Consider the following 115,343-nt stretch of genomic DNA (forward strand, 5'->3'; position numbering starts at 1 on the left):
TTCCCATACTATGAAGAAGCTCTCCAGCTATCTTCCTATGACCCATGCAGTTGATTTGATGCAAGGAATTTTTTCAGGAGACAGCCTTATCCTTCACAAAAGGGAATTACTGATTCTTGGGATATTAGCTATGGTATGTACGTCTGTAGGGGCCGTCCTATACAGGAGAAAAGATTGGACATAATATCACAAAAGTTCTGCCGCACTAAGCAAAAAATACAAGATATGGTCTAATTTTTCGCTTAAGGCGGCAAACCCTAGTTTTACTCTCCCCCTCTCGGATACCCCTCCCCCTGCCATTCATACATAGTCGTCCCATTCTTCTGATTGTATTCTTCTACCACCTCCTTGATATCATCCGGCACATCACCAATAAGCCCTGTCACACCCATCTCCAAATACTGCTTCATCCTGTCCGTATCCGAAACTGTCCAAACATAGACGGGAAGCCCACGTTCTCTTGCCTGTGTCACAAGCCGGTTGCTTACCTGATTTTCCTCCGCCGCAATAAAATCAATCTCATACTTCCAAAGCACAGTATCGTCAATCTCCCCCGAACTTCCGAAGATACAATACCCTGTCCACCACTCTGGATGTGCCTCCTTGACAGACAGTACGCTTAAATAGTCCAGGGACATAAACATTGCCTTTTCGCCAAAATCATATCCTTCCACCAGCTCAACAACTGCCCCTGCAAGTTCTTCTCTTTCATCACCGTTTACTTTCAATTCTATGAGAAATCCAATCTGGTTTGGCGCCTCTTTTGCAGCCGAAAGCATTTCCTCAAGCGTCGGTATCTTTGCCGTCTCATCTTTGTGAGAAAAATCTGAGACAGTCAGCGCCTGAATCTCGTCAAGGGTCAAGTCCCTTACATTTACCGGCTCTTTCGCAAGCCTCCACAGATTCGAGTCATGCACCACAACCGGAACCCCGTCTTTGGTAAGCTGCACATCAATTTCTGCAAAATCCACCCCGATTTTATCCGCTTCTTCTACTGCCTTAACCGTATTCTCAATTCCGTAAATACTTCCCCGATGCCCGATGACAAAGGGCTTATGCCGAAGTGGAACCTGATAAAAATTGGACGCTGCATATACGATAAATGCAATACATAAAAACACGCCTGCCGTCTGATAACGTTTTTTATGAATTCGCTTACTCCATCTCTCTTTCCACTGCAGCCAGTGCTTCTTCACAATAAACACAATCTCTTTGCTGTCCCCTTCCCAGACGGGAGAAACCTCTGCATGAAGGTTTTCACATGACATGATACATGTAATAGTAATGTAAATACACACTGCCATGGCAGCAGAAAAAAGGATAGCTTCAAAAATCCAGAACAGAAAATCTTTGCGGAATGCCTGGGAATAGATGAGATATTTATAAAAATAAATATCAAAGTCCTTATTCTCCAGCCGATTTCTCCTCCAATATAGGGTAAGCCCATGCTGTACAGCAATCCAGCTTCCAAAACATGCAAATATACGCATCCGATTACGCCACTTTAGCCTCTTTAAGCATTTGACGCTCTCTGTTACCCCATTCTTCCACTCCTGCTGTCTTAAAACCATATAAATCGGAACAAAAAACAAGAGAAGATAGAGCACATAAAATATTGCCTTCATGATCACATTGCCTGCTGTTCCAATCTCTGTCCGCTGCATCTCTCCCAGAATAAATCTGGGAATCTCAATCTTTGGCACCAGGGAATTAATATATACCAAAGAGACTAAGGGCAAAAGCAATAAATAATAGACAGAGCTGAACACCAGCTAGCTTCCCTGATTAAGGCCCCCTTCACACTCATAAATGTCCCTATCATATCTTTGTTAAATGATACGCCCTTTGACGAAACATAAGTCTGATAAATCTCATTCAAAAGAGGATTTACCAGACATAGTGTAATCCGTTTAAATATCACTTCAAATTTTAGAACTTCTTTAACTGCTCTTTTCATTTTTCAAAGTTCTCCTTATATCTACATTTTTGAAAGATACGAGCTAATCGGAAACTCCAAAATTACCTCCGTTCCCTCCCCGGCCTTAGACCTCGCATAAATCTCAATGCCTAACTTTAAGCACAGCTTCTTACACAGATAAAGTCCCATGCCGGTCGAGCGTTCTGTCTTACGCCCATTACTCCCTGTAAACCCTTTCTCAAAGATACGGCCTAATTCTTCCTCCTTAATCCCAATTCCGTTATCTTTTACCACCAACCGTACGCCATGGCTGTGCTTTGTAAGCGCATCACTCTTATGCTTTTGGGAAGTATAAATCCAGATTTTCCCGCCCTTCTTGCGGCAGTATTTCGCAGCGTTTAGCACAAGCTGATTCAGGATAAATGCAATCCATTTCTCATCCGTATATGCCATGTCCTTACAATCCACCTCTGCCTGTATCTGGCTCTGTATCAGATATCCCTTGTTTCTCTTAAGAACCACTACGGCAATCTCCCCCAGATTCGTCCTACGGATTACATAATCCTTATACACATCCTCCGACCTGGCATAATAGAGCGCCATATCCACATAATTTTCTATCTTCTGGTTTTCCAGACGAATCCGGCGAACTGCATCCCCCCCGATTCTCCAGAGCATCACTCTTACAATTCTCACACATCAAATCAATACTCGTAATCGGCGCCTTTACCTCATGTACCCAGCTCTCAATATACTCCCTGTACTCCTTCTGTTCATCCTCAATCTGTCGAATCCGTTCAATCACAGCCTTGTTGGAAATCCGAAGCATTTCTCTGTAAAGCCCATCCTCAAGCCTATGGGAAACTGGCATCAATTCCCCCAGAAGATACCGCTGCTCCATCTTGTTTAATGTTTCCCAAAGCTCATGAAAATAGCGCCGCCTGCTGTAATACTCGTATCCAAACCATAACATCAGAATCAGAATCCAAAAAATAAGAATCAGTACACAAAACTGAGGCTCGTATCCGGTAGCATACAAAAAACCTGCCAGAAGCAGCATACAACCCACATGCAGCGTCAGAAGCAGGAGCTTATCTATCAAATATTCTCTCATTTTCATATCCGATATCCCATCCCCCGTTTCGTCTCAATCAGGTCAAAAACTTCGATTGCCTTCAATTTTTCACGAATACGCGTGATGTTCACACTCAAAGTATTGTCGTCGATAAACACCTGATTATCCCACAAGTACTCAATCATATCCGCCCGCGAAACAATCTCTCCCTTCTTCCGAAACAACAAATGCATCATCTTAAGCTCATTTTTGGACAGCTCTGTCTGCTTTCCCCGAAAACTTACCGTACCTCTGGCGATATCCAGTTCTACCTCCTTATGGGTAAATCTCACAGGCTCTCCCTTCGTTTCCCGATGAGTCCTCTTTAGGACAGCCCCAATCCTGGCCAGAAGAATGGGCGCCTGAAATGGCTTTGTGATATAATCATCCCCGCCCTTCAGGATTGCTGTCAGCTCATCCATGGAATCCGTCCTGCTGGTCACAAAAATCACAGGCACCTCCGACTTGGCCCGTATTTTCGTGCAGATATTAAAGCCAGACTCATTTGGAAGGTTTAAATCCAGAAGCACCAAGTCTGGATTCATAGACAGCAAGGCAGAGGCCACGTCCCCGAACTCACAAAGAGCCGTCACCTGATAGAGTGCATTTTCCAGCAAAAGCTTTAATTCCTGCCGGATTATGACGTCATCCTCCACGATTACGATATGCATACCATTCTCCTTTCTTTCCTCCGCCCTTCACTATAATAATCAGGGACGCAGTTCACTCACCACGTCCCTGTTATCTCTATTTCACAAGCAGACTCTTGCCCGTCATCTCCTTTGGCTGCTCCATACCCATCAGCTCAATCAGCGTCGGCGCAATATCTGCCAGGCATCCGCCCTCCCGAAGCTTATAAGCCGGCTCGGCATTTACCAGAATAAAAGGCACCGGATTCGTGGTATGAGCTGTAAACGGCTCGCCCGTCTCGTCGTCAATCAATTGCTCGGCATTTCCATGATCCGCACAGATAAACATCTGTCCGTTTACTTCCTTTATTGCCTCATAAGCCTTTCCCACACACTCATCCACAGCCTCAATGGCTTTGATTGCCGCAGACTCCACACCGGTATGTCCCACCATATCCGGATTTGCAAAATTAATGATAATCACATCATACTTACCTGACCGGATGGCGCCTGTCAGCTTATCGCATACCTCATATGCGCTCATCTCCGGCTTTAAATCATAAGTCGCAACCTTAGGAGAATTGACAAGAATCCTGTCCTCCCCTTCGTTTGGTTCTTCCACACCGCCGTTAAAGAAGAAGGTCACATGAGCATACTTCTCTGTCTCGGCAATACGCGCCTGCTTCTTTCCGTTAGAAGCAAGGAACTGGCCGAAAGTATTGGTAATCTCCTCCTTTACAAACGCCACCTGCTTATTCTTAATGGTCACGTCATACTCGGTAAAGCATACATAACAGGTCTTAACCCTCTCTCCCCTGTCAAATCCGGTAAATCCGTCGTCACAGAAGGTTCTGGTAATCTCCCTTGCGCGGTCCGGACGGAAGTTAAAGAAGATAATGGAATCATTGTCCCTGATGGTGGCAACCGGCGCGCCATCCTTTGTCACAACCGTGGGAAGCACAAACTCATCTGTGGTATCCTTATCATAAGAAGCCTGAATCCCTTCTGGTCCGCTTGCCGCCTTCTCGCCTTCCCCATAAACCATAGCGCGGTAAGCCTTCTCCACGCGGTCCCAACGGTTATCGCGGTCCATAGCATAATAACGTCCCATAACAGTAGCCACTTCGCCTACGCCGATTTCCTCCATCTTGGCAACAAGCTGCTCTACATATTCCTTTCCAGAGGCCGGAGGCGTATCGCGTCCGTCTAAGAAACAGTGTACATACACCTTCTCAATTCCCTGACGCTTAGCCAGCTCTAAAAGACCATAAATGTGGGTATTGTGACTGTGTACACCACCGTCGGACACCAGCCCGTACATATGAAGCGCGCTGTTGTTCTTCTTCACATTCTCACATGCCGCAAGAAGCGCCGGATTCTTAAAGAAATCTCCGTCCTGAATGGCCTTCGTAATCTTGGTTAAATCCTGATAAACGATACGTCCTGCACCCATGTTCAGATGTCCCACTTCAGAATTTCCCATCTGCCCGTCCGGAAGCCCTACTGCCATGCCGCTTGCATTTCCTCTGACAAACGGACACTCGGCCATCAGTTTGTCCATCACCGGAGTCTTTCCCTCTAAAACTGCATTCCCTTCTGCCTTCTCATTCAGTCCATAACCGTCCAAAATCATCAGCACTGTTGGTTTCTTGTTCATAATATATTAACACTCCTTCGCTTAATATGATATTGCTTATCTGAATAATCTTCTAAGCCATGCATCCGCCAGAGCAGCCCACTGGGCGCACTCTGCCTGGACTCCCGCGCCGCTTGCACGTTCTACGATAGGGCTTGCCAGACTCAGGCCATGCTCACCCTCTGGAAAAATGTGAAGCTCAGCCGGAACCCTTTCCTTACGAAGCGCCGCTGTCAGCATCAGTGAATTCTCCACAGGCACAGTCTGATCCTCCATGGTATGCCACATGAAGCAGGGCGGCATTGCCTCTGTGACCTGCTTCTCAATGGATACCTTCTTGGCCTCTGCCTCATAATTTTCACCCAGAAGCATCTTAAAGCTTCCCATATGGGCGTATGCCGGATCAGAAGTAATGACAGGATAACTCAGCATGATTCCCTTTGGCCTCATATCCTCTGCTTTCGCCTTAAGGGGGGAGAGCAGAAAATCCTGATTCCAGAATGTGCCGTAACATGCGGCAAGATGACCTCCCGCTGAAGAACCCTGCACCACGATTCTTTCCATATCCACATTCCATTCCTCGGCATGCTCACGAAGCACCTGGAATGCCTTCCCCACCTCCAACACCTGCGTCGGAAAATGAATGGGCGCAACCGAATAGCGCAGTACGCACGCATGATATCCCTGGCTTAAGAAATGAAGGGCTGTGGGCTCTCCCTCTCGGTAGCTGGTCCGCTCATAGCCGCCTCCGGGACAGATTATAATCAAAGGACGCCTTTCAATCTTCAAGCTTCCGTCATGGGGCGTATCCTGAATGTAGACCTGAAGCCTGGCGTAATTTGCAGACCCTTCCACCTGTACCGATATTTCTTTGTAAATCATAGGTTTCCCCCTTCGGTCAAAAGACTGTCCGACCGGATACTCCTCTGATCAGACAGTCTTTTTATAAATCTTACTTCGATTCTTACTTATAGTTTACAATCTTGCCAAAATCAGCCTTCAGAGAAGCGCCGCCTACAAGACCTCCATCAATATCAGCCTGGGCGAACAAATCTGCCGCTGTTGCCGCATTGACAGAACCGCCGTACTGGATACGGATTGCTGCTGCTGTAGCGTCATCATATACCTCTGCAATACATGCGCGGATTCCTGCACAAACCTCCTGAGCCTGCTCAGTGGTAGCCGTCTTGCCTGTTCCAATAGCCCAGATCGGCTCATAAGCGATGACTGCCGTTTTTGCCTGGTCTGCCGTTACATTCTGGAAGCCAACCTTTACCTGCTGACGGATGAAATCCATGGTCACGCCCTGCTCTCTCTGCTCTAAGCTCTCGCCGCAGCACATGATTGGGGTGATGCCATGCTCAAATGCCTTTAAGACCTTCTTATTCACATCCTCGTTGGTCTCGCCAAAGTACTCTCTCCTCTCAGAGTGTCCGAGAACCACGTATTTCACGCCTGCATCCACCAACATGTTAGGAGAAATCTCACCTGTGTAAGCTCCGCTTTCCTCGAAATACATATTCTCTGCCCCAACCTGGATGTTGGTTCCCTTTGCTGCCTCAACAACCGGAACAATGTCGATTGCAGGTACACAGAATACAACGTCAACCTCGTCGTTAGCTACTAATGGTTTTAATTCTTCAACTAATGCAACCGCCTCGCTGGGAGTCTTGTTCATCTTCCAGTTGCCTGCAACAATTTTTCTTCTTGCCATGATATAAAATCTCCTTTAATCAATCATTTATTTAATCGGTATGTTCACCATTCTAGGCTAATACCTCACCAAGTATTCGAGCATCGCCAAGCTTTTACTTATCATTTGCAGCCGCAACGCCTGGTAACTCTTTGCCTTCAAGGAACTCCAGTGACGCTCCGCCGCCTGTTGAGATGTGGGTCATCTTGTCACCGTATCCCAACTGGTTGACTGCCGCCGCTGAGTCGCCGCCGCCAATAATCGTTGTAGCCTTTGTATCTGCCAATGCCTTAGCAACCGCCTCTGTACCATTAGCAAACTTCGGCATCTCGAAGCATCCCATTGGTCCGTTCCATACAACCGTCTTGGCATCCTGGACTGCGTCGCAGAAAATCTTCACTGTATCCGGTCCAATGTCAAGTCCCTGCCATCCATCCGGAATCTCGCCTGCCTTCACAACCTTGCTGTTTGCGTCATTGGAGAAATCATCCGCAATCACCGTGTCCACAGGCAGAAGCAGCTTCACGCCCTTTTCTTCTGCCTTTTTCAGCATATTCAGGGCATAGTCGCAGTAATCAGCTTCAAGAAGAGAGCCGCCAACGCTTCCGCCCTGTGCCTTTGAGAATGTGTAAGACATTCCGCCGCCGATAATCAAGGTATCTACTTTGTCAAGAAGGTTTTCGATAACAGAAATCTTGCTGGATACCTTTGCACCGCCAAGAATGGCAACAAAAGGTCTCTCCGGATTGTTGACTGCATTTCCAAGGAAATCAATCTCTTTTTGCATTAAGTATCCTACAACTGCCGTGTCAACAAACTGTGTCACGCCCACATTGGAGCAATGTGCACGGTGAGCAGTTCCAAACGCATCATTTACGAATACATCACACAGAGAAGCCAAGTCCTTGCTGAACGCCTCTCCGTTCTTCGTCTCCTCGATTCTGTATCGAGTATTCTCAAGAAGTACTACTTCTCCATCCTGCATCGCCTCTACCGCAGCCTTTGCATTCTCGCCTACAACCTCTGCATCCGCCGCAAACTTCACATCCTGTCCGAGAAGTTCAGAAAGACGCTTTGCCACTGGTGCAAGAGATAACTCCGGCTTCGGCTCTCCCTTTGGCTTTCCAAGGTGTGAACACAGAATAATCTTTCCTCCGTCAGCGATCAGCTTCTTGATGGTCGGAAGCGCAGCCACCAGACGGTTCTCGTCTGTAATCTTACCGTCAATCAACGGTACGTTGAAGTCACATCTTACCAGCACCTTTTTTCCTTTTACATTGATATCATCTACTGATTTTTTATTGAGCATGTAAAAATGTCTGCCGCCCATATCGCGGGCAGCTTTCCCCTTTCTTTCATTATAAAAATACCCTATACCCATTACATAGTCGAGTAGGGAAGACTTTCTCCCTACTCGCCGCACGGCTCGTGCGCCGCCTCAGCGGCTTACTTCCTCTGCACGAGCCTGCGCATATTAAAAAAGGATCCGGTCCTTAATCAGACCGGACCCTTTGGGTATTCCAGAATTATGCTAATTCAGAGAAGTATTTGATTGTTCTTACCATCTGGCTTGTGTAAGAATTCTCATTGTCATACCATGATACAACCTGAACCTCTGTTGTTCCGTTGTCTAATGGGCAAACCATTGTCTGTGTAGCATCGAACAATGAACCATATCTCATACCAACGATATCACTGGATACGATCTCGTCTGTGTTGTATCCAAAGGACTCGTTAGAAGCAGCCTTCATAGCCTCGTTGATCTGGTCAACCGTTACATTGCCCTCTACAACTGCTGTCAGGATAGTGGTTGAGCCTGTAGGTGTAGGAATTCTCTGTGCAGCGCCGATGAGCTTGCCGTTAAGCTCTGGGATAACAAGGCCGATAGCCTTAGCAGCGCCAGTGCTGTTCGGTACGATATTAACCGCTGCTGCACGGGATCTTCTCAAATCACCCTTTCTCTGCGGTCCGTCAAGTGTCATCTGATCGCCTGTGTAAGCGTGGATTGTACACATAATACCTGACTTAATGGTTGCAAGGTCATTCAGAGCCTTAGCCATAGGCGCCAGACAGTTTGTTGTACAGGAAGCTGCAGAAATAACGGTATCCTCTGCTGTCAGCTTGTCATGATTTACATTGTAAACGATAGTAGGAAGATCATTTCCTGCCGGTGCGGAGATAACAACTTTTCTTGCACCTGCCTTAACATGTGCGGAAGCTTTCTCTTTAGATGTGTAGAAACCTGTACACTCCAGAACAACGTCTACTTTCAGATCTCCCCATGGAAGTTCCTCAGCATTAGCCTTTGCATAAATCTTAATCTCTTTGCCGTCAACAATGATAGAATCCTCTGTCGCCTCTACCTTGTCGCATAAAGCGTATCTGCCCTGTGAAGAGTCATACTTTAACAGGTGTGCAAGCATCTTAGGAGATGTCAGGTCGTTGATTGCTACAACCTCATATCCCTCTGCTCCAAACATCTGTCTGAATGCAAGACGTCCGATACGTCCGAATCCATTGATCGCTACTTTTACTGCCATGATTAATTCCTCCTAAAGTTTTATTAACTGTTTACGCAGTCCTATTGGTTGTGAAGCCTTTAACACGTAGATTGTTAAATAATCCTCAACTGGTAATAATTGTACTAAATCTGATACAAAAATTCAAGTGCTTTTCCCATTTTTATGTAACTTGTCCAAAAAGATGCCTCCTTCCTGTCAAAACTGCATAAATCTTTATCTGCTATATATTACCTTACAAGTTTTTTTATAACAGGCAACCCCATATTTGTGGATGACCTCAATCCCACTCTTTTTAAGCCCATCTGCATAACCCTTAAGGTTGATCTGCTTCATTGCTCTCGCGCAGGCATCTTCATACTTTCCATCCTCGGCATACTTCACCTCGATGACACATCCAATTTTTTCTGATGGAATCTCCAGTCGAATATCTGTATATCCTGTACCAGTCTCCGAATTAGATTTTACAATCCAGTTTCCTTCCGCCTGCAAAAGTCCTAACAACATGCCATGGTAAAAATTTTCCTTCATTGTCTTCTGTACAAATGTATCTCGGATACTAATAGAATCAGCCATAAATTCATTTAATAATTTCTGTACTTCTCCTGCCTCCCCCATCTTTACAGCCTTACAAAATTCCTGCCATCTTCCTGTATTACTCGTAACTGTACCCTTATACCATGACCTTATTTTTTTCTCATAGATTCCACGTACCTCTCGGTTCGGTATCACCAGCTTATGGAGGCCCTTTTCCGTTTTTCCCATTTCTGTCAAATACCCTGTAGAAAACAGAACACTCCACAAATAAGTCTGACGAATATCGACATCTTCATTATCTAAATCTGTATATGTCAGTTCTGGTACTAATTCTTTCTCTACACATTCATAGGAAATTAACGCCTCAATCTGATCCTTTGTTGTCGCTGTCGCATTTTCAAGAATATCCTGAACAATACTATTGCTGCTGCTATTCTCCCAATGAGCTTCCATTGGCGCATCTATTGAATCTCTAAACTTATCGCACTGATTTATTACATCCCATGGACAGTATACTTCAAAGTTTCCAAAATGATATCCATCGTACCATTCCTTTATTTCATCAAATTTTTCCTCCATTTCATAGTAAGAAAGCAATTCTTTTACCTCATATGTCGTAAATCCAAAGTATTCGGCATAACTCACATCTGAAATCGTCCTAACCTTAAAATGGTTAAGTCCTGTGAAAATACTCTCCTTCGCTATCCTTAAACATCCTGTAATAACTGCAAAATAAAGACTTTTATTGGTTTTCAACGCTTGACTAAACAGTGAACGGATAAGGGCTGCCATTTGTTGGTAATAACCGTTCTGATACGCCTTATCCAACGGCACATCGTATTCGTCTATCAAAATAATTACACGTCTGTCATAATGTTTATGGAGTAATCGAGTCAGTACCTTTAAGCTGCTATGGAGATCAGCAGCTTTTTCCAAATTCCCCTCAAGCAGCCGGATCAACTTTGCTTTATCATAGGAAGTAAGTTTTTCACTTTCCAGCAGAAAATCGAACCTCTCCGCCTCATCGCGCATCACGATACATAACGAATCATATGCTGTCTGAAAATCTACACCTTCAATATCCTTTAAGCTAACTGAAATAACCGGATATTTCCCCATGTATTCCTCGCAAAGCTCTGTCTCACCCATGATTTCCAGGCCATCAAATAAGCGAGCAGATGTACCTATCTCAAAAAAAGATTTCAGCATATCCATATTCAGACTCTTACCAAAACGACGAGGTCTTGTAAAAAGATTCACACTTCCGCAACCATTCAATAACTCTCGAATAAACCCTGTCTTATCCACATAGTAATAGTCTCTGGTTTTGAAATCACTGAAAAATTCTATACCAACTGGAAGTTTCTTTTTCATTCCCATAACCTCCATATTCTTTTCACATATTAATTATTTTTCTCCGTCAGTTCTCTTTTATATGCGTCCTTCTTCACAGCCCGCGTCGCAATAAAGCTGGGAATATTATGCTCTTTTAAATTCCCGCACTCATTGGTATCCTCCATGAGATGGGTCAATATAAATCCAGCCTCCAACTGTCCTCCAATCTGTTCCTCCAGGGTATGGGAAAACTGTACACCGCAGTCCTCATTCTCTAGCTGCCGCATCTGTTCTTTATTTTTCAGCGGATTAAAGGGCAGCGTATTTTCAAGCGTCTTCTCATCCTCAGAAAAGATAAAATTCATCCCATTATCAAGCCCCGAAAGCAGAAGCCCTCCGTCCTTCAATATACGATAACATTCTTTGAAAATCGGCTTCACTTCTTCCACATAACAATTAGAAACCGGATGAAAAATAATATCAAAACTTTCGTCCTCAAAGGGCAGTCCCTTAGTCATATCCGCTCGAATGATTTCAATCTCATACCCTTCTCTTTGGGCAACCATGCGCTCGCTGGCCAACTGCTTCTTGGAATAATCCAGCACCGTACACTTAGCGCCTGCCGCAGTAAAAATCGGCATCTGCTGCCCGCCGCCGCTGGCTAACCCTAGTACCTTCTTCCCCTTTAGACTCCCGAACCATTCTTTTGGAACCGTCTTGTTCGGCGTCAGCAGAACTGACCAGTCTCCCTCTAAGGCGCGCATATACACTTCATGGGAAACGGGGATTCCCCACTCCCATCCTTCCTCAATCCATTGGTCAATCGTTGCTGCATTTATCTCCTGATAATCCATGCTTTATCCTCCATCTTATTTAGAACTTATTTAACAAGATTCTAACTTCTCCTCTATAATACATCTTCACAGAAAATATGCAACAATTTTTATATGCTATTTTTATTAAACGTTTCACTCCCCCATCTTCCTATCCACCGCAAAAATCAACAGCCATATTACCCCCACAATTCCTCCAACCATCAAGGTGCACCAGATCGGAACCTCCGTCTTCATTTGAAATATCATAAACACAAGGAATATTGAGCTAACAACGTCCAGTAATCTATACAGTCCCTTTTTATATTCCTTCAGTTTTCTTTTCTTCTCCCATTCTGGTCCGCGCCAAAAATACATATTTTCCGGTATATTTTTAACTTCTTCATCAGATATAAGCTCATCCAGAGATATATCCAGCTCCATTGCCAGTTTCTTCGCAGTAATCAAATCCGGACACCTAACTCCACTCTCCCATCGGGATACCGTCTGTCGGGATACATATAATCGCTCCGCCAACTGTTGCTGGGTAAGATTCGCCTTTTCTCTTAATTTCCGTATATTCTCGCCAAGTGCCATATCCTCGTCCCCTCTCTTTTTCTACTGGCAATTCTCCAAACGCCGCGAAGCACATCCGCTTCTTAACCTGCTTAGAGTATAGCATTTTCAGAACCATAATAAAAGCACCATACCTGATTCAACGTGTTTCCATTCTGGTAACACAAAGGGCTGCCTATTGACAGCCCTTACAATCGTACTTTTCTATTATACAGGTATGCTTTCGCTTCCTCACCGGCCCATCTTTATTATAATTCACACCGACCAACAAAATCTCGCCACCATATTCTCGAATGGCTTCTGGATACCGCCTCTCCTTAATCTGGCCAATCGCACCCTTGGCAGTCTGATTCCATTTCAGTTCAATAACTAACGCTGGCATCAAAGAAGGCTTTTTAGGCAGATACACAATGTCCGCATACCCATCTCCCGCCGGAAGTTCTTCAAATAGCAAAAATTCATCCCCATAACTAAAATAAGCCCGTTTGATTACGCTGCAAAGGGATTGCTCACTATTATAATACAAAGCCGCTTCCTCCCTGTGAATCTTCTCAATCTGCCTGGCCACAGCCTCTGCATTTTCATGAACCGTATCAAAAATGAGCTGCTCGCTCTCCCAAACCCGCCTAATCGTATCATCCCGCTTCACATCCCTGATACTCCTTACAAATTCCATCCGGATCTCCTCGTTCGGAATCCGTGCTCTCTCCGTCTCCTCATCATAAGCCAGATATCCCAGATGAATTAAAAGGGTCAGAACATCATCCCGATTTCGGAATGTCACCAGGTCATTGGCAAACCTTCCCGTGTCCACCTTCACCTCTCCGCCGCCGATTAGTTCGGCTACCATCCCAGACAGTCCGTCAAAGTCCAGGCTGATATATCCCATCAGATTTTCCGCTGCCGATGTCTGCGTCCAGTAGGAATCAAAATCATCATTACGTATCGCCTCTATCACAGAATTAGGATTATATACAGACCCCACACCGCGAAAGGAATATCCATCATACCACTGTTTCATCATGGCAAAATCACTCTGAAACTCCTTGCAGAGTCCTTCTACCTCCTCCTCCGTGAAACCCACATATCCGCCGAACTTCCGAGGCTTCACTACCGTAAACTCTTTAAAATCCGAAATTGCCGACTGGGCGCCGTCCTTTTTAATGGGAAGAATCCCTGTCATATACACAGCCGCAAAAATCCGATCTGTCGTACCGCTGCCCTTGAACAATGTACGAAGGAACTCAAGATAAATTTTCTGGTTGTTTGGCATTTCTCTTATGGGCGCATCCCATTCGTCGATAATCATGACGAACTTATTGCCCGTCAATTCCACGGCACGAATCAGCGTTTCAACAAAAACATTTCCCTCTTTCAAATCAGGATACATACTCAAAAGTTCTTCCGTAACACCCGCCTTTATAAATGCAGCTATATTCCGTGAATCTGTATTCCCCAAAACATTTGTCATATCGAGATAAATAACATCATACCGGTTCAAATGCTCCCTGTAGGATTCGCTCATACTCTCATCTGTTCCAATCCTCAGGTCCTTAAATAAAGCCGAAGAATCACAGGTCTTATCATAATATGCACAAAGCATTTTAGCTGCAAATGATTTTCCAAAGCGACGGGGCCTGCTGATACATGTCAACCGTCTTGGAGTCTCAATCGTATCGTTAATCAGATGAATCAAACCGCTCTTATCAACATAGATATCATTCCTGATTCCGGTAAATCCGCTGTTTCCAGGATTCAAGTACATTCCCATAGCGTACACATCTCCTTACAAAACTACCGCGCAGCCTCATATATCTTTATAATATCTTCCTTTCCCAGAGCCTTCACGCACCCCACCGTACGTCTCCCGAAGAAGGTACATTTCTCTGCCAGCTCGCCAATCTGCTCGTCCGTCACCTCTATCCCAAGCTCTTTGAGCGACGTAGGCATATTCACAGAACGATAGAAATCCTCCATCGCAGCAATCCCTGCCAAAACAGTCTCCTCCTGGTTCTCTGTGTGGGGAATCCCCATAACATTCTCGGCAAACTTCACAAACCTCTCTATGCTGTCCTTGTAGACATACCTTGCCCAGCTTCCCCAGACTGCCGCAAGCCCCGCGCCGTGGGCCACATCAAACATTCCACCCAGTTCATGCTCAATCTGGTGAGAGGCCCAGTCTCCGCCGTCTGTTCCGCAGCCGGTAAGTCCGTTATGAGAAAGGCTTCCCGCCCACATGACCTCGGCCCGCGCCTCATAATTCTCAGGCTCGTTTTTTAGAATTCTCGCGTTCTTAATGACAGTCCGCATCAACGCCTCGCTGATCCCGTCCGTCATCTCCATATTTTCACCATGGTTCAGATATCTCTCCATAGTGTGCATCAGAATGTCCACACAACCGCACTGGGTCTGATAATCCGGCAATGTATAGGTAAGCTCTGGATTTAAAATCGCAAATTTACAGCGGCACTTGTCATTACTGTACCCACGTTTTAACCACCCGTCCTCATTGGTAATAACAGAAGAATCGCTCATCTCACTTCCTGCGGCTGCAATCGTCAGTATTGTTCCAATGGGAAGGCAAGCCTTAGGAGAACGCTTCTCGTCATAAAAATCCCACACATCCCCCTCATTAGCAGCCCCGTATCCGATTGCCTTCGCTGAATCAATCACGCTGCCGCCGCCCACGGCGAGGATAAAATCAACCCCCTCCTTCTTACACACTTCAATTCCTTCTCTCACAAGGGAAAGATGGGGATTGGGAATGACTCCGCCAAGCATCGTATACTCAATTCCTTCCCCCTCCAGCGACCTGCATACTCGGTCTAACAGTCCGGATTTCTTGGCGCTGTTCCCGCCATAATGCAGAAACACCTTTTTACAGTTCTGCTCCTTCACCAGTCTTCCGGTCTCCTTCTCTGCCTCTTTCCCAAATATCACTCTTGTAGGTGTAAAATATTCAAAATTATGCATCTCTTACCTTCACTCCTTTTCTCTTTCCATCCACTATTTTCCAAGACAGATCACATTCCAGGAAGCCTTATTAAGCATACTCGTCATACGGCCTTTGTCAAGCTTGGAGCGGTCTGTCCTTTTGGAACACACAGCCTCCTTACCGGCTCCATTACACAGCTTCAAATCAGCATTTTCCAAAACAATATGCTTCTTCACCTGATATCCCTCGAAGCCTCTCACATCTGAGAGTAACTCAATATCCTCGCTTAGATTACGGTTTACCGCAAATACAGTCAGCTCGTCTTTTTCTTCATTATAGACAACAATACTCTCTACATCCGTCACATTCTCATGCTTGGATGTATCGTGGACAGGACTTTTTAGGACTGGCCGAAGGACAACGCCGCGCCCATACTTGGAGGCATGCATAAATGGGTAGAAGATCGTCTGCTTCCATGCCGCGCCTCCGCCCTGCTCGGTCATAATCGGCGCAATAACATTGACCAACTGGGCAAGACAAGCCATCTTCACCCTGTCAGCATGCTTCATCAGCGTAATCAGCATCAAGCCTACCAAAAGGGCATCCTCGAAGGTGTAAATATCCTCCAAAAGCGCCGGCGCCAACTGCCATGGTGAATTCTGGGTAATATCCAATTCCTGCTCTTTGGAATGGAACCAAACATTCCACTCGTCAAAGCTTAGATTAATATTCTTCTTACCCCGCTTTTTCGCCTTCACGTAATCGCAGATTGCAATCACAGAATGGATGAATTCATCCATATCGTCAGATTTTGCAAGGAAATCTGCCGTATCATCGGCTTCATTCCCATAGTACTGATGAAGGGAAACATAATCCACATGGTCATAAGTACATTCCAGCGTCTTAGACTCCCATCTGCCGAATGTAGGCATCTCAAGATTCGAGCTCCCGCAGGATACCAGCTCGATTGACGGGTCAATCAGCTTCATGGCCTTCGCTGTTTCCTCCGCCAGCCGGCCATACTCCTCCATTGTCTTGTGGCCAAGCTGCCATGGGCCGTCCATCTCATTACCCAGACACCACACCTTAATGTTGTGAGGGTCCTTCACTCCATGGGCAATCCGCATATCACTGTACTTGGTTCCCCCTGGATGGTTACAGTATTCCAGCAGATTGCATGCATCTGGGATTCCTCTCGTTCCCAGATTCACGGCCATCATCATCTCAGAATTTGCCTTTTTGAGCCATTTTGCGAACTCATTTACCCCAATCTTATTGGGCTCTAAGGTTCTCCACGCCAGGTCCAGCCTCTTCGGCCTGTCCTTCACAGGGCCAACGCTGTCCTCCCATACAAAATCAGAGACAAAATTCCCGCCCGGATATCTGATAATCGGAACATCCAGTTCTTTCACCATGTCAATTACATCTTTGCGAAAACCATCTTCATCAGACATCGAATTACCTGGCTGGTAGATGCCGTCATATACGGCACGTCCAAGATGCTCGATAAACGACCCATAGATTCTCTTGTCTACCTCTCCGATTCTATACTCTTTATCTATGATCAATTTCGCTTGTTTTGCCATTTTATAACATACCTCCTAAAAAAGTCTCAGTTTAAAGGAATTCCATTGGGCATTGTGTATCGCCTCCATCTTTTTCTATCCCTTTACACTGCCCACTATCAGTATATCATAATTATTTCCATAAGGCGACATCAAGCTTTAAAGACCTACTGGAATGAAAAATACTCCTTTGTTAATTTTATAGCAAACACTATATTTTCCAGGCATAATCATTCAAAAAATATGCAGCTTTGTACAAGTTGCATATTTTATAATACAATATTTGATATATTTCACAAAAAAATTCTTATAATAAACATTTAATAAACATTTCACTATAATAGACACAATACTTTATGAGGAGAGTTATTCATCATACAAAAAATTGTCTACTTCTTTTCCAATACTCCTCTCCTCATTACCGCTTTCAATCTTAATGGCAGAAACCAGCAGGTTAATCAACGCCATCGGAGCAGACGCAGTATTCAAAAACATCCTTGTGGTGCTGCGCACCGTCAGCAGATGATCCCCATACTTTGCCACCTCTGTCTCAGGACTGTCTGTAATACTTAGAACCTTTGCTCCCTTCTTCTTCGCATACCTGGCAAGCTGCCCTGTCATAAAATAATAATCCGGAAACGAAACCGCCACAAGCAGCGTATCCGCACTAATGGCAGGCAAAACCGCAAAGACACTTTCGCTCAGCTCAGAATTCGTAATCATGGATGAAATCTGTACTCCGGCCAGAGCAGAGGCAAGCCATTGACAAAGGATATGGGACATTCCCCTTCCGCATAATATAATTTTGGGAAATTTCAGGAAAAGCCTCGCAGCCTCCAAAATATGCCGGCTATTAAAATTCCTTGCATATTCGTCCATAAGCTCTCTTTCTTCCATACAAATTTCTTTTAGAAGACGTTCCTTATCGTTCAGCTCATATTCCGGCAGAACTGTGTTACCACATTCATTCTGGCGGTACATCGTCATCCTCCGGTTGGCATTAATGTACTTCCGCACCTCATACTTCACCTCATTAAAGCTGTTATACCCCAGCGCCTTACAGGTATTCAGGATTGTAATCTCTGTGATTCCCAGTTCCTTACTCATATCCTTCAAGGTAATGAAAGCCATTGTGTCAATATTTTTTTTCATGTAATCGGCAATCTGTCTCTGCTTCTTAGTCATAGACAGATACTGCCTCTCAATCCGCATAATGATATCTGTTTTCATTCGACCTTTATCCTGCTCTTTCTCATGATAAGAAAATTATACTATTTTTTGAATTTTTTCGCAACAGGTCTTGCATATTTCACAAAAAACGATTAATATAGTAAATACTATATTTCTTATTTTTAAATTTATAAAGGGGGATTTTACCATGAAAGACTATATTTTAGAGCAATTATCAGAACTAACATCCATTCCAAGTCCCTCCGGATATACCCAACGGATTACAGACCACGTACTGGAAAAGCTGCGTGACCTTGGATTTCAGCCGGAGCGTTCTAACAAGGGAAATGTAACGGTAACCTTGGGCGGGTCCCAAGATCCGCTGGTATTGTCAGCCCATCTGGACACGCTGGGCGCTATGGTAAGGACGATTAAGGATAATGGGCGTCTTAAGCCTACCACCATCGGCGGACACCAATGGGACACCTGTGATGGCGAAAACTGTACGGTACATACCCGCGACGGCCGCACCTACACAGGAGTGGTCTTAAACACTGAGCCTTCGGCACATGTAGCAGATAAAAAGCAGGAAAAGCTTGAAGGCAACATGGAGATTTTACTGGATGAAAATGTCTGCTCTGACAAAGAAGTGAAACAACTTGGCATCTGCAATGGGGACTTTATTGCCATGGAGCCCCGTACAGTCGTGACAGAGAGCGGGTATATCAAGAGCCGGTTCTTAGACGATAAGCTCTCTGCCGCCATCCTTCTGGGGCTTGCAAAGGCCGTACAGACAGGTGAGATTACCTTAAGCCGCAAGGTGACCCTTATGTTCACGGTTTATGAGGAAGTGGGGCACGGCGCCTCCTGTCTTCCGTCTGACACCAAAGACGTTATTTCCGTAGATATGGGATGTGTTGGTGATGACCTTGAATGTACGGAGCGTATGGTTTCCATCTGCGCAAAGGATTCCTTCGGACCTTATGATTATGCGCTTACCACCAGGCTGATTGAGCTTGCCAAGGAGCATGAGCTTGACTATGCTGTTGACATCTATCCTCGTTATTCCTCAGATGCCGACGCCGCGCTAAAAAGCGGGTATGACGTTCGCCATGGGCTGATTGGGCCTGGCGTGTACGCTTCCCACAATTACGAGCGCTCTCATACGGATGGAATGATGAACACTTATTATTTGTTGAAAGCATTTGTCGCACAGTAGAAAATATGGCTTGATACATGCTGAAATAAGCGTATCATTTTCGATATTCTGAAAATGATACGCTTATAAAATCCTAAAGCTTCTTAAATACCGGCTTTCGTCCCACAAATTCCGTATAATATCGAAAACCGCAGCTCTCTAATAACTCCGGCACCTTCTGAAAATCGTAAGCAACGTGCTCAGGCTTATGGGCGTCTGAACCAACCGTAAGAATCTCTCCTCCCATACCTCGATATCGCTTCAGCACATCCATATGGGGATGGGCGTAGGGAAGTCCGTACTTAAGGCCCGCAGTATTCAGCTCAATCCCCTTTCCATGTTCAATCAGATACCGAAGAATCTGGTCAATTATGTCGGCAAATCTGGCATAAGAATACTCTTCGGCCTGATGCCTTCCGTAACGCGTGACATAATCCAGATGCCCCAACACGTCAAAATCCTCCACAGCCTTAATATTCTCATAGGTCTCGGCAAATGTTTCCTCGTATGCATCCCCATCCCTTCGGCCTTCAAAAAATTCCTGGTAATAGGGATCCTTAGCCTTAATCAGATGGACGGAGCCGATTACAAAATCAAAGGGCTTCTGACTGACGTAATTCTGATAATACTCCCCCAGATGGGGCTGTAAACCAATCTCCACGCCGATACGAAGTGAAATTTTGTCCCTGTATTTCTCCTGCATTTTTCTTAACTTAGTAAAATACTGCGCAACATCAAAGGTCCACTGGTTTCCTTGGCTTATGTAGTCCTTGTCCTCGTGGTCTGTGATGCATACTGCATCCAGCCCCTTTCGGATAGCACTCTCCACCATTGCCTCTGGATTGGCCTCAGAATCCAATGAAAATTCTGTATGCATATGGCAGTCTGATAACATTTCTCATCCCTCCTATTTCTTCTATAATGTGTCTGGGGAAAGGATTGTACCGCCTCCAAGCACATAATCTCCGTCATAGAGCACCAGCGCCTGGCCTGGGGTCACAGCCCGCTGGGGTTCCTCGAACACACAGAGTATTTCATCTTCTCCAATCTTTTCTGCGGTACACCAAGCCCCCTTATGATTATAGCGTATCTTTGCCCAGACTCGCTTCTTTTCCATCAGATCATTAACCGACATAAAATTCACCTTGTTGGCCCTTACCTGCTTAGACAGGGCTTCCTCATGGCTGCCCACCACCACCTCGTTCGTCTCTGGACGAATCTTAAGCACAAATACCGGATGTCCCAAGGAAAGTCCCAAGCCCTTGCGCTGTCCTACGGTGTAATGTATGATTCCTTTATGCCGGCCTACCACAGTACCGTCAGACAGCACAAAATTGCCAGGAGAAATCCTCTCCCTGGCAGCGTCTGATACATTTTCCCCAATATAAGCAGCGTAATCCCCGTCTGGCACAAAGCAAATATCCTGGCTATCCGGCTTGTCAGCTACTCGAAGCCCGATCTTACCTGCCAGCTTACGAATCTCCTCTTTTGTATATTCCCCTACCGGCATCAGCGTATGGGCAAGCTGGTCCTGAGTCAGACTGTAGAGTGCATAAGTCTGGTCCTTCGCACCAGTCTGGGAAGTGCGAAGCGCATACCTCCCATTAGGCAAATGTTCTATCCGCGCATAATGTCCGGTTGCAATATAATCCGCCCCAATCTTAAGACTTCTCTTAAGGAGGGCCTCCCATTTGACTAAACGGTTACATGCAATACAAGGATTGGGGGTTCTTCCTTTCAGATACTCGTCCATGAAATAGTCAATCACATTTTCCCTGAACTCCTGCTTAAAATTCATGACATAGTAGGGAATCCCAAGTGCAGCGGCCACTCTTCTCGCATCCTCCACAGCGCTTAAGCCACAGCAGCCGCCTTGTTCTTCCTCTAAGGCTCTTTCCTCATCCTGCCAAATCTGCATGGTGACGCCCATAACGTCATATCCCTGTTCCTTCAAAAGCCAGGCTGCCACGGAGGAATCTACTCCTCCGGACATCCCGACCACCACCTTTTTCTTTTCGATCAATATTCTTCTTCCTCTCCCTCCTCGTCCTCGTGGATATCAGACTTTGGCTTTTTTAAGCCTTCAATCTTAATTCCATGCTTTTCTGCATAATCCCACAGTGCGGCGTGGATTGCCTCCTCTGCAAGCAAGGAGCAGTGGACCTTGACTGGCGGAAGTCCGTCTAATGCCTCCATAACCGCCTTGTTGGTTACCTTAAGAGCGTCATAGATGGATTTACCCTTCACAAGCTCTGTGGCCATACTGCTTGTAGCCACAGCCGCGCCGCAGCCGAAGGTCTTAAACTTCACATCCTTTATCACCTGCTCATCGTCAATATCCAGGTAAATCCTCATGATGTCACCACACTTAGCATTACCTACAGTGCCGACTCCGCTGGCATTGTCTATCTCTCCTACATTCCTTGGATTCTGGAAATGATCCATTACTTTTTCTGTATACATTCTATCTTCCTCCTGATTTGTTATCTATGATTTACTTCTGCTCCTTCTTCATAAAATCTTCATATAAAGGCGACATATTCCTAAGCTTCCCTACAATCTCCTTAAGGGAGTCCACCACATAGTCCATATCCTCTTTCGTCGTCTCCTCACTCAGAGTCAGCCTTAGGGAGCCGTGGGCAATCTCATGAGGCAGGCCGATGGCAAGGAGTACATGGGACGGATCTAAGGAGCCGGAGGTACAGGCCGAGCCGCTGGATGCGCAGATTCCTTTTCCATCCAACATAATTAAAAGAGATTCTCCCTCCACGAACTGGAAGCTAAAATTCCCATTATTGGGAAGCCTGTCCGTTCTATGACCGTTCAGACGGCAATAAGGAATCTCCTCCATCACACGCTCAATCAGGTAATCCCGAAGCTTGCTTTCCTTCTCGGCTCGCTCTGCCATGGTTGCCGCCGCACGTTTTACAGCAGCTCCAAGACCTACGATTCCCGGAACATTCTCCGTACCTGCCCTGCGCTTCCTCTCCTGAGCCCCGCCATGGACAAATGAGCGAATCTTCACACCCTTACGGATATATAAGAAGCCGATTCCCTTTGGTCCATTCAGCTTATGGCCGCTGGCGCTTAACATGTCGATATGATATTCATCAACATGGATCGGCACCTGTCCAAAGGCCTGAACCGCGTCCGTATGGAAAAGAATCCCCTTTTCATGGGCAATCTCGCCAATCTCCCTGATGGGCTGAATGGTTCCAATCTCATTGTTGGCAAACATGACAGAAATCAATATTGTAGTTGGACGGATGGCTTTTTTCAAGTCATCAAGCTTCACCTTCCCGTCTTCATCCACATCAAGATATGTTACTTCAAATCCTCTCTTTTCCAGATATTCTGCCGTATGGAGGATCGCATGATGCTCAATCTTTGTCGTAATAATATGATTCCCTTTATCTCCATATGCTTCGGCAGCCGCCTTAAGCGCCCAGTTGTCAGCCTCCGAGCCTCCTGCTGTAAAATAAATCTCGTTGCTCTTTGCCCCCAGAACGCCGGCAATAATATCCCTCTGCCCGCTGATTACCTCCTTATTGCCGGCTGCAAAGCTGTAAACGCTGGAAGGATTGCCAAACTTCTCTGTAAAATATGGAAGCATTGCTTCTACCACCTCTGGCGCCGTTTTTGTTGTTGCCGCATTGTCTAAATATATCAGTTTTTCCATAAATATTCTTTTCCTCCGTTTCCAATTTATCGTCTATTTATTCCCTCACGGGGAGACGGACTTAGTCCGACATAATATAGCTCTACCGGTTACACTTGGGATTCTCAAGCTCTCCTTTGGGATTCACCGTCCGGCTCTCTAAAACCAACTCGTCTAACATCATGTGGTCTACCGTCTCATTAATACTCTCGTTAATCTTCTGCCATACATACTTGGTCACACATCCCTCCGCCGCCATACATCCCTCCTCGGAATAAAACGCCGCGCACTTTACCGGCTCAAGACTACCCTCCAATGCACGAAGCACGTCTCCTACGGAAATCTCCCTGACATTCCTTGCCAGTACATACCCGCCTGTGGCGCCGCGGATGCTGCGCACCAGACCAGCCTTCTTAAGAAGGCCCACCAACTGCTCAAGATAACGCTCCGAGATATCCTGGCGCGCTGCTATCGAACTGATGGAAACCGGCTCGTCCTCACTGTACCTGGCCAAATCAATCATCGCACGAAGCCCGTATCTTCCTTTCGTAGAAAGCTTCACTTACTCACCTTCTTTTTAATTCCTAGTTAATTGCTAGGATATTTTCCATATGTAGGATAACACCGCTTTTTTGTTCTGTCAAGTCCTAATACGGAATATGTTTTAATAAACAGCAGCAATGCCGGTATCCTCCGGCGTCAGGAGTTATTATGTCACGAAAACATACGATTCTCAAGGGCACCTTTATCTTAACAATGACTGGGTTTGCCACTCGGTTTATGGGATTTTTTTATCGTATCTTCTTAAGCCATACCTTCGGTGAGGAAGGAGTCGGCCTCTATCAGCTTGTATTTCCAATCTACGCACTGTGCTTTTCTCTCACTTGCGTCGGCATTGAGCTTGCTCTCTCCCGCTGTATCGCTGCCCGCATGACCCATGGAAAGCAAAAGGAGGCCCGCGAGCTTCTCTATACCAGCCTCTTTCTTACGGTCACAGCCTCTATCCTTGTCACCCTCGTTCTGCAAAGATACGCTATGCCTATTTCTGAAGTATTTCTGCACGAGCCGCGGTGCGCCGACCTGCTGATTATCCTCTCCTATGCATTTCCATTTGCATCGGTGCATAGCTGCATCTGCGGGTATTATTTCGGTCTGAAGCAAACCGGTATTCCTGCTATCTCCCAATTTGTAGAGCAGACGGCAAGGATTTTAAGCGTCTACCTGCTGTACCTGTATGGAATTCGTTCAGGAATCCATTTCGGCGTATCCATCGCAGTTGCCGGCATGATTGCAGGAGAAATCTTCTCCTCCATCTTCTGCCTGCACGCTTTGTTTGGCAAAAATGTCCTGGCTTCCCTGTCCCGTTTCCATTTCCGCGGATGTTTGAAGCACAGCCGTGAACTGCTATCCCTCTCTGTACCGCTGACCGCAAGCCGAGTGCTGTTAAACCTCTTACAGAGTATCGAGGCCGTGTCCATCCCTGTCCGCTTGCAGCACTATGGGATGTCCCTTTCGGAATCCTTAAGCACTTATGGGGTACTTACAGGTATGGCCCTGCCCTGTATCCTGTTTCCCTCTGCCATCACAAATTCTGTGTCAACCATGCTTCTTCCCACCGTGGCAGAAATCCAGGCCCTCAACCACAGAAAGGAGTTATCCGCGCTGATTCAGAAGGTGACTTATTCCTGTATCTTTCTCGGCAGCATTTGCTGTGTGAGCCTGTTAAGCTTCGGAAAATGGATAGGAGCCATCCTGTTCCACAGTCCTATGGCGGGAGACTACATCATTACCCTTGCCTGGATGTGTCCCTTTCTGTATACGAATAACACTCTGATTAGCATGATTAACGGAATCGGAAAGACGACCCTTTCCTTTTGTATCAACTTCTCAAGCCTTGGAATCCGAATCGTCAGCGTCTTCCTTATGATTCCCTTGTTCGGAATCGAGGGATATCTGTGGGGACTGTTAGCAAGCCAGGTCTGTATTTTCCTTTTCTGTCTTGCATATCTTAAGTATTATCTGCGCAAAACTGCATAAATCATAACCAATGAGTGAAATATCTGTGAAAAATACTCTGAATTCATAGACATTACGGACACAATCCTTTAAAATTATAGATACGAAAGGGCATACATAACGGTGTGCCCTTTCGGTATAACTTTTAGAGCAGTATAAAAATATTTACGGTGTAAGACAGGAGGTTTATAACATATATGAGTACACGTAAGAAAAAAAAGAACGGGCTTGTCTATCTGCTTCTTCTGATTGTCCTTGTTCTTTGTATTTTTGTTTTTTTGGGGATTAAACAGCAAAAGGATGCCATGGCGGCAAGACCTATGGCGGCAAAACTAGAGCCATGGAAGTTAGATGCTGCATTTTCCGGCAAAGATTTTAGCGAAGCTTCTCTGTCTCAGATCCAATGCCAAAAAGACGGGTATGTGGACGACAGCTATGTAGAAATTGTGAATCAGCAGTTATCCGTTATTCCCTCATATCTTCAGGATGCGTTTGTGAAGGACGGATGGTCTGTCTATGTGACTGACCTAGACATTGGACAGACCTATTATCCCGGACAGTTTGATATGGTTATGGCTACCACCAACTATGATGAGAGCCGGATTCTGATTGAGGACAGAATGGATGCGGTACGGGAATCTCCCATTCATGAAGTAGGCCATTGGTTCGATATCTATCTTGGTTTAGCGTCTAATACGGAAATATTTACAGGAATCTACAATGAAGAGAGCGCCGCTTTTATTCGGGCATACGGAACGGACTGTGTAAGAGACGAGATGGAATTCTTCGCAGAAGGCTTCTGGTATTACATTGTTAATCCCGCCAAGCTCCAATCCGTAAGCCCCCAGCTATACCAATTTATCCATTCTCTGTATTGCTATTTCCGTATACACAGAACCTGGTATGAGTACAGCAGTATCTTTGCATAGAATAAAACCTGCGCCCTTTCGATTTATGAGAGGGTCTTTATAAACAACTCCATGATGATGGGATTCACATAACATTCCAGCAGAATCCCTAGAGAGACAAACAGAATCATGCTGACCGTCTTGGACAGGTTCCACTTGGACTCTGGATAGGTAAAGATATACCACAAAAGCACGATATAACCTGCCCCATAGAACACGAAATGGGGTGTCAGCGCAATCAGGCAGAGAATGACTCCCTTGACACCCATTTTCAAAACCGCCGACGTCATGAGCATCCCTCCGCAAAAGCCTGTCCATGCCAGGAAAGTCCCTGCAACGGCTTTGCGGAGTCTGGTACAGCCCAGGGCGGCCACCAGCACAAGGGGAACGACTCTCACTCTGATGACATACCACATGTATTCCATCACGTCAATCTCCGCCTGACTGTACTGGGTCAGAAAGAATTCATTGAAAATCCCCATGCTGGCAATATAATCCTTGGACATCACATTCCCATAGACAATCCCAATCAAAAAACCCAGCATACAAAACACGATTAAAAACTTCTTGTTTTCCTGTATCCTCACAAAAGCTCCTCCCTCTGTTCAAGATACTTCATTATATGCCGGGTATCCTATTATATTCTTTTATTTATATCCTTTTATTTTTCTGTCTCGTTCATTCTTGTGTATCTGTTAGGACATCTTTAACTACTTGAGATACTTCGACTCGTACGCCAGAAGCGCCGCGATGGTCTTGGAATCCTCAATCTTTCCTGTGAAGATCATCTCCTTTAATTCATCTATGGTATACGCCTTTACCTCCACATACTCCCCTTCATCCAGCTTCTGGGACGCAGGGATCAAATCTTTTGCCACATAAATCTCAATCTTCTCATTACAGAAGGCAACCGTTGTCCTAAGCGTAAGCAGCCATTCCAGCTTCTCAGAGCGATACCCTGTTTCTTCCTCCAACTCCCTTCTTGAACACTCAAGCCCCGATTCATCCGGTGTATCCAGCTTTCCCGCCGGAATCTCAAGGGTCTTTCTGTCAAGTGCGTTCCGATACTGCTGTACCATCAGAATCCTTCCGTCCTCCATCACAGGCACAACTGCCGCCGCACCGTCATGCTGAATAAAATCCCATTCTGCCGTACCTCCGTTTGGAAACTCTATATAGTCCTTGTATACACTGAGAATAGCCCCCTTATAGATTAACTTTCTTCCTGTCCGTTTAATTTCATCACTCATGCTTTATTACCATCCCTTTATCGAAAATTGCTGCACCTTTATTACATCTGAATACACGCCTAAATATAAAAATAAGGAAAGCCCTAAACTCTTTCAATTCAAGACTTTCCTTAGTTTTCATATCAATCTTTCCTGCAAAACCTTACTTAGCATAGCTTGTAACCCGTGATTCACGAATCACATTCACCTTAATCTGTCCGGGATATTCTAACTCATACTCAATCTGCTTCGCAATATCCCTTGCCATTAATACCATGTCTGCATCAGATACCTGCTCTGGAACTACCATAACTCGAATCTCTCTACCTGCTTGAATCGCAAAAGATTTATCAACCCCCTTGAACTGGTTGGTGATATCTTCTAATTGTTTTAACCTGTTTGTGTATGTTTCTAATGTCTCTCGTCTTGCGCCTGGCCTTGCGGCTGAAATCGTATCTGCCGCTTGTACCACACAGGCAACCAGACTTTCTGGTTCTACGTCGCCATGATGCGCCTCAACTGCATTGATAACCGTTGCGGATTCTTTGTACTTTCTGCAAAGATCCACACCAATCTGGATATGTGAGCCCTCCACATCATGATCGATAGATTTGCCCACATCGTGTAAAAGTCCGGCACGCTTGGCGATTCTGACATCCAGTCCAATCTCGCCAGCCAAAAGCCCAGCCAGTTGTGAAACTTCAATCGAATGCTTCAATGCATTCTGTCCATAACTGGTTCTAAACTTCATACGGCCAAGTAATCGGATTAGTTCCGGATGGATTCCATGAACTCCCACTTCCAGGGCCGCCGCCTCTCCTTCTTCTCGAATCATGGCATCTACTTCTTTCTGCGCTTTTTCAACCATCTCCTCAATTCTTGCCGGATGAATTCGTCCGTCAACAATCAATTTCTCCAGCGCAATCCTCGCGACCTCTCTGCGGATTGGATCAAAACCGGACAATACAACCGCCTCCGGTGTATCGTCAATGATCAGCTCAACACCCGTCATCGTCTCCAATGTACGGATATTGCGCCCCTCACGCCCAATAATCCTTCCCTTCATCTCATCGCTTGGAAGCTGCACGACCGAAATCGTAGTCTCCGCAACATGATCTGCCGCACATCTCTGGATTGCAGTCACGACATATTCCTTTGCCTTCTTGTCTGCTTCTTCCTTCGCCTGCGCCTCTAATTCCTTAATCATCTTAGCGGTGTCATGTTTTACATCGTCTTCAACAGTTTTTAACAAATATTCTTTTGCTTGTTCGGAGGTAAGTCCTGAGATTCTTTCTAGTTCCTGTACTCTCTGGCTGCCCAGCTCTTCCACTTTCGCTTCGCGCTGTCTTAGCTGTTCTTCCTTTGCTGTAAATCCTGCCTCACGCTTCTCAATGGCGTCTGCTTTCTTATCTAAAGCCTCTTCCTTGGAAAGAACGCGCTTCTCATAGCGTTGTAACTCATTCCTGCGTTCCTTAGTCTCTTTTTCAAGTTCATTCTTGTTCCTGATAGACTCTTCTTTAATCTCCAAGAGAGACTCCTTCTTCTTTGCCTCAGCCGTCTTTACTGCATCATCAATAATCTCCCTGGCTTTCGTCTCCGCATTCCCAATCTTAGAATCTGCATTCTTCTTAAGATTGGAAACTGTCAGGAAATGACTGATGACTGCCGCTGCCGCGATCAGCACAACTCCTACAGCAATCCATATTCCATTCGGCACAGGAGCACCTCCTTATTCAGTTTTCATTGTACAACTACAACACTTAAATTCTATACTGTTTTGACGAAGATGTCAAGCATTCCGCCCATAACATTTGAACATCTGCATATATGTCAGTTACTGTTCAATCAAAACATGTATCAGTAAGGTTCATGAATCTCCATCACCTGACGAATCTCGTCATACTTAAACCCCTTGCGCATCAAGTAGCCGGCTATCTTTTGCTTCTGGGTGTAGTCCGCCGTATCTGAATTGAACTTCTTCTTACGCAGAAGACTCTCAATGGCAGCCTTAGAAGCCTCCCCGTCATAGTATTCCTCCAAAGCCTGATTTACATCTTCTCTGGCAATCCCCTTTTGGCACAGGGCGGCATAGAGCTCTTTTCGACTCTTCCTGTTCTTACGCCCTTCTATAAAGCTGCGGGCATATTCCACATCATTCAGATAGCCAAAGGACTTCACGTAAGCTAGCGCTTCCTTTGCGACGCTCTCAGGATATCCTCCCTGCAAAAGCTTCCCGCGAAGCTGGGCCTCTGTGCGCCCCATGTCATTTAACAGATGCAAAGCTCTGGCCTTAGCCCTTTTTAGAACCACCTTCTGAAGAATCTCCTGATAAACCTCTTCTGCCAGTTCCCTCTCTGCCTCTATATGATATCTGGACAGCTCTCCCTTATACAAAACAAATGAGGGCTGCTCGTCCACATATACCTGGAACCTGGTCTTCGTCACAGGCTCAATCTTCGTTACCGTCATATCTGTTCCACATACTTCCTAAACTAAATCATCATCCTCTGTATCCGACTCCTTTGACATGTTATTGACGTCTGCCTCAGGCTCCTCTGACGCTTCTTCTGCCTTCTCCGGCTCCTTGGCCTTCCCAGACGCCTTCTTGCCGCCCTTCTTGCCGCCGTCCTTTAACATAGGCTTCACATTCTTGTCCTCCAGCGGCGCATCCTCCCCGATCTGATAGTGGCTGCGTATCTTCGCTTCCAGCTCCTCCATCACCTCCGGATGCTCCTTCAGATAGGTCTTAGCATTCTCTCGTCCCTGCCCGATCTTGTCTCCATTGTAGGCAAACCAGGCGCCGCTCTTGCTTACCAGCTTTAAATCCACGGCTAAATCCAGGATATCACCTTCCTTGGAAATCCCCTTCCCGAACATGATGTCAAACTCCGCCTCCTTAAACGGCGGCGCAATCTTATTCTTCACCACCTTCACACGGGTTCGGTTCCCCACCATGTCTCCGCTCTGCTTAAGGGTCTCAATCCTTCTGACATCCATACGTATGGACGCGTAGAACTTAAGAGCGCGTCCTCCCGTCGTAGTCTCCGGATTCCCGAACATGACGCCCACCTTCTCACGGAGCTGGTTAATAAAGATTACGACACAGTTGGACTTACTGATTACAGGCGTCAGCTTGCGGAGAGCCTGGGACATCAACCTCGCCTGAAGCCCCACATGGCTGTCTCCCATATCCCCTTCAATCTCCTGCTTGGGCACCAGCGCCGCAACAGAATCCACAACGATAATATCCATGGCTCCAGAGCGCACCATGGTCTCCGTAATCTCAAGAGCCTGGTCACCGCTGTCCGGCTGTGAGATATACAGTTCGTCAATGTCAACGCCGATATTCTTGGCATAAACCGGATCCAGCGCATGCTCTGCGTCAATAAATCCGGCAATTCCTCCCCTTTTTTGCACCTCTGCAATCATATGTAGCGCAACCGTGGTCTTACCGCTGGATTCCGGTCCATATACCTCCACAATCCTTCCGCGGGGAACTCCGCCAAGCCCTAATGCCAGGTCAAGACTTAAGGAGCCTGTAGGAATGGTCTCCACCGTTACCTGTGCCTTGGGATCACCAAGCTTCATAACCGTACCTTTTCCAAAATCCTTCTCAAGCTTCGCTATCGCAGCATCCAATGCCTTTTTCTTATCTTCATTTGCCATCTTACAATCTCCTTCTGCTCTACGAACGAATGTTCGTTTTCTAAATAATATACTAGTATACTTGTTACAAAATGTCAACACCCAATTCAGGAAAATACAGGAAAAACTTTGGACTTATTCAGACGTACATTTTAGAAACTGTTCAGAAAAACATAAATTCATCAGACCACTCTAACGTCTCTGACTGTTTTTAAAATACCATACTTTCTCTCTTTTTGTCAACCACAGGCTTCCAAATCTTGTATTTCCAGGTTAAAGCAGCGCCAGCTTCGTAATCCAAAGAAGGGCCCAGTTCATATCTCTCTCCCTCACATCCTTTTTGGTTACCACCTGATAAGAAGCAATCTCCTCCCCTTCAAGGAAATACCTGACGCTTCCCACCACGTCCCCCTCATGCACAGGCGCCCTTAAGGAATCCTTCAACTCGGTCTTTACCTGAACTCCCTCGTCTGCCCGAAGAAGCAGAGAAATCTCATCCTTGCCCTCCACTTGGACCGGAACCAAAAGCTCTGTCTCATATGGCATTTTCTCCTCCACGCCATTTTTTACCTTCACCTCTGGCAAAGCTACGTCCTCCCACACATCCCTGTACTGGTAGTTGGCAATCCCATACTCCATCAATTTGCGGGTATCCTTCCATTTATAGCTCTTATTATTTGGCCAGCCGCATGCCAAAAGAGCCACAATAAAGGTCCTTCCGTCCCGTTCTAACGCCCCCACATAGCAGTAGCCTGCATCCGAAGTAAAGCCGGTCTTTCCAGTCAGCGCCCCCTCCATCATATCCAGGAACGCATTGTGGTTGACACAGGAAAAGCGGCGGCTCCCTTCCACATCGCTGAACTGGTAATTCTTTGTCCGTGTAATCTCAAGAAATTCCTCCCTTTTGGGGGACTGCATAATACAGTAGCGCATAATCGTCGCCAAATCTCTTGCCGTGGTGGAGTGTATCCCGTCCTCGTCGCTGTCGTCCAGCCCGTTTGGGGTCACAAAATGGGTATCGTGACATCCAAGCTCCTCTGCCTTCTGGTTCATCAGCTTCGCAAATTCCTCCACCGTACCTGAAATGCCCTCCGCAATCACCACAGCGCTGTCATTGTGGGATTCCAGCATCAGTGAATACAAAAGATCCTTAAGATAGAACTGCTCCTGGTCTTTGACGCCAAGCTTGACCTTGGGCCTTCCCGCCGCATAAGCCGAAGCCGTCACCACCTGCCCTTCCTCCTGGTTTTCAAGCGCCAGGATACAGGTCATAATCTTGGTGGTGCTTGCCATAGGCCGAAGCTCATTTTCTTCTTTTCCAAATAAAACACGCCCACTGTCAGCATCCATCAAGACTGCTGACCGGGCGTATAACTCCGTTGGAGCCTTTGCCCGTTCCTCTGCCCCCACCAGAATATTTCCGTATCCAGAGAGCAACAAACAAATCACGAGACTCCATACTATCATTTTCTTTTTCATCCGCCACACCACATATCACAACATTACTGCAATATATGTAAACATCTTCCCACCTATTCCTGAAAATCTCCTCGTCTTCCCAATGCCGCCTTAATCAGATATCCAGCTTAAGCTGCACCTCTTCCTCTGCCTCCTCCTTGAAGCTCTCCATCTGCTCGGCGTTTAAGCTTGGCAGGTCATCCACAGACTGGACGCTGAAACGCCTTAAAAATTCCTCCGTAGTCCCAAACAAAATCGGTTTTCCCGGCGCATCAAGCCTTCCGCACTCACACACCAGATTATACTCCACCAGCTTATTGACGGCATGATCCGACTTCACCCCACGAATCTTCTCAACCTCCAGCTTGGTCACAGGCTGCTTGTATGCAATAATCGACAGCGTCTCAAGAAGAACATCCGTCAGCACATACTTTTTCGGCTGCTTTGCCACGCGAATCAGATACTCATAAGTCTCCTTCTTTGTACACATCTGAAACGCGTCCTGAAGCTCAATCACCCGAATTCCCCTGTCCTCTGACTCATACTTATCCATCAGCCTGTGTATAATCCTGCGGGTCGTATCCTTGTCATGCCCGATTGCGGCTGCAATCTTCTCCAATTCCACGGAATTCCCCATGGTAAAAAGTACTGCTTCTATAACTCCCTCTAATCTGCTAATTTCCACTTCGTCCATAATCCCTTTCCACCTCTTAGACTCCTAAGCCCGTCATCCCTTTTAGGCAAATGCCTTGGACTGAATCATAATCTCATCAAAAGGATGCTCCTGCTCAATCACAATGGTCCCCTCCTTCATCAACTGTAGGATAGCCAGAAAGGTCACCACAATCTGTATCTTAGAGCCCTGGCTTTCAAGCAGCTCCCGAAACAAAAATCTTTTATGCCCCTTGGCATATTCCGCTACATAATGGAGTTTATCCGGCAGCGTTACTTCTTCTTTTTCAATCTTTCCAAACTTACTCCGAACAGGGTCAATCTTATCCACCCGCCTTTTCATCACTTCCCTGAACACCTTATGAAGATGGGAAAGGGTAAGCTCTCCAAGCAGCTCGTCCAGATTCACTGGCTCCTCGTACTCCCGCACCTCGTCTGGAATGGTAGGCAGTTTGTACATCACCTGCTCTCCCTCCACCTGTCTGTCTCTCAGCTCATAAGACATATATTTATACATCTTATATTCCAATAGCTGAGCAACCAACTCCTGGCGCGGGTCTTCCTCCTCCCCTTCCTCATTGACCTCTTTGGGAAGCAGCATCCGGCACTTGATATCCAAAAGCGTCGCCGCCATCACCAAGAACTCACTCATAATGTTCAGATCTTCCTTCTCCATGGCCTTGATGTAATCCATATACTGATTTGTAATCTCCACAATCGGAATATCGTAGATATCAATCTTATTTTTATCAATTAAATGCAGCAATAAATCCAACGGTCCTTCAAAGACCTGCAGTTTTACCGGAATCCCCATAGAACTCTCCTAAATATATCCTCTGATTACTCATTATCTTCTTAAATTACAACCGTACTATTATACAGGATAATTTCCGTTTCCACAAGTTCCAGATTAAAATTCCATCACCACAATCTCCGCTGGATTAAACAGCCGGATTGGGACAGAATGTACGCCAAGCCCCTTGCTCACCACAGCAGTCCCATCCCCAATCTCATAACATCCTCCGGAATAGTTGGGAAACAGGGTGAAGTCCGGCGCCACCACGCCCCCGATAAACGGAATACGCATTACCCCACCATGGTAATGCCCCGACAGAATAAGATCTGCCCCCCAGTCATGGTAAGCTGGAATATGGGCCGGATGATGCGCCATCAATATCTCATATGCCTCCCCTGCTTCACCGATTCTGGCCTCAATGTCAGCCTTGCTAATTCGATTCCTCGTCCACCTCTCATACCCTAGAAGGGGGATCTCAAGACCTGTAATCCGGATTCTGTTTTCATCCCACAAAAGAGTCACGGATTCATTCTCCAGGAAACGAATCCCCGCCTTCTCAAGCTGTCTCTTATAATCCCAAAAGGAACGCTTATATTTCCTTGGACGCTCCTTCATCTTCTGCTCGTGGTTGCCGTTGGCATAATACACCGGACAGACAGCCGGAAGCCGCGACAAAAATTTCACCGTATGCTCATAGGAGGAATGGTCCTTGCGAAGCAGCATATCTCCTCCCACCAGAATTAAGTCCGGCTTCTCCCTGACAACGGCGCGAAAAAGAGGCTCATTCTCTTTTCCGTAACAATAGTTGTGCAGATCGCTTAGAAAAATAATCTTCTTTGGCTTCTTAAGATTGGAAAGCTTTTGGGATATGATCCTATAGCGTGTCACATGGAAGCAGCGCAGCTCACGCGCCAGCTCTCCCACCGCCAGAACCATGAACACTCCTATTATCTTTATCAATATTCTCAATATTCTTCTCTCCTTTTCATCTTGGATAATTATATAATTATTCCTGTCAATTTGCAAATAGATATGTTAGAATAAATCTAAAAGAAATATTATTTATTAAGGGAGGTTTATTCATATGACTGTACCAGAAAGGATCTCGGCCCTTCGCGCTCTCATGGAGGAAAAAGGGTACGACGCATACCTGATTCCTACAGACGACAATCATCAGAGCGAATATGTAGGAGAGCATTTTAAGGCAAGGGCATTTATGACAGGTTTTACCGGCTCTGCCGGAACCGCTGTTATTACGAAGACAGAGGCAGGACTTTGGACAGACGGCAGATACTTTATTCAGGCGGCAAATCAGCTTGAGGGAAGCGGAGTTACACTGTTTAAGATGGGGCAGCCCGACGTTCCAACCCTTGAGGACTATATCGCGGACGTCATTCCAGAAGGAGGCACGCTGGGATTTGACGGACGAGTAGTGGCCATGGGAGAAGGACAGGCCTTAATGTCCGCACTCCTTCCCAAGAATGGTAAGATTGACTATTCAGCGGATTTAGTAGATAAGATTTGGGAGGACCGTCCGCCGTTGTCCGAGAAGCCGGCATTTGCCCTGGGAATCGAATATACAGGCGAGAGTACGGCAGACAAGCTGACCCGCATCAGGGAGGCCATGAAGCAGGAGGGAGCCAACGTCCATATCCTTGCTGCGCTGGATGATATCTGCTGGACCACCAACTTAAGAGGCGATGATATCGAGTATTTTCCCCTTCTTCTTTCCTACGCCATCATTACTATGGAGGATATGAAGCTTTATGTAGACGAACGTAAGCTAACTGCCGAGATGAAGGAGACTCTGGCAAAAGATGGTATTTCCATCCACCCGTACAACGCCGTTTACGAGGATGTCAAGAACTTGAAGGCCGAGGACAGCGTACTTGTTGACCCGTCAAGGCTGAATTACGCCCTTTACAACAATATTCCGAAAGGGGCGAAGGTCATTGAGAAGATGAATCCGGAAGTGCTGATGAAGGCAATGAAGAATGACACTGAGCTTAAGAACATTATCAATGCCCATATCAAGGACGGTGTGGCAGTCACCAGATTCATGTACTGGCTGAAGAAGAATATTGGAAAGACAAAGATTACGGAAATCAGCGCCGCCGAAAAGCTTGATTCCTTCCGAAAGGAGCAGGAGGGCTATCTGTGGCAGAGCTTTGAGCCAATCTGTGGCTCTGGAGAGCACGCCGCTATCGTTCACTACGCTGCCACCCCTGAAACCAATGTTCCAGTCACTACCAACGGCTTGTTCCTGACGGACACAGGCGGCGGATATATGGAGGGCTCTACGGACATTACAAGAACCTTTGCCTTCGGAGAGATTACAGACCGGATGAAAGAGGATTTCACGACAGTGCTTCTGTGCAACCTGCATCTGGCCCGCGCCGTATTCCCTCACGGTATCTCCGGCTTTAACCTGGATGCCATGGCAAGGATGCCTGCCTGGGAGCGGGGACTGGACTATAATCACGGAACAGGCCACGGCGTGGGTTATCTGATGAACATCCACGAGGCTCCCGCTGGTTTCCGCTGTGCAGTCCGCGAAAAGGAAAAGGCTCCTCTTGAGGCAGGCATGGTCATCACCAATGAACCAGGGCTTTATATTGAAGGCTCTCACGGTATCCGCACCGAGAATGAGCTGGTGATAAGAAAAGGCCCAAAGACAGAGTACGGACAGTTCCTTTATTTTGAGCCGATCACCTATGTTCCCATTGATTTGGACGCGGTCAAGCCGGATATGATGAGACAGGAGGATAAGGAGCAGTTGAACGCTTATCATGCAAAGGTATACGAACTCGTTTCCCCCCCATCTCAATGATGAGGAGAGGGAATGGCTTAAGGAGTATACAAGGGCTATTTAAGTTTATCCTGCTCTGAATATAGCAATAAAAAAATCATGCATCAAAGGGTGCATGATTTTTTTTATTTATTCCCTATTGACATTCTTAAATATCTGTGCTTTAATACATTTATAGTTAATTACTCAACTAACTAACCACTCAAGCAACTAGCAAATAGAGCAAGGAGGATTTCCATGAAACTAAACCTTGACCAAGAAAAGCCTATTTTCATCCAGATTGCCGAAGGCATTGAGGACGGAATCTTAACAGGGGCATTTCCGGAGGAAAGTCAGATACCTTCCATCACGGAATTTTCCGTTAATTATAAGATTAATCCCGCCACAGCCCTCAAAGGAATCAATCTGCTGGTGGATGAAGCAATCATTTTCAAAAAAAGGGGGGTCGGCATGTTTGTAGCACAGGGAGCCGTAAGTAAACTGCAAAAGAAAAGACAAGACCAGTTCTATAATAATTATATCAGCAGGCTGGTAGAGGAAGCTAAGAGACTGGGAATTACCAGTGACGAGATTATCGCAATGATTGAAAGGGGATTTGTACAATGAGCAGAATCGAAGTAAAAGACGTATCCAAGTCATTTAAAGACACACAGGCGCTCTCCTGCGTCAACCTGTGTTTTGAGGAGAATACCATCTACGGCCTCCTTGGAAGAAACGGCGCCGGCAAGTCCACTCTCCTTAACATTATCAACAACCGTCTGTTTGCCGACAGCGGCAGGGTCACCCTCGATAATAAAAGCCTTACCGAGAATACCGACGCGCTCTCCTCATGTTTTCTCGCCAATGAAAGCAACCTGTATCCGGAGGGGATGAAGGTTTCGCAGGCGTTGAAGTGGAGCCAGGAATTTTACCCTGATTTTGACAGGGAATATGCAAAGAAGCTTTGCGAGAGCTTTAAGCTGCCCGTGAAAAAGAAAATCAAAGACCTGTCAACCGGATACCGGTCCATTTTCCAAAATATTGTCGCCTTGTCCGTGAACGTACCCTTCGTATTCCTGGACGAACCGGTTCTGGGCCTTGACGCCTGCCACAGAGATTTATTCTACCGAACTCTGATTGAGAAATACTCTGAGCAGCCCTTTACCATTGTAATCTCCACCCATCTAATTGAGGAGGCAGCGAATCTAATCGAGCATGTGGTTATCATTAAAAATGGGGAGATTATACGCAATGAACCCTTGGATACCCTTCTTGACAGCGGCTACTGTATCAGCGGGCCTGGGGCAAAGATTGACGCATATATGGAAGGGAAAGAGGTTATCGGAGTGGACACCTTGGGCGGGTTAAAGACCGCTTATGTCATGGGCGCTCCTGCTTCCCAGCTTCCCTCAGGAACAGAAGTTTCCAAAATGGACCTGCAGAAATTATTCATCCGTCTGACGGATGGCGCCTAACGAACCAGTGATTCAAATAGAAAGAGGTATCTGATTATGAAAAAAATGATGAAATATCAATTAAAGGACCTGCTGCTTGGCTACTTTGTCTATGCTTTAATCATGATTCTGCTTACAGCCGTTGTGTCCGTTATTTCCATAAATTATAGCAACGTGAATGTAAGCGTAAACGGTAATGGCTTCTCAAGTGTAATCTTCTGTTTTGTGGTCACAATCTCCATATACAAAGAGCATTGCCAACTGGCGTTACAGAACAGTATTTCCAGAAAAGATTTCTTCCGAAGCACCATCTGCGTAATCACAATCATAAGCTTTATGTGCGCGCTGCTGGATGTGCTTCTTCGGGTAATCAGCCAGGTTTCCCTGTTTTCTGCCGGAACGAATAATTTTAGCCTCAGCAGCTTTGTGTTCCTGTTCTATCCGAAATTTCTTGAGAGGAGCAATGAAGCTTTTGTAATAGCTGTGGGGTTTTTCATGTCATTTTTTATCTGCCTTATGTTTGCCGTACTCGGACTTTTGATTGCCGGAATCTACTTAAGGCTGCCGAAAAAATTCCGGACCGTTTATTGTGTTGCGCTGCCGATAGCATTCTGCGGATTACTCCCTGGCATTTCAGCCATTGCATTCTTTTCTCCGGGGCCTGTACGCAGGTTTGCTGAATTTTTGCTGAAGATTATGAATACGCTGGATATTATGGGAACTGCCAGCGGAAGTCCCTTTCGCGGGATGCTGACGTTTACGGTTGTCTCGGTGATTATGACAGGAATCTGCTATCGTATTCTGAGGAAAACGGATATGGTTTAGAACACCTTTATATTATCACTGACAAAAAGGGGGTAGTGCATAAGCCTCTACCCCCGTACCTTCGTCCCGTTCCCGTCTCTTTTCCCCATCTTAAGCCGACCAAGGGACACCTCTCTTTCTCCAACCATGACCTTCACCTCAGCCCCTTCCTCAAGAAGATAAGCCTCCTTAACCTCGTCATCCTTCCTAAGCTTCATCCCTCGCACGCCTATGGCGCCCTTCTTCTTCTCAGCTACCTCCTCTGCGGAAAATTTCAGGAAATATCCGTCCTTTGTCCTAAGGACCACGCTCTGGTCCTCACAGATGACCCCAACGGTAACCACCATATCGTCCGCTTGAAGCTTCGTGGCCCCAATGGTCCGCTTGGCCACCTGAAATTCATTACCGTCAACCTTCTTGACCATCCCCTGCTTTGTTGCAAAGAACAGTCTGGCATAGCGCATCTGCTCAGAGTCACAGAGATATACAATCTCCTCCTGAGTGCTGTCATAGTTACTCACATTGTCAATAGGAATTCCCTTATCGCGGAACTTCCCATAGGGTAAATCCAGCACCTTAACCTGATGCATCTTCCCTGTATTGGTAAATACACAGAGCTTCCCTGTGTTCATACAAGAGATAATATACTTATTCTCAGCGTCCGCTGCCTCCTTGTTCCTTCCATAAGTATTACTGTCTACTGTCTTTGCATAACCAAACCGGTCCATCAGGAACACCACTTCCTGTTCCTCCACCTTCTTCTCCTCGTAGACCGCCTCCTGAGCGTTCTCCACCACGGTGCGCCGTTTGCGGGCAAATTCAGCCTTAAGCCTGTCCAAATCCTCGATAATGACCTGCGCCATAGAATCATAATTGTTCAGAATCTCCTCATAACGGGCAATCTTTGCAAGAGTCTCGTCATGCTCCTTCATAAGCGCCTCAATCTCCAGGCCAATCAGCTTATAAAGGCGCATCTCCAGAATTGCCGTTGCCTGCCTCTCTGTAAACCGAAGCATGGACGCCATCTTCTTGGAAATCTTGGTCTTAAACTTGATATTGTCAGTCACACCGCTTACCAGGCAAGCCTTAGCGTCCTTCACAGACTGGCTTCCCCTGAGAATCTCTATAATCAGGTCAATCACGTCGCATGCCTTGATTAACCCCTCCTGAATCTCCTTCTTATCCTTCTCCTTATTCAAAAGGTTCTGGTACTTTCTGGTGGCCATCTCAAACTGAAAATCCACATGATGCTCAATAATCTTCTTAAGCCCCATGGTTTCCGGTCTTCCGTTTGCAACTGCAAGCATATTTACCCCGAAGGTATCCTCAAGGCGGGTCTTTTTATAAAGCATGTTGGTCAGATTCTCAATATCCGCACCCCTCTTTAGCTCAATGACAATCCGGATTCCCTCCTTGGAGGACTGGTTGGAGATATCCACAATATCGCTGGTCTTTTTTGATTCCACTAAAGCGCAGACATCATTTAAAAACTTCCCAATCCCCGCGCCAATCATGGTATATGGAATCTCGGTGATCACAAGACGACTCTTGCCGCCCTTCATCTCCTCAACCTCCACCTTGCCCCGAATCTTTATCTTGCCTGCTCCATTTTCATAAATGTCCAGAAGGTCGTCCTTATTCACCACAATGCCGCCTGTGGGGAAATCTGGCCCTTTAATGTACCTCATCAACTGCTTGGTGCTGATGTCGTCATTCTTCATGTATGCCTTGACAGCGTCAATCACCTCGCCTAAGTTATGGGTGGGGATGCTGGTGGCCATACCTACCGCAATCCCCTCCGCACCGTTGACCAGGAGATTAGGAAGGCGTACCGGAAGCACCTCAGGCTCCTTCTCTGTCTCGTCGAAGTTCGGCACAAAGTCCACAATATCCTTGTCCAAATCTGCCAGATAAGCCTCCTGGGTAACCTTGGCAAGACGGGCCTCTGTATAACGCATGGCCGCCGCGCCGTCCCCTTCAATCGAGCCGAAATTCCCGTGGCCGTCAACCAGAATCATTCCCTTCTTGAATTCCTGGGCCATAACCACAAGAGCCTCATAAATCGAGCTGTCGCCGTGAGGGTGGTATTTACCCATGGTATCGCCCACGATACGGGCACATTTCCGGTAAGGCCTGTCATAGCGTATCCCCAGCTCGTGCATATCGTAGAGGGTCCGCCGCTGAACGGGCTTTAACCCGTCCCGTACATCTGGAAGGGCACGGGCAATGATAACGCTCATGGCATAATCTATATATGATTTCTTCATCACATCCGAATACTCGGTTCTGATAATCTGTGAATCCTGCATCTTATTCTCCTACCTTAAATATCTAACTCTGCCTCCGTGGCATTTTCATAGATAAATGTCCTTCTCGGCGGCACCTCTGTCCCCATGAGCATCTCCGTTACTGTGGACGCCATCCTGGCATCCTCAATCTCTACCAGCTTCAAAAGCCGCGTTTCAGGGTTTAGGGTCGTCTCCCACAACTGGTCTGCGTCCATCTCTCCCAACCCCTTGTACCGCTGAAGGGTAAAGGGCCCGTCATGGCTTCTTCGGTATCTCTCAAGCGCCTTATCGTCGTAGAGATATTCTTCCTCCCCCTTCTTGGGCATGGCCTTATAAAGAGGCGGCATGGCAATATAGACATGTCCCTCAAAGATTAACTCCGGCATAAACCGATAGAACAGGGTCAAAAGCAGAGTGGAGATATGGGCTCCGTCCACGTCCGCATCCGCCATGATAATAATCTTGTCATAACGAAGCTTACTGATGTCAAAATCATTGCCGAAGCCTTCCGAAAATCCACACCCGAACGCATTAATCATGGTTTTAATCTCTGCGTTGGCAAGGACTTTGTCAATACTGGCCTTCTCCACATTCAGAATCTTACCGCGGATTGGGAGGATTGCCTGGTACATCCTGTCCCTGGCTGTCTTGGCAGAGCCGCCGGCGGAATCTCCCTCCACAATAAAAATCTCACATTTCTTAGCGTCCCTGCTCTCGCAGTTGGCAAGCTTGCCGTTGCTGTCAAAGGAATACTTTTGCTTAGTGAGAAGGTTGGTCTTGGCCCTTTCCTCCGTCTTACGAATCTTCGCCGCCTTCTCCGCACAGCCAATCACCTTCTTAAGATTCTCAAGATTTCGGTCAAAATAGCGGATAATCTCATCACTTACCACCTTACTGCAGGCTTTGGACGCATCAGGGTTGTCCAGCTTCGTCTTAGTCTGCCCCTCAAACCTTGGGTCTGGATGCTTAATCGAGACGATGGCTGTCATTCCGTTGCGGACATCTGCGCCTGTAAAATTCGTATCCTTCTCCTTCAGGATTCCAAGTTCTCTTGCATACTGGTTGATGACAGTGGTAAACGTAGTCTTAAATCCAGTCAGATGAGTCCCGCCCTCTGCATTGTAGATATTGTTGCAGAAGCCCAGCACATTTTCATGGAACTCATTTACATACTGAAATGCAGCCTCCACCTCGATACCTTCCGCCTCTCCTTTGAAATACACAGGATCATGAACTGTCTCCTTCTTAGAATTTAAGTCCTTGATAAACCCTAAAATTCCGTCCGGCTCATGGTACACAATATGCTCTGTCTCACTCCCCCGCTTATCGTCAAATACAATCGTAAGGGTGGGGTTTAAATACGCCGTCTCATGCATCCGGCTTTTAACCTCATCCGAACGGAATTTCGTCTTCTCAAATATAGTATCATCCGGCAGGAAATTCACCTTCGTGCCGGTTTTTCTCGTCTTCCCAAGCTTCGGCAGCAGCCCGTCCTCAAGCTCAATGACCGGCTTTCCTCTCTCATAGCGGTCATGATGGATATAACCCTCGCGGCTGATCTCCACATCCATATAGACAGACAGAGCGTTTACCACAGAAGAACCTACACCGTGGAGTCCCCCGCTGGTCTTATAAGCGGTATCGTCAAACTTGCCCCCTGCATGGAGTGTGGTATAGACCACCCGCGCCGCAGACACGCCCGCTGCGTGCATCCCCACCGGCACGCCCCTCCCGTTATCGGTAACCGTAGCCGAACCGTCTTTTTCCAATATCACATGTATCTCTGTACAGAAGCCAGCCAGATGCTCATCCACAGCATTATCCACAATCTCATAAATCAGATGGTTCAACCCCTTCGTTGACACACTTCCGATATACATTCCCGGCCTTTTCCGTACTGCTTCAAGCCCTTCCAGTATGGCAATACTATCTGCATCATATGTATTCTTTGCCATATCATCAGATCCTTTCTTCGTAAATATTTCCACACCTTCCACATCTTAGCACAAAATGTAGCATTGTTCAAATACATTTTATTTTGTAAGCACAGTATCTAGTACGTCTGCCAGATATGTTACTGCATTTCGCATCTCATCCACCGTATTGGTCTGGGCTCCTGCCTCAATCAGAAGGGTCTTCGGTTTAAAATGCATATTATAGCGGTAGCCTTTTAGATAAATGTGTCTGGTAAAGCCAGGATACTTCGCGATTGCCGCAAGCTGCATCTGGAGGGAAAATGCCAGATTGTCCTGGATATACGGGTTAGCCAGATAACCGATATTGCCGTTGGCCTTGGTCCGGCTCATTCCGTTAAAAAACATGATTTGCGCCGTTTGTTTTCCGTTTATCTCTGTCACCAGATGGGTCTGCTCGCCCACACCGTCCCTGTGAAGGTCTATGACCACCTCGATACTGGGATTCTCGTCGAGAATCTTCTGTATCTCCGGCTCTGCCAAGTCGTAAGCCATACTCCTATCAAGCTTTCCGTTCACCATGTCATACACACCTTTGTGATGAATGGTTTCAATCCCGTATGTATCATTGAGAAGCTCTGTCAAAAGATTCCCCATCCCCACAATCGTTGTGCTCTCGTCTCCTGGAACGGAATCTGCGAACGCCTCCTGGGAGTGGGTATGGTAAATAAGCACCTTAGGGCCTTTCTTCGTCTGGTCAATCTTCATATTCTTTTCCAGAAGTACCTTGGCATTCAAAAGTTCTGGATCTGCCATGGTGCTGGAGTCAACGGTATAAAATGTACCTAATAGATACTCGTAATTCATCATTTTCTCCATAGATGTATCAATCTGCGGCGCAGATGTCTGAACTACCTGGGGCTCCTGCCCGTCCTTCTTCACCAGTTTTCCGTTTTCATCCACCATGTTCTCGTCATTCGCCTGATTGGCAAGAATCATCTGGTATGTCTCCTGATCCTCCACATCCGTATGTGCCAAGAATTTCCCCTCTATGTATGTGCCAAGGGGAATCATCTCCATAGCAGTTTCTGTAATCCAGTCTGCAAACGAACCGTCGTTTCCATTTTCCACATAGACGAAGCCTGTCAGAAATGTTTTCTTGGCATGCTCCATCAACAGCCTGTTTATTTTTGTCTGGTCCGTCTGTTCTGGTTTTGACGGCGGGGAAATATTCATGCAGGTATAGACTGCCAGGATTCCCAGTATGACAACAATCAATATTTGGCTGAGCTGCTTTCTTCGTTCCACATTATCACTCCATCTGCATATTAATTTCACCTTTACACAAACAGTAAGGGACTCCCCTTCCTTCGGGGCGTCCCGAACTGTCGTCCGCACAGGATATCAATTCCTTTACACTATATGACACCCATTTCCTGATTATGTGCATGTCCTCTTGAAAAAAGCATATTCAAAGCCTCCGAGATTGTATAGCTAATCCGCTTTACCGTCTCGTCAATGTCCTTGGGCGTCACGAACAGGCCATTCAAATGGGGAGAAATCAACTCCTTTACCAGTTCATATTTTTCTGCCGCATTATAGCCCTGCATCACAACGCCCACCCCTCGCAGAGTTTCCGAGCTCTCCAGAGCCAGAATCAGATTTTCCATGGTGTCATTGACAATGGTTGCCGCGTCCACCACCGTGGGCACGCCGATTGCCAGAACCGGTATTCCTACTGTATCCTTGGTTATGGCGTTTCTGTGGTTTCCAACACCGGAGCCTGGATTGATTCCTGTGTCTGTAATCTGAATGGTTCGGTTCAGACGTTTGGAGCTTCTTGCAGCCAGAGCATCTATTGCAATTATCATATCCGGCTTCGTCTCGCGGACGATTCCCTTAATGATTTCAACAGTCTCCATACCTGTCTGGGCCATGACTCCTGGAACGATGGCGCTCACCAGTCGGACATCCTCCTCGCCCATGGCATATTTGCCGTATTCCTTCACAATATGACGAGTAATGTTTAAGTTGTCCACCACATAAGGACCCAATGCATCTGGCGTTACCTTGCGGTTGCCAAGCCCCACCACAAGGATGGAGAAGTCCTCCTTATCCTTCTTAATAAAGCGGGCAAGGAACTTGGCTAGCTCCTTAGAAATCTCGTCGTGATAATCCTCGTCGGGAACCGCCATGTTCGGCGCCTCCATGGTGATGTAGGTGCCTACCGGCTTTCGCATCACCTTCGCACCGTTCTCCGTCTCAATCTTAACGGTCGTCACCTTAATCTCCCGTTCCTCGTCATAGTCTTCCTTCAGGGAAACGCCCTGAACCTCCACATTGTCCGATTCAAACCGCTCCTTATCCTCAAGAGCAAGGTCCGTTCTGATGCTATACTTTTCAATCATCCCTTACATCCTCACTTTATTCTTAATCTATTACTGGTTTATTGCTAGTTTTTACAATATTTTGAGAAATATGTATTGACAGAAACCATTCCTTGTCCTAAAATAAACTCGTATGTTTCGTTAGAACGTCCGTGTCCGGCTCTAACGAAGTCAGTCATCGATACGAATGAATCGAAATATAAGATATTGGAGGTGGACAAATTGGCTAATATCAAATCTGCAAAGAAGAGAATCTTAGTGAACGAAACAAAAGCTGCAAGAAACAAAGCAATCAAATCTAAGGTAAAGACTTGCGTGAAGAAGGTTGAGGCTGCTGTTGCGAACAAGGATGCACAGGCTGCAGCCGAGGCGCTTAAGGTTGCGACTGTTGAGATTAAGAAAGCAGGAAGCAAGGGCGTTTATCACAAGAATACCTGTTCAAGAAAGATTTCCCGTCTGGCAAAGGCCGTGAACGGAATTGCTTAAGAGCAGTTGCTTGAGAATGATAGATGTAGAGAATAAAAACAGCCATACCGTCAGTGGCTGTTTTTTTGTTATATTGGATCTGGCAAGGAGCCTTTAGACTTCCTTGTTTGAAACTGTAGGGAAGCTTTCTAAATCACCAGAACATTCACTAATTCCTGGAAGCGTTCCGTCTGATTGCGGATATCTTCCTCTGAGACTCCATAGTACAGATATACGTCTTTATAGATTGCCTTAAGCTTCTTCATTTCTTCTTTCTTTCCGCTGTAGGAACAGGAAATCAGCCCCCATCTTCTCTCCATTGAGAATTCAATCGTCCCTGTTTTGGTACTTACTCTATAAATATGAAAATCCAATGGGAACTCCTTGTCCGAAATTGCCTGTGCCGCTTTACTTCTAGCTTCTGTCTGCCTAAGAAGCTCTTGAATGGAAGCCTTGTTCCTTCCTTTCAAATCCAAAACCACAGCAAGTTCTCCCAATAATTCCGGCTGATAACGCAAAATCAGAGACTCTTTTACACATTTATATTCTTCCTGATAGGAAACACTATCTTTCGGCTTCTCAACTGCTCCATATTTTTTCTTTAGATACAGCACTACTTCTTCAAAAGTATGGGCACCCGCACGAATGGAAGCAGCCGCCTTCTTCTTTTTTCTTAAGTAACTCCTCCTCCGGATTTTTTCTATTAAACTTTTCTTTTTTGATTTTCCTGCGATAAAAATGCTTGTTGGCCCGTCGGCGCCTCCAATAACGGAGATCGCAGACGCATTTTTTCTTTTTTTAAAAACTCTTGCCATATATTACCTCTTACTTCTGTACTCTTAGCTGTAGGTTTGTCCCCATCTATTTTAGACGTCCAGAATCGTTTGTCCGCTGTGAAGCAGCCGCAACTGGTCTCCTATAATCTCTTTCATAATATCAAAAGCAGCCTTTCCTGTACAATGGCCTGTATAAAAGATTGTATCCATCTTAGACAGGCAATGGGCAATCTGCCTGATGTTCTCAACTTCTTCTTGGGAATACGGTTCATCCTGCATCATATGAAAGCCGCTGATTACCATGTCTGGCTCTGAATGAAAAATCTCCGTATACCGGTCCAAAATGTTCAGAATTCCGCTGTGCGCACATCCGGACAGCAGGATTCTCTGAGTCCCCTGGGTAATCACAAGAAATTGCTCATGGCAGAATATATCCTGAATATATTCTCCTGATTCCTTCTTTTTAAGGACAAGATTCCCCTTTGCGGGATATCGCCTGGAAGGTACGTCTGTGAATAAGAATAATTCGTCGTCAATCTCTAAGTCTCCGCAGACCTGGATACATTGCTTTTGTTTGAGGATGGATTTATCAATACCTATGTATTTTGCGCCGTCTGGTTTCAGATGATAGTAATCTTCCTGGCAGGAATCCTTCATGTAGATGAGTGCATCTGGGTTAATTCTCAAAAATGCTGGTATTCCTCCTCCATGGTCATAATGACCGTGGCTTAGTATCATGGTATCAACTTTTGTTAAATCGATGCCAAGTGTCTTGGCATTCCAAAGGAATAAATCTGTTGCGCCGCTGTCTACAAGAAGTCTGTGGTTCTTTGTTTCGATATAGAAGCTTAACCCATGCTCGTATCCACAGTTTTGGATGCCAGGGGTGTTTTCTATTAAGTTGATGATTTTCATTCTCTATATTCTCCCTTCTATTCGTTGGTCTGTCTGTAATAAAAGGTTCCTGGTTGTAAAAAAATATGCCGTTCCCTATCCGACTGACTGCTGGACAGGTCGGGCTTTATGTGCCGGACAGATCTACCTTGCCGACAAAAGAACAATAGGTATCAATTTCCTGTCTGCAAAGCTTCCCCTTTATGTTTCCCGTCAAGGGATTCTAATTCGTAGATATATTCATTCGTTACGCGCTTAAATTTATTGAACTACCCGAAGATGGTTTTTTCACAAGCATATTACCAATTTTTATCAAATTAATTTCCATCAGAGTCATATAATTCCACCATACATTTTTATATAAGCCCTTTCGCCGTCCAATAGCTCATTCCTTCTTGACCTTATAATTTGAAATCCTGTTCATACAAAAGCATAGCTTTATATTATATATCGTTATTCCGCCCCGAAAAGCTTATAATTCGCAATGTACAGTCCCTATATCTCTCTATTATCCAGCTTGCAAACATATGCTTTCCCTGTTTGTTATTTGTAAAAAATGGAAGAATGGAACGTGTTTCATCATGGGCATTGTGGGAATGTGTATAAGTGGCTGTCTTATGGAGCTGTGTGTAACTCTGTTTGCAGGATGTAGGAAAGCTGTACTTTTACTTTTCCATGTTCTGTAAGCAGAGTTATCTATATTTTCTTAATTTTATCATGAAATTTTTGAGAATAAGCTATTAATTTTTTTATACCACACTAAAATATAAAAGAGCACTCTTAGATGAAGTCTGTTTTTACTTACATATTCATCTACACAGACAACCGTATAATTAAGTTGTTTTCTCAACTATTCTGACATACGTGCATGCCTTTTCTCGATATTCAATAGATTGTTGCGTTTATTAATGGATAAACACATGTGGTGTTAGTATATAAGTGTGGACAGGAAAAGTTGAACAACCTATACTATCAAGTGAAAAAGCAAAGGAGATGTTTTACATGGCGAAAAACCAGAAATCTTACACTCCGGAATTCAAGCAGCAGATCGTGGATCTGTATAATGCCGGAGGAACCTCGTATCCGCAACTGGAGCGTGAATATGGCGTAAATCGAAGCACACTCAGCAACTGGGTAAAACAGCTCTCCCCCATCAAAGTATCCCGGGAGGAGACGGTCACCCTTAAGGAGTATAAGGCTCTCCAGAAAGAAATCCAACGCCTTAAGATTGAGAATGAAATATTAAAAAAGCGACCGCCATATTCGCGAAAGAACAATAGCCGAGATTGTTTCCTTTATCCAGAACAACTTAACCCGCTACTGTGTATCTCAGCTTTGCAGCGCTCTGAAATTCCCAAGGAGTACCTATTACAAGGCTCTGGTTTGTGTACCCTCAAATAAGCAGAAGGCATATGCGGAATTCGGCAGGAAAGTGAAACAGGCATATGATGACTCAAAACAAAGGTATGGGGCTGTCAAAATATGCCGTGTGCTGAATGATAATGGTACACCTTGCAGCGTCAAGAGGGTGCAGAGGCATATGGCAGAGCAGGGACTGCGCTCTATCGTAGTAAAGAAGTACAATCATCATGCCAACCATGGCAGCATCCCGGAGGATAAGAAAAATATCCTGAGGCGTGATTTTGGGACGGAGACCATCAACCAGAAATGGTGTACGGATATCACTTACATCCATGTACAGAAAGAAGGATGGACCTATCTGGCTTCTGTCATGGATCTGTGCAGCCGAAAGATTATAGGGTATGCCTATGGCACATCTATGACGGCGGAACTGGCGGTTAAAGCGGTAGAAAACGCATGCCTGAATGTCAGGGATACCGAGGGGATCATCCTTCATAGTGATCTTGGAAGTCAGTATACGAGCCAGGCATTTGAAGACTGCCTGGGCAGTAAAGGAATCCTGCATTCATTTAGTCGTAAGGGAAATCCATACGATAATGCCTGTATGGAATCTTTCCATTCCGTACTGAAAAAGGAAGAAATCTATCTTCATACTTACCAGGATTTAAGGGAAGCTCGCAGAGCAATCTTTAAATACATAGAGGGCTGGTATAACCGTAAACGGATCCATAGCTCTATCGGTTATCTGACACCACAGCAAAAGGAGGATGAGGAACTCAAAAAAGCAGCATAATCTTTCAACTTTTTTTGTCTAAAGTATTGACATAGATCCAATGTATGTCATCCACCTTCCACTACCATATGTAATTTCACTACTCTCAAACGGTATGACGGTTTCACTACCTTACGAAATTTCACTACTCTCAAACATACCGTTATCTTTGCCATGAGGGGGATACGTTTCACTACCTTACGAAATTTCACTACTCTCAAACCACTTGACGGGGGCGGTTGCTCTCGCCTCTGTTTCACTACCTTACGAAATTTCACTACTCTCAAACGCACCAGCGGCAATTCCATCTAGCTTCTTTGTTTCACTACCATACGAAATTACACTACTCTCAAACATATGTTTGCCCTTGATATCTCATAGATTTGTTTCACTACCATACGAAATTACACTACTCTCAAACTTAGTACACAATCCTTAACTCTAAACGGACGTTTCACTACCATACGAAATTACACTACTCTCAAACATACGCTCTCTCTTTTCTTATACGCAAATAGTTTCACTACCATACGAAATTACACTACTCTCAAACAAGAACGCTCTTTTGAACGAGATTCGCAGGGTTTCACTACCATACGAAATTACACTACTCTCAAACCATTCTTTCATAATAATTGCTCCTCGTATAATAAGTTTGTAAGCAAGAAAAACTGCTTACAGACTTATTCTTTTTGATTAGACAGAAGGATAATTCTAAACATCCTTTCCGAAGATTCTTCTTCAATCACGCTGGTTCATCCATTCTCTGTCTATTGGTTAATAAGTTACTTTATAGTCATGGTCCCAGATGTTACAATAAGTTCCATAAGAATTGTAGCTATGGTCATTGCTTCATCGCTCCTGCAAAGCGTTTGCTATTGCCAAGAAAGCATGCAACCCTAATACTGCGCTAAGACTTATTACACAAATGCTGCATCCTGGTATCTAGCCACCAGCAGGGTATTTCTTCCAGGTAATGCTCATAACGCGAGGTTTAGGCCGGCGTAGTGGTCTGGGATAACCCATGATTACTCTTCTTCACTTTTATTGAAAGGTGGTGATGATCCGTGAAAGAACATATTGATTACCTCTCAACACTGTTTGTTGGGATTGATATTGCATCCCGTGTTCATGTTATCTCTGCACTTGATTTCAACGAGGAATTCTACATCAGGATGAAATCTGTAGAAAACACTCAGGAAGGTGCAGCTTTTATTGAACAGATGATTTCTGATGTATTAAAACACAACCATCAGTTCAAATACGTTATGATCGGTATGGAAGCTACTGGTTTCTATGGTGTCCATCTGGCGAATTATCTTTCTGCCAGTGACCTGCTTGCTCCATTCTCTGTCAGAGTTTACTGTCTCAATCCGAAAGAAGTTAAGAACTACAAAAAGTCCTTTAACGATATCGGAAAAAATGATGGCATTGACTCTTATGTGATTGCCGATTTTGCCCGTGTGGGACGTATTGCAATCAAACCCTGGCGTGGCTCCCAATACCTTGCCTTACAGCGTCTTACCAGACACCGTATGCACATCACTGAATGTATCGCAAGAGAAAAGACTTACATGCTTAACAACATTTATCTCAAGTTCAGTGAATACGCATTACTCCGTGATGGGCAGCATCCATTCGCAAACAAATATGGTGCTACAGCCGAAGCCATTCTTACCGAGTACACAACGAATGAAGATATCGCAAAATCATCCGTAGAAGACCTCGTTGCTTTTATTAACTCCAAGAGCAAAGGCCGTATTGCTGATCCGGAAGAAACAGCAAAAATCTTACAGGCTGCAGCCCGCAACTCATACCGGCTTGATAAATGCCTCTATGAGCCGCTTACTATCTCAATCGCTTCTTCCTTTAACTGTATCAGTTCCTTTGAAAGAGAACTCAAAGCGATTGATAAAGCAGTCCTTCAAACAGTTCAGGGACTAAACCCTGACGAGTACACTGTACTGAATTCCATTCCTGGGATTGGTAAAGTTTATTCAGCCGGTATCTTGGCCGAAATGGGTTCCATTAAGGCTTTTCCTAATGCCAATGCCCTCGCAAAATACTGTGGTATCGTTTGGAACGATAATGACTCTGGCGATTTCGTAGCCGAAGACAAACACATGAGCAAAGCTGGCAACAGATATCTGCGCTACTACATCATAGAAGCTGCCGGAAGTGTTATAAGACACTGTCCTGAATACAAAGCTTTCTATGACAAAAATATGCTGAGACAAGAAACCATCAGCATAAACGAGCACTCGCGTTGACTTCCCGTAAATTTATACGTCTGCTCTTTGGTCTGCTGGACAAGGGCCAACTCTACTCTCCGGAAAAGAGTAGGTAATCCATACTGCATATCGAACTTACGTTCTTAATAGACCGTAGGTCTATTAAGGTTACCCTTTTCCAAGAAAATCTTTTTCATTTTCCTCTTGACATATTACCAAATTGCTTTCTTTGTTTCACTACCATACGAAATTACACTACTCTCAAACCTTGCGCTGGTTGTCCTACATATTGCATGGTTTCACTACCATACGAAATTACACTACTCTCAAACGAATGGTTGCAGGGGGCTGACGGGATGTCGGTTTCACTACCATACGAAATTACACTACTCTCAAACAACGTCGGCGGCCTTGTGCAGCTCCCCCTTGTTTCACTACCATACGAAATTACACTACTCTCAAACCATAGACGACCTTCATTATCAATATCGCATGTTTCACTACCATACGAAATTACACTACTCTCAAACCTTTTCATCTACCTTTGCTTTGATTGCCCTGTTTCACTACCATACGAAATTACACTACTCTCAAACCTTTTCATCTACCTTTGCTTTGATTGCCCTGTTTCACTACCATACGAAATTACACTACTCTCAAACCATTCTCTTCTATTACCGGTAAATTTGCAAGTTTCACTACCATACGAAATTACACTACTCTCAAACGATTAGGAGGCGAGCCGAATAATGGACGTTGTTTCACTACCATACGAAATTACACTACTCTCAAACTCGAAAGACCAATCATCAAACTGCCCTCTAGTTTCACTACCATACGAAATTACACTACTCTCAAACTCATCGAAACCCTAATGCAGCACTGTGGAGGTTTCACTACCATACGAAATTACACTACTCTCAAACTATGTCTAGCGAGTTATTAGTAGATCCTGGGTTTCACTACCATACGAAATTACACTACTCTCAAACAATGGTGTAACCATTCATAATAGATGATGCGTTTCACTACCATACGAAATTACACTACTCTCAAACCTGAACAGCTTCCAACTAAAAACAATGTCCGTTTCACTACCATACGAAATTACACTACTCTCAAACTGAAAGATATTGTGATGATATAGGAGGTAAGTTTCACTACCATACGAAATTACACTACTCTCAAACACGTTCTCCAACTCTCATTGTTTATATATCGTTTCACTACCATACGAAATTACACTACTCTCAAACTAAAAGAATTGCAGGAATGATTCTCCAAGAGTTTCACTACCATACGAAATTACACTACTCTCAAACCCACTTTCATACTCAAAGACAGGCCAACAAGTTTCACTACCATACGAAATTACACTACTCTCAAACTAAAAGAATTGCAGGAATGATTCTCCAAGAGTTTCACTACCATACGAAATTACACTACTCTCAAACCCACTTTCATACTCAAAGACAGGCCAACAAGTTTCACTACCATACGAAATTACACTACTCTCAAACAATATCCCTGACGGATGGTGAAGGAAATATGTTTCACTACCATACGAAATTACACTACTCTCAAACCTCAAACCTCAAAACAAAAAAATTGTCGGGCGAGTAGAAAATGCCACTACAACATCGTAACTTCGTATTATCTTATATCATTACACATCCAAATGAATTTCACAAGAGTCTTTATCAATAATTATAGTTTCAGAATACTTTTTTACCATATCCGGCTGTCTATTCTCCACCAAAAGTACGCAAATCTTTTGATAATGCACATATTCATAAAATTTTTCAACCTCATACTCTGTCAAATAAGAAAGTAAATGTACAAACACAAAACATTTAACATCCAGCAATTCACATGACACTTTCATATAGTCTAAAATTTTCTCAACCAATGACTCATGCATATCATCAAACCGAATTTCAGCAAGCTTTAACAAACTCTGGATATCCATTTTATCAGAATATACTAATCCCCACTCCATACCCTGAACAATATTAATCACATAACTCTCCAAATCAGATATAATCCTATTTCCCTCAACCAATAATTCCGTTGACAATATCTCCTTCTTCAACAGCTCACCCAATTTGCTTAATAACTTTCGTTCATTTAAAGATATTGCCAACGGATTAACGATACAAGCTAATTTATCCTTCTTTTTTAGAACCTCATCATTCTCTGATAATACAAATCCTGATTCTTCTTCACAATCACTTGCAGTCAATTCGCTTACCAGTCTTAAAAAAATTCTTGGCTGTTCTATTACCAACAGACTTCTCGTATTTTCTTTAAAATGAAAAACAAAATGAAAATCTTTATGGACTAACTTCATAATATCACCAATCTTTTGTCGCTCTGCAGGACCTCGGACTTGTACTCCCCAGTTATCATTTCCATTTTTGAAAACTGCTTCTCAGTCAATGTTAAAACCTGTACAAGCCCTTCTGGCGGCCTATTCCTGCGTATTCCCTGCGCAACTGCTTCTGAAACAGTCGAGTTCAACGTCAGTTTACAATAGACCGATTCCTGCAGCATAATAAACCCACTTTTTATCAAATATTTCCGAAACTTTACATACTCCCTTCGATTCCCCGCCGTAATTGTTGGCAAATCAAAAAATACCATAATCCTCATATATCTATAGCTCATTTCTATAAAACCTGATTAATGATATATCCTGTTCATTCATAGCGTCAAATACACTTTTACAGTAAATCTTAATAGCATAATTCAAATAATTTCTTTTCCCATCAATAACCACCTCACGATTCAAAACATTAACCATTCTCATCTTTTCATCATGCTCAAATTTTTCAGGCTTCATCAAGTAAACTTCTTCATCCACCAGAATCCGGAACGGTTCCATAAGGTCTGACCCAAAGTTAAATTGATTAAACATATTGTCATGAAAAAGCCCCAGTTGCGTAATATATCCATTTGCCGTAATCTCTCTATTGCAGGCAGATAACAGCAGGCTATATCCGTAATTCAGCGCCGCATTAAAAGGATTATCCGCTGTTCTGGTAAATTTCATCCCAAATAATACATTAAAATACACCTTCGCAGCATGTCCTTCCCTATTCGTTACATCTCCAAGCTCAATTTCATCCAAATATTCTTCTAAAAGCTGAAATTCCTCCCTTCCCAGATGCTTCAAAAACTCCATCTGCTTCCTAATTTTTTCTGTCACAATTTCTGTCCAAACCATAGACTTCATTTCCGTTGTCCATTCCATCTGTTTTTTTACCTTAGCGCTTGTATCATGACTTCCATAATAAGAAATCAACTCAGAGGAGGGATTCCTTTTCTCATCACAAAAGATTACTTTAATTTTTCTTTTGGTCAATTCATTCATCAGCGCGGCAGTCAATGATACTGCCGTAGACTCAATCATAAGAACCGATATCTCACTTAGATGGATACGGGTAATCTCTTGCTGCCGCACTACCAGATAGTCCAGTTTATAATCTAACTTTGCACTTCTTGATATAACTATAATTCTCCAACTCATATACGCAACAGGTCTATTACCCGTTCTTTGATTCCTGTCACAGACTGACTAACCAACTTTACAGAAAGACAATTACTAATTTTTTTCCCAACCATTATTTCTCCAGTATGTGAAGGTAACCCAATTAGTTTTAAATCAGCGCTTAATGGTTTACACTGAAACAAATGCAACACTTCTCCTAACACTATACACTGTTCAGCCAAACTTAACTCCATAAACCTATTTCTTGCTTTTACAAGATTATCCTTCGGATTTGCCGGACGATGCTGATATATTGTATGACTCAATTTATCAATAAACAAATCATACAATTCTATATTCTCTTCATCATTGATACCTGAGAAAGCACGCACCTCCAAATAAGTTCTTTTATCTCTCCTCTGCGCATTTTCTTCCAGATATTTTGTCACTTTTTTCAAATATACAGCCATTTCTTTATCCAGACACAACTGAACCGCACCTTGAAGAATTAACTGTTTTCCGGTACTTCCTTTCAAATGCATCGGAAATCCATTAACTATTAATCGGGTATTCTTCTTAATACATGGCAGAAGCACCCGCGGTTTCTTCAAACCATAGAACTCCTCACAATATTGAAGCAATGTCTCCGGATTACTCTCAAATTCTTTCCATCTGTACAACGGAACAGCTTCAATCGTTCTGATTTCCTTCCCCTTCTTATCTTCCGATGCAACCAACATAAAATGTGAAGGAGTTACAGATGTATACCCTCCATATTTCAAGGTATCCATTCCCTTTTTAATCGGCACTAAACCTTTTGCCTTCTTTAGATCCTCCGGCGCTGCAACAAGCATTTGATGAAATAGGCCGCCTTTATTACAGAAAGCGTATCTGGTAAATAGAATATCGTTTCTTAACAATGTATCAGCAACAACTTTGATACTTCCATCTTTCCCCCGTCTCCATATCACCCTTCCATTTTTATACAAATCAAAATTAAACATTTGATTTAAGCTGTACTCTGTACTACGATTTTCTTTTAACCAACGCAGAGGATTACTCGTAAATTTTTCAAAATAGACATTCCCCACTACAATATTTTGGTAGGCGTCTTTAGCGTGGTGATAATCATTCAAATCACGCACCTTCACATAATCCAATGTCTTATATTTATTCTGATCCGCCCGAAAACTTGAAACTGCTTCTGCCTTAACATAAACAATCTCCGCTTCCCCATACACTCGTTTCAAGAATGTGGCTACTGCCTTGGAGGACTGACGGGTTTCTACCAACTGCCGGTTAATAAAGCCTGCCAATTCTTCATCACTCAAAGGAGAAGTCCTGGTTAATCTCTCATATTTCTTTTCTGAAATCAGCTTCTTCTCCTTCAAATATTTCCATGTAGCGCCCATCCTCTGTTGGATTTCAGGTGAGAGCAGCCCATCGCTCTTTTTCGCATTTACTGTCCTGTCCACAAGCACCAGATTATCAAGACTATCATCTTTGGTTTTTGACTGGGGATAGATGTGATCCCGATCCCATATGGTGGCATTATTCAACTGTGACAAATCAATCTTTCTTCCGGTGTACATACATTGCCCCATCTGCGTATAATACAGATAAAGTTTAATCGCCTTAAAATCTCCATCAGAATATTTTTGCAGTTCTTCCTGCCATTGACGCGCTTCATCTTTAATCGCTGCATACGCCTCTATTAACTTGTCCTTTCTGGAGGTTGTACGCTTCTTTTCCTCATTACTCCTGGCCATCTCAACAAATATCTTCTCTGGCTGGCCTCCCATAATCTCTCGTATCTCTTCTACTATCTGAACCGTCTGCCATACAGCCCTTTTGACTGAGGGAGAAATAACCATATCCTTTACAAGACTATCGTATGTAATCTCATCTACATGATAACTTCCATTTTCCTCCTCAATCATTTCCATAAATGTAAACTGCTGGCTTAAAAGCTGCATTAAATTATTCTGTGTATTCCGAAGCCCTTGCATGATGGTCATACACTCGCCAGTCTCACGGTCAGCGCCTTCAAGCTCACTCAAAAACCGCCTCGATAATCTCCCCCATCCTTGGAATTTCAATCTTACCAGAGCCTCTATCTGTTTTTCACTCAGTTCTCTCTCATAATGACGCTTTATCACCCTGCGCAGCATCTTCTGGTCTTCTCCATATAAAGTAATCCACAGGATAATATCTTCCGCCATCTGTTGAACGCTATATTTTTCTAAGTCTTCTCCAAATACTTTTTCCTTCAATACAATATATGAAGACATAGAGGCTTTAAAATTACCGTCAAATCCAGATAAGTCTTCCTTTTTCACATCATATCCATTCGCATTCAAGTAATTCATCAATTTTTTGCCAGTCACCTGTTTACGCCGCTTAAACAAATTGGATACAATATCCTGTTTTAATTCCACTGACAGCTTTTCTGAACGTATTTTTATGTTATTCAATTCATTTAACACCATGAATTCTGAGTAAAGCAGAGAATTCTTTGGTATAACATCTTCATGAAGCAGATAAGTACATTGATTTGTCATCCGACGGATAAATTCTTCAGCCGACCGATCGGTATCCACTTTATCATCAAAATTCCACGGATATATTCGTCCATCTTCTTTTCTGACCATCCAGCAATTCTCTCCGCCTGCAGTATTAAGAGGACCTACATAATATGGAATCCGGAACTCGAACAGCTTCATAATCTTCTCACTGACCGTTTTTCCACACTCATCATCCATATTTTTAAGGAACGGAAAATGTTCCTCTGCATTCTGTAATATTTTTTCTAATTCAATTTTATTTACCTGATAAGGTATTACCCCATTATCCTTACTCACTTGCAGAGGTAAAAACGTCCCGTTCTCAACCTCTACTAAAATCCCCCTCACCTCCGGATGCTCGGACGGCATTTTATTCAGTATCTTTTTCAACGCCTTATAGAAATCCTCTTGGCTGCACCGTTTTATCTGCTGCTTTTTTCCGTTCTTTTTTAAAGAACCCACATAGGCGCAATAGTTATCCTTTCCTGCTGATGAAAAAAAGATTTTATAATCCTCCGGACAGTATTCTCGGATTAATCGTCTTAATATGCGCAGATCATTTCCATGCTTTTGGTAAGAATTAACCTTTGCCACACTCAGATAAGAATTACCTTCATACTCGCCGCCTTCCAGGATTTCTGCCAGAATTGCCCAGCTATACACCCCATGGAAGATATCCAGAATGCCAGCCCGTTCCTGAATCTCATCCTCCAGTGCAAGACGCACTTCATCATAACTGCTCTCTGAAAAACTGACCTTATTGTGTTCAATCTCTGCCAGTTCATCCTCAGAGAATATGACACTTAAGTTAGCTTTCATGCCTGTAATCAATTTAAATAATTCTTTCAGTTGTTTATCTGCTTTTTCAACATGGCAGAGTTCCTCAAGCTCAGAACACTTTGCAGTTTTTCTACTATGCTTGTCCTTTAAAATCTCTGCAAATCTATCCTCCGAATCACATTCTAATTCCACCCCAAACTCATCTAAAAGACAGTCTGTAAACGTCTGAAATGTCATATGAAATGACGTTACATTGTTGATACTTCCACTAAACAAAAAATGTCCTCTATGCTTCATCAAATGGTGAATGGCAAGATATATCAGACGCAGATCAAACTTCTTTTTTTCTCTGATTAGCGCGCTTCTCAAATGATAGATAGTAGGAAATTCTTTATAATATTCCACATCTGTATTATATATATTTTCATACGAAACAGCTTCATCTACCAGAGGATGACTTGAAAACAGAGAATAAATCTGCTGCTCACTCTTATCCTCCTGCCAGAATGCACTGTCCGACATTCTCTGGAAAAAACCTGAATCTATCTTAGCTATTTCCTCTGCAAATAATTGCTGTAACAGCCGGATTCTCTGCTTTCTTCTCTGAATTCTTCTTCGATTTGTACGGAATGTCCGACGCTGCGCCGCAGTTTCCGCCGCATCAAACAGCCTCACTCCCCACATTGCTTTCCCTTTGCGTCTCAATATATGGTATTCTGAATCGGTTACTGCCCATCCGACAGAATCCGTACCTATATCAAGTCCCAAAAAATACCTCTTTTCTGTGTTCTCATCCATAAACTTCCTCCTTCTGTCTGTTAAATCAGTCTTTTTACATAGTAATTTCTATATTCACCTTACACTCAACCTTATACTTATCTATTTTACTACTTGACAAATTTCGGTTAATCATTTATAGTATAAATATCTCGAATGATTCACTACCATACGAGATTACACTACAAGTTCAAATAAAAATTTATTCAAATCCTTTTGCTGCATTGTGCAGAACCTTAAGATCTGGTGACAGGTCTTTTTTATTTCTCTTATTCTATCATTTTTACTGTCCCATAATCCTGCCTGTACCTCCGAACATTTATTTGTAACATTCCTGCACCGCCCTCATTCGTTCTTTAAACTGCTGTATAACCCAAACTGGCCCCTCAATCCTTACCTTATCTCCTAATGCAAACAGCCATCCGAAAAATTGCTGGCTTACATTGACCCTGATTGTAACTGCAAAAGAAGCTTCACTGACAGGATGAAGGCAAACTTCCTTTCCAAATCTATCAATCATAACACCTGCCAGTTCATTTTTGCATACTAATCGAATTTCTTCTTCTTCGCCGCCAAACATCCCGAATATTTTCTGAGAATAACTGGCAAGGTCAAACCTGGCAAATAATTCCTTTCCCTCTCTTGAACGCTTCATCACCTCTAACTTGACCATCTTATCCACTCTATAATGCTTGACTACCTGACTGACTTGATCATAACCAATCATATAATAATTCTCATCATCCCAGGTAAGCGCCCATGGGCTAATCTCATAAAACATCCCTTCTCTTCTAAGACGCATCTCCTTGGCGACCGTCCATTCATAATATTGAAAGCGTACTTTGGCATTTTCAGATATTGCTGTGTGAATCTTATCAACATTATAGTAAATATTCTCATTCTTTGTCTTATTGCGGTTGACTACAAAAACCTGCCTCTGCAACTGTGCCGCCTCTGATTTGCTTGCGAGATTCTCCAACTTTTTAATCAATTCTTCTGATTTCTTTTTTGTGATAAATCGGGTACATTGCACAGCATCTACCAACAACTTTAACTCTGGTAGTTCAAAATCACGGCTGGCGACATAATATCCCGCTGGCTTCTCCCGTTTGTTCTCAATGTCAATTCCAAAGTCCCTCAATACCTCAATATCGTGATAAATACTTTTTCGTTCTGCCGAGATTCCATTATTGGACAACATGAAAATCAAATCTGTCATTGATAATGGATGACTTTCATCCGTTTTTTCTAATAATTCTTTCATGACCAGCAGTATTTTCTTCTTTTGCATACTAGAGCGCGCCATAATATTTCCTTTCACATACCCTCTTTTTAACTATCATCTTGCCAAAAACGGATATCTTTGTAATTGATAGATCAGCACATCCTTCTCTCTGCTTTCGTCTTCTTTCTTAAGCCACCTCATTACTGCAGGAAAATCCAGATGAAACCCAACCCCAAAATACTTAAACATCCTCTCATGAGAGCCACAAAACGGTCTTGCCACCACACGTCTCACATTTTCCTCCATCGGAAAATGCCAGTTTACACTCTGATTTGCTGTGAGCAGGGATACTCCATTATCAAAAATCGGCGCTGGTACAAACTGATTCCCTTGACTCAGAACCGCCAAATTATTCAGATGGCGATCCTCATTCAAAGTAATCATATCCAAAGTAAATATTTTCTTCAAATATTCTCTAATGTCAACGCCACAGCTCTGCCAGACAAATCTTACAACGTATTCAATCCTTTCCTCCATCGTCTCCATAGTTACCAGAACATGAGAAAGGTCTTTCCCAAATTCATTATAATATAACCGATAAAACGTAACCAATTCTTCTCCCTCTTTCAGAAAATCCCTGCTTCGGCATCCTTCCACCTCATTAATCAAACCTTTCTCATAGATCACATATTCAGATGAACTCAAGTCCGAATATGTGAGCAGACCAGATATCAGATATTCGGCAAGACCTTCCCTGCCACGGCAATCCTTTTTATACCAATAATTATTTTTCTTATATTTCATCTGGGTTCCTTCACTTGTTCCATCCATTGCGACAATATATTCTTGCTCAATTTCTTCCCGAAACATTCTTCTACCTCACCAGCACATCTTTACTCTTCAGATTCTCTCCTGGAAAACGAAACCAAATATAATCATTCCACGACACACCATGGGTCTTCTTCACAATCTCATAAGGATTATACTCCCTCAACCCCAGATACGCCAGAATTTCATTAATATCTTCCCGTCCCCTGTCCCAACACCGCATCTCCAGAATCTTATTCAGCTGATACCTTGTCATATTCTCACTGGCAAAAAGCTGTCTTAAAGGATGTTCAACATGCCGCACTACCTTCACCTGATGTCCTTCTACACTCACACTTGCAGTCAGGATATCCTTCCAGAATACCTCAAAAGAATAATCCTTCACAATCTTTCCATAACCTTTATCTATCATCTTTACTTCTTCTGCCTCTTTCATCACACATTCCCTTTTTGCAACAGCTTTTTAATAAATGAGGCTGTTGCATCAAGATTATTACTTAGTGCGACAGCCCCATGATTAATTCAGTTTAAAATCTCTCTCTGTGAACCTTCTCCATCGGAAGCTCGTCCAGAGAATACGCAGCCGGATGGTCGTTTGTCATTCCCAATGACAGAATCGCCTCCACACCATACTTGTCCGGAATTCCAAGCAAATCCCTGATGAAAACCTCCGTCATTCTTCCGTCCGAAGCCTCCCGAAGCCTTCCCTGAACCCAGCAGCTTCCAACACCAAGACAATCTGCCATCAGATGCATATTCGTCATGGCAGCCGAACAATCCTCAGTCCATACATCCGACTTTTCTGTGTCGCCAATGACAACGATTGCGCAGTCCGCATGCTCAATCATAGCGGCCCCTGCTGCCCTGCTCTTTGTCAGCTTCGCCAGAACCTCCTTGTCACGAACCACGATAAACTCCCATGGCTTTAAGTTCTTACCAGATGCAGACAAAAGCCCTGCCTTCAAAATCTGGTCAACCTTATCCTCTGGAACTGCTTCTCCTGTATAGGTTCTTACACTTCTGCGGTTTCTCATTACTTCCAATAAATCCATTTCTAAACACCTCTTTTTAAACTTTTAATCTTCTTTCCTTAGTATACACCAATTCAAAGAGCAAATTCAACTCCTTCTTACAGTATATTCTAGTAGTATATTCTAGTATCCTCTCTCCTTAAGCCCATTTACCAGCCCTACATAGAACTCCCTCACATCAAAATCCCTGATATTCTCTCGGTTCAAATCAATCATATCTCCGTGGGATATCCCCCGCTTCCCGCTTGTGGTAAGGAACGTATAGTCCTTCCCCCATGGAAATGAGCCTTCTGCCACCAGCCCATCGTTGGCCCCGTCAAAATACTTCACAAGCTGATGTGAAAAATTAAGGGGAAATCTTCCTCCCGACGCCACATTCAGCTTAGAGCCTACGCTCTGGTAATAAATCCCCTGCATATCCGGCACACTCTGGTTAAATCTCTTGCAGGCAGAAGCCGTAAGGTCTGTCACCGCCGCAATAAAATCCGGCTTCTCATCCCCTAGTTTTCTAAGGGCAGCATTGTACCCCTCCGCCACCTTATCCTTTACCGCCTGGGGAAGCTTATCGAGAAGATAATCCGCAAAAATACATCCCCTGTGGGGCGTATTAATAGTGGTCAGGGAGGCCACATATTCCGCCATCCCAAGACGGCTTATGGCATACCTGGAATCCAGCCCTCCCTTAGAATGGGCGATAATATTCACCTTCTGGCATCCGGTTTCGGCCACAATCTCCTTAATCCGGCGGGCAAGCTCGCCTCCGCTGTCCGCGACTGATGCCGCAGACTGATGATTTCCATAGAAAATCTTTGCCCCATGAACCTCTAACTCCTTGGGAATCCGCCCCCAATAGTTAAAATATTTAAAATCCCGAAAGAACACTCCATGCACCATCAGAATCGGATATCTGGTCTGACACAGCCTCTCATCCTTTCGTTCCTGGGCCTGCATCATCTTCCCACTCTCAAACTCCCATTCCTCCATAGCCATGCGGATTATTTTTACCAGCACCACCAGATGAACAACCGGTATCCATCCGCACAGGAGCCCAATGGTCCTCCATTTTACTCCAAGCTGTGACGACGTAAGATACACACGGATAATTCCGCACCAGAACACAGAAGCCTCCACAAGCATGACACAGGCAAGGTCTGCAAACCATACCCATTTATTCCCTGGAAATAATACCGGCAGCATAATCACCAGCCCTATGGCCGATATGGTCACTGACAACAAAAAATAAAGCAGAAGCTCGCAGCCGTCTGCACAGACATGAAGCCTCCTTACAGGAAGCCTTAGATTTGAATACGCCGGAAAAATATTGAGAAAGATCACGCCCAACACAAAAAGGAGTATAAAAAGAATACCCCCTTTTTCCGGTATAATCTTGTAATAATACAGAAACGGTATATTTGCCGCTGCACACAGAAAAAACACGCAGCCTGCCCGTCGTATGTACTTCATTAGTCCTCTTTAAAACTCCTCTCTTGAAAGAATCTCGCATGTGCCGGCTGCTATTACTTCATTATGTACGTCAGTCCACCATTCCAAGCCTGGGATAATACTGGAACACCGCCTTAGCCAAAATATGGTCCTTCTCCACAAATTGATTCTCCCAATATCGGGAATCATGGGAATGATTCCGGTTATCTCCCATCACAAAATAAGAATCCTCTGGAACCTTATATGGACCAAAGCTTCCCTTTGGCGCCTCCTTCAAATAAACCTCCTCAAGAGGCGTATCAGAGCCGTCAATATAGACTCGTCCATCCACAATCTGAATCGTCTCTCCCGACAGACCAATTACCCTCTTTATGAACACCTGGGACTCATCGTCTGGAAACCGGAATATAATAATATCCTCCCGCTTCGGCTCCTGAAACAGATACGCCAGACGCGCACCGATAATCCGGTCCCCAGGAAGAATGGTATCCTCCATAGATCCGGAGGGAATGGTGGCGTTCACAATTAAAACCTTACTGCAGAACAAGGCGAGAAGAACCGGTATCACAATCAAATCAAAACATTCTTTGACTATTCTTTTTACTTTATTATTCTTAATATCCAAATTTTCCGTCGATTGATTCATCATTCTCCACCCAATCACTCACCAGAATCATTCGGTATGTCTCCTTCGTATCACGGATATATACCTTCTTAATCCCTGCGTTTATAATCAGCCGTTTGCACATAGAACAGCTATTCGCATTCTCGATATACTCTCCTGTATCCACCTCAATTCCAATCAAATACATAGAACTGCCAAGCATCTTGTCCCTGGACGCGCTGATGATGGCATTGGCCTCGGCATGGACACTCCGGCAAAGCTCATAGCGCTCTCCCCTGGGAACCCCCATCTTCTTGCGGATACACTCTCCGATATCTGTACAGTTCTTCCGCCCCCGCGGAGCCCCCACATATCCTGTAGAAATAACCTCGTCATTTTTTACAATCACCGCGCCATAATGCCTCCTAAGACACGTACATCTCTGCGACACCATCTCCGCAAGATCCAGGTAATAATTTGTCTTATCTCTGCGTTCCATTTAATCCTCCTGCTTCTAAATGGTTTCTTTTTCTATATTATCCTCTATCTTTAGAAAAATATCAACTTGTTTCTGCCTCAACCTCCACAATTTTACAATATCTCCTCAAAGGATACTCACCGTCATGAGCCCCTCCTGCCGCCAGAGAAGACATGCCGCCAGAGCTAGTAATCCGGAGGACTCCGGCTTTTAGAAGCTGTTTTTCCAGATAAATGCGGTCCAAAACATTGTCGTCTGCTAACGTGACGCTTACCCCTTTCCCACGAAGTAGTTCTCTTTTGGAAGTCACATTTTCCAGCTCGTCATTATAAAGAACAATCCCCACTTTTCCCCCTAATTTCTAAAGAAAGTTCGGGATATTTTAGACTTTCTTCCTCCAGCAAAGCGAGAAAACGCTTCCCTAACGCTCTCACCACAGCCATATCCTCTGTATCCACAAAAATCCCCTGGCATGAGCTGCATAGAAGCTGATTCGTTTCACAAATATGCCCTGCCAGTTTCCGCAATTCTTCCTCATTAGCATTGTGTACCGCATATGCAAAGCTCAGTTTATGCCCCCAGCTTATGATTCGGGTTCCTGGGTCAGCCATTTCCCTTACTGCCCTAATCGCCTCATCCCCTCCCCAAACCACAATGGCATACGCCAGCTTCCCAAGACTTTGCATCAGTTTTCTATTCGTTCCATGCCTTCTTCCCAGGGCGAGTATCATCCCAAGTCCCGACCACAAGCTTTGTAAATCCCTTCATCATTAACAGCCTGCGGTATTCCTGGCAATACTCAAATTGAAACACCGCATTATTAATTAATTTTCCCATAAAGAGGGCGTCTGAGCCTTGAATATCATAGGGATCCCTTTTCCAAAATAAACTATCCATCTAATCCTCTGCTCTTAAAAAATATCCCATATTTATACGGACTTCCTTCCGTTCTTTGTCATTATTAGAGTAGCAGCAACTATCAAATCCAATCAGCTTAAAGCCTTCCTTCTCATAGAATTGAATCGCCGCCGTGTTACAGGACTGGGTTTCCAAAATAACCGCCCTGCGCTTTTCACGAACCGCCTGGGCCTTTGCAACCTCCATAAGACGATGTCCAATCCCCTGCCTTCTCAAGTTTTCATGAACCCATAATTCCGTTACCATCAATCGGTTACTCCACTCCTCCGGACAGGTTTCGATACAGGCAAGCATTTTTACCTTGCCCTCCTTCTCCTCGACAATCCCCCAGGCACAAGCCTTCTCCCAATGGGGCTGATACAGCTTATCCGGAAAATCGTATTCCTCCGGATAATGGGATACCGGTGCGTCAAAACGCCGTCTTGGCATATTGACATGGAAGCCGCTGGCATCCCTTTCTATCTGTACATCATAATATTCCTCTGTTGTATACCTCATTGGTATCACGGTTCCTTCCCATTCTTCTTTGGGAAGGGGAAGGATTTTTAAATTTTCCTCCATATCTAAGAGAACCTCCTTTCATTCTTTCATAAATACACTTTTCTATGCTTCCATCATTAACAAAAATTGAAATCAGACATTTATTTGAAAAACTCTTATTGTATTTTTCTTAGCGTTTTCAATCAAGACATTTTCTTCCACTTTCATATATTTCGCCAAATCTCTTACCACATATTTGATATTCTGCGGCACATTCCTTCTGTTCAATCCTGGAATATTTTTAGGAGTCAGATATGGTGCATCCGTTTCGACTAAAACACGATCTAATGGAATAATATGTACTGCATCTCGTAGCTCTTTCGCACGACGATCATCACAAATCCATCCCGTGATACCAATAGAAAATCCCATCGAAAGATATCTGTCTAATGTTGCTTTATTACCAGTAAAACAATGAATCACAGATTTCTTACAAATATCTAAATGATTTTTAAATCTCTTTATAAAATCATCTGTTGCACTACGCTCATGAAGAAACAATGGTTTGTTTAGCTTTTCTGCAAGAACAATCTGCTTTTCAAGACATCTTATTTGGTTCTCTTTAGTAGAAAACATTCTATCATAATCCAAGCCACATTCCCCTACGGCTACCAGTTTATCATTTTGTGTCAAAATCTGTTCTATAAACTGAAAATCTGCCTGCTTTGCTCGATCTGCGTTATGAGGATGTATTCCCGCTGTTCCATAAGCATCGTGTGTTTTTACAAACTCATTGATTTTCTTATCTTCTTTTATATCTGTTCCAGTCAAAATACAACATATCTCATTTTCTTTTGCCTCCTTAATTATTTTTTCTGGTTCAGAAAATTGCTTACAAAATAGATTCAAACCAATATCATAATATTTTGCAAATTCCATACTAATTCCTCCAATAAAATCAAATATTCAACTGATTAGTCAATATTAATATCTATAGAATTTTCCAGCTTCAGAATACTCATTAGTTTGATTTCTGTCCACTTTTATCCTCCCATATTATACCATACATTTTTCTGATAAACTACAATTTTCCAGCGCTTCATAGCCCTCCCATAAATATCCCCTTACACTTAACGCAAAAAATCCATAATTTTTTCAATATAAAAATAGAGGCATGTTCTTCCTTTCTAGGAATCATACCTCTCAAGCTAATAAATATTCTTAACAAAGTGAAATCCAATAGTATTCACAACGTTTTTCTTCTCCATGACACTGTATTGACCTTACCTTTTCCAAAACTCCTCCACATTTTATAATCGTCTTCTTAGATGCAGCATTTTCTGTATCACAAGTCAACAAAATCGCAGGTATCCCCAAGCCTCTTGCCTTTTCAATCACTTGACTAAGCATCTCTGTTGCATATCCTTTCTTACGTTCTTCTGGGACAACGCTAAACCCCACATGCCCACCTAATACTTTTAGGTCTTCGTTTAATGTGTGGCGAAGCTCAATACATCCTATTATTTTTTCATCCGTTCTTCTCATTGCCATATATAATGTCGTTTGCACACCCAGAATATCATTTTCTGGCATTGCACACTCTTTTACCTTCTGAACCCACTCGTCATAATGCTCGAAATGATGGAGTCCACGGCTTCCATTGATTGTACTCTCTCCTGCTTCTATAAATGATTTACGAAAAAACATGTTTTTTTCTTCTGATTCTTTTCAGCACTGATTAACTTTATATTACTCATTGGCATTTTTCTACAACACTTTCTCTTTCCTTCTTGTCTTCCCTTTTCAATCCCTTTTTCTTCCACGCCCTTACTCAAATTACACATAATCGACACCTCACTCTCCAATGTCTGAGTCATTCTAATATGAAAATCTTCCTCCAATATCTGACACTTATCCTGTAAACCTGTCTCCGTGGATAGAATTCCCTAAAAGTTTTCCTAGAAACACTGACACTTTCGTCCTTACTTATGATAAGGCTCCCCATTTATAATCCGAAACCCTCTATAAATCTGCTCTAATAAAATCACCCGCATCAACTGATGTGGAAATGTCATCCTCGAAAAGCTCAGCGCATAATCCGACCTCTCAAGCACCTCTTTCCCTAGACCAATAGACCCTCCAATAATAAACACAATATGGCTCTTACCCTGTACGCCAAGCCTCTCAAGCTTATCCGCCAATTCCTCTGACGTAATCTGTTTTCCCTGAATCTCAAGAGTAACCACATACGCCTCATCCTTCACCTGTCTTAAGATTCGTTCCCCTTCCTTTGACCGGATAGCAGCCTCCTCCACTTCACTGGCGCTCTCCTTCGTCTTTTCATCCGCCACCTCGATTATCTCTAACTTACAATACTTCCCCAGACGCTTTGCATATTCCGCAACAGCATCTCGCAGATATTTCTCTTTAATCTTTCCAACCGTCACCAATGTAATCCGCATTCTGGTAATTCCTTCCACTTCATACCGATTTTCACACCACATACCGCATATGCCACAGATTCCCGTGATACATATACCTATCCCAACGCCACATCCAATATCATCATAAGCACAAACCCTGCCGCAAACCCAATCGTCCCGATGTTGCTATGCTCTCCTTCTGCCGACTCCGGCACCAACTCCTCCACAACCACATAGATCATGGCGCCCGCCGCAAATGCAAGCAGATACGGCAGAACCGGTGTAATATACGCTGCAAGCAGCACCGTAATCCCTCCTGCAATCGGCTCTACGATTCCGGACATAGACCCGTACAAAAATGCCTTCCACCGCCCCTGTCCTTCACTCCTGACAGGCAGAGACACGATAAACCCTTCTGGAAGATTCTGCACAGCAATTCCGATTGCCAGCGCAAACGCCCCTGCAACCGTCACATCTGCATTGCCTGTCATCAGCCCTGCAAACACGGCGCCGCTTGAGATACCCTCCGGTATATTATGAATCGTAACCGCCAATACAAGCATGGTTGATTTATTCAGCACACACCTTGGCCCCTCAACCTGGTCTGAACCCACATGCATATGAGGGATGGCCCGATCCAAAAGCAGGAGGAAGCCGATTCCCAAAACAAATCCCACAGCCGCAGGCACAAACGCAAACTTGCCCATATTTTCCGACATATCCATAGCCGGAATCAAAAGTGACCACACAGAGGCCGCAACCATGACGCCCGCCGCAAATCCCAGAAGCGCCTTCTGGATTAAAGGCTTCAGCTCATTTCTCATAAACAGCACACATGCCGCGCCTAACGTTGTACCCATAAAAGGAATCATAAGTCCCCAGAAAATCATCATATAAATTCTCCTTTTGATAGCATCCATTTTCTTAAACTCAATTAGTATAACATAAATTCCGGTTGCATCATAGGCTCTGCTGATTTTCCCCAAATATTTCTTGACATTTAAACAAAATTATGATAATTTATTCAAAATTTTAGGAGAACATGGAGATATAAAACTGATGAACTTGACAAATGAAGTAGAATTATTAAGAGTAACGATTGACGATGTACCAAAACTACACGCCATGCAGATAAAATCATTCAAAGAATTATTAGAGAAATATCAGGATTTTGACACAAATCCTGGAAATGAAGGTGTGGAAAAAATAGAAACGCGCTTAAAACAAGATTTTACATTTTACTATTTTATCTGTATCGGCGGGCAGAAAGCCGGCGCGGTTCGTGTTGTTGACCCAAAAGAAGCTAAAACGAATAAGAGAATCTCCCCTATCTTCATATTACCAGAATTTCAAGGCCAGGGCATTGCACAAAAGGCAATCCTGTTATGCGAACAAATACATGGGAGTAACAACTGGGAACTGGACACGATTCTGCAAGAACCGAAAAACTGTCATCTGTATGAAAAGCTAGGATATCAAAAGACAGGCAAAACAAAAGCTATTAACGATAAACTCACGTTGGTATTTTATGAAAAATAGGCTTATTACTAAAAGTATGGGCTGTGCTTAAAATCAGGGACGCGGCAAAATCTGCCGCGTCCCTTGCTCTTAATCTATTTACTCAATAATTCATGAATTCCCTTGGCGCCGGCTTTTCCCGCACCCATGGCAAGGATAACCGTAGCTGCGCCTGTGACAGCGTCTCCGCCTGCAAATACAGCCGCCTTGGAGGTCTGTCCGTTTTCTTCCTCAGCAACGATACATTTTCTCCTGTTAGTCTCAAGCCCCTTGGTGGTAGACGCAATCAACGGGTTCGGAGAAGTTCCAAGAGACATGATCACAGTGTCAAGCTCAATCTCGTACTCAGAACCAGGAACCTCCACCGGACGCCTTCTTCCAGATGCATCCGGCTCGCCAAGCTCCATCTTAATCACCTTCATACCCTTCACCCATCCGTTGTCATCCACAAGAATCTCCTTCGGATTGGTCAGAAGGTCAAAGATAACGCCTTCCTCCTTGGCGTGATGAACCTCCTCAACTCGCGCCGGAAGCTCAGCCTCACTACGACGGTATACGATATGTACCTCCGCGCCCAGACGCAGAGCCGTTCTTGCCGCATCCATAGCCACGTTACCGCCGCCCACAACTGCAACCTTCTTACCTGCCACAATCGGGGTATCATAAGAATCGTCAAAGGCCTTCATCAGATTGCTTCTGGTCAGGTACTCATTGGCAGAGAACACGCCGTTGGCCGTCTCCCCTGGAATTCCCATAAACATTGGAAGCCCTGCGCCAGAGCCGATAAATACTGCCTCGAAATCTTCCTCCTCCATCAACTGGTCGATGGTGGTGGACTTTCCAATGACAACATTGGTCTCAAACTTAACGCCTAACTCTTTTACCTTCTCAATCTCCTTCTTAACGACTTTATGCTTCGGAAGACGGAACTCAGGAATTCCATATACCAGCACGCCGCCAAGCTCATGAAGCGCCTCAAAAACGGTCACTTCATAACCTAACTTCGCAAGGTCGCCGGCACAGGTAAGACCAGACGGACCAGAGCCGATCACCGCAACCTTATGTCCGTTGGTTTTCTCAGCCTTCACAGGCTTAATGTCATTCTCCAACGCATAATCTGCAACAAATCTCTCCAGCTTTCCGATGGATACCGGATCACCCTTGATTCCGCGGATACATTTACACTCGCACTGGGACTCCTGAGGACATACACGGCCGCAGATTGCCGGAAGCGCGGAAGACTCTCCAATCACCTTGTAAGCCTCCTCAATATTCCCCTCTTTTACCTGGGAAATAAATCCAGGGATATTGATGGATACCGGACATCCTTCAATACACTTGGCATTCTTACAGTTCAGACAGCGAGCTGCCTCCTCCATTGCTTCTTCTTTGTTATATCCGTAGCAAACCTCCTCGAAGTTCGTTGCTCTTTCCTTCGCATCCTGCTCTCTTACAGGAATTCTCTTTAATACATCAGCCATTAGTTGTCACCTCCGCAATTACCGCATCCACCATGGTGGGTGTCACCTTCTTGTACCTTCAGAATCGCACGGCCTTCCTCAGTCCTGTACATCTGCTGCCTCTTCATCGCATTGTCAAAATCTACCAGATGTCCGTCGAACTCCGGTCCGTCTACACAGGCAAACTTCACCTCACCGCCGACGATAACACGGCAGGCTCCGCACATACCCGTACCGTCCACCATAATTGGGTTCATGCTGACGATGGTAGGAATCTCAAGCTTCTTGGTTAAAAGACAGGTAAACTTCATCATAATCATCGGTCCGATGGCAATGCAGACATCATACTTGTTGCCTTCTTCTACCAGCTTCTCAATCTTCGTCGTAACCATACCTGCATGGCCGTATGTACCGTCATCTGTACAAGGATAGTAATTTCCGGCAACTTCATTCATCTTTTTCTCCAGAATTAACATGTCCTTGGTCTTGGAGCCAACGATTACATCAACCTCAACGCCATGCTCCTTGAGCCATTTAACCTGAGGATAAACCGGAGCTGCCCCCACACCGCCGGCAACAAAGAGCATCTTCTTGTTCTTCAAGGTCTCTAAATCTTCTTCCACAAAATCTGACGGACGCCCCAGAGGTCCGATAAAATCACGGAAATAATCTCCTGCTATCATCTTGGACATCTTCATGGTAGAAGCCCCAATCTCCTGGAACACAATCGTGATGGTTCCAGCTTCCCTGTCATAATCACAGATGGTAAGGGGAATCCTCTCACCCTTTTCATCCATCTTCACGATTACAAACTGTCCAGGCTCACAATGCTTAGCCACGCGCGGCGCTTCTACATCCATAAGATAAATCTTATCAGCCAGCTTTTCGGCTTTTAATATCTTGTACATCCTACGTTCCTCCTAAAAATTTTATATGACTATCATAATCCATCTTCACACAAATATCAAGTGCCTGTCCTTCTATTTTATCATCATCCCCATGATATAGAGGTCATAATATTTTCCATATAAAAGGGTCTGGTTCCTTAGACACCCCTCCACGACAAACCCAAACTTCAGGTACAAAGAAACCGCCATGGTATTATCTGTCCTTGTATCCAGCCGGATTCTTGTGGTCACTCCATTTCCTTTACACCAGTCAATCAGCATCTCAATTAAGCGGCTGCCGATGCCTTGCCCCTGATATTTTTTTGCCACAACTATTCCCAGCTCCCCCTCATGGCGGGACTTAATCTTATGGCTAGAGCTTATGGTCGCAATTCCCACAATCTCATCCCCGTCAAGAGCCAAAAGCATCGTATTATTTACATCCCCCTCTAATTTTTTGATATCCTCCTCCTGTTCTTCTGATATCATTTTTCTGCTGCTCTTTAAAGCCTTTATATTCAGCATAACAATTTTAAATAACCAATTCAATGGAACTTCTGCTTTATGCAAAAAAACTGCCGGAAATGACTTCCCTCCATTCCCTGGGAAAGCCATATCCTGCAGCTTTTACGCTTAATACAATAGCCTCATAAATTCTTTAGCGCACACAATTATTCTACCGGAAAACTTACATCATTGACAATAATCTGTGCAATCTCATCAGTATCCACCAGACGGTTGAATACCGTCTTATACCATACGTCTGCGCCTAACACATAACCGCTGTTTTCAATTAAATCTTCTGAATCCGAAACAATATAACTGCTTCCGTCCTTATACTTAATCTCTAAATGCTTCATATGATATGGATCCTGCGCCTCATCTTTAGAAAGCCCCATGCCTTTGGACATATCCACACGAATTGCTATGGGAGAATATGCCAGACAACCATTGGCGCCCATATCAATCTTTTTGACAGGAATCTGCCCTTTATCCGATAAGTCTATGGTCTCTGTCTGAACCTTAGCCATCGCCTCCTCATATTCCTTCCACAAGGCTTCGTCGCCCGCTTCCTCCTTTGACATGTTTGTCGTATCCGGCGCCAGCTTATAGATTTCCTCCAATGTATCGGGATACTTCTGAATCACCAGCTTCGGAATATCGCCCTCTTTCAAAATATCTGACCAGAGCATATAGGAGGTACAGTAGAATAACTCCTCCGTACTCCTTTCCATGTCTACGTAAGTGTTCTCCCCTGCAAAAATGAAGCCGGCATCTTCTCGCCCACCGCACTCCACGCTGAAACGGAAATCCACATCATCCGTAAACATCGCGCCTTTTGCCACATTGGTATCCTCACTAGCTTCCAAAGCCGTCACGCCGCCTTTACGTTCCAGCGTATAATACATCACCGCCCCGCTGCTGTCATAGACAAAGCTCTCAATCGTCAGCGTATGCTCTCCGAGCTGCTTGACAATGGGCTCGTCCATCACCCACTGGCCGATCTGTTCATCAGCCTTTTCTTCATCCACCGGTACAAATTCCTTAGACGGAATATCCACAGGAGTCTTACCTCCTTTGCCGTTATCAACCTCTTTATGAATCACATCCCATGATTCCTTCGTCGAATTTCCAAACATTCCCTCGAAAAGACCTGTCTTGACCGACGCATACACCATGCTGGGAACCGCCAGACATACAACTGCTGCAACCGCCGCCGCGACATGCAGGTTCTTCCCAAAATGCTTTCTTTTTCCCGAAGTTTCCTGCTTTCTCTCCAAAATCTTGTAAGTATCGCAAAGCCGCTGGTTCACCACATCCGATACCTGAACGTCCTGTCTTAGTATATCCCGCATCTGCTTCTCTGTCTCTCTCATCTGCAAAACCTCCTTAAAAATTCTTAATAGCACAATACCTGCTTTAATTTTTCCCTGCATCTTCTCAGCTTACTCTTCACTGTATTTTCATTTACCTCTAAGATCTGGGCAATCTCCCTTGTATGGAAACCTTCCCCATAATACAATAAGAATATAGTCCGGTAATCCTCATTTAACTCTCCGATAAGCCTGTAAAATTCTCGGTCATCCCTGGGAACATCAGCCTTATCCGGCAACTGGTCTGAAACAGTATACCGTTTCTGCTGTTTTAGTAGATCCTTACAATGATTAATCAAAATCCTGGTAATCCAGGTCTTAAAATACGAAGCATTTTTCAACTCCTGAAGGTGCTCATACACTGATAATACCGTCTCCTGCATCACGTCAGCCACATCCTCCTCGCTTCTTAAATAGCTCTTTGCCACCTTATAAAGCCCTGTCTTATGTTTCTCCACCAAATCCACAAACGCCTCCATGTCTCGCCTCTGTGCGCGCTTCACGAGCAAAACATCCATCGTCCTTCCTCCTTCCTGTTGTCACATTATATCTATTAGACGAACCAACTGGTCAAATGGGTGCAAAAAATTATATTTTTTTAAATGAAAAAGGGCAGGCATTCGCGCCTGCTCTCGTAGATGTGTCCCCCGCCTGGCGGGTTATGTAGAAAACGGAATAACCGGACAGGAAATCCGGTCAGATACATTTTTCTTCTCCGAAAATTCTCTCATGTATCTTCTATAAAATATAATATCACTTTATGACAGAAGACGCAATAATATGTCTGATTTTAACTCCAGAACCTTTTTACCTTTCTCGACACCTTTTTACAAATATTTTGTAAAGCAAATGCCGCCTATGAAATTTGGGGCTAAGCAGCTCTAAGACCTGCCCGCCCCAATTTCATTTCACATCAATAGCTGAAGCTTATTTGCCAGCCATCTGCTTCTCCTGCTGTTCAATCATCTTCTTAACCATATAACCACCGACAGAACCATTCTGTCTGGAAGTCAGGTCTCCGTTGTAGCCGTCTGTAAGCGGCACGCCCAACTCGTTTGCTACCTCATATTTGAACTTGTCTAATGCTCCCTTTGCCTCTGGTACTGCTGCTCTGTTTGATGAACTTGTCATTGTTTTCTCCTCCTTTTTGTAACTTCTAACTTTTCGTTTTTGTTTCTTTGTAACATTTATTTTTTGTTACGCAGATAGTATATGGAGGATTTAAATTATTACACTAGAAGTTCCTTCATAATCTGGAAGATTCTTCATCCAGTCATTTTCTGAATTTAAAAGCTCGTCCGCAGCCTCATTTGCCATCTGCAAAAGCTTTGCATCCTGATATACATCCCCAAGCCTGAAATCCATAAGCCCACTCTGACGGATGCCGAATAAGTCGCCTGGACCGCGAAGCCTCAGATCCTCGCTGGCAATCTTAAAGCCGTCGTTGGTCTTGTTTAAAATGCCAAGCCGTTCCTTGGTGTCTTTTGATTTTGAACTGCTCATAAAAATACAATAGGACTGGTGCTTGCCTCTGCCCACCCTTCCCCGAAGCTGATGAAGCTGGGCCAGACCAAAACGCTCGGAATTCTCCACCATCATGACCGTGGCGTTGGGCACGTCGATTCCCACCTCGATGACAGTAGTGGAGACAAGCACCTGAATCTCATTTCTCCCGAAACGGTCCATGATGTCGTCCTTCTGTGTCTGGCGCATCTTGCCATGGAGATAAGACACCTCAATCTCCCCTCCCAGCTCATCTTGAAGCATGGACGCATAATCAACGACATTTTCCGCCTCCATGGTTTCGCTCTCCTCCACCATGGGACAGATTACGTAACACTGCCGCCCTTCGGCAACCTGTTTTTTCATAAATGAATACGCCGTTTTCCGGTATCCAGTGTCCACCACGCAATTTTTTATAGGCAAACGGTTAGCCGGCAGCTCATCAATCACAGAGATATCCAAATCTCCGTATAAGATAATGGCAAGCGTCCTTGGTATAGGCGTGGCGCTCATGACAAGCACATGGGGCACGCTTCCCTTTTTGGCAAATGCTTCCCTTTGCTTTACCCCGAACCTGTGCTGCTCGTCCGTCACCACAAGGGCAAGGCAGTCATAATTCACTCCACCCTGGATTAAGGCATGGGTGCCGATGATAATCCTGGCATAACCACACTCAATCCGGTCATAGGCCCTGCGCTTCTCCTTAGCTGTCATTGAGCCGGTGAGAAGCTCAACCTTAACCTTGATCCCATATGTATCGAACAGTCTGGTAATGGATTCGTAATGCTGCCTTGCAAGTACCTCCGTAGGCGCCATCATAGCCCCCTGGTAACCGTTCAGCGCAGTATTCAATAAAGCGAGGACGGCCACAATGGTCTTTCCTGAGCCTACATCCCCCTGCACCAGCCTGGACATGACAGTCTCTCCCGCCATATCTTCCCCAATTTCCTTCCAAACCTTCTGCTGGGCATCCGTCAAACGGAAGGGAAGCCCTTGCAAAAACGCCCCTGTCTCTGGTTTTTCCTCTATCACATATTCATTGGCAAGCTTTTCGTTTTTATCCTTCAACCTGCGGATAGACAGGATAAACGCCAGAAATTCCTCGAACACCAGACGGTCCCTGGCGTGAAAGAATACTTCCTTATCCTCAGGGAAATGGATTCCCCGAACTGCATAGTTATATTCTGCCAGGCCGTACCGCAGCCGAAGCTCTTTCGGAAGAAGGTCTGCGGCAAGATTCATTCCGTCCAATGCCTGGCGTACTGCCTTTGCCACGGCATTGTTGGTAAGCCCAGAGGTCAGACCATAGAGGGGCTGAAGAGTATTGAGCCTGTCCCCATATTTTTCACAAGGGTAGAAAATCTCAGGATGCTCTAGTACAAGACCGTCCCGCCTTCGGACGATTCTTCCCCGAAGGGTGACTGCGCCGCCTCTGGCAAAGGTACTGCGAAGGAAAGGCATCCGAAACCAGATTACTTTAAGGGTTCCTGTCAGATCCTTGACATACAGGGTGGTCACCTGCATCTTTGCGTTTCCAGACACCTGAACCCGCCCGTAGATCGCCCCACTGATTGTCTGCGTCCTATCCTCCTCTACCTCACTGATTGGCACAGGATCCTCGTAGACGTCGTAGCCTCTGGGATAGTACCGGATTAAGTCGCCTACAGTACTGACGCCTAACTTTTCAAATAATTTCTGGGTCTTATCCCCAATTCCCTTCAATTCTCTGATGCTCGTCTTATCTATCATGATTACCTCAACTCGTTTCTTTCATATTAAGCGTATCTTTAGATTATATCAAAACAGAGACACAGATAGCAACTATAGTGCTTAACAATGTCCCCAGCAAGTAGTATTCTGCAAAATCCTGCTCTTTCGTAATCCTTTCATAACGTGCGATTGACTTTGCCGTCAACACAAGACCGACAGCCGAATACTGTTCCAGTGCAATAAATATAACCATGATGATTCTTTCCAGGGTTCCAATAAAACGTCCCGCATTTTTATCATTCCCCTTTTGAGCCTCTCCATCCTTTTCTGTTGGTTTATATACAGACAAAATATGTACAATCAAGATATTCGCCGGCTTATGTATCAACAACAATCTTGCCATCCAAGCCAATAATATGCATTCAGGCACTCCGAAAACATCCAAAAACTGACAAACTTCCTCCCTGCATAAATTTCTTAAATCCAATGTACGCGTATAGTACACAAGCATAGAAACTATCATAAAATGCATCGCCTGATCTAGCAAAAATATATTCCGTTCGTTCTGCCAGAACGTTGATTGAAAATGAAAAAAATATGTTATTACATCAATTAGTCCATGTGAAAGGACAAAAAACAGGATGTATCTCCATTCTAATCCTGGCAAAAAAAGAATAAAAAGCAGAACAGAAAATACTCCATAGATACAGGCATGATACAGCACCTGCCGTAACTCTATCTTCATCTTTGACTCAACCGTTTCAGTCCGAAAATAGAAATCACACAAAACATGAATCACCAGAAGGATTAGAAATGTGTATCTCAACATTTTTCAATCTCTCCCAATATACTCTGAACATTTTTCAATGCATTCGCATACACATAATATCTTCCCTTTGCCAGATTCTTCTGAACAGAAGACTGGGTAATCCCCATCCTATATGCGACATCCTTCTGGCCGTCCTGATTCTTCATCATGTCCCAAATAATCTCCCTCTGTCTCTGCGTCCAGGTCTGTTCGATTGATTTCTCCAACTCGAAAATAGTATTAATCAATGTAACCTGAGAAGAATTAGATTCTTCCATTTCCAGACGGATATCTGCAACAACCTTTTTGTTCCTTTTCTCATTATCCTTTAAAATATCAATCGCATTTCTCGCATGATAGTATCCTGGACCGTCCGCCCCCAATGCCATCTCTGTATCAATCCTTGTGGAGATCTTCCCGATTCCTATTCCGAATCGTAATTCTACAGGATATAACTTCATTCTTATATCCTGTATAATCTCCAGGATATTTTTTCCATCAAACAAAAGTCCCTGAAATTCATCTCCCAAGGTTATAAGAAATTTTGCCGCTATACTTTTCCTATATCTGATATTAATCTCATCCAAGATAGAGCTTAACTGTTCTTGTATCTCATTCCGCATCATCAGGCTTCTTGAACTTTTGATATCTCCAATTAATGCGACAAACGGGACCCCTTCTAATGATAAAAACATAGTCTGCCTCCTCTCTTAGAGGAATTATAACACATCAATATGGAATATCCAATATTTATTCGTAATATAATGAATATTTTTATTTTATTCCATATGATAAGAATAAAATAAAAATATTATATCCATAATAACAGAAACGCCAGACTCTATACGGAAATCCGTAAAAATCTGGCTCTGTCATTCCTCTATCCTCTAAACACATCCCAAAAGGGCGTCCATCCTCTACTCTACCCCAAGCACATAATAATAAATCGGCTGACCGCCGTAATGGGCGTCCACATCCACATCCGGATAAATCCCTTCAATCTCCGCAATGAATCTCTGGGCATCCTCCTCCTTCACTTCCTCGCCGTAATACAGGCTGATGAGTTCAGAATCCTCATCCACTAACTGTGAAAGCAGGTCCTTCGTGGTCTCCTCCACGCTTCTGCCAACCGCCAGGATTCCAGCATCCCCGATTCCCATAATATCACTCTCGTGAATCTCTTTATCATCAATGTGGGTATCCCTAACCGCATAAGTTACCTGACCGGACTTCACATTCCTGATTCCCTCCAGCATGGCTTCCTCATTCTCCTTCACACTGGCATCTGGCATAAAGTTGATGACTGCTGTAATTCCCTGAGGAACCGTCTTGGTTGGAAGCACCACAATCTCCTTATCCTCCACCAAATCCTTTGCCTGGTTCGCCGCAAGCACAATATTCTTATTATTCGGAAGAATGAACACACAGTCAGCGTTCACCTGGTCAATGGCATTTAGCATATCCTCTGTACTGGGATTCATGGTCTGCCCGCCTTCAATGATGTAGTCCACACCAAGCTCTTTAAAAATATCGTTCAGTCCTTCCCCTATGGAAACCGCAATAAATCCAATGGGCTTTCTCGGCTCATCCGACTTTTTCCCGTCTCCTTCGGACTCCTTCGCCCCATCCTTCATAGCCTCGCTTGCAGCCAGCTTCTCGGCATCCTTAATCAGCTTCTCTTGATGCTCCTCCCGCATATTGTCAATCTTCATCCGTGACAACTGACCATAGGTCAGGGCTCTCTGAATTGCAAGCCCCGGATCATTGGTATGAACATGCACCTTCACCACATCATCATCAGCCACACAGACGATAGAATCCCCGATGGAAGACAGATATCCCTTGAAATCCTTCTCCTGCTCATCTGAAAATTCCTTCTCAGTCAAGATAATAAACTCTGTACAATATCCAAACTTAATATCCGCCGTATCCTGGGCACTAAGCTTCGTAACCTGTACGCTGGCTTTAGGTGCAATCGCGCTGTAATCCACCTCTTTTCCAAGAAATGCGTCATAAGCGCCCTTTATAACCTCAAGAAGTCCCTGACCGCCGGAATCCACGACCCCTGCCTCCTTAAGTACCGGAAGCATATCTGGCGTCTTTTTAAGCACCTCCTCGGCGTGCTCAATCACAGCCGGAAGAAACGCCTCCAGATCGTCCGTCTCCTGAGCCATCTCGGCCGCTTTGTCCGCAATGCCGCTTGCAACCGTAAGAATCGTACCCTCCTTCGGCTTCATAACCGCCTTATACGCCGTATCCCTGGCCCTGGCGCATGCCGCCGCAAGTCCTTGTACATCAATCTCTTTATTCTCACGGATTGACTTGGTGAAGCCTCTTAATAACTGAGAAAGAATCACGCCGGAGTTTCCCCGCGCACCCCTCAGAGAACCGGAGGAAACCGCCTTCGCCAAATCCTTCATATCCGGATTCTCAAGAGCTGTCACTTCCTTCGCCGCCGCCATGATGGTAAGAGACATATTCGTCCCTGTGTCACCGTCCGGTACGGGAAATACGTTCAGTTCATTGATATACTCCTTCTTCGCTTCAATATTCTGCGCACCTGCCAAAAACATCTTTGCAAGCATATCCACATTTATAGTTTTCGTAGCCACTTCTTATGTCCTCCTTAACTAATCGATGACTCTGACGCCTTCAATATAGATATTGATCTTATCTACCGGCATTCCTGAAAATCTTTCTACTTTATACTTCACATTGCTGATCAGGTTATCCGTAACGGCTGAAATGCTTACGCCATATGCAACAACAATATGGAAGTCAATACTGATATGATTCTCATCCGATATCGCCACTCTAATCCCTTTGGTCAGGCTCTCCCGCTTCAGCAAATGTACCAGCCCGTCTTTTACATTCACTGCAGCCATTCCCACAATCCCGAAACACTCGACCGCAACCGTTCCGGCATACTTCGCAATCACCTCCGGATCGATCGTAACAATACCAAGATCCGTACTCATACATCCCTTCATACCTGAATACCTCCTATCTTTCTATGGGTTTCCCTATCCTGTTATTATACCCTGTTTTACCATATATTACAATAAAAACTCAGATTCCGTATCGAAATCTGAGTTTTACATTAGGAACCGTATAAAAAAAACTGTACACTTCCTCACACTATGCACGCTCAACTTTTCCTGACTTCAAGCAAGAAGTACAAACATACATCTTCTTTGTCGCACCGTTCTCTGTCTTCACGCGAACTGATTTTACATTGGATTTCCACATCTTCGGTGTCTTTCTATGAGAGTGGCTTACATTATTTCCAAAGTGAGCACCCTTTTCACAAATAGCACATTTAGCCATGACTGCACCTCCTAACGTCCATATATAGTCTGTCCAACAGACTCACAACACTAGTATCTTACCAGATGATGGGAGGAATTGCAAGTGTTTTTTTCTATTATTCTTCTTTTTTTATATCCAACAAGAATAAATGCGTGGAGTCCTTCTTTCCCCCTCTTACACGTTTGCCAGCCGCACCACGAAAATATTCTCATTATCTTGCCTGACGTACCGAATGTCTCCTCCATGCTTCTCTACGATCTTGCCTGCAATGGCAAGCCCAAGACCGGTTCCACCCTTTGTCTGCCTGGCGCTGTCTCCCCGTACAAAGGGGTCGAAAAGCACAGGCCGTAATTCTTTCCCAATCTCCTCCCCATCGTCTTGCACAGTAATCTCTGCCATTTTCTCCTCCTGCCTCACTTTTACCAAAATACTCCTTCCTGTCTGATTATATTTCACCGCATTTCCAAGAAGATTTTCCATAACCCGTGAAAATTCCTTCCTGTCAATCTCTGCATGAATTGGCTCCTCCGGTATCTGAATCTGAAAATCCAGCCCCCGTCCCGTGATTTCCTCATAAAACTCTGCGCATAGCTGCCGCACCAGCTCACAGATGTCTGTTTTCTCAATCTGCAGCGTATAGCCCTTATCCTCCATTTTCAGCAGTTGAAACAGCTCGTTGACCAGAGTATTGACCCGCCCTGCCTTTTTATCAATCATCTGGTAATATCTGGAAAGCTCATCAGGCTTTACCAGTCCTTCTTCCAGAACATTGGCGCTGCTCTTGATGGTGGATACTGGAGTCTTGATATCGTGGGAAATCTCCAAAAGCATCCGGTTTTTCCGTTCCTCATCCTGCTGTTTCCTTCGTTTTTCTTCCTCCAACTGGTTAATCATTATATTAAAGGTATCTCTGATTTCCCCAAATTCCCGCTGGGCCTCAAAATCAAGCCGTACCTGGCTGTCGCCTGCCCTCACCTTATCCATCCCCTCTGTAATCTTCTTAAGGGGGATCCGTATCTTACGCGACAGATAGGCGCTCATCGTAAGGCAGCTAAGCAAAAACAAAAGCCCGAAGGAAATAAACGACGTCACGGCCACCCGAACAGACTGGCTGTCCTTTGCCACATTGTAGGTGTAGCTCATCTGCAGTGCATCCCTGGCAATCTTCATAAGGTAATACACCGTATGTTCTTCTGTTTTTACAGCTTTCAGATATCCTCTGTATTCACTGGCAGAGGTAGTGGTCTCCACCAGATTATCCGTTATCAGATACTCCGTTAATTCCTCCATAGTATATGAGTCAGCCAAATCTTTCTTTTCTCCATAAACCTTTGTCACATGGTAAGAATCGTCAAGCTGCTCAATCCATCCCCCAAGTCGTTTAAAAGAATCCAAATCCCGTATATTTCCCTTCTTATCCACCAAATCATAGGGAGCTAAAGACTCCAACTGTCCGCCGCCGATAAAGAGCAATATCCCAAACATACACAGATACAGCAGAAAAACGGATACCATGGAAAACACAATATAGCTTGCCACAAGCTGCCGAAATACGCTGCTCTTTTTCCGATTTGATTTTTTACTCATTTTGCGATTCTTCCCCCTTTTGTCTTCCTCCCCAATTTCCTGACTGCTTCCTTAAATCCCCTTCTCCACTTTATAGCCAAGTCCCTTAATCGTCCGGATGAAGGGTTCTCCTTCTTCCCCTTCCTCCAGTTTTTTTCTCAGATTGCTGATGTGGACCATCACCGTATTGTCATCACCGGCATAGGGCTCCTCCCAGACGCGTTCAAAGATCTGTTGTTTTGTGAAAATCGTTCCGGGACGCTCAAGCAGCATCTGAAGTATGCGAAATTCCGTGGATGTCACCTCAATATTTCTCTGACCGCGCTTTAAGGTTCCCTCCATTATATTCAGCTTCACTCCCCGATAGGAGAGCTCTTGTTTCTCCTCCTTTTGCTCTCTCCAGTAGTCATAATTGCGCCGAAGCTGCGCCTTAATCCTGGCGACCACCTCCAGCGGATTGTAGGGCTTGGTAATATAATCGTCCGCCCCAAGCTCAAGCCCTAAGATTTTATCATAGTCCTGGTCTTTCGCCGTCAGCATAATCGCTGGAATACGGCTAACCTCCCGAATTTTTCGCAGTACGGCGAAGCCGTCAAGCTTTGGCATCATAATATCCAAAAGCACCAGATGAAACACCTCCTGCCTAAATAACTCCATTGCTTCCATCCCGTCCACCGCCTTTTTTATCCCTATACCTTCCCTTTCCAGATATAACTCTAATATATCCAAAAGCTCTGCCTCGTCGTCGGCTGCCAAAATCTGATAACCTGTCTTATTTGCTCCCATCCATCTTCCATCCTCCCCTTATGATTCTCCTTCTATATATTTCTCAATTACTTCATCCAACCCTGTGGAAAAATCAAAGGTTTCCTTCCAATCAGGACATAGAAAATCCAAAATTAGACATTTTGCAAATCCAGTGCGGTAATATTTTCCCCGTCCTCCCTCATATGTCCCCAGATTATAAAGATAACGCTCTTTATATTCCTCTTGGCCGGTCATCATGCCATAGACCTTCGCTTCCACATAATACGCCGTTCCTTCTGTCACCTCGCATCGAATCTCCGCATCCCTTAGAGCTTCTGACATCTCACTCATACGCTGTCTGCGGCGTTCACTATATTCTAATATGATTCGGTGAACCTCGTCAATGGCGGAAATATCTTGATTCTGTATCAACTCCACAGTCTTTTTCAAAAGCTCCATCTCCTGCTTTAACTTACTTCGGATGTCTGGTGCTTGATCCACCCAGGTTACGAACTGTTCCTCCTGGGATATTTCGCTCTCCTCTTTTCCTTCGGCTCCTTCCAGTTCTTCCTGCATCTCCTTAGGCGTAACCTTCTCCCCCAAAATTGCAAAGTTTGTCAACTGATACGCATGAAATGCCTCATGCCAGAGCATCCCCTTATGTTCTTCGGCGCCGTACCCGCTTCCCGTCATCATTCCCTCTGCGCCGCCTGCCAAGGACATCAGACTTTCAAAACGCTCAAGGGTGGGCACAATTACTTCAAAATGGTCCCCCACAGGATAGGCAGTCCCAACAAATGTCTCTATCACTGGTGGACGCTTTTTTATCTTTCCTTTATAGAACACATAATCTGAGACTCCGTCATATATGGCCACAGGGTAATCCGAAAGGCAGAAGCCCTCAAAGCCCAATTTATCCACCTGTTCCTCCATGGAAACCGCATCTTCATATATCTTTTGCTCCTCCTTTGAAATCCCCTGCCCTCCTGTCCACAGCCATGCAGACAGAAGAAAAACGCCAAGAATACCTGTCATGATGATTCCTTTTCTCTGCTTTTTCATCCTTACGCCTCTTTCCTATGAATCACAAGCACCAGCACAGCCCCTGCATACAAAAACAACAATCCTCCAAGGATGCTGTGTACCTCCACCTTTTCCCCCAGCAAAAATTTACCTGCCTGGGCCGCAGCCCCATACAAGTCCGGCGTCAGCACAAGAATTCCTCTTAAGATTCCTCTGGATACACCGGATACGATTCCTGAAAGGGTTCTAATCACTGGCTGCATCGTCCCTGCCAGCATCAAAATTGCCGAGAGGGTTCCTGCCGCCATTTCCGGAAGGGCAAGGCTCATTGCGCTGGTAAACAGGCTGACTCCCGCCGTTCCGGATGCAAAAACCAGAAAGCCTGGAATACTCCTTAACAAGATTCCCGTTTCTCCCTTGATTCCGGCATACGCCATCACTCCCACATACAGGATAAACAACGCCGCCACAGAACTGATTACATTTGCCAATGCAAGCTGTCCGTGGTAATTCCACTGGCTGATTCCCCGCATCCACACCAGATGGCTGGTTTTTCTCTCGTATTCATTGGGAATGGTGCGCAGGCTAAGTGCAACCGCCATTCCCCCTCCGATTACCGAAGCCACATTTAAGACAAATGGCAGCAGAAGCCGTGTTTCCGTCACAGGTATTCCGTCGATTGACAGCGTCACTGTCCCGCTCATGCATAGGAAGACAAGCAGCAGGCCAAGCGCCATTATGACATAAATATCTTTTCTGCGAAGCCGCTCACGCAGCCCATTCTTCATTATTCCCAACATTACTCTATACCTCCAATCTGTTCCACGAAGATTTCTTCCAGGCTCTTACCACTCTTTCCATTCTCCCACTCGTAAATCAGGCGTCCCTTCTTCATAATAATTCCCCTGTCGCAGACACGTTCTATGTCATTCAAAATGTGGGAATTAATAAGGATTGTTTTTCCTTCTTTTTTCAAAGCCTGGATTGTATGCATCATCTCCAGACGCCCCATGGCGTCCAGACCCGCTGTGGGTTCATCCAGTATCAAAAGCTTTGGGTCTCCCAGAAGGGCCTGGGCCAATGCCAAACGCTGCAGCATCCCTTTTGAGTAATGTTTTACTTTCGTATTGCTTTCTTCAAGTCCTGCTCGCTTTAGCAGCTCTGGAATCTCCCTCCTTAAATCCTCCTTTGAGATTCCCTGTAGTCCTCCGTAGAACCCAAGCACCTCCCGTCCGGTAAGGAATGGATGAAAGTACGGCGTCTCCGGCGAATAGCCCACCTGTACACCATGAGCCCTCTTTACGGTTCCTCCGTCCTTTGGAATCAATTCAAGAATCATCTTGATGGTCGTTGTTTTCCCTGCGCCGTTGCTTCCCAGCAAGGCAAATACCTCCCCCTCCTTTACGGAAAAGCTCAGATTGTCTACCACACATTTTTTTTGGTATATTTTTCTTAAATCCCTACATTTTAACATGCTCATTCCTCCTGCCATTTTGTATACCCAAGGGCACACCGCAACACATGCCCTTCGGGGTGCCCTTTGGTTATGTCTAAGTATAGCCGGCCATGTTTAAGACATATTAAAAAGGACCTTAAGGCAGCCTTAAGATGTAATGTATGGTGTCAGAAAAAAATATACTCAAAGGTATGAAAGCTTGTCACATGGGAAATTTTTTGACAAAAAAACCTGGGCTTAAAGCCCAGGCTAATCTTTTCTTTTTTATTATATTTCCTAACCTTCTTGTAGCAAAAGCTGTCCTTATCCCCGCAATGTAAAACGTCCCACAAGGCTCTTCATCACCTGAGCCTGGCTGGAAAGCTCCTCGCTGGCAGCAGCAGACTCCTGGGCTGTTGCAGAGTTGGTCTGAACCACACTGGAAATCTGATCAATCCCTAATGTTACCTGTTCGATTGAATCAGCCTGCTGGTCTGCTGCGGAAGCAATCTTATCCACAGAGGCAACCACACCTTTTGTACTTTCTACAACAGCAAACAGAGATTCGGCAGTAGCATTGGCAATCTCGGTTCCCTTCTCCACAGCCTGCACAGTGCCTTCAATAAGACCTGCCGTACTCTTTGAAGCTTCGGAGGATTTACTTGCCAGATTACGCACCTCATCTGCAACTACGGCAAATCCCTTACCCGCTTCACCGGCACGAGCCGCCTCAACTGCGGCGTTGAGCGCCAGAATATTGGTCTGGAATGCAATGTCCTCAATCGTTTTAATAATTTTACTGATTTGCCCTGATTTATCACTAATCTCCGTCATGGCTGCAATCATTTCCTGCATCTGCGTATTACTGGTGGCTACCTGCTCCCCTGTCTGATCAGTCTGACGGCGGACCTCATTGGCAGTCGCCGCAGTATCCTTAACCTGTGTGGAAATCTCATTAATCGTTGCCGCCAATTCTTCAATAGAGCTTGCCTGCTCGGTTGCCCCTTGAGAAAGAGCCTGAGCGCCAGAGGATACCTGGTCGCTTCCTGATGAAACCTGGTCGGCAGCCTGATTAATCTGTCCTAAGGTTTCATTGAGAGAACGTGAAATCTCCTCAAGAGCCTGCTTAACCTTGGCAAACTCGCCTTCATAATCAAGAGTAAGCTCAAATACCAGATTCCCGCCGGCAATCTGCCTCAATACATTAGAAATTTCGTCAATATAATTTACATAATTGCGCAGACGTCCTACCGTCTTATTGAAATTGGTCGCCAGCGTACCTAATTCATCCCTGGAGTTGTATGTAATACTCTGATCCAAATCGCCCTCTGCAATCTTCCTTGCCACATTGTCAAGCTCTTTCACCGGTCTGTTAATCGTCCTGATGATGTAAATTGCAAACGCAAAGGAAAGGAATCCAATGACAATCAATGCTATAATAACGAGTCTTTCGGCATTGGTATACAGTCTATTTCCTTCCAGATTAGCCGCGTCTGCTCCATCCTTGTTCAACTGCACAACCTCAAGCAGCAGATTCGACACATTATCATACAATGATATGGTTCCCAGGACAATCTCCATAGCCTCATCCGTCTTATTATCGCGGCTCAAAAGAATAAGCTGGTCATGGTTCTGCAGATACTCATTCCACGCATTCTGAGCATCCTGTATAAGCTTTCGGTCCTCTTCACTTGTGATCAAGGTGGATAAATACATGCTAAACGTTTCATTAATCTGTTTACCGGCGTTCTCCATCTTCGTCTCCGCACTCTGCATTGTCTCCTCATCCTGGGCAACAATATGCTTATATTCCTCTCTCCGGAAATCAGACGTAAGCGTATTAAGCTCCTCCGACGCTATAACGGAAGGCATCCAACTCTCAGAAATATCCGTCGTTCCCTCGTTAATCTTACCCATAAATGAAAGAGATACTACCCCCAACACAATCATTCCAGCCAGCATAAAGCAGGCAAGTAAAAACAGTTTAGACTTAATCTCAATGTTCCTCATTATTACTTTTCTCTCCTTTAGTTCCCCATACGATTTTACATTTGTATTGTCTGTATTTATTTCACAGACAAATTAGACTATCTGTAATTATACAAACTTTGGAAAGAAATGTCTACTAAAAATTCGGAAATATTCTTACTCTGCGATTTTTACTATTCATCCCCTTTAAACTTCACCGTAACCGAACAGATTTCTGCAATCGTGCCAACCCGCATATTCGGCCCAAATATCCCCACGCCTGATGTAACAATATTATGCATATCACCTTTTTTCAAATACCCGCAGGCATTCTCCCACATCAGACGAATCGTCAGATTCCCCGGCCACACCTGCCCGTCGTGGGTATGTCCGCACAAATCCAGATCCACTCCCGCATCTGCCAGCTCCTGAAGCTCTTTGGGCTGATGGTCAATCACGAACACCGGCTTTGACAAATCCATCCCCGCCGTTATCTCCTCTGGCGTTTTCCGTGTCTTAATATCCCGCCCTGGACGCTGTCTGTCCGGACGCCCATAGAGGTAAACGCTGTCCCCAATCAAAACGGATTCATCCCGAAGCAGCGTAATCCCCGCCTCCTTAAGAAACTCATCCATCCTGATATCGCTCTCCTTCTTTTGGCTTCCACCGAAGGTAAATCCGGCAAGAATCTTCTCCTTGATATCGTGATTTCCATAGCAGGCATAGACGCCATATTTGCTCTTAATCCCCTTCAAAATGTCAATCAGCTTCTTGGGATCTTCCAACGCCTCATATTCATTGTCAAAAATATCCCCTGCAAAAACCACCAGGTCAGGCTCCTGTGCATTAATCTTTTCAACCATTTTCTGGATATGCTCGCACCCGATGTTGTATCCCATATGGAGGTCAGCCGCCATTACCACTTTCATCTGCTTCAAATTACCTGCCTTCTTATCAATGACAGCCTCATATTTTGTGGTACGGATATTCCCTGCATTTACCATCCCCCAGATACTGAGCACCGCAATGCCAACGGCACAGATAATCCCTGACGCCACAAACACCTTAAAACTCCTCAGTTTTTCCTGATTAATCTTCTTGCTCCTTTTCAAAAGAACATGGATAACGTCTGCCGCTCCCACCACAAGAATCGTATACAGAAGAACTCCAAGCCAGTAATTCCCAATCTTTACAAAAAAGCGCTTTACCCCTCCCGATGGAAGAAAGAACCCCACCCCCATCGCACTGGCAAAAAATAGGTAAACCATAGAAACAATAAGACGGGACCGAAATCTTCGGAACTCATGTCTACAGGTGCTAAGCCACCGAATAATCCAACGGATAATATAAGCATTTACCAAAACATACAGTGGAGATAATAATATCGCCAGCATAACTCTCACTCCCTACCTTTATTAATTCTTAAAGCAGCTTGATATTCCTGCTCCCTTTGCACTCATACCAATTTCCCAAATCCCAGGACAAGGGCTGGTAATCTGTAATTCCCTTTCCCTCATTGGGGTATTTGACGGAATATACACAGTCTGCCGTATAGAGACACATTAGTATCACGCAGCACCACATAAGCACATTTTTTCTAATCCCCCGTATCCGGTTATCCAGAAGGGGCGCCGCAATATACACGATAACCATGCCTCCTATTCCAAACACCAGCAGACCCTCCGCACAGATTCTTCCATTCAGATTCAGAAAATATCCGCTATAATCCCACCATTTTTTTCCGTCATAGACCACCTCAAGATAGTAGGAAGTCCAGTATTCCACCATTCCGCACAGAAAAATAATACTGAAAAACTGCATTACCGGATGATTCCGCACCCTGTTTAAAAGGGTAAGCAGCATCACCCCGCCCGCGCCGTAAATCGGAAGCCACGGTCCGTGGAGCGTACCTCGGTTGACAAACACTCCATCCAGCACCAGATGGATGCTCACCTCCCAGCACCAGCCAAGCATGGAGAAAAAGAAGAAAAGTAAAACCAAGGACCAGACAGAATAATGGCGCATATAATGAAACGCATCCATACGCTTGTGCTTTGCCCCGTCTGGAAAACGGGAGAGCCTTGCCGGATAGGCTTTTCCCTCCACCACATCCTTAAGCATGCCAATCCTTACTTGAAGCTCTCTGTTTTCTTCGTAGCCCCCTACTTCTTTTGAATCCCCAATGGAAATACCAAACCAGTCGGAAAGAATTCCTCTTAACCCCTCCGGCTTTTTAGGGCTGTCTTTCTGCTCGTTCTTCCACCCAATCACATCCGAATACCCTTCTTCCAGAAGCTCTCCTGACACTCTTTCGTACAGATATGTATCATTTAGAAGCTCTGCCCCCTGAATACCCGCCGCCTTTGCCTTAGCCCTAAGGGCCGCATAAAATTCACAGTATGTAGCCGACTGATAGGGAAGGGAGTAGAATATCTCAGAAAGCCCGAAGGTAAACGACCCAAGGAAGCTCCATCCGAGAAACGAACACTCCATCACAAAGCATTCCCACTTATGTCCGTACATCATTTTACGGGAGAGGGTAACTGCCTGTCGTCCGCTAAGATCTGGATTCTCTGCCAGGATAAATGGCACCAGAAAGTAGGAATAAGATTTGATAATGCCTCCGATAATGGTTAATGCCCACAGGAACTCATAAACAGTATAAACAAGCATTGCAAGTGATACCTGAAGCCACCGCTTTACACGCAGCAAAAATACGAAGCGCTGGATAGGAAGCTTTTCATAGCATCTGCTCTCAAGGAACATTCTTGCAGCAATCACGGTATAGGTATTGACCACCAGCAGATAGAAGGCGAACACTCCAGCAAAAGCCAGCAAAACCAGGATTAGGCTCCCTACATTATTCGTTCCAAATAGGGAATTGATGCCTGACACGAACATCACGATAAACGAGCCAGAGGTAACCCCATTCACCAGCTTTGACAGCGCTCCTCTACTCCTTCCCAATACTCGATTGCCCTCCTTTGACCGCTCAATTTCTGCCTCTTTAAGCTTCTCCGAAAGCTCGCGCCCTTTTTCAGGATTGCCCATCATAATATGATGTATCACATCCAGCAGCCCGACGCTGCCCACCGCTATTCTGGTATCCGCCGCTGATTGAGGGGTTCCCCCTGTATTTGTCTCAATTCCTTCCTCACCCTCATCATCTGACGGAATATCCACACTATACGCCGATACATTCTCCGACGAATACGCTCTCACAGCGTTATCAAAACTGGAATTCCTAAGCCCCAGAAACACCGAAATCAGCCCTGTCATTACCAGAATCATATAATGTCCTTTTAATGTCTGCCTTGCTCTGGCTTTCATCTCTTTTCTAGTCATAACTCTCCTCTTTTGTACACCCATCAAGCGTAAAAAGAAATTCCTCCTTCACATACTACAGGCGAATATTTCACCACAATACTCTATATCATACATGATTTTAGGGATATTGAAAATATTTTTTTATGAATCTTAAAAGAAATTAAGAATATTATAAGATTAATGAGACCTACCTACCCTTCGGGCAGGTGGACTTCATCCAACAATATATGTTATGATATATTTATGGAAGATTTCTCCTAAAAGCCTGATAGAAAGAAGTGATTTTATATGCAGTCTTTGCAAGTTGATTTTGGAAATGAAAACGTATCCCGCAATATTCTCTCTGTAGCTGCGCCCATGCTGGCAGCTCAGCTCATTAACCTGCTCTACAACATCATTGACCGCATCTACATAGGAAAAATCCCAGGGGAGGGCACCCTTGCTCTGGCAGGACTTGGCTTATGTTTTCCGATTATCACCATGGTGACAGCCTTCTCCAACCTGTTTGGAGTGGGCGGCGCACCTCTGTGCGCCATCGCAAGAGGGAAAAATGATCTCAAGAAAGCCAGAAAGATTATGAACAATGCCTTCTTTATGCTGATTGTCATTGGAATTGTCCTGACCTTAACTGGAATCACATTCCACAAACCCCTGCTCTTTCTGTTCGGTGCAAGTAAAGCCACCTATCCTTACGCCTCCGGCTACATGGTCATCTACCTGCTGGGCACCATCTTTGTGATGGTCTCCCTTGGGATGAACCCCTACATCAACAGCCAGGGGTTTGCAAGGGTGGGCATGAAGACCGTGTTGTTGGGCGCTGCCATCAATATCGTTCTGGACCCCATTTTCATATTCCTGCTTCATATGGGCGTCAGAGGAGCGGCGCTGGCCACCGTCATCTCCCAGTTGTTCTCCGCCGCCTGGGTACTACGCTTCCTGACAGGAAAACAGGCGGAGCTGACCCTTGATTTCCGTGGATTTTCTCCAGACTTCTCATGTATCTTAGAAGTTGCAAAGCTGGGAGTCTCCACCTTCTGCATGGCATTTACCAATGGACTGGTTCAGATTGTCTGCAACTTTATGCTTCAGACCTTTGGCGGAGACCTGTACATCAGCGTCATGACGGTCATAAGCTCAGTCCGTGAGATTGCCCAGACGCCTGTAATGGCAATCTCCGAAGGCTCCTCTCCCATCATCAGCTACAACTACGGAGCTTATAATACACGGCTGATGAAGCGGGCAATCCGCTTCATGACCCGCTTAGGCTTCGCATACACGCTGGCAATCTGGGGCCTTTTCTCTGCCTTTCCTGAATTCTTCATCCGAATATTTAACCACAACGAGGAGCTTATTGCAGCGGCTGTTCCTTCCATGCACGTCTACTTCTTCGGATTTTTTATGATGGCATTCCAGTTTGCAGGCCAAAGCGTGTTTAAAGCATTAAACAAGCCCAAGCAGGCGGTATTCTTCTCCATGCTTCGTAAAGTGGTGATTGTTGTACCCCTAACACTCCTTTTGCCCCGTCTTAAAGGCCTTGGGGTAACAGGCGTCTTTCTTGCCGAGCCAATTTCAAACTTCATCGGCGGCCTTGCCTGTTATCTGACCATGCACGCAACGATTCTGAAACCCTTAAAAACAATCCCAGAGAAAGGAAATAAATAGAAAGAAGGGGCGCAATCACCCCTTCATCACATATTCAAGCCCTATTCCTGCCAGTGCAAAGCCTGGTGCTCAGGTCTTCCGTCTCTGAGCATCAGCTCATTTACCGCCTCTCTTGGGTCTTTTCCCTCAAACAGCACTTCACTTACCTTATCAATAATCGGAAGGGACACGCCGTATTTCTGTCCAAGCTTCACCGCAGCCTTGGCAGAATACACGCCTTCCACCACCATCTGCACCTCGTCCATGGCCTCCTGCATAGTCCTGCCCTGGCCAATGAGATACCCTGCCTTACGGTTACGACTGTGAACGCTGGCACAGGTTACAATTAGATCCCCGATTCCTGTAAGGCCGGTGAAGCTCTCCACCGCGCCGCCCATCTTCACGCCAAGTCTGGCAATCTCGGCAATACCTCTGGTAATAAGCGCAGCCTTGGTATTGTCTCCATAGCCTAGTCCGTCCGCGATTCCTGCCGCCAGGGCAATCACGTTCTTAAGAGAACCTCCTAACTCCATCCCTCTCATATCAGGGCTAATATACACACGGAACACCTCGTTCATGAACATCTCTTGCAGATACTCGGCAATCTCCTTTTTTCTGGCGCCTATCACCACGATCGTTGGAAGTCCTCTGCCTACCTCCTCGGCGTGGCTTGGTCCTGACAGAACCGCCACCTGAGCGTTGGGTATTTCTTCTTCAATCTGCTGAGAAAGAGTCATCAGCGTACTCTCCTCAATTCCCTTGGCCACATCCACGATAATCTGTCCCTTAGCCACATAGGGACTCATGTTGCGCGCCGTACTCCTTGTAAACGGAGACGGCACCGCCAGCACGATGAAGTCCTTTCCCTTCACCGCCTCCTCCATATCTGTGGTAAATATCATATCCTTTGGAAGCTTTACTCCCGGCAGCTTGTTCACATGCTCACGTTTTTCAGAAAGCATCTTCACTTCATCTTCACTAATCGACCATACGGTAACCTGGTGCCCGTTTTTGTGGAGAAGAAGCGCCAGCGCTGTTCCCCAACTTCCTGCACCCATAATTCCTACATTTGCCATAGTCCTCAAATCCTTTCTTAATATTTTACCTCTCTTTTGGTATACGTCACTGACTCTTTCCCACGCTCAGCTTATTCTCTGTTCCCGACAAAAGCCTTTTAATGTTCGCCCTATGCTTAAAGAATGCCGACACCATCAGAAACGCAGCAATCCCGTACATCTCATAGAGATAATTCTGAGCTATGCCATACGCCCCGCTCTGGCCGAGGTAGATAATCTCGCCCAGATAGACAATCACCACCACCAGAGAGCCTAAAGACACATATTTTGTTCCTGCCACTATCCCCAGAAATACACAAAGGCAGATCAGTACCATCCAGGCATTGGTCGTGCTAAGTAAAAGTCCGGCAGTCGTGGCGATCCCTTTTCCGCCTTTGAACTTCATATAAAATGGATAGTTATGCCCAAGAACCGCCCCCATGCCTGCGTACATGGACAAAAGAGGCAGCATATCCCCATGGCTGTCCTGATAGATGAAACGCACCAAAAGGACCGCAAACACGCACTTGAAGGCATCTCCAAGAAGGGTTACGACTCCTGCCCTCCACCCCATAGTCCTGAGCGCGTTGGTGGTTCCCGCATTGCCGCTTCCCTTACTTCGGATATCTATATGATGCAGCTTCCCATATAGATATCCCGTCTGCAAAAGACCAAATAAATACCCAATTAACACACTGATCAAACGTTCCATAACTAACGCCCCTTCTCCTTTCTCTCCCTGATGAAGAATTTCAGGGAGGTTCCACAGAAGCCAAATGCCTCCCGTATCTTATTCTCAAGATACCTGGTATAAGAGAAATGCATCAGCTCCTTATCATTCACAAAAATCACAAATGTGGGCGGCTTCACAGATACCTGGGTGATATAGTAAAGCTTCAAACGCTTCCCTTTATCTGAGGGAGGCTGCTGCATTGCCACAGCCTCCGTCATAATCTCATTGAGCACGCCTGTCGCCACACGCATGGTCTGATTCGCAATCACCATATCTATCATGTCGTATAACTTGATTAGACGCTGTCCTGTATGGGCGGATACATACATAATCTCTGCATAAGGCATGAAGGACAAAACGCGGCGAACTTCGTTCTCATACTCCCTCATGGTCTTATCGTTCTTCTCAATGGCGTCCCACTTATTGACCACAATAATAATACCCTTGCCCCGCTCATGGGCAATTCCGGCAATCTTGGCATCCTGCTCGGTTACGCCCTCCACAGCATCAATAACCATCAGCACCACATCCGCCCGCTCTACGGCGGACACGGCCCGTATAATGCTGTAACGCTCTAACTCCTCCTTAATCTTACTCTTACGGCGAAGTCCGGCGGTATCGATGAACACATATTCTTTCCCATTGTAAACAATGTCTGTGTCAATGGCATCCCTGGTGGTCCCTGCAATGTCTGATACAATCACACGCTGTTCACCCAGAAGTTTATTGATAATGGAAGATTTCCCCACGTTTGGCTTTCCAATGATCGCCACCCGCGGTCTTTCATCCTCCTCCTCACTCTCCTCTCCTTTTGGGAAATACTTGATTACTTCATCCAGCATATCCCCAAGTCCAAGCCGCGACGCCGATGAAACAGGCAATGGCTCGCCAATTCCCAGGTTGTAAAATTCATACACATCCGGCATGTACTTCTCGAAGCTGTCCACCTTGTTCACCACCAGCAGGACCGGTTTTGCCGACCGTCTCAGCATATCCGCCACCTTCGAGTCCGCGTCCACCAACCCCTGGCGTACATCCGTCAGAAACAGGATGACATCCGCTGTATCAATGGCAATCTGCGCCTGCTCACGCATCTGTGACAGAATAATATCCTTGCTCTCCGGCTCGATTCCCCCTGTATCCACCAGGGTAAACTCCCTGTCAAGCCAGGAAACATCTGCATAGATACGGTCCCTGGTCACGCCAGGAGTATCCTTTACAATCGAAATCATCCCGCCGGCCAGCGCATTAAAAAGGGTCGATTTTCCTACGTTGGGCCTTCCAACAATCGCCACTACTGGTTTACTCATACTCTATCTCCTATTCTCATCTGTTCTCTTCATACGGAAATCCAAGCTAAAACCTTCCATGCCCTCCTGCCTTCAGACACTCAGCACAGCCTCCACGAAATCCCGTCCGCTTGATTTTACAATATCTACTCGTACTTGTAAAGCATCTTCCACCTCTGAGCGGGTAATATCATCCAGGAACACATCTTCTCCGCTGCGGAACATATTGCAGGGCAAAAGCAATCGTTCTCCTAACTTTCTTCCCTGAAGCTGGGCAATCAAATCCTGTCCTGTAATAAGACCTGACACTGTAATCATTTCCCCAAAGAAATCATTTTGGATTGGGTAAATATAAATCTTCGTCCTTTGGAACCTGCCCTCTAGCCTTTCTGCCATCCGCCGGATATAGGGATAGGCTAAAACCCCTGTGGCGATAGAAACCTCTCTCACCTTGTTGTCGCCTTTTGTCTTGTCATAAGCCTTTAAAAATTCATCCTCCAAAAGACGCAGCATCCCCACACCGTTTTCCAACTGAAGATATCCATCGTACTGGTCCTCCTTCGGAAGCTCTTGCCCTGCCAGAATATACCACTCATCGCCTCCATGAATAAAATGGATTCCATACTCCTTATAAATCAAAGCCTGCCACCTGTGAATGGTTTCTAAGACTTTTTGCGCATCCTCTCTGTCAAAGGGCAGTAAAGGGTATAGGCCCTCCCGATACTTTGTAAGTCCTACTGGAACCACAGACACGCTCTGCAAAAAAGGGATATACTTAGTCAGTTCACGAATGCTGTGCTCTAATTCCTCACCGTCATTGACACCCTTACACAGCACAATCTGACCATTCATCTGAATGCCGCCCTCATAGAGCTTATCCACCTTCTTTAAAGCCTCTCCTGCAAAACGATTGTGAAGCATCCTGCACCGAAGGTCTGGGTTCATGGTATGGAACGATATATTGATAGGCTCCAGATGGTAGTTCATGATTCTGTCTATATCATGGTCGCTCATGTTCGTAAGAGTCACATAATTCCCCTGGAGGAAAGACAGCCTGGAATCATCATCCTTAAAATACAGAGTCTCTCTCATCCCCTTGGGCATCTGGTCGATGAAGCAGAACATACACTTGTTTCTGCAAGACCGATACTCATCCATCAGCCCCTGCTCAAATTCTATCCCTAAGTCCTCCTCATAATCCTTCTCGATCTCAAGCTCCCATTCCTCACCGTCAGGCTTTTGGATGAGAAGGGTCAGTTCCTCATCATTTACAAAAAAATGATAGTCAAACACATCCTCGACCTCATTTTCATTGATGGAAATCAGCTTGTCTCCTGGCTCAATTCCCATCTCCTTCGCAATACTGTCCGGCAGCACCCTCTTTATCACATGCTCATGCTTCTTTATACTCATCTTTTACTGCTTCTCCCCAACTCTATCTTCACAATTTAAGTATAGCACATCCCTGTCTTAATTTCCATAAAATGTAGTTTAGGTTACTGTTTTAGAGATGTTTTCATATATTTATACAATCTATTGTTGACCGCTCTCCCAAAAAAATGTTATAAATATCTTAGGATTGTATCAATTAACACATATTAGGAGATTACCATGCCAAATATCAAATTAATGGAAACGGCGCTTCCAATAGCGCCTCTTAAGATTGCTGCTCTTGATTCCTGTAAAGAGCTTGGACAGAAAGTGGACCAATATATTGTACAGTTCCGCCAGGATGCGCTGCGGGAGTCTCTGGATTCCCCGCTTTTTTCCAGCTATCAACTGGATACCTATCTGGTAGGCTGTCAGTGCCCGCGCTTTGGCACAGGGGAAGCCAAAGGTCTGATTCACGAATCCATCCGAGGCAAAGACCTGTTCATCATCGTTGACGTATGCAACTACAGCCTGACTTACACAGTCAACGGGCACAAAAACCATATGTCTCCGGATGACCATTACCAGGATTTGAAACGAATTATCTCAGCAGCCAACGGCAAAGCACATCGGCTGAATGTTCTCATGCCATTCCTGTATGAGAGCCGCCAGCACAAGCGCACCAAGCGGGAATCCCTGGACTGCGCTCTGGCTCTCCAGGAATTGACGGATATGGGTGTGGACAATATCATTACCTTTGACGCCCACGACCCCAGAGTGCAGAATTCCATCCCACTCCACGGCTTCGACAGCTTTAATCCGCCTTACCAGTTCATCAAGGCGCTTTTGCGCGCAGAGCCAAATCTGCTTGTGGACAAGGACCATCTGATGATTGTAAGCCCTGACGAGGGCGCCATGCACCGAGCCGTCTATTTTTCCAACGTAACCGGCGTGAATATGGGGATGTTCTACAAACGCCGTGACTATTCCACCGTCGTCAAGGGAAAGAACCCTATTGTTGCCCACGAATTTCTTGGGGACGACATTCACGGGAAGGATGTAATCATCGTGGACGACATGATCTCCTCCGGAGAAAGTATGCTGGATGTGGCAAAACAGATCAAAGAGCGGGGCGCTAAGCGGGTGTTTGTATGCACCACTTTCGGACTGTTTACAGAAGGCTTCGGAATCTTTGACGATTATTACAACAAAGGCTATATCGACCGTGTGATCACCACCAACCTGACCTATCTTCCTCCGGAAGCTTATGAGAAGCCTTACTTCGTGGTGGCAGATATGAGCAAATTCATCGCATTGATTATAGATTCCTTAAACCACGATATTACCATTGGAAAAGTCCTGAATCCTACGGACAAAATCCATGGACTTCTTGCACAGCACAACCAGAGGCTCACACCGTCTTTGGGCTAACTAAAAAGACTCACAAATATTCTTAAGATAAAAGAGACTGACAGGAACCTTATATCGGTTCCCTGACAGCCTCTTTTTCTAACCACACGCTCATCTTATCACAAGGCATCCTTCCAAGAGAAGGCCTGCCATCTATTTACAGAAATCCGTATAACTGGTTCCGTTCTGCATCCCAATCCCCCGTGCCGCAGCCAGCTCGGAAACTGTCACCAACTGGTAGCCTGCCTCAATCAGCTTCGGAATCAGCACAATGGCCGCATCCACACTCTCTGTATGGATATCGTGCATAAGGACAATGTCCCCGTCCTTCACCTTCTGCATAACATTATCAATCGTAGCCTGGGCATTCCTGGTCTTCCAGTCCAGAGTATCAATATTCCAGAGAATCAGCGGCATCCCTGCCACGGACTTAAGAGTGCTTCCAATGGCGCCGTAGGGCGGACGAAGTACAGAAGCCGACTGTCCCGACGCATCCTTTATATTCTGGTTCGTACGGTCAATCTGATCCCTGATTCCCGCTGCATCCATCTTGGAGAGATCCGGATGGTCGAAGGAGTGACTTCCAAGCTCACACCCAATCTCCTTCATCCGCTTCACCTCATTGGGGTATCTTGGCACATTCTTTCCCTGCATAAAGAAAGTTGCATGGGCATGGTTCGCAGCAAGCGCCTCCAGAAGCTCTCCGGTGCGCTTCCCCGGCCCGTCGTCGAACGTTAAGGCAACCATCGGCCTTGACGGATCCACTCTGCTGGCTTCCATAGACTTAAGCACACCCTCCTTGTTAAAGGAGCACTTGGTCATCCCTATGAATATCTCGCCTTTGACCATCTTCCCCTCCTGGTCGAAGTAGTATGTATTCTCGTCAATATCCTTCCAGCCGGTCACCATCCTTCCGTCAGCCTCAAGGTAATATTTGGAGCCGTCTACTTCCACAAAGCCTGTCTTGCGGACACCGTCTCCATCCATATAATATCGGAGGCCTCCGGCGTCCACGAAGCCGGTTGCCTTGTTGCCTTCGCTGTCAAAATAATAAGTGTTCCCATTGGAAACCACGAAATCATTGGTCACATAGGTTCCGTCATAGCGTTTGAACCGTTCGCCGTCCCACTCTCCCATTGCATTCTTCACCGTCAACATCCCATCCAGGGTATCAATGCTAACCAGACCGACCCACTCCTTATCAAGAGCTGTCTGAATCTCATCCGAAAGTACAAGATGCATAGGATACTCTCCCTCCACAGCAGTATCCGCCTCACATGCCACAGTGTATCCCTTCCCGCTCTCGAAATCCTTCAAAAGCTTCGCCGCCGTATAGTTAGATTCCCCGTCTAAGACCGTCTCTGGATTACCAACCACCTCCGCCTCAATCTCAAATGCCGGAAGTTCTTCCCCCTGTAAGATGGATACCTCCTTGAGCTTCAGATAAACAGATGCCTCCTGCCTGGAAGCGGTTGCCGTGGTCAAAAAAAGAAGTGGAACCACACAAATCATCAAAAGAGTAAGAATGCGCAGACACATCCTCACTCTCCTCACCTTCCGGATCCTTTTCTCCTTCAATAACCTTCTTTCCTCATTCCTATCTTTCGTCATTCCTAATATCTCCCCTGTATATCCAGCCATTCTGTCGCGTCACTTAGGTAAAACCACACATATATCTGTTTGGTTCTTTAGCTGAGTATACAGGAAATCAAAAAACAATTCAATAAATATTATGTTAAGAATATTTAATTATTCTTTAACATTCTCATTAAAAATCAAGTTCTGAATAATCTATACCAAAACTTTGCAGTTTTACTGTTCTTATCGAATAACACGAACGCGCAGCACCTCTTTCACCTGTGAAAGCTCATCAGCCACACTGTCCGATACAGGACTGTCAAGATCAATCATAGTATACGCATATTTCCCTTTGCTCTTATTAGTCAAATCCGCAATATTCATATTATCCTTTGCCAGAATCTTAGTAAACTGTCCAATCATGTTGGGCACGTTTCTGTGGAGAAGCAAAATTCTGGTATTGTCCCCCTTAACGCCCATATCACAGTTGGGATAATTAACTGAATTCTTAATATTTCCATTCTCCAGATAATCCCGCAGCTGCTTAACCGCCATCCTGGCACAGTTATCCTCTGACTCCTCTGTGGACGCCCCAAGGTGGGGAATCACAATCGCACCCTTAACCCCTGCCGTCACTGGCGTAGGGAAATCCGATACATAGTGCTTCACATGGCCTGACAAAAGAGCATCCACCATGGCCTCCTCGTCCACCAGCACGTCTCTGGCAAAATTCAGCACCACTACGCCCTTTTTCATCAGACCGATGGCGTCCTTATCAATCATTCCCTTGGTCTGCTCCATTGCGGGAACGTGAATCGTAATATAGTCGCAGCCCTGATACAGCTCATCAACGGTCTTCGCATGATGGATACTCCTGGACAGCCTCCAAGCGGAATCCACGGAGACATAAGGGTCGTAGCCGTATACATCCATCCCAAGGTTCGTTGCAGCATTGGCCACCAGCACCCCAATGGCCCCAAGGCCAATGACGCCCAGTTTTTTGCCCTCTAACTCGCATCCGGCAAATGCTTTCTTTGCCTTCTCAGCGTCCTTTGCAATATTGCCGTCCTCCTCGTTCTCCTGTACCCAGTTGATACCGCCAATAATGTCCCGCGACGCAAGAAACATGCCTGCAATGACCAACTCCTTTACACCGTTGGCATTGGCTCCCGGCGTATTGAATACAACAATTCCCTCCTCCGCACATCTCTCAAGGGGAATATTGTTGACTCCTGCGCCTGCCCTTGCAATCACCTTAAGGTTCTTAGAAAACTCCGTGTCGTGCAGATTTGCGCTTCTTACCAGAACCGCGTCCGCCTTTTCCATTGTACCCGCCGGAACATATTCCTCCGTCAATTTTTCAAGTCCCACATCAGAGATTGGATTTAAGCAATAATATTTATACATGATTACAGATTCTCCTCCTCAAACTTCTTCATAAACGCCACCAGCGCCTCCACTCCCTGGATTGGCATGGCGTTATAGATACTCGCGCGCATACCTCCCACGCTGCGGTGTCCTTTAAGATTCTCAAAGCCCGCTGCCTTCGCCTCTTTGACGAATTTAGCGTCCAGCTCATCATCCCCTGTAACAAAAGGCACATTCATCAAAGACCGGTCCTTTGGCTCTACGGTTCCGCGAAACATCTTACTTTCATCCAGATAATCGTACAGAAGCTTCGCCTTCTTCTCATTATGCGCCTTCATAGCCTCAAGGCCTCCCTGTTTTTTTAGCCAGCGAAAGACCTTGCCGCAGATGTAAATCCCATATGCGGGAGGCGTGTTGTAAAGAGAGCCTGCGTCTGCATGTGTCTTATATTTTAACATGGTGGGGGTTAAAGGAAGCACGTCGTCTGTAATCAGGTCCTTTCGGATAATCACAATCACCGTCCCTGCCGGCCCAATATTCTTCTGTACGCCGCCATAGATGACCCCGTACTTCGTCACATCCACAGGCTCTGACAGGAAGCAGGAGGATACGTCCGCCACCAAAAGCTTTCCCTTTGTATTAGGCAGCTCTTGATATTTTGTCCCGTAAATCGTATTGTTTTCGCAAATATATACATAGTCCGCATCTTCGGAAATCGGCAGATCACTAACATCCGGAATATAGGAAAATGTCTTGTCTGCGGAGGAGGCCACAATATTCACCTTGCCATACTTCTTGGCCTCCTCACTTGCCTTCTTGGCCCACTGTCCGGTTACGATGTAATCCGCGGACTTATTCTTCATCAGATTCATGGGAATCATAGCAAACTGCTGCGACGCCCCTCCCTGCAGGAACAGTACTGCATAATCCTCTGGAATTCCCATTAAATCACGCAGATCTGCCTCTGCTGTATCTATAATCTCCTGAAACGCCTTTGAGCGGTGACTCATCTCCATAACGGACATTCCGGTTCCATTATAATCTAACATTTCCTCTGCAGCTTCTCTTAACACTTCCTCCGGCAATACGGCTGGTCCCGCTGAAAAATTGTACACTCTGCTCATTCTCATTCCTCCACTTTCTTATGTCTCGCTCTACTTGCCCTGCTCCAAATCCTTCTCGTCAAATACCTCGCTGATGGCCTTACCTGGCGCCACCATAGGCCACACCTTGTCGTCAGAGTCAATCTGACAGTCAATCACCACCGGCCTTCCTAATGTCAGCGCTTTTGCAAATGCCTCTCTAAATTCCTCCTGGGTTGCCGCCCGAATTCCGACTGCGCCCATAGCCTCTGCAAGCTTCACAAAGTCCACGGCATCATTTAACACGGTTGCCGAATATCTCTGCCCGTAGAAAAGGTTCTGCCACTGACGCACCATTCCAAGCACATGATTATTGATTACTACCTGAATAATCGGTATATTATGGCGGACAGCCGTTGCAATCTCATTCATATTCATGCGGAAGCAGCCGTCGCCTGCAATATTCACCACAATCTTATCCGGCCTTCCCTTCTTTGCCCCAAGAGACGCGCCAAGCCCGTATCCCATGGTACCAAGCCCGCCAGAGGTCAAAAAGGTCCTTGGCTTCGTATAGCGGTAGAACTGAGCCGCCCACATCTGATGCTGCCCTACCTCGGTCACCACCAAAGCCTCGCCCTTGGTCTGGCGGTAAATCTCCTCCACCACATAAGGCCCTGTCAGCACATCTGGATGATAGGCTAAGGGGAAGCGTCCCTTATACTCCATAATCTTTTCAATCCATTCTTTGTGCTCCTGTTTAGAAAGTCTCTCATTCAGAAGCCCCAGGACCTCACGGATATCTCCCACAACTCCGGCTGTAATCAAAACATTCTTATCCATCTCCGCCGGATCAATGTCAAACTGTAAAATCTTCGCATTGCTGGCAAATTTCTTCGCATTGCCGGTTACACGATCGCTGAACCTTGCTCCGATTACAATTAAAAGGTCGCACTCACTGACTCCATAGTTGGACGTCTTGGTTCCATGCATCCCAAGCATACCTGTATAGAGAGGATCCGTTCCTGGAAATGCTCCTTTTCCCATAAGAGAATCGGTCACCGGCGCATCCACCTTCCGGACGAATGTAACTAACTCCTTGCTGGCATCCGACAAAATAGCGCCTCCGCCCACAAAAATATAGGGCTTCTTACATTCTTCAATCAACTTAAGGGCTGTGGCAAGCTCTGCCTCGCTCACCTGGTTTAAGGCTTTTAAAGGCTTTGGCGTCTCCTTCTGGTATTCTGCCTTGTTGGCCGTCACATCCTTTGGAATATCAATCAGAACCGGCCCCGGCCTTCCCTTCTTTGCAATGATAAATGCTTTTCTGATGGTGTCGGCAAGGTCATTTACATCCTTCACAATATAATTATGCTTGGTAATAGGCATTGTAACCCCTGCAATGTCGATTTCCTGGAAGCTGTCCTTTCCCAGAAGGCTGACCCCCACGTTACAGGTAATTGCCACAATCGGGATAGAATCCATATATGCGGTGGCAATCCCTGTGACAAGGTTCGTAGCTCCCGGCCCGCTGGTGGCAAAACACACGCCCACCTTTCCGGTAGCCCTTGCATATCCGTCGGCCCCATGGGCAGCTCCCTGCTCATGGGAGGTCAGGATATGAGTAATCTCATCACTGTGCTTATATAACTCATCATATACATTTAAGATGGCGCCCCCCGGATAACCAAACACGGTGTCCACGCCCTGCTCTTTTAAACATTCGATCAATATCTCTGAGCCTGTCAACTGCATATTTTCGTCATTCTCCTTCTATTATATATAAGTTGTATCCTAAAAATCCCTACTTTCTGGGAATCTCCAAAATCGCACCGCGATTTCCGGAGGTCACCATAGCAGCATACCTGGCCAGATAGCCTGTAGTCACCTTTGGCTGCCTTGGCTTTAATGCTTCTTTTCTCTTTGCCAATTCCTCCTCTGACACGTCAAGCTCTAATTTCAGGTTCGGAATATCAATCTTGATAATATCTCCCTCTTTAACCAGCGCAATGGGGCCGCCTACCGCAGCCTCCGGTGACACATGGCCAATGGACGCACCTCTGGAAGCGCCGCTGAAACGTCCGTCCGTAATTAGCGCCACGCTGGAGCCAAGCCCCATTCCCGCAATGGCAGAGGTTGGATTGAGCATCTCTCTCATACCAGGACCGCCTTTTGGCCCCTCGTAACGGATGACTACCACGTCCCCTGCTGTAATCTTACCGCCCTTGATTGCGTCGATGGCGTCCTCCTCACAGTCGAACACCCTTGCAGGGCCTTCATGGACAAGCATTTCCTCCACCACGGCAGAGCGCTTCACCACACTTCCGTCTGGTGCGAGATTGCCCTTAAGCACCGCAAGACCGCCGGTGGGGGTATAAGGATTGTCAATAGGACGAATTACCTCCGGATTTCTATTAACTGCATGCGCTATATTTTCCCCTACCGTCTTACCTGTTACAGTCATACAGTCCGTATGAAGGAGCCCCTTCTTATTCAACTCCGCCATCACCGCATAGACGCCGCCCGCCTCGTTAAGATCCTCCATATAGGTTGGGCCTGCCGGCGCAAGGTGACACAGGTTCGGTGTCTTCTCACTGATACCATTTGCAAAATCAATCTCAAAATCCATGCCAATCTCATGGGCAATGGCCGGAAGATGGAGCATACTGTTGGTCGAGCAGCCAAGGGCCATGTCTACGGTCAATGCGTTCAGAACTGCCTTCTCTGTCATAATATCCCTTGGACAGAGGTTCTTCTCCCACAATTCCATAACCTTCATGCCTGCCTGCTTGGCAAGACGAATTCTGGCAGAGTAGACTGCCGGAATGGTTCCGTTTCCTTCAAGCCCCATTCCCAGCACCTCAGTCAGACAGTTCATGCTGTTGGCTGTGTACATACCTGAGCAGGAGCCGCAGGTAGGGCAGGTCTTGTTCTCAAACTCACATAAATCCTCATCTGTAAGTATGCCCGCCGCATTTGCCCCTACTGCCTCAAACATGCTGGAAAGGCTGGTCTTCTTGCCCTTCACATGGCCTGCGAGCATAGGACCGCCGCTGACAAAGATGGTGGGCACATTAATTCTTGCCGCCGCCATCAAAAGCCCCGGCACATTCTTATCACAATTTGGCACCATGACCAGCGCGTCAAACTGATGGGCAATGGCCATAGCTTCCGTGGAGTCTGCAATCAAATCCCTGGTTACGAGTGAATATTTCATACCCAGATGACCCATGGCAATTCCATCGCATACTGCGATTGCAGGAAATACCACAGGCGTTCCCCCTGCCATGGCGACTCCCTGCTTTACTGCATTTACAATCTTATCCAGGTTCATGTGTCCTGGAACAATCTCGTTGTAAGAGCTGACGATTCCCACCAATGGGCGCTCCATCTCCTCCGGCGTAAGCCCCAGTGCGTTAAACAAGGACCTGTGGGGCGCCTGCTGCTTTCCTTTTGTGACTGTATCGCTTCTCATATGATTTTCCCTCCTGGTAATACCATAACATTTCTTACCCTATTCTAAATTTTCTTTTACCTGCTTCCTATGATCTACTTAATATATCCGGCTATCAGATTGCCCATCTTCTCTGTGTCCACCTGCTGTTTTCCCTCGGACATAATGTCAATCGTCCGGTATCCCTCCTTAAGAACCCTGGAAACCGCCTGCTCGATGGCGTCCGCCTCTTTGTCCAAATCAAAGCTAAACCGAAGCATCATCGCCGCAGACAGAATTGTGGCAATAGGATTGGCAATTCCCTTGCCAGCAATATCCGGTGCAGAGCCGCCGCTTGGCTCATATAACCCAAACTTCGTCTCATTTAAGCTTGCGCTTGCCAACATACCGATGGAGCCTGTCACCATACTGGCCTCGTCAGACAGGATATCCCCAAACATATTCTCTGTCAGAATCACATCAAACTGCTTTGGGTCCTTTACCAACTGCATGGCGCAGTTATCCACAAGCATATGCTCTAACGTAACCTTGGGATACTCTTTCGCCACCTCCTCCACAACCTTTCTCCACAACCTGGAGGAATCTAACACATTGGCCTTGTCCACGCTGGTTACTTTTTTCCTGCGCTTCATGGCAATATCAAATCCACGCTTCGCAATCCTGCGAATCTCCTCCTCATTATATGTAAGAGAGTCGTATGCCGTCATGACGCCGTTCTCCTCCACGGTCCTTCTCTCTCCAAAGTACAGACCGCCTGTCAGCTCACGCATAATCATCATGTCGAAACCGCCCTTAGTAATCTCCTCTTTTAATGGGCATGCTCCCTTAAGCTCATCATAAAGAACCGCTGGTCTTAAATTTGCAAAAAGATTCAACTCCTTGCGTATCCGAAGCAGTCCTGCCTCCGGTCTCTTGGATGGCTCTAACTGATACCAAGGAGACGTCTTCGCATCTCCTCCGATGGAGCCCATCAATACTGCGTCGCAGCTTTTGGCGGCCGCAACCGTCTCGTCTGTCAACGGAACGCCGTGTACATCAATGGAGGCCCCTCCCATGAGAAGCTGTGTATAGTCACAGGTATGTCCATAGGTCTTTCCAACCTGGTCAAGCACCTTCATAGCCTCTGTCACAATCTCCGGCCCAATTCCGTCTCCCTTAATTACTCCAATATTCAGATTCATAATCCTCATCCTTCCTGCAATGGCACACTGGTATTCCTGCATTATAAGCCCATACCGGCCGCCCCAAACTTTATCCTCTATGATATCCTATTTTAGTACAGGTTTCAAGACTTTAGTTCGTCAAATTGCCTATTCCCTGTCAATTCCTGTAGATTTCACGGTTTTTCCTGCCTGTGGAAATGATTTCCTGTATAATATTTTTGCGGCCAAACATCAAAAAATCTTCCATAGCCTGCCTAAGCCTGCCATGGAAGATTCTTCCTCAGAACATCCTTCGCTTACATCCCTGTTTTTGGTGACAATCCAGTATCATTTCCTGATGCCTGGGGTCTGGTCGCCTTCACAAATGCAACTGGTGATAAGTTTGTAAATGTTGCTGATACGAACTCATCTCCTACTGCATCCGGAGTAATTACTTCCCAATTTGTATATGATGGTGCATAGCAGTGAAGTACGAAAATCGTATCGCCTGCTGAAACCTTCGGTACAGTGAAACCAACTGTAAGAGGATTCGCCTTTGACACTTCTCTGGTCGGTACTACCTCTGTTACGTGTAACAGTTGAAGGTTCATCCCTTCTCTATAGTAACTTCCCAAAATCTTTCTCAGTCCTGCTGTTGTTCTAAGCTTCGCATCTGCCACAGAGTAATACGCTGGGTCATATGCTGTAATTTTAACTTCTGTAGAATTGCTTGTTACGGTACCATCACTTGTAACCGCAGGGCTCTTATATACCGGAGCAGACGCACTGCCAGAAGCAAAGCTTACCATGCCCATGCTCAGAGTCAATCCCAATACAAGTGCAAGAGAAACTATCTTTTTTCCTAATTTAACCATCGGATATCCCTCCTTTCTTTTGTTTATTCTATATTAAAACCCATAAAGGCTTTAATATCCAAATTCCTGCTCTAACGGGGCTTATAGAACATCTCTACCGTTAAGCGCTTTAGCGCATCCTCATCTGGGTAGAATTCTTCATGAAGCTCACCCATCACTCGTTCTCCCTCAATCTGGACAACCATATCTTCAAAATCCATTTTATCTATATAAAAATAAAAAGACGGCAATTCCATTTTCCCAATATCCGTCGTCATATTCTCATTCATGATAGAGTAAAGCTCAAACAACAGCTTAGGGTCAGTCTTGATCGTTTCTTTTAAAGCCCCGATATATCCCTTGATATACTGCTTCTGCCTCTCTACCCTTTCCTCACAGCTCGCATATGTATGAATATCCCGTACATGGAGATAATTAAAACTGTGTCCGCCTGTAAGATGCACCGTATTTCCTGGCACAAACATAGGACTGTGCTTTGCAAGCTCAGGGTCCACATACTCTGAAGCCATCTGAACCGTAACCCCTCCCACAGCGTCGTTTAGGGCGGGAATGGCATTAAAATTAATGGCGCAGTACCTGTGGATGGGAATATTCAGCAGAAGCGCGGACACATCCTGGGCCGTTTTCTTACAGCTATCCTCCTCGTCGATTCCATAGGCATACTGCAAGGTAATCTGCATGGTTCTGGTATTAAAATAATTTCCTTCTGCGTCATAGATATCCACAGGCATCATCAAATCACGGGGAATATTTAAAATCTTCATCTCCCTGGTCTTTGAATTCAAACTAATCAGAAAAATAGCGTCAGACTGCCCCCTCTCTCCTGGAAGCACGTCCTGGTTCAAGGCATGGTCATGGTCGATTCCCAGACAGAGGATGTTAATCAAATCCTCGTTATATACATAATGCTCTCCCTCAAATTGAAGCGGCCGCGCCTTGCCCTCCACAGCCATATCCCGTTTAAGAAGGGCGCCTGATTGGCTTAAGACATACATAAAGGTTCCTGACAGGAGAAGAACCCCTGCCAGAAGCATCCCCCAAATATAAATTTTCCTATGATTCTTCATCATCCCGCACTCCTATAATCAGCCACCGGTTGGACGGCTGGTCACCGATACAGGTAGACAGGGTAATCATAGAATTCTTATCTGTAGGTGCGAATTCCTCATTAAAATACGCCGGCTGCTGCCCGAAATTCCTGATATCCTCGATAAACCGGCTTCTCTCTGCCAGCGTATCGAAATTATAACTCTTAGGTATGTAACGGTCGTCAAACACGACTGCCGCATACACGTGGTATTTAATTGCCTCATCCGGCAGATAAATATTAATCTCTGTATGCTCTCTGAAAAAAGCCTCGTCGTCATAATCATGAAGGCTTCCAAACATGGTCCCATCGTTCATGTCATGCCCATAGATAATGGTATTATTTTCATGGAAATCACGGCTGTTAAGACTCTCCGTGTAAATAGAGCCCGGAAGCCCTTCCGTTCTCTCCAGGGTAGTGTTGAGATAATCAACACTGCCATCCGCACTCTGCAGGATGGGATAATCAACCTTGGTCCCCGGAATCTGAATATAGGCATAGACATCACTGTTGACAGCCTTTAGCTCATCAAAATCCACCGGAATTTCAACCTTTTCTTTCTTAACCTCCTCGTCAAGATTCAACTCTTGAATCTCGGCCTTTTCCTCATTCTTTGGAGTTCCCGCAAAAAAAATAACACTCACTATGGCGATTGCCGCGATCGCCGCTGCTGCGACTCCTATCTTTACGTATTTTTCCACACTCATTCTCCTTACTGCTTGGCTTATCGTATAAGATTATAATCTTATAAAGTTTATTTGTCAACACCTTTAAAGATTTATTTTTATACACAAACTATTGTTAAAATAACCTTGAAAGGGCGTGATATCATGAAAAACCTGAAATTATTACGAAACCAAAAAGGATTAAGCCAGCAAAAACTAGCTGATATACTACACATCAGCCAGCAGTCTGTATATAAGTACGAAAATGACATAACTTCACCAGATATCGACACACTAAAGAATATTGCAGATTTTTTTGAAACCTCCATTGATTATGTGGTTGGTTACACAGAACTCCCTCACAAGATAGAGCCAACCATCAAATTATCCTTGAACCAGGATGAAGCAAAACTGATTGAAAAGTATCAGAGCCTTTCGCCAAAACGCCGTTCCGTCATACATTCTGTGATAGACAGCTATTCTGAAAAATATTAAGTATGTCTCTGGTATGATTTCACCCCAATCAGTCCATACTAAAGATTGGGGTGATACAATGACGTTCCAGGATGAATTTCCAATCGGCTTTACCATGTCGCTGGCGCAGCACACAGATGTATTGACTCAGTTCGCTTCCCTCTCTCCTGAGGAACAGCAGCGAATCGTGGACGGCTCCCGCCAGATGAAAAGCCGCAGAGAAATGCAGAATTATGTAGAGAATATGTTTCAGGGATAAGGCAAGCCTTATCCCTGATTATTTTTTCTCCTGTCCTTGTTCTCCTTTTCATATTGGAGGGCCGACGGATCCTTGATCTCCTCCACCCGCATCCACTCCTTGGTGCTATCGTCACGCTTAACCTCGGACTGATGCTGATATAAAAATCTTACCAGTTCATATAAGCTCACCCATATCTCGTTGTTCCCATCCCTCTGGGATTCGTCAAAAATCAACTGGAGTCCGAAATGCAGATGGTATTCGTCGATATTGTTTACATTTTCCTCCTTGCTGTAACCCGTCCGTCCAATATATCCGATCACATCGCCCGCCTGCACCACATCCCCTTTCTCAAGTCCCTCTGCATAGGGCCTATCCTGTCTAAGATGTGCATAGTAATAATAGCGCTGCCCGTCAAAGCTGTTAATTCCTACCCTCCATCCCCCGTACTGGTTCCAGCCAAGCTCTGCCACATAGCCGGATTCCACGGCAATAACCGGCGTTCCCACCTGCCCCATCATATCATGACCTAAGTGGTTCCTCCGATAGCCGTAAGTCCTGGACACTCCGAAGTCATCATAGTCTCTGTAGGGAAATCCTTTTGCAATAGGATGAAATGCTTTCAGACCGTATACTTTCCTGCCGGCCGCTTCATAGGCCCCGACCATGCCATTAAGTACTGCCCCGTACGCTTCTCGGTAATAGGGATAATACTCCATTCCCGCTGTCAACTCCTTTAGCGTCTTCTCCCCTTTCATAAGAACTTCTGCCACGTCGTCTAAGTCTTCCTCCTTGTATCTGGAAAAATCACCTCCGTATTTTGCCCCAAGGATTGCCAGAAGCTCTACCCAGTTTAGATGCTGGTCTTTTCCATAGGTATCGAGGTCATACTGGTAAGCCTTTTTCATGGCCTCGCAGGTCACATGAAACTCCACCCACTTGATATAATCCTTCTTTGTCTCTTCTGATTCCTCTCTTGTATTTTCCGCCTGATTGACGCCAGCGCTATTTTCTTCTTCCTCCATCCCATCAGAGCCAGAACCTTTCCTATTATCCTTCGTCTGGTCAGAATCAGAACCTTTTCCATTCTCCTCTGTCTGACCAGCCCCCTCCTTCCCCCTTGGCTTCATAGTCGTCACACCTTCTCCGCGAAAAGATGAGTTGTACTCTCCTTCTGCCGTCAACAGTCCGCCAACAGCAAGGGATATGCATAAAAGCAGCACTGACGTATGCTTTTTCATCCACCCATGCCCCACATTTCGTATCTGCTTTTACAGTCAGCATATGCGGATTTTTCTCCCCACATTCCAAATACATGGGAAATCCCTACCAAAAAGGACTGCCGGAAAACATTGAAATTCCGACAATCCCATTTTTTACTTTTCTGGCTTATTTCAAATGCCAGATATCATTATTATAATCTCCAATCGTCCGGTCTGATGAGAAGTATCCAGCCTTGGCGATATTGACCAGCATCTTCTTACTCCATGCCTTCCGGTCTTCGTACTCCTCGCATGCCTTCTCCTTCACCGCAATATAGTCCTTCAGATCCAGAAGCGTCATGAACCAATCCTTGTAAATCAGCTCTGCATGAATCTGAAGAAGATGATAGGGGTCTCCAATCTTCATCATCTCCGGACTGATGATAAAGTTCACCAGCGTGCGAATCTGCTCGTCCTCGATATAATAGTTCACCGCCCGATAGCTGCTCTTGGCATAATGCTCAATAACCTTTTCGCTGGACTCACCGAAGATGTAGATATTCTCATCTCCCACCAGCTCGTGAATCTCCACGTTAGCACCATCCTCGGTTCCAAGAGTCACCGCACCGTTTAACATAAACTTCATGTTTCCGGTTCCTGACGCCTCCTTGGAAGCCAGAGAAATCTGCTCGGAAATATCACAGGCAGGGATTAAATGCTCTGCCATAGTTACATTATAGTTCTCCACCATCACAACCTTAAGATAAGGCGCAACCTCTGGATCATTAGCCGTCAACTCCTGCAGACACAGAATCAGATGGATAATATCCTTGGCGATGGTGTAGGCAGGCGCTGCCTTTGCCCCGAAAATCATGGTAATCGGAGTCTTGGGCTTCCTTCCCGCCTTAATCTCTAAATATTTATAGATTACATACAGGGCGTTCATCTGCTGACGCTTGTACTCATGGAGCCGCTTCACCTGAATATCGAAGATAGATTCCGGATTCAGCTCTAACCCCTGGGTCTCCTTCAGATATTTTGAAAGCTCTGTTTTCTTCGTATGCTTAACTGCAAGCAATTTCTCAAGGGCAGCATCATTGTCAAGCTGGTTCATCAGTGACTCAAGCTTGCCAGCATCCTTGCGGAAATCCCCTTGGACATATTCATCCAGCCAGCTTACCAGCTCCTTGTTACAGTGCAGAAGCCATCTGCGGAAGGTAATTCCGTTGGTCTTGTTGTTAAACTTCTGAGGATAAATGTCATAAAAGGGCTTTAACTCTGAATTCTTCAAAATCTCCGTATGCAGAGCCGCCACGCCGTTGACACTGTATCCGAAGTGGATGTCCATGTGCGCCATGTGTACTCTGTTCTGGTCGTCGATGATCGCAACCCTGGAATCCTGGTATCTGCCCTTCATACGCATATCCAAATCCTTGATAATCGGTACAATCTGTGGTGCTACCTGCTCCAAATATTCAAGAGGCCACTTCTCAAGCGCCTCTGCCAAAATGGTATGGTTCGTATAGGCACAGGTCTTCTGTACAATCTCGATTGCCTCATTGAAATCCACATTCTTCTGCACCAGAAGACGGATTAATTCTGGAATGACCATGGACGGATGGGTGTCGTTAATCTGGATTGCAACATGCTCGTGGAGCTTGCGAAGGTCATATCCCTTATCCTCACACTCCTTCAAGATTAACTGTGCACCATTGGAAACCATGAAATACTGCTGATAAATCCGAAGCAGATTCCCTGCCCTGTCGCTGTCGTCCGGATACAAAAACAGAGTCAGATTCCTTCCAATATCCTGCTTATCAAAGGAAATCCCATCCCAGATAATGCTCTCGTCCACACCCTCCACATCAAACAGATGCAGCTTGTTCTTTCCATTCTCATATCCTGCCACATCAATGTCATATAGCTTTGACTTAAGCGTGAAATCCTTAAAGGGCACCTGGAAGCTAATCCCTGTATCCTCAAGCCAGGACTTAGGCTCAATCCATGGGTTCGGCATCTCTTTCTGCTTATGGGCCTCAAACACCTGACGGAACAACCCCATATGGTAGTTCAAACCGATTCCATCTCCGCAAAGTCCCAGTGACGCAATAGAATCCAGGAAGCACGCCGCAAGACGGCCCAGGCCCCCGTTTCCCAGAGATGGCTCTGGCTCCATCTCCTCAATGGCAGACAGCTTCTTCCCGTTTTTCTCCAACAATTCCGCTACTTCGTCATAGATACCAAGATTAATCAGATTGTTGGACAACAATTTACCGATTAAAAATTCTGCTGAAATATAATATACCTTCTTATCTCCGGTAATATCCGGCGTCTCCTTCAATCTCTCCTTTGT

Annotated in this window: 107 protein-coding genes, 1 pseudogene and 2 CRISPR repeat arrays (2 of these 110 only partly in view); of the genes and pseudogenes, 17 read left to right on the forward strand and 91 right to left on the reverse strand. The window is 45.2% G+C overall.

The features are described from left to right. Window positions 1–184, forward strand: partial view of an ABC transporter permease gene (locus GN277_RS13160; RefSeq protein ID WP_159751455.1) — the 3' portion only. Its footprint begins 569 nt before the window's first position; only the last 184 of its 753 coding nucleotides appear in the window; the start codon falls outside the window, past its left edge; the stop codon is at window positions 182–184. 79 nt (window positions 185–263) lie between these two features. On the opposite strand, the gene GN277_RS13165 is transcribed toward GN277_RS13160, so the two are convergent. The 17 genes from GN277_RS13165 to GN277_RS13240 form a co-directional block, all read right to left on the reverse strand. Continuing rightward, on the reverse strand, window positions 264–1,769 hold the full coding sequence (locus tag GN277_RS13165) for a glycerophosphodiester phosphodiesterase family protein (RefSeq protein WP_204162746.1): 1,506 nt from the start codon (window positions 1,767–1,769) through the stop codon (window positions 264–266). Beyond that, complete coding sequence (locus tag GN277_RS13170; protein ID WP_159751457.1) at window positions 1,730–1,957, reverse strand: hypothetical protein; 228 nt, start codon at window positions 1,955–1,957, stop codon at window positions 1,730–1,732. The genes GN277_RS13165 and GN277_RS13170 overlap by 40 nt, the downstream gene beginning before the upstream one ends. A gap of 21 nt (window positions 1,958–1,978) precedes the next feature. Next, window positions 1,979–2,596 carry an ATP-binding protein gene (locus GN277_RS31205; RefSeq protein WP_322101287.1) on the reverse strand — a complete coding sequence of 206 codons (618 nt, stop codon included), beginning with the start codon at window positions 2,594–2,596 and terminating at the stop codon, window positions 1,979–1,981. Then, window positions 2,484–3,038, reverse strand: a complete 555-nt coding sequence (locus GN277_RS30215) for a hypothetical protein (protein WP_244324706.1) — start codon at window positions 3,036–3,038, stop codon at window positions 2,484–2,486. Before GN277_RS30215 ends, GN277_RS31205 begins: the two co-directional genes overlap by 113 nt. Next, window positions 3,035–3,703, reverse strand: coding sequence for a response regulator transcription factor (locus GN277_RS13180; protein ID WP_159751458.1), 669 nt, complete (start codon window positions 3,701–3,703; stop codon window positions 3,035–3,037). The genes GN277_RS30215 and GN277_RS13180 overlap by 4 nt, the downstream gene beginning before the upstream one ends. Window positions 3,704–3,779: 76 nt before the next feature. Continuing rightward, window positions 3,780–5,318: a 2,3-bisphosphoglycerate-independent phosphoglycerate mutase gene (gene gpmI, locus GN277_RS13185; RefSeq protein ID WP_159751459.1), complete on the reverse strand. Its 1,539-nt coding sequence runs from the start codon at window positions 5,316–5,318 to the stop codon at window positions 3,780–3,782. Between the two features lie 36 nt (window positions 5,319–5,354). After that, window positions 5,355–6,179, reverse strand: a complete 825-nt coding sequence (locus tag GN277_RS13190; protein WP_159751460.1) for an alpha/beta hydrolase — start codon at window positions 6,177–6,179, stop codon at window positions 5,355–5,357. 82 nt (window positions 6,180–6,261) lie between these two features. Next, window positions 6,262–7,011, reverse strand: coding sequence for a triose-phosphate isomerase (tpiA, locus tag GN277_RS13195; RefSeq protein ID WP_159751461.1), 750 nt, complete (start codon window positions 7,009–7,011; stop codon window positions 6,262–6,264). Between the two features lie 94 nt (window positions 7,012–7,105). Next, the gene (locus GN277_RS13200) at window positions 7,106–8,299 is read right to left on the reverse strand and encodes a phosphoglycerate kinase (protein ID WP_159756741.1); all 1,194 of its coding nucleotides are present in this window, start codon (window positions 8,297–8,299) and stop codon (window positions 7,106–7,108) included. A 217-nt stretch (window positions 8,300–8,516) separates the two neighbouring features. Then, the gene (gene gap / locus GN277_RS13205) at window positions 8,517–9,530 is read right to left on the reverse strand and encodes a type I glyceraldehyde-3-phosphate dehydrogenase (protein ID WP_159751462.1); all 1,014 of its coding nucleotides are present in this window, start codon (window positions 9,528–9,530) and stop codon (window positions 8,517–8,519) included. A gap of 195 nt (window positions 9,531–9,725) precedes the next feature. Further along, the gene (locus GN277_RS13210) at window positions 9,726–11,426 is read right to left on the reverse strand and encodes an AAA family ATPase (RefSeq protein WP_159756744.1); all 1,701 of its coding nucleotides are present in this window, start codon (window positions 11,424–11,426) and stop codon (window positions 9,726–9,728) included. A gap of 23 nt (window positions 11,427–11,449) precedes the next feature. Then, window positions 11,450–12,235 carry a class I SAM-dependent methyltransferase gene (locus GN277_RS13215; protein WP_159751463.1) on the reverse strand — a complete coding sequence of 262 codons (786 nt, stop codon included), beginning with the start codon at window positions 12,233–12,235 and terminating at the stop codon, window positions 11,450–11,452. A gap of 114 nt (window positions 12,236–12,349) precedes the next feature. Then, the gene (locus GN277_RS13220) at window positions 12,350–12,790 is read right to left on the reverse strand and encodes a helix-turn-helix domain-containing protein (RefSeq protein ID WP_159751464.1); all 441 of its coding nucleotides are present in this window, start codon (window positions 12,788–12,790) and stop codon (window positions 12,350–12,352) included. A 154-nt stretch (window positions 12,791–12,944) separates the two neighbouring features. Then, window positions 12,945–14,540, reverse strand: coding sequence for an AAA family ATPase (locus GN277_RS13225; RefSeq protein ID WP_159751465.1), 1,596 nt, complete (start codon window positions 14,538–14,540; stop codon window positions 12,945–12,947). A 23-nt stretch (window positions 14,541–14,563) separates the two neighbouring features. Next, window positions 14,564–15,742 (reverse strand): iron-containing alcohol dehydrogenase, encoded by a 1,179-nt coding sequence (locus tag GN277_RS13230; RefSeq protein WP_159751466.1) that lies wholly within the window; start codon window positions 15,740–15,742, stop codon window positions 14,564–14,566. Window positions 15,743–15,775: 33 nt separating this feature from the next. Further along, window positions 15,776–17,290, reverse strand: coding sequence for an arabinosylfuranosidase ArfA (gene arfA, locus GN277_RS13235; protein WP_159751467.1), 1,515 nt, complete (start codon window positions 17,288–17,290; stop codon window positions 15,776–15,778). Between the two features lie 345 nt (window positions 17,291–17,635). Continuing rightward, window positions 17,636–18,499 (reverse strand): MurR/RpiR family transcriptional regulator, encoded by an 864-nt coding sequence (locus GN277_RS13240; RefSeq protein ID WP_159751468.1) that lies wholly within the window; start codon window positions 18,497–18,499, stop codon window positions 17,636–17,638. 148 nt (window positions 18,500–18,647) lie between these two features. Between GN277_RS13240 and GN277_RS13245 the strand changes: the two genes are divergently transcribed. Then, the gene (locus GN277_RS13245; RefSeq protein ID WP_159751469.1) at window positions 18,648–19,658 is read left to right on the forward strand and encodes a M42 family metallopeptidase; all 1,011 of its coding nucleotides are present in this window, start codon (window positions 18,648–18,650) and stop codon (window positions 19,656–19,658) included. Between the two features lie 73 nt (window positions 19,659–19,731). Here GN277_RS13245 and GN277_RS13250 read toward each other — a convergent pair whose 3' ends face one another. The 5 genes from GN277_RS13250 to GN277_RS13270 all read right to left on the reverse strand — a co-directional run bounded on the left by GN277_RS13250 (window position 19,732) and on the right by GN277_RS13270 (window position 23,857). Then, on the reverse strand, window positions 19,732–20,532 hold the full coding sequence (locus GN277_RS13250) for a histidinol-phosphatase HisJ family protein (protein ID WP_159751470.1): 801 nt from the start codon (window positions 20,530–20,532) through the stop codon (window positions 19,732–19,734). Between the two features lie 21 nt (window positions 20,533–20,553). Beyond that, window positions 20,554–21,657, reverse strand: a complete 1,104-nt coding sequence (gene mnmA, locus GN277_RS13255) for a tRNA 2-thiouridine(34) synthase MnmA (protein WP_159756747.1) — start codon at window positions 21,655–21,657, stop codon at window positions 20,554–20,556. After that, complete coding sequence (nifU, locus tag GN277_RS13260; protein WP_159751471.1) at window positions 21,657–22,100, reverse strand: Fe-S cluster assembly scaffold protein NifU; 444 nt, start codon at window positions 22,098–22,100, stop codon at window positions 21,657–21,659. Before nifU ends, mnmA begins: the two co-directional genes overlap by 1 nt. A gap of 31 nt (window positions 22,101–22,131) precedes the next feature. Continuing rightward, entirely contained in the window at window positions 22,132–23,316 is a 1,185-nt protein-coding gene (gene nifS, locus GN277_RS13265; RefSeq protein ID WP_159751472.1) for a cysteine desulfurase NifS, read from the reverse strand. Window positions 23,317–23,398: 82 nt separating this feature from the next. After that, entirely contained in the window at window positions 23,399–23,857 is a 459-nt protein-coding gene (locus GN277_RS13270; protein ID WP_159751473.1) for an RrF2 family transcriptional regulator, read from the reverse strand. Between the two features lie 149 nt (window positions 23,858–24,006). On the opposite strand from GN277_RS13270, the gene GN277_RS13275 reads away from it, so the two are divergent. Next, the gene (locus GN277_RS13275) at window positions 24,007–25,332 is read left to right on the forward strand and encodes a polysaccharide biosynthesis protein (protein WP_159751474.1); all 1,326 of its coding nucleotides are present in this window, start codon (window positions 24,007–24,009) and stop codon (window positions 25,330–25,332) included. Between the two features lie 176 nt (window positions 25,333–25,508). Next, window positions 25,509–26,240 (forward strand): anthrax toxin lethal factor-related metalloendopeptidase, encoded by a 732-nt coding sequence (locus GN277_RS13280; protein ID WP_159751475.1) that lies wholly within the window; start codon window positions 25,509–25,511, stop codon window positions 26,238–26,240. A 23-nt stretch (window positions 26,241–26,263) separates the two neighbouring features. On the opposite strand, the gene GN277_RS13285 is transcribed toward GN277_RS13280, so the two are convergent. From GN277_RS13285 to GN277_RS13325, 9 genes are all read right to left on the reverse strand, one after another. Then, window positions 26,264–26,806, reverse strand: a complete 543-nt coding sequence (locus tag GN277_RS13285; RefSeq protein ID WP_244324707.1) for a stage II sporulation protein M — start codon at window positions 26,804–26,806, stop codon at window positions 26,264–26,266. A 123-nt stretch (window positions 26,807–26,929) separates the two neighbouring features. Next, a complete protein-coding gene (locus GN277_RS13290) occupies window positions 26,930–27,469 on the reverse strand; it encodes an NUDIX domain-containing protein (RefSeq protein ID WP_159751476.1) in 540 nt (179 codons plus the stop codon). 142 nt (window positions 27,470–27,611) lie between these two features. Continuing rightward, window positions 27,612–29,165 carry a ribonuclease Y gene (gene rny / locus GN277_RS13295; protein WP_159751477.1) on the reverse strand — a complete coding sequence of 518 codons (1,554 nt, stop codon included), beginning with the start codon at window positions 29,163–29,165 and terminating at the stop codon, window positions 27,612–27,614. 140 nt (window positions 29,166–29,305) lie between these two features. After that, window positions 29,306–29,917, reverse strand: a complete 612-nt coding sequence (locus GN277_RS13300; RefSeq protein WP_159751478.1) for a regulatory protein RecX — start codon at window positions 29,915–29,917, stop codon at window positions 29,306–29,308. 18 nt (window positions 29,918–29,935) lie between these two features. Next, window positions 29,936–31,114, reverse strand: a complete 1,179-nt coding sequence (recA, locus tag GN277_RS13305) for a recombinase RecA (RefSeq protein ID WP_159751479.1) — start codon at window positions 31,112–31,114, stop codon at window positions 29,936–29,938. A 252-nt stretch (window positions 31,115–31,366) separates the two neighbouring features. After that, window positions 31,367–32,560 (reverse strand): D-alanyl-D-alanine carboxypeptidase family protein, encoded by a 1,194-nt coding sequence (locus GN277_RS13310; RefSeq protein WP_244324708.1) that lies wholly within the window; start codon window positions 32,558–32,560, stop codon window positions 31,367–31,369. A gap of 106 nt (window positions 32,561–32,666) precedes the next feature. After that, complete coding sequence (gene scpB, locus GN277_RS13315; RefSeq protein ID WP_204162748.1) at window positions 32,667–33,245, reverse strand: SMC-Scp complex subunit ScpB; 579 nt, start codon at window positions 33,243–33,245, stop codon at window positions 32,667–32,669. 42 nt (window positions 33,246–33,287) lie between these two features. After that, the gene (locus tag GN277_RS13320) at window positions 33,288–34,037 is read right to left on the reverse strand and encodes a segregation and condensation protein A (RefSeq protein ID WP_159751481.1); all 750 of its coding nucleotides are present in this window, start codon (window positions 34,035–34,037) and stop codon (window positions 33,288–33,290) included. Between the two features lie 96 nt (window positions 34,038–34,133). Then, entirely contained in the window at window positions 34,134–34,988 is an 855-nt protein-coding gene (locus tag GN277_RS13325) for a metallophosphoesterase (protein WP_244324709.1), read from the reverse strand. A gap of 115 nt (window positions 34,989–35,103) precedes the next feature. Here GN277_RS13325 and GN277_RS13330 point away from each other — a divergent pair. The 4 genes and pseudogenes from GN277_RS13330 to GN277_RS13345 all read left to right on the forward strand — a co-directional run bounded on the left by GN277_RS13330 (window position 35,104) and on the right by GN277_RS13345 (window position 39,086). Then, window positions 35,104–36,892: pseudogene (locus GN277_RS13330) on the forward strand (aminopeptidase P family protein). A gap of 173 nt (window positions 36,893–37,065) precedes the next feature. Further along, entirely contained in the window at window positions 37,066–37,434 is a 369-nt protein-coding gene (locus GN277_RS13335) for a GntR family transcriptional regulator (protein WP_159751482.1), read from the forward strand. Continuing rightward, window positions 37,431–38,282, forward strand: a complete 852-nt coding sequence (locus GN277_RS13340; protein ID WP_159751483.1) for an ATP-binding cassette domain-containing protein — start codon at window positions 37,431–37,433, stop codon at window positions 38,280–38,282. Before GN277_RS13335 ends, GN277_RS13340 begins: the two co-directional genes overlap by 4 nt. A gap of 36 nt (window positions 38,283–38,318) precedes the next feature. Further along, window positions 38,319–39,086, forward strand: coding sequence for a hypothetical protein (locus GN277_RS13345; RefSeq protein WP_159751484.1), 768 nt, complete (start codon window positions 38,319–38,321; stop codon window positions 39,084–39,086). 47 nt (window positions 39,087–39,133) lie between these two features. Here the strand turns inward: GN277_RS13345 and GN277_RS13350 are convergent, their stop codons facing one another. The 4 genes from GN277_RS13350 to gpr form a co-directional block, all read right to left on the reverse strand. Then, complete coding sequence (locus GN277_RS13350; protein ID WP_159751485.1) at window positions 39,134–41,374, reverse strand: DNA gyrase/topoisomerase IV subunit A; 2,241 nt, start codon at window positions 41,372–41,374, stop codon at window positions 39,134–39,136. Window positions 41,375–41,388: 14 nt separating this feature from the next. Further along, window positions 41,389–43,308 carry a DNA gyrase/topoisomerase IV subunit B gene (locus GN277_RS13355; RefSeq protein ID WP_159751486.1) on the reverse strand — a complete coding sequence of 640 codons (1,920 nt, stop codon included), beginning with the start codon at window positions 43,306–43,308 and terminating at the stop codon, window positions 41,389–41,391. Between the two features lie 78 nt (window positions 43,309–43,386). Further along, window positions 43,387–44,664: a stage II sporulation protein P gene (gene spoIIP / locus GN277_RS13360; RefSeq protein WP_244324710.1), complete on the reverse strand. Its 1,278-nt coding sequence runs from the start codon at window positions 44,662–44,664 to the stop codon at window positions 43,387–43,389. Window positions 44,665–44,684: 20 nt separating this feature from the next. Then, entirely contained in the window at window positions 44,685–45,674 is a 990-nt protein-coding gene (gpr, locus tag GN277_RS13365) for a GPR endopeptidase (protein ID WP_159751487.1), read from the reverse strand. 201 nt (window positions 45,675–45,875) lie between these two features. On the opposite strand from gpr, the gene rpsT reads away from it, so the two are divergent. Next, window positions 45,876–46,139, forward strand: a complete 264-nt coding sequence (rpsT, locus tag GN277_RS13370) for a 30S ribosomal protein S20 (RefSeq protein ID WP_159751488.1) — start codon at window positions 45,876–45,878, stop codon at window positions 46,137–46,139. A gap of 128 nt (window positions 46,140–46,267) precedes the next feature. Here the strand turns inward: rpsT and GN277_RS13375 are convergent, their stop codons facing one another. Further along, window positions 46,268–46,933 carry a hypothetical protein gene (locus GN277_RS13375; protein ID WP_159751489.1) on the reverse strand — a complete coding sequence of 222 codons (666 nt, stop codon included), beginning with the start codon at window positions 46,931–46,933 and terminating at the stop codon, window positions 46,268–46,270. Window positions 46,934–46,984: 51 nt separating this feature from the next. After that, a complete protein-coding gene (locus GN277_RS13380) occupies window positions 46,985–47,809 on the reverse strand; it encodes an MBL fold metallo-hydrolase (protein WP_159751490.1) in 825 nt (274 codons plus the stop codon). Between the two features lie 981 nt (window positions 47,810–48,790). Here GN277_RS13380 and GN277_RS30220 point away from each other — a divergent pair. The 3 genes from GN277_RS30220 (at window position 48,791) to GN277_RS13390 (ending at window position 52,192) form a co-directional block, all read left to right on the forward strand. Next, window positions 48,791–49,189, forward strand: a complete 399-nt coding sequence (locus tag GN277_RS30220; RefSeq protein WP_244324711.1) for a transposase — start codon at window positions 48,791–48,793, stop codon at window positions 49,187–49,189. Further along, window positions 49,086–49,943 (forward strand): IS3 family transposase, encoded by an 858-nt coding sequence (locus GN277_RS13385; RefSeq protein WP_244324962.1) that lies wholly within the window; start codon window positions 49,086–49,088, stop codon window positions 49,941–49,943. Before GN277_RS30220 ends, GN277_RS13385 begins: the two co-directional genes overlap by 104 nt. Window positions 49,944–49,998: 55 nt before the next feature. Further along, window positions 49,999–50,541: direct repeats of the CRISPR family, unit length 36 nt; unit sequence GTTTCACTACCATACGAAATTACACTACTCTCAAAC. 448 nt (window positions 50,542–50,989) lie between these two features. Further along, on the forward strand, window positions 50,990–52,192 hold the full coding sequence (locus tag GN277_RS13390) for an IS110 family RNA-guided transposase (protein WP_244324712.1): 1,203 nt from the start codon (window positions 50,990–50,992) through the stop codon (window positions 52,190–52,192). 192 nt (window positions 52,193–52,384) lie between these two features. Beyond that, window positions 52,385–53,739: a CRISPR direct-repeat array (repeat unit 36 nt; unit sequence GTTTCACTACCATACGAAATTACACTACTCTCAAAC). A gap of 80 nt (window positions 53,740–53,819) precedes the next feature. Here the strand turns inward: GN277_RS13390 and csn2 are convergent. From csn2 to GN277_RS13485, 19 genes are all read right to left on the reverse strand, one after another. Continuing rightward, window positions 53,820–54,503, reverse strand: a complete 684-nt coding sequence (csn2, locus tag GN277_RS13395; RefSeq protein ID WP_159751491.1) for a type II-A CRISPR-associated protein Csn2 — start codon at window positions 54,501–54,503, stop codon at window positions 53,820–53,822. Then, on the reverse strand, window positions 54,500–54,820 hold the full coding sequence (cas2, locus tag GN277_RS13400) for a CRISPR-associated endonuclease Cas2 (RefSeq protein WP_244324713.1): 321 nt from the start codon (window positions 54,818–54,820) through the stop codon (window positions 54,500–54,502). Before cas2 ends, csn2 begins: the two co-directional genes overlap by 4 nt. Then, complete coding sequence (gene cas1, locus GN277_RS13405; protein ID WP_159751492.1) at window positions 54,810–55,682, reverse strand: type II CRISPR-associated endonuclease Cas1; 873 nt, start codon at window positions 55,680–55,682, stop codon at window positions 54,810–54,812. Before cas1 ends, cas2 begins: the two co-directional genes overlap by 11 nt. After that, window positions 55,679–59,785: a type II CRISPR RNA-guided endonuclease Cas9 gene (gene cas9, locus GN277_RS13410; RefSeq protein WP_159751493.1), complete on the reverse strand. Its 4,107-nt coding sequence runs from the start codon at window positions 59,783–59,785 to the stop codon at window positions 55,679–55,681. Before cas9 ends, cas1 begins: the two co-directional genes overlap by 4 nt. Window positions 59,786–60,083: 298 nt before the next feature. Then, the gene (locus tag GN277_RS13415; protein WP_244324714.1) at window positions 60,084–61,028 is read right to left on the reverse strand and encodes a helix-turn-helix transcriptional regulator; all 945 of its coding nucleotides are present in this window, start codon (window positions 61,026–61,028) and stop codon (window positions 60,084–60,086) included. A gap of 75 nt (window positions 61,029–61,103) precedes the next feature. Further along, window positions 61,104–61,859 carry a HipA domain-containing protein gene (locus GN277_RS13420; RefSeq protein WP_159751494.1) on the reverse strand — a complete coding sequence of 252 codons (756 nt, stop codon included), beginning with the start codon at window positions 61,857–61,859 and terminating at the stop codon, window positions 61,104–61,106. Between the two features lie 4 nt (window positions 61,860–61,863). Further along, entirely contained in the window at window positions 61,864–62,253 is a 390-nt protein-coding gene (locus tag GN277_RS13425; protein ID WP_159751495.1) for a hypothetical protein, read from the reverse strand. 91 nt (window positions 62,254–62,344) lie between these two features. Then, complete coding sequence (locus GN277_RS13430) at window positions 62,345–62,869, reverse strand: nitroreductase family protein (RefSeq protein WP_159751496.1); 525 nt, start codon at window positions 62,867–62,869, stop codon at window positions 62,345–62,347. Between the two features lie 102 nt (window positions 62,870–62,971). Further along, on the reverse strand, window positions 62,972–64,312 hold the full coding sequence (locus GN277_RS13435; protein WP_159751497.1) for an esterase/lipase family protein: 1,341 nt from the start codon (window positions 64,310–64,312) through the stop codon (window positions 62,972–62,974). Between the two features lie 70 nt (window positions 64,313–64,382). Continuing rightward, window positions 64,383–64,937, reverse strand: a complete 555-nt coding sequence (lepB, locus tag GN277_RS13440; RefSeq protein ID WP_159756763.1) for a signal peptidase I — start codon at window positions 64,935–64,937, stop codon at window positions 64,383–64,385. Further along, complete coding sequence (locus tag GN277_RS13445) at window positions 64,906–65,394, reverse strand: deoxycytidylate deaminase (RefSeq protein WP_159751498.1); 489 nt, start codon at window positions 65,392–65,394, stop codon at window positions 64,906–64,908. The genes lepB and GN277_RS13445 overlap by 32 nt, the downstream gene beginning before the upstream one ends. Before the next feature lie 61 nt (window positions 65,395–65,455). Next, window positions 65,456–65,719: an acyl-CoA reductase gene (locus GN277_RS13450; RefSeq protein ID WP_159751499.1), complete on the reverse strand. Its 264-nt coding sequence runs from the start codon at window positions 65,717–65,719 to the stop codon at window positions 65,456–65,458. Continuing rightward, window positions 65,700–66,059, reverse strand: a complete 360-nt coding sequence (locus tag GN277_RS13455) for an acyl-CoA reductase (RefSeq protein WP_159751500.1) — start codon at window positions 66,057–66,059, stop codon at window positions 65,700–65,702. The genes GN277_RS13450 and GN277_RS13455 overlap by 20 nt, the downstream gene beginning before the upstream one ends. Before the next feature lie 7 nt (window positions 66,060–66,066). Further along, entirely contained in the window at window positions 66,067–66,270 is a 204-nt protein-coding gene (locus GN277_RS13460; RefSeq protein ID WP_159751501.1) for a hypothetical protein, read from the reverse strand. Further along, window positions 66,271–66,852 carry a GNAT family N-acetyltransferase gene (locus tag GN277_RS13465; RefSeq protein ID WP_159751502.1) on the reverse strand — a complete coding sequence of 194 codons (582 nt, stop codon included), beginning with the start codon at window positions 66,850–66,852 and terminating at the stop codon, window positions 66,271–66,273. Window positions 66,853–66,924: 72 nt separating this feature from the next. After that, window positions 66,925–67,710 carry a TatD family hydrolase gene (locus tag GN277_RS13470; protein ID WP_159751503.1) on the reverse strand — a complete coding sequence of 262 codons (786 nt, stop codon included), beginning with the start codon at window positions 67,708–67,710 and terminating at the stop codon, window positions 66,925–66,927. 282 nt (window positions 67,711–67,992) lie between these two features. Next, window positions 67,993–68,478 (reverse strand): GNAT family N-acetyltransferase, encoded by a 486-nt coding sequence (locus tag GN277_RS13475; protein ID WP_159751504.1) that lies wholly within the window; start codon window positions 68,476–68,478, stop codon window positions 67,993–67,995. A gap of 275 nt (window positions 68,479–68,753) precedes the next feature. After that, entirely contained in the window at window positions 68,754–69,233 is a 480-nt protein-coding gene (rlmH, locus tag GN277_RS13480) for a 23S rRNA (pseudouridine(1915)-N(3))-methyltransferase RlmH (RefSeq protein ID WP_159751505.1), read from the reverse strand. A 77-nt stretch (window positions 69,234–69,310) separates the two neighbouring features. Next, window positions 69,311–70,087, reverse strand: a complete 777-nt coding sequence (locus tag GN277_RS13485; protein WP_159751506.1) for a ZIP family metal transporter — start codon at window positions 70,085–70,087, stop codon at window positions 69,311–69,313. Between the two features lie 166 nt (window positions 70,088–70,253). Here GN277_RS13485 and GN277_RS13490 point away from each other — a divergent pair, with 166 nt between their 5' ends. Beyond that, a complete protein-coding gene (locus tag GN277_RS13490; protein ID WP_159751507.1) occupies window positions 70,254–70,733 on the forward strand; it encodes a GNAT family N-acetyltransferase in 480 nt (159 codons plus the stop codon). 74 nt (window positions 70,734–70,807) lie between these two features. On the opposite strand, the gene gltA is transcribed toward GN277_RS13490, so the two are convergent. From gltA to GN277_RS13590, 20 genes are all read right to left on the reverse strand, one after another. Next, window positions 70,808–72,193 (reverse strand): NADPH-dependent glutamate synthase, encoded by a 1,386-nt coding sequence (gltA, locus tag GN277_RS13495; protein WP_159751508.1) that lies wholly within the window; start codon window positions 72,191–72,193, stop codon window positions 70,808–70,810. Continuing rightward, window positions 72,193–73,080 (reverse strand): sulfide/dihydroorotate dehydrogenase-like FAD/NAD-binding protein, encoded by an 888-nt coding sequence (locus tag GN277_RS13500; RefSeq protein ID WP_159751509.1) that lies wholly within the window; start codon window positions 73,078–73,080, stop codon window positions 72,193–72,195. The genes gltA and GN277_RS13500 overlap by 1 nt, the downstream gene beginning before the upstream one ends. A 72-nt stretch (window positions 73,081–73,152) precedes the next feature. After that, a complete protein-coding gene (locus GN277_RS13505; RefSeq protein ID WP_159751510.1) occupies window positions 73,153–73,584 on the reverse strand; it encodes a GNAT family N-acetyltransferase in 432 nt (143 codons plus the stop codon). A gap of 146 nt (window positions 73,585–73,730) precedes the next feature. Continuing rightward, on the reverse strand, window positions 73,731–74,936 hold the full coding sequence (locus GN277_RS13510) for a hypothetical protein (protein WP_159751511.1): 1,206 nt from the start codon (window positions 74,934–74,936) through the stop codon (window positions 73,731–73,733). A 23-nt stretch (window positions 74,937–74,959) separates the two neighbouring features. Beyond that, entirely contained in the window at window positions 74,960–75,451 is a 492-nt protein-coding gene (locus tag GN277_RS13515) for an RNA polymerase sigma factor (RefSeq protein WP_159751512.1), read from the reverse strand. A 409-nt stretch (window positions 75,452–75,860) separates the two neighbouring features. Beyond that, window positions 75,861–76,064 carry an alpha/beta-type small acid-soluble spore protein gene (locus GN277_RS13520; RefSeq protein ID WP_159751513.1) on the reverse strand — a complete coding sequence of 68 codons (204 nt, stop codon included), beginning with the start codon at window positions 76,062–76,064 and terminating at the stop codon, window positions 75,861–75,863. A gap of 90 nt (window positions 76,065–76,154) precedes the next feature. Next, window positions 76,155–78,185 carry an ATP-dependent DNA helicase RecG gene (gene recG, locus GN277_RS13525; RefSeq protein ID WP_159751514.1) on the reverse strand — a complete coding sequence of 677 codons (2,031 nt, stop codon included), beginning with the start codon at window positions 78,183–78,185 and terminating at the stop codon, window positions 76,155–76,157. A gap of 43 nt (window positions 78,186–78,228) precedes the next feature. After that, on the reverse strand, window positions 78,229–78,975 hold the full coding sequence (locus GN277_RS13530; RefSeq protein WP_159751515.1) for a DUF3307 domain-containing protein: 747 nt from the start codon (window positions 78,973–78,975) through the stop codon (window positions 78,229–78,231). Further along, window positions 78,969–79,649 (reverse strand): SatD family protein, encoded by a 681-nt coding sequence (locus GN277_RS13535; protein WP_159751516.1) that lies wholly within the window; start codon window positions 79,647–79,649, stop codon window positions 78,969–78,971. Before GN277_RS13535 ends, GN277_RS13530 begins: the two co-directional genes overlap by 7 nt. Window positions 79,650–79,871: 222 nt before the next feature. Further along, window positions 79,872–81,566 (reverse strand): DAK2 domain-containing protein, encoded by a 1,695-nt coding sequence (locus GN277_RS13540; protein ID WP_159751517.1) that lies wholly within the window; start codon window positions 81,564–81,566, stop codon window positions 79,872–79,874. Between the two features lie 18 nt (window positions 81,567–81,584). Beyond that, complete coding sequence (locus tag GN277_RS13545; RefSeq protein ID WP_159751518.1) at window positions 81,585–81,944, reverse strand: Asp23/Gls24 family envelope stress response protein; 360 nt, start codon at window positions 81,942–81,944, stop codon at window positions 81,585–81,587. Window positions 81,945–82,092: 148 nt separating this feature from the next. Further along, window positions 82,093–82,281: a 50S ribosomal protein L28 gene (gene rpmB, locus GN277_RS13550; protein ID WP_159751519.1), complete on the reverse strand. Its 189-nt coding sequence runs from the start codon at window positions 82,279–82,281 to the stop codon at window positions 82,093–82,095. Between the two features lie 156 nt (window positions 82,282–82,437). Beyond that, window positions 82,438–83,850, reverse strand: coding sequence for a HAMP domain-containing sensor histidine kinase (locus GN277_RS13555; protein ID WP_159751520.1), 1,413 nt, complete (start codon window positions 83,848–83,850; stop codon window positions 82,438–82,440). A 51-nt stretch (window positions 83,851–83,901) separates the two neighbouring features. Further along, on the reverse strand, window positions 83,902–84,615 hold the full coding sequence (locus GN277_RS13560) for a response regulator transcription factor (protein WP_159751521.1): 714 nt from the start codon (window positions 84,613–84,615) through the stop codon (window positions 83,902–83,904). A gap of 18 nt (window positions 84,616–84,633) precedes the next feature. Further along, entirely contained in the window at window positions 84,634–85,638 is a 1,005-nt protein-coding gene (locus tag GN277_RS13565) for a hypothetical protein (protein ID WP_159751522.1), read from the reverse strand. 2 nt (window positions 85,639–85,640) lie between these two features. Continuing rightward, the gene (locus GN277_RS13570) at window positions 85,641–86,399 is read right to left on the reverse strand and encodes a hypothetical protein (protein ID WP_159751523.1); all 759 of its coding nucleotides are present in this window, start codon (window positions 86,397–86,399) and stop codon (window positions 85,641–85,643) included. Then, window positions 86,399–87,073, reverse strand: coding sequence for an ABC transporter ATP-binding protein (locus GN277_RS13575; protein ID WP_159751524.1), 675 nt, complete (start codon window positions 87,071–87,073; stop codon window positions 86,399–86,401). Before GN277_RS13575 ends, GN277_RS13570 begins: the two co-directional genes overlap by 1 nt. A 285-nt stretch (window positions 87,074–87,358) precedes the next feature. After that, window positions 87,359–89,044 carry a methyl-accepting chemotaxis protein gene (locus GN277_RS13580; RefSeq protein WP_159751525.1) on the reverse strand — a complete coding sequence of 562 codons (1,686 nt, stop codon included), beginning with the start codon at window positions 89,042–89,044 and terminating at the stop codon, window positions 87,359–87,361. 152 nt (window positions 89,045–89,196) lie between these two features. Beyond that, a complete protein-coding gene (locus GN277_RS13585) occupies window positions 89,197–90,396 on the reverse strand; it encodes a metallophosphoesterase (RefSeq protein ID WP_159751526.1) in 1,200 nt (399 codons plus the stop codon). A 28-nt stretch (window positions 90,397–90,424) separates the two neighbouring features. Beyond that, entirely contained in the window at window positions 90,425–92,347 is a 1,923-nt protein-coding gene (locus GN277_RS13590; protein WP_244324715.1) for a DUF975 family protein, read from the reverse strand. 270 nt (window positions 92,348–92,617) lie between these two features. Here GN277_RS13590 and GN277_RS13595 point away from each other — a divergent pair, with 270 nt between their 5' ends. After that, window positions 92,618–93,991, forward strand: a complete 1,374-nt coding sequence (locus tag GN277_RS13595) for an MATE family efflux transporter (protein WP_159751528.1) — start codon at window positions 92,618–92,620, stop codon at window positions 93,989–93,991. A 41-nt stretch (window positions 93,992–94,032) separates the two neighbouring features. On the opposite strand, the gene GN277_RS13600 is transcribed toward GN277_RS13595, so the two are convergent. From GN277_RS13600 to GN277_RS13615, 4 genes are all read right to left on the reverse strand, one after another. Beyond that, entirely contained in the window at window positions 94,033–95,046 is a 1,014-nt protein-coding gene (locus tag GN277_RS13600; RefSeq protein ID WP_159751529.1) for an NAD(P)H-dependent glycerol-3-phosphate dehydrogenase, read from the reverse strand. 46 nt (window positions 95,047–95,092) lie between these two features. Continuing rightward, window positions 95,093–95,737 (reverse strand): glycerol-3-phosphate 1-O-acyltransferase PlsY, encoded by a 645-nt coding sequence (plsY, locus tag GN277_RS13605; protein WP_159751530.1) that lies wholly within the window; start codon window positions 95,735–95,737, stop codon window positions 95,093–95,095. Window positions 95,738–95,739: 2 nt separating this feature from the next. Further along, window positions 95,740–97,068 (reverse strand): ribosome biogenesis GTPase Der, encoded by a 1,329-nt coding sequence (gene der / locus GN277_RS13610; RefSeq protein WP_159751531.1) that lies wholly within the window; start codon window positions 97,066–97,068, stop codon window positions 95,740–95,742. A 72-nt stretch (window positions 97,069–97,140) separates the two neighbouring features. Next, window positions 97,141–98,460, reverse strand: coding sequence for a DUF512 domain-containing protein (locus GN277_RS13615; RefSeq protein ID WP_159751532.1), 1,320 nt, complete (start codon window positions 98,458–98,460; stop codon window positions 97,141–97,143). A 198-nt stretch (window positions 98,461–98,658) separates the two neighbouring features. Between GN277_RS13615 and GN277_RS13620 the strand changes: the two genes are divergently transcribed. After that, the gene (locus tag GN277_RS13620) at window positions 98,659–99,849 is read left to right on the forward strand and encodes a ribose-phosphate pyrophosphokinase (protein WP_159751533.1); all 1,191 of its coding nucleotides are present in this window, start codon (window positions 98,659–98,661) and stop codon (window positions 99,847–99,849) included. Window positions 99,850–99,981: 132 nt separating this feature from the next. On the opposite strand, the gene GN277_RS13625 is transcribed toward GN277_RS13620, so the two are convergent. The 9 genes from GN277_RS13625 to GN277_RS13665 all read right to left on the reverse strand — a co-directional run bounded on the left by GN277_RS13625 (window position 99,982) and on the right by GN277_RS13665 (window position 111,112). After that, window positions 99,982–101,439, reverse strand: coding sequence for a polysaccharide deacetylase family protein (locus GN277_RS13625; RefSeq protein WP_159751534.1), 1,458 nt, complete (start codon window positions 101,437–101,439; stop codon window positions 99,982–99,984). A gap of 210 nt (window positions 101,440–101,649) precedes the next feature. Continuing rightward, window positions 101,650–102,813: a phosphoglycerate dehydrogenase gene (locus GN277_RS13630; RefSeq protein WP_159751535.1), complete on the reverse strand. Its 1,164-nt coding sequence runs from the start codon at window positions 102,811–102,813 to the stop codon at window positions 101,650–101,652. A gap of 2 nt (window positions 102,814–102,815) precedes the next feature. After that, on the reverse strand, window positions 102,816–103,898 hold the full coding sequence (gene serC / locus GN277_RS13635; protein ID WP_159751536.1) for a 3-phosphoserine/phosphohydroxythreonine transaminase: 1,083 nt from the start codon (window positions 103,896–103,898) through the stop codon (window positions 102,816–102,818). 30 nt (window positions 103,899–103,928) lie between these two features. Then, window positions 103,929–105,608, reverse strand: coding sequence for a biosynthetic-type acetolactate synthase large subunit (gene ilvB / locus GN277_RS13640; RefSeq protein ID WP_159751537.1), 1,680 nt, complete (start codon window positions 105,606–105,608; stop codon window positions 103,929–103,931). A 49-nt stretch (window positions 105,609–105,657) separates the two neighbouring features. Next, the gene (ilvD, locus tag GN277_RS13645; protein WP_159751538.1) at window positions 105,658–107,328 is read right to left on the reverse strand and encodes a dihydroxy-acid dehydratase; all 1,671 of its coding nucleotides are present in this window, start codon (window positions 107,326–107,328) and stop codon (window positions 105,658–105,660) included. A 74-nt stretch (window positions 107,329–107,402) separates the two neighbouring features. Beyond that, window positions 107,403–108,488, reverse strand: a complete 1,086-nt coding sequence (leuB, locus tag GN277_RS13650; RefSeq protein WP_159751539.1) for a 3-isopropylmalate dehydrogenase — start codon at window positions 108,486–108,488, stop codon at window positions 107,403–107,405. Window positions 108,489–108,766: 278 nt separating this feature from the next. Then, on the reverse strand, window positions 108,767–109,324 hold the full coding sequence (locus GN277_RS13655) for a hypothetical protein (protein ID WP_159751540.1): 558 nt from the start codon (window positions 109,322–109,324) through the stop codon (window positions 108,767–108,769). Between the two features lie 71 nt (window positions 109,325–109,395). Beyond that, on the reverse strand, window positions 109,396–110,394 hold the full coding sequence (locus tag GN277_RS13660) for an LCP family protein (RefSeq protein ID WP_159751541.1): 999 nt from the start codon (window positions 110,392–110,394) through the stop codon (window positions 109,396–109,398). Continuing rightward, the gene (locus tag GN277_RS13665) at window positions 110,378–111,112 is read right to left on the reverse strand and encodes a class B sortase (RefSeq protein WP_159751542.1); all 735 of its coding nucleotides are present in this window, start codon (window positions 111,110–111,112) and stop codon (window positions 110,378–110,380) included. The genes GN277_RS13660 and GN277_RS13665 overlap by 17 nt, the downstream gene beginning before the upstream one ends. Window positions 111,113–111,241: 129 nt before the next feature. Between GN277_RS13665 and GN277_RS13670 the strand changes: the two genes are divergently transcribed. Both GN277_RS13670 and GN277_RS13675 read left to right on the forward strand, forming a co-directional pair. Then, on the forward strand, window positions 111,242–111,571 hold the full coding sequence (locus GN277_RS13670; protein WP_159751543.1) for a helix-turn-helix domain-containing protein: 330 nt from the start codon (window positions 111,242–111,244) through the stop codon (window positions 111,569–111,571). A gap of 58 nt (window positions 111,572–111,629) precedes the next feature. Next, complete coding sequence (locus tag GN277_RS13675; RefSeq protein ID WP_159751544.1) at window positions 111,630–111,809, forward strand: hypothetical protein; 180 nt, start codon at window positions 111,630–111,632, stop codon at window positions 111,807–111,809. Window positions 111,810–111,817: 8 nt separating this feature from the next. Here the strand turns inward: GN277_RS13675 and GN277_RS13680 are convergent, their stop codons facing one another. Both GN277_RS13680 and GN277_RS13685 read right to left on the reverse strand, forming a co-directional pair. After that, window positions 111,818–112,813: a M23 family metallopeptidase gene (locus GN277_RS13680; protein WP_408641722.1), complete on the reverse strand. Its 996-nt coding sequence runs from the start codon at window positions 112,811–112,813 to the stop codon at window positions 111,818–111,820. A 364-nt stretch (window positions 112,814–113,177) separates the two neighbouring features. After that, window positions 113,178–115,343 carry the 3' portion of a glycogen/starch/alpha-glucan phosphorylase gene (locus GN277_RS13685; protein ID WP_159751545.1) on the reverse strand. 93 nt of this gene lie beyond the right edge of the window, so the window shows 2,166 of its 2,259 coding nt (coding positions 94–2,259); its start codon lies off the right edge, out of view; its stop codon occupies window positions 113,178–113,180.

The sequence above is a fragment of the Sporofaciens musculi genome, from assembly GCF_009830285.1.
Taxonomy (GTDB): Bacteria; Bacillota; Clostridia; order Lachnospirales; family Lachnospiraceae; genus Sporofaciens; species Sporofaciens musculi.

Bases quoted from the DNA above. Each gene is read 5' to 3' on its own strand.
- GN277_RS13595 (WP_159751528.1), top strand. From the start codon at position 92,618: ATGCAGTCTTTGCAAGTTGATTTTGGAAATGAAAACGTATCCCGCAAT.
- scpB (WP_204162748.1), bottom strand. From the start codon at position 33,245: ATGGACGAAGTGGAAATTAGCAGATTAGAGGGAGTTATAGAAGCAGTA.
- serC (WP_159751536.1), bottom strand. From the start codon at position 103,898: ATGAGCAGAGTGTACAATTTTTCAGCGGGACCAGCCGTATTGCCGGAG.
- GN277_RS13310 (WP_244324708.1), bottom strand. From the start codon at position 32,560: ATGATAGTATGGAGTCTCGTGATTTGTTTGTTGCTCTCTGGATACGGA.
- GN277_RS13200 (WP_159756741.1), bottom strand. From the start codon at position 8,299: ATGCTCAATAAAAAATCAGTAGATGATATCAATGTAAAAGGAAAAAAG.
- GN277_RS13210 (WP_159756744.1), bottom strand. From the start codon at position 11,426: ATGGGAATGAAAAAGAAACTTCCAGTTGGTATAGAATTTTTCAGTGAT.
- GN277_RS13580 (WP_159751525.1), bottom strand. From the start codon at position 89,044: ATGAGGAACATTGAGATTAAGTCTAAACTGTTTTTACTTGCCTGCTTT.
- GN277_RS13190 (WP_159751460.1), bottom strand. From the start codon at position 6,179: ATGATTTACAAAGAAATATCGGTACAGGTGGAAGGGTCTGCAAATTAC.
- GN277_RS13520 (WP_159751513.1), bottom strand. From the start codon at position 76,064: ATGACAAGTTCATCAAACAGAGCAGCAGTACCAGAGGCAAAGGGAGCA.
- GN277_RS30220 (WP_244324711.1), top strand. From the start codon at position 48,791: ATGGCGAAAAACCAGAAATCTTACACTCCGGAATTCAAGCAGCAGATC.
- GN277_RS13415 (WP_244324714.1), bottom strand. From the start codon at position 61,028: ATGAAAGAATTATTAGAAAAAACGGATGAAAGTCATCCATTATCAATG.
- GN277_RS13215 (WP_159751463.1), bottom strand. From the start codon at position 12,235: ATGGATTATCAGGAGATAAATGCAGCAACGATTGACCAATGGATTGAG.
- GN277_RS13660 (WP_159751541.1), bottom strand. From the start codon at position 110,394: ATGATGAAGAATCATAGGAAAATTTATATTTGGGGGATGCTTCTGGCA.
- GN277_RS13600 (WP_159751529.1), bottom strand. From the start codon at position 95,046: ATGGCAAATGTAGGAATTATGGGTGCAGGAAGTTGGGGAACAGCGCTG.
- GN277_RS13375 (WP_159751489.1), bottom strand. From the start codon at position 46,933: ATGGCAAGAGTTTTTAAAAAAAGAAAAAATGCGTCTGCGATCTCCGTT.
- GN277_RS13320 (WP_159751481.1), bottom strand. From the start codon at position 34,037: ATGGGGATTCCGGTAAAACTGCAGGTCTTTGAAGGACCGTTGGATTTA.
- GN277_RS13435 (WP_159751497.1), bottom strand. From the start codon at position 64,312: ATGAAGTACATACGACGGGCAGGCTGCGTGTTTTTTCTGTGTGCAGCG.
- GN277_RS13445 (WP_159751498.1), bottom strand. From the start codon at position 65,394: ATGGAACGCAGAGATAAGACAAATTATTACCTGGATCTTGCGGAGATG.
- GN277_RS13670 (WP_159751543.1), top strand. From the start codon at position 111,242: ATGAAAAACCTGAAATTATTACGAAACCAAAAAGGATTAAGCCAGCAA.
- tpiA (WP_159751461.1), bottom strand. From the start codon at position 7,011: ATGGCAAGAAGAAAAATTGTTGCAGGCAACTGGAAGATGAACAAGACT.
- GN277_RS13380 (WP_159751490.1), bottom strand. From the start codon at position 47,809: ATGAAAATCATCAACTTAATAGAAAACACCCCTGGCATCCAAAACTGT.
- GN277_RS13470 (WP_159751503.1), bottom strand. From the start codon at position 67,710: ATGGAATTTGCAAAATATTATGATATTGGTTTGAATCTATTTTGTAAG.
- plsY (WP_159751530.1), bottom strand. From the start codon at position 95,737: ATGGAACGTTTGATCAGTGTGTTAATTGGGTATTTATTTGGTCTTTTG.
- GN277_RS13515 (WP_159751512.1), bottom strand. From the start codon at position 75,451: ATGGATGTTTTGCTCGTGAAGCGCGCACAGAGGCGAGACATGGAGGCG.
- nifU (WP_159751471.1), bottom strand. From the start codon at position 22,100: ATGTATACAGAAAAAGTAATGGATCATTTCCAGAATCCAAGGAATGTA.
- GN277_RS30215 (WP_244324706.1), bottom strand. From the start codon at position 3,038: ATGAAAATGAGAGAATATTTGATAGATAAGCTCCTGCTTCTGACGCTG.
- gpmI (WP_159751459.1), bottom strand. From the start codon at position 5,318: ATGAACAAGAAACCAACAGTGCTGATGATTTTGGACGGTTATGGACTG.
- GN277_RS13250 (WP_159751470.1), bottom strand. From the start codon at position 20,532: ATGTTATCAGACTGCCATATGCATACAGAATTTTCATTGGATTCTGAG.
- GN277_RS13555 (WP_159751520.1), bottom strand. From the start codon at position 83,850: ATGAGTAAAAAATCAAATCGGAAAAAGAGCAGCGTATTTCGGCAGCTT.
- ilvB (WP_159751537.1), bottom strand. From the start codon at position 105,608: ATGCAGTTGACAGGCTCAGAGATATTGATCGAATGTTTAAAAGAGCAG.
- GN277_RS13275 (WP_159751474.1), top strand. From the start codon at position 24,007: ATGTCACGAAAACATACGATTCTCAAGGGCACCTTTATCTTAACAATG.
- GN277_RS13485 (WP_159751506.1), bottom strand. From the start codon at position 70,087: ATGATGATTTTCTGGGGACTTATGATTCCTTTTATGGGTACAACGTTA.
- GN277_RS13420 (WP_159751494.1), bottom strand. From the start codon at position 61,859: ATGTTTCGGGAAGAAATTGAGCAAGAATATATTGTCGCAATGGATGGA.
- GN277_RS13355 (WP_159751486.1), bottom strand. From the start codon at position 43,308: ATGGCAAAGAATACATATGATGCAGATAGTATTGCCATACTGGAAGGG.
- GN277_RS13455 (WP_159751500.1), bottom strand. From the start codon at position 66,059: ATGCAAAGTCTTGGGAAGCTGGCGTATGCCATTGTGGTTTGGGGAGGG.
- GN277_RS13240 (WP_159751468.1), bottom strand. From the start codon at position 18,499: ATGAAAACAGATATCATTATGCGGATTGAGAGGCAGTATCTGTCTATG.
- gap (WP_159751462.1), bottom strand. From the start codon at position 9,530: ATGGCAGTAAAAGTAGCGATCAATGGATTCGGACGTATCGGACGTCTT.
- GN277_RS13460 (WP_159751501.1), bottom strand. From the start codon at position 66,270: ATGGATAGTTTATTTTGGAAAAGGGATCCCTATGATATTCAAGGCTCA.
- recG (WP_159751514.1), bottom strand. From the start codon at position 78,185: ATGATAGATAAGACGAGCATCAGAGAATTGAAGGGAATTGGGGATAAG.
- GN277_RS13300 (WP_159751478.1), bottom strand. From the start codon at position 29,917: ATGACGGTAACGAAGATTGAGCCTGTGACGAAGACCAGGTTCCAGGTA.
- GN277_RS13505 (WP_159751510.1), bottom strand. From the start codon at position 73,584: ATGCTGAATATAAAGGCTTTAAAGAGCAGCAGAAAAATGATATCAGAA.
- ilvD (WP_159751538.1), bottom strand. From the start codon at position 107,328: ATGAGAAGCGATACAGTCACAAAAGGAAAGCAGCAGGCGCCCCACAGG.
- arfA (WP_159751467.1), bottom strand. From the start codon at position 17,290: ATGGCAAAACAAGCGAAATTGATCATAGATAAAGAGTATAGAATCGGA.
- GN277_RS13585 (WP_159751526.1), bottom strand. From the start codon at position 90,396: ATGCTGGCGATATTATTATCTCCACTGTATGTTTTGGTAAATGCTTAT.
- GN277_RS13180 (WP_159751458.1), bottom strand. From the start codon at position 3,703: ATGCATATCGTAATCGTGGAGGATGACGTCATAATCCGGCAGGAATTA.
- der (WP_159751531.1), bottom strand. From the start codon at position 97,068: ATGAGTAAACCAGTAGTGGCGATTGTTGGAAGGCCCAACGTAGGAAAA.
- GN277_RS13350 (WP_159751485.1), bottom strand. From the start codon at position 41,374: ATGCAGGATTCACAGATTATCAGAACCGAGTATTCGGATGTGATGAAG.
- GN277_RS13465 (WP_159751502.1), bottom strand. From the start codon at position 66,852: ATGGAGGAAAATTTAAAAATCCTTCCCCTTCCCAAAGAAGAATGGGAA.
- gpr (WP_159751487.1), bottom strand. From the start codon at position 45,674: ATGATTGAAAAGTATAGCATCAGAACGGACCTTGCTCTTGAGGATAAG.
- GN277_RS13335 (WP_159751482.1), top strand. From the start codon at position 37,066: ATGAAACTAAACCTTGACCAAGAAAAGCCTATTTTCATCCAGATTGCC.
- GN277_RS13340 (WP_159751483.1), top strand. From the start codon at position 37,431: ATGAGCAGAATCGAAGTAAAAGACGTATCCAAGTCATTTAAAGACACA.
- GN277_RS13575 (WP_159751524.1), bottom strand. From the start codon at position 87,073: ATGTTAAAATGTAGGGATTTAAGAAAAATATACCAAAAAAAATGTGTG.
- rpmB (WP_159751519.1), bottom strand. From the start codon at position 82,281: ATGGCTAAATGTGCTATTTGTGAAAAGGGTGCTCACTTTGGAAATAAT.
- gltA (WP_159751508.1), bottom strand. From the start codon at position 72,193: ATGGCTGATGTATTAAAGAGAATTCCTGTAAGAGAGCAGGATGCGAAG.
- GN277_RS13560 (WP_159751521.1), bottom strand. From the start codon at position 84,615: ATGGGAGCAAATAAGACAGGTTATCAGATTTTGGCAGCCGACGACGAG.
- GN277_RS13290 (WP_159751476.1), bottom strand. From the start codon at position 27,469: ATGAGTGATGAAATTAAACGGACAGGAAGAAAGTTAATCTATAAGGGG.
- cas2 (WP_244324713.1), bottom strand. From the start codon at position 54,820: ATGAGCTATAGATATATGAGGATTATGGTATTTTTTGATTTGCCAACA.
- cas1 (WP_159751492.1), bottom strand. From the start codon at position 55,682: ATGAGTTGGAGAATTATAGTTATATCAAGAAGTGCAAAGTTAGATTAT.
- GN277_RS13655 (WP_159751540.1), bottom strand. From the start codon at position 109,324: ATGGTTAAATTAGGAAAAAAGATAGTTTCTCTTGCACTTGTATTGGGA.
- GN277_RS13620 (WP_159751533.1), top strand. From the start codon at position 98,659: ATGCCAAATATCAAATTAATGGAAACGGCGCTTCCAATAGCGCCTCTT.
- GN277_RS13630 (WP_159751535.1), bottom strand. From the start codon at position 102,813: ATGTATAAATATTATTGCTTAAATCCAATCTCTGATGTGGGACTTGAA.
- GN277_RS13625 (WP_159751534.1), bottom strand. From the start codon at position 101,439: ATGACGAAAGATAGGAATGAGGAAAGAAGGTTATTGAAGGAGAAAAGG.
- csn2 (WP_159751491.1), bottom strand. From the start codon at position 54,503: ATGAAGTTAGTCCATAAAGATTTTCATTTTGTTTTTCATTTTAAAGAA.
- GN277_RS13565 (WP_159751522.1), bottom strand. From the start codon at position 85,638: ATGAAAAAGCAGAGAAAAGGAATCATCATGACAGGTATTCTTGGCGTT.
- GN277_RS13590 (WP_244324715.1), bottom strand. From the start codon at position 92,347: ATGACTAGAAAAGAGATGAAAGCCAGAGCAAGGCAGACATTAAAAGGA.
- GN277_RS13510 (WP_159751511.1), bottom strand. From the start codon at position 74,936: ATGAGAGAGACAGAGAAGCAGATGCGGGATATACTAAGACAGGACGTT.
- GN277_RS13225 (WP_159751465.1), bottom strand. From the start codon at position 14,540: ATGGGAATGTACTTGAATCCTGGAAACAGCGGATTTACCGGAATCAGG.
- cas9 (WP_159751493.1), bottom strand. From the start codon at position 59,785: ATGGATGAGAACACAGAAAAGAGGTATTTTTTGGGACTTGATATAGGT.
- GN277_RS13245 (WP_159751469.1), top strand. From the start codon at position 18,648: ATGAAAGACTATATTTTAGAGCAATTATCAGAACTAACATCCATTCCA.
- GN277_RS13345 (WP_159751484.1), top strand. From the start codon at position 38,319: ATGAAAAAAATGATGAAATATCAATTAAAGGACCTGCTGCTTGGCTAC.
- GN277_RS13425 (WP_159751495.1), bottom strand. From the start codon at position 62,253: ATGAAAGAGGCAGAAGAAGTAAAGATGATAGATAAAGGTTATGGAAAG.
- GN277_RS13500 (WP_159751509.1), bottom strand. From the start codon at position 73,080: ATGTACAAGATATTAAAAGCCGAAAAGCTGGCTGATAAGATTTATCTT.
- GN277_RS13545 (WP_159751518.1), bottom strand. From the start codon at position 81,944: ATGAAGGGATGTATGAGTACGGATCTTGGTATTGTTACGATCGATCCG.
- GN277_RS13680 (WP_408641722.1), bottom strand. From the start codon at position 112,813: ATGGAGGAAGAAGAAAATAGCGCTGGCGTCAATCAGGCGGAAAATACA.
- GN277_RS13535 (WP_159751516.1), bottom strand. From the start codon at position 79,649: ATGTTTTTATCATTAGAAGGGGTCCCGTTTGTCGCATTAATTGGAGAT.
- GN277_RS13675 (WP_159751544.1), top strand. From the start codon at position 111,630: ATGACGTTCCAGGATGAATTTCCAATCGGCTTTACCATGTCGCTGGCG.
- leuB (WP_159751539.1), bottom strand. From the start codon at position 108,488: ATGAATCTGAATATTGGAGTAATTAAGGGAGACGGAATTGGGCCGGAG.
- GN277_RS13280 (WP_159751475.1), top strand. From the start codon at position 25,509: ATGAGTACACGTAAGAAAAAAAAGAACGGGCTTGTCTATCTGCTTCTT.
- GN277_RS13490 (WP_159751507.1), top strand. From the start codon at position 70,254: ATGAACTTGACAAATGAAGTAGAATTATTAAGAGTAACGATTGACGAT.
- GN277_RS13230 (WP_159751466.1), bottom strand. From the start codon at position 15,742: ATGCATAATTTTGAATATTTTACACCTACAAGAGTGATATTTGGGAAA.
- GN277_RS13615 (WP_159751532.1), bottom strand. From the start codon at position 98,460: ATGAGTATAAAGAAGCATGAGCATGTGATAAAGAGGGTGCTGCCGGAC.
- recA (WP_159751479.1), bottom strand. From the start codon at position 31,114: ATGGCAAATGAAGATAAGAAAAAGGCATTGGATGCTGCGATAGCGAAG.
- GN277_RS13170 (WP_159751457.1), bottom strand. From the start codon at position 1,957: ATGAAAAGAGCAGTTAAAGAAGTTCTAAAATTTGAAGTGATATTTAAA.
- nifS (WP_159751472.1), bottom strand. From the start codon at position 23,316: ATGGAAAAACTGATATATTTAGACAATGCGGCAACAACAAAAACGGCG.
- GN277_RS13475 (WP_159751504.1), bottom strand. From the start codon at position 68,478: ATGTTTTTTCGTAAATCATTTATAGAAGCAGGAGAGAGTACAATCAAT.
- rlmH (WP_159751505.1), bottom strand. From the start codon at position 69,233: ATGCGGATTACATTGGTGACGGTTGGAAAGATTAAAGAGAAATATCTG.
- GN277_RS13530 (WP_159751515.1), bottom strand. From the start codon at position 78,975: ATGTTGAGATACACATTTCTAATCCTTCTGGTGATTCATGTTTTGTGT.
- GN277_RS31205 (WP_322101287.1), bottom strand. From the start codon at position 2,596: ATGCTCTGGAGAATCGGGGGGGATGCAGTTCGCCGGATTCGTCTGGAA.
- GN277_RS13430 (WP_159751496.1), bottom strand. From the start codon at position 62,869: ATGGATTTATTGGAAGTAATGAGAAACCGCAGAAGTGTAAGAACCTAT.
- lepB (WP_159756763.1), bottom strand. From the start codon at position 64,937: ATGAATCAATCGACGGAAAATTTGGATATTAAGAATAATAAAGTAAAA.
- GN277_RS13220 (WP_159751464.1), bottom strand. From the start codon at position 12,790: ATGGCACTTGGCGAGAATATACGGAAATTAAGAGAAAAGGCGAATCTT.
- GN277_RS13570 (WP_159751523.1), bottom strand. From the start codon at position 86,399: ATGTTGGGAATAATGAAGAATGGGCTGCGTGAGCGGCTTCGCAGAAAA.